We start from the raw sequence: 112,011 nt of genomic DNA, 5'->3' as shown, positions 1-112,011 counted from the left end.
TGACGATCGGCCGCGCCTTCACCGACACCTTCGCGGGCATCGCGCCAGGCTCGGTCGCGGGCTTCATCGGCATGCAACTCGTCGGCGCCGTGGTGGGGCTGGCCCTGGTGGCACTATCTTCACCCCGGGCCGGGCGACCGAGAAGCCGTGAGGCGGGGGTCCTCCTGCTCATCCACCGGTGAGCCCGGCCTTCTGGCACGCGGGCACGATGTCCGGGGTGCAGATCTGGTCGATCGTGTACACGCCGTCCTTGACCACGGTGTCCTTGATGTTGTCCACGGTCACCGGGATCGGGTCCAGCAGGACCGCGGGGATGTCCTTGGAGGTGGCCGTGTCGACCGTCGTCTCGGCGATGGCGTCGAGGCTCTCGCCGCGGCCGAGGGCGACGGCCATCTCCGCGGCCGCGTCGGCCTCGGCCTTGAAGGGCTTGTAGATACTCATGTACTGCTCGCCCCTGAGGATGCGCTGCACCGCCTCGATGTCCGCGTCCTGACCGGTCACGGGAGGCATCGGCCGGATGCCGGCGGTCTTGAGGCCGGAGATGACGCCGGCGGCGAGACCGTCGTTGGCGGCGTACACGCCGTCGATGCCGTCGGTACCCAGCGCGGCGACGGCGCCGACCATGTTCTTGTGGGCCCTCTCCTGACTCCAGGCCTGGACGTCGTACGTCCTGCCGATCTTGACCTTGCCTTCGAGCACGGACAGCGCGCCCCTCTTGAAGGCCACGTTGGTCGGTGAGGTCTGGGGACCGTTCATCATGACGATCTGGCCGCCGTCGGCCTTGTCTCCCAGGGCCTTGAGGAGGGCCTCGGCCTGAAGCCTGCCGACCCGTTCGTTGTCGAAGGAGGCGTAGGCCGCGATCGGGCCCTCGACGAGCCCGTCGTAGGCGATGACCGGGACGCCCGCGTCACGCGCCCGCTCGACCGAGGAACTGAGCGACCTGAAGTTCACGGCGCTGAGGAGCAGGACCTCCACGCCCTTGTTAATCATGCTCTCCACCTGCTGCTTCTGGGTGGCCACGTCCCCCTCGGCGTTGGCGTAGCGCACTCTGCAGTCCGCGCACAGCTCCTTGATCCTCTTCTCGATCAAGGGCTTGTCGAACCTCTCCCAGCGAGTCTGGATGTTCTGGCTGAACAACAGCCCGACCTCGAAGCCACCCTCGCCGGCGGCGGTCCCGCCCGAGTCCGAGGAACCCCCGCCACCGCCACAGGCGGCCAGGAACACGGCCAGCGACAACGCGGCGGCGCAGACGGCCGTACGACGACCCCGGTACGCACTCACAGGGACCTCCCTGCCCTTCACTGCCAAGGATAGGCCGGGCGATACGCAACCGCGGTGGCCGGAAATGTGTCTCTCACCGCGCGGCCCGGTCGCTTCCCAGGGGGTGGGGACGGCGCGGCGTGCGGCGGCCTTGGGGGGCTGGAATGGACACATGGGCGGTGCCCGGATACACCGAGTCACTCGAACTCGGGTCGGGGGCGAGCGGACGGGTCGTCCTCGCCGTGCACGAGGAGACCGGCGTTCCCGTGGCGGTGAAGTACCTCAGCGAGTCGCTGCGCACCCGGCCGGGCTTCGTGCACGGCTTCCGGGCGGAGGCGCGGCTGCTCGGCGGACTTCGGAGCCCGTACGTCGCCGGCCTGTACGAGTACGTGGAGAGCACGCACGGCGCCGCCATCGTGATGGAACTGGTGGACGGCGTATCGCTGCGCGCGCTGCTGAAGCGGCGGGCCCCGCTCGACCCCGAGGCCGCGCTCGTCATCCTCAAGGGATCGCTGCTCGGCCTGGCCGACGCGCACCGCGTCGGCGTCGTCCACCGCGACTACAAGCCGGAGAACGTCCTGGTCGTGCCGGACGGATCGTCCAGGCTCGTCGACTTCGGGATCGCGGTGGACGCCGGCACCAGCGCCGGCGTGGCGGGCACCCCCTCCTACATGGCCCCGGAGCAGTGGACCGGCGCCCCCGCCTCACCCGCCGCCGACGTGTACGCGGCCACGGCCACCTTCTTCGAGTGCCTGACCGGCCGCAAGCCGTACTCGGGCGACAACCTCGCCGAACTCGCGCTCCAGCACGTCGACGCGCCGGTCCCCGCCGATCAGGCCCCCGAGCCGGTGCGTGAGCTGGTGCGGCGCGGGCTGGCCAAGGATCCGGCGGAACGGCCCGCGCAGGCCGAGGCGTTCGTCGGGGAGTTGGAGGCGGCGGCCGGCGCCGCCTACGGCCCCGACTGGGAGGAGCGCGGCCGCGGCCGGCTCGCCGCGCTGGTGGCACTGCTGCCACTGCTGCTGCCCTCGGCCCGGGGCGACGCCCGGACCACCACGGACACCGCACGCACGGTCCTGAACGGGGAGCCGGGCCACGGCGGTGTGCGGTCATGGCTGCCCGGCCGGCCCGGGGTGCTCGTGTCGGCCGCCGCCGTGCTGCTCGGTGTCCTTTTGACCTACGGACTCCAGTACACCCCGGGGGCTGCCGCGCAGCAGAAGACGGCGCGGGCCGTTGCCACCACCAGCCCCGAGCCCGGCGCGGAGCCGCCGCCGCCCGCCTCCCCGCCCCCACCGACCCCCTCCTCAGCCACACCCACCACGACACCCGGCCTCCCGCCCTCGGGCCCGACGACCACCGGCACCGACGAACCCCCGGCCACCGCCACCACCACCGCGACCGCGCCCGCCGGGGAGACCACCGTGCCGACGCCGACGCCGACGCCGACGCCGACGCCTACGCCGACGCCTACACCCACACCGACGCCCGATTCCCCCGCCCCGCCCGCCGGCCCCGCCGCCCCCGCCGTCAAGGACGTCACGGTGTCGGCCTTCCAGCAGACGGGCGCCACGGCCGCGACGGCAACCATCGACATCACCACGGACGGCACCGGGCCGGTCTCCCTCACCGTCGCGTGGTACACGGGCGATTCGAAAGGACAACTCGGCACCCCGGACGGCGCGTCCGAGACCTTCGAGCGCAGTGGCGCCACCCAGTACACGCTCACCGTCGACCACACCTTCCAGAACCGCGGCTGCTACTGGGCGGTGCAGGCCACGACCACCCCGGCCGCCGCCGGTGGTGGCGCCTCGCAGCAGCTTCTGACCAGGCGGTGTGAGCTCCGATGACCACGCGCGACGACGACCGCACCCCGGCCCCGGCCGAGCCCGGTTCGGGCGACGCCGAGTACAGCGCCACCGTGCTGGCCAGCCACTGGATCCAGCGACCCGAACCGGACGAGACCCTCGTCGAGCACCCGAGTGGGCCCGCCGACGCGGGGACCGGGCCCCCGCCGCCGACGCCCCCCGATCGCATCGAAGGCACCGTGCTGCGTTTCGGCCCCGGCGTGACCGCCGCCGTCGCGCACCGCACCCACCGGACGCTGCCCGGCGTACCACCGCCTCCCGCGCCCCACCGCCGACGGCCGCGCAGACACGCGCTGCCCGCGCTGGTGGTGCTCTGCGTCCTCGCGTTCCTCGCCTGGCAGCGCCTCGGACCGTCCGTCGAGGTGAGCAGGGTGACGGTCACGGCCCGCCCGACGGCACTGGGATGCGACGGCACCGCGGACGTCGTCGCCCTCGTCGCCACGAACGGCCGTCCGGGCACCCTCTCCTACCGCTGGATCCGCAGCGACGGCACGACCTCGGGCGTCCTCACCGAAGTGATGGAGCGGGGGCAGGCACAGGCACGTCTGCACCTGCTGTGGACCTTCCAGGGCAAGGGACACCACACGGCACGGGCCGAACTGCGCATCCTCTCCGCAACCCCCCGCACGGCCACCGCCCACTTCACGTACGACTGTCCCTGACCGCTCACCGGGCCGGCTGCGCCGGTCGCGGCGTCGGTGGATGCGTGTTGTCCTGGAACCAGCCACAGGAGTACACGCCGATGCGTCACAGCCGTATCCCCACCTCCACCTCCGCGTCCGCCCGGTCCTCCGCGCCGACCGGAGCGGGCGGGGGCCTGCTGCCGGCCCGTGATCTCGCCGCCGCCTGGTTTCTGATCGTCCTGATCGCGGTGCCTGCCTGGGTGCTGACGCTCGCGCAGGCCGGGGACATGGGGGTCGAACCCGGCACGATGGGGATGGCGCTGCCGCTGTTCCTGCTGCTGTGGGTGACGATGATGGCGGCCATGATGCTGCCGTCCATGGCGCCGGTGGCCCTCACGTGGGCGCGCGGGATCGGCCGGCAGTCCTCCGGCTGGACGCGGACCGCGCGCACCGTCGAGTTCGTGGGCGGCTACCTGCTGGTGTGGACCGCCTTCGGCCTGCTCGCCTACGCGGCCCTGGCCCTCACCGGCGGCCTGGTGGACGACCGGCCGGCCGCCGGGCGCTGGATCGGCGCGGTGGCCTTCCTGCTCGCGGGCCTGTATCAGCTCGGCCCGCTCAAGAACGTCTGTCTGCGGCACTGCCGCGACCCCATGGGCCACCTGGTGCGCTACGCCGGGTTCCGGCGGCCGGCGCGCGACCTGCGGGTGGGTGTCCATCACGGTGCCTACTGCGTCGGCTGCTGCGCGGGGCTGATGGTCGTCCTGATCCCGCTCGGTGTGATGAACGTGGCGGCGATGGCCGGGCTCGCCGTGGTGATCTTCGTGGAGAAGCTGTGGTCCCGTGGCCCGCTGCTCGCCCGGGGCGTGGGCGTCGCGTTTCTCGTGCTCGCCGTGCTGGCACCGTTCCAGGACGCGTTGCTGCCGGGACTTCAGGAGCCGATGCCGGCGATGGGCGGCCTGTGACGCACCGAGGACCTTTCCGTCTGGCCCGTCCGGTCCGTCCAGTCCGCCCAGTACCGCTCTAGTCAGGGCCGCTCCAGTCGAACGGGAAGTGCTTGCTCGACTTTCCCGAGCGATCCCAGGAGAAGCCGAACGCGTCGGCGCGGTCGGCGGTGGCCCGGCCCCAGGTGGCGACCTGGCCCGGTCCGACCTCGGAGCCCGGGGCGTTGTGGACCTGGACGCGTGCGCCTTCCGGCGTCGTCGGGCCGGTGAGTGCCTCGGCGGTGGCCGTGACCCGGCCGGGGACCTCGGCCCGCCAGGTGGCGAGGTCCTCGTCGATCTCGACGTGGACGGGGGCGAAGTCCATGCCGCGCGTCTCGGGGTGGAACATCTCCATCATCTGCGCCGGCCACCCGCCTGCCTCCCCGCCGAAGATGGCCCCGAGCGCGCCGCGCTGCTGCTCGTCGGCCCGCTCGTCGAGGAAGACCGCGGCGTACGGGTCGGTGTGCGTGCCGGCCCAGACGTTGCCGGTGAAGGAGCCGAGCATCAGGACGTTGAGATCGTCGAGCCGCACATCGCCGAAGCTGCCTTCCCGGATGTGCCAGACGAGCACGCCCTCGCAGTCGCCGTAGGTCGGGGGCTGGGCGAACGTACAGGGGCACGGTATGGCGCACTTGCACACGTCGAACCAGTCACCGGCCAGATGCCAGCGGGTATCGGTGCCGGTACCGGTGCTGCTGCCTTGATCTGTCATCTCGCTTCCCTCCTCTCCCTTCCCCCCCTCCCTTCCAGCTTGCACCCAAGTGAAGAACCTGCGATGACATGGCTCACAGAAAAAGTGGGGCCTCCGTAGGCAACTGTCCCCGTACATGCCATTTGTACGCGGGCCGCGGAGGCTTCTCCGGCAGCGGAGCGAGAAACCCCCTGTGGCCTGGATCATGCAGACCGTACGATCACCGGGACGTCGCCCGCGTGAGTACTCCGCAAGCGCGACGCCCATCGCACTTTTCCGCCATGTGACCGGGGGGTCCCTTGTGAAGATTCGCTCTGTTCTCGCCACCGCCGTCGCCGCCGCCGTGACCGCCCCGGTCGTCCTCCTCTCGGCGGCGCCCGCCCTCGCCGACGACCAGCCCGCCGCGCAGACGCAGCAGGCGAAGCCGACCATCGAGGAACTCGAGCGGGCCGTCGACCTCGCGCAGCAGGAGTACGACGCCGCCGTCGTCGCGGTGAAGGACGCCATCAAGTTCCTCGAGGAGGGCCTGGAGGCGGAGACGTACCCGACCAAGGCCGCGGTCATCGAGACCAAGCAGGCCGCCGAGGCCGCCGCCAAGGCCAAGGCCGAGGCCGACCAGGCCGTCGTGGACGCCAAGGCCGCGCTGGACGCCGCCACCACCGACGAGGAGAAGGCCGCGGCGCAGACGGCGCTGGAGGAGGCCGAGAAGGCGGCCGAGGAGGCCGCGGCGGCCAAGACGGCCGCCGACACCAAGGCTGCCGAGGCGCAGCGGGCCCACGACGACGCCCGCGTCGCCCAGGTCCGGAAGATCGGCCTGCTGCAGAAGGCGCGGGACGAGGCCGAGAAGAAGCTGAACGACGCGAAGAAGGCGCTGGCCGAGGCCGAGGAAGGGGACGACGGGGACGAGGGGGAGGAGCCGGGTGGCGAGTGCGTCGCCGAGCCCAAGCTCACCACCGTCGTGCGCGGGCTGCCGGGCAAGGTCGCCGGCGGCACCACGGCGACCTTCACGCTGCGCGTCACCAACGGCACCGACAGGACGATGGACGAGGTGTACCCGTTCGCGGCCGTCCACGCCTTCGACGACAAGGGCCTCAAGGAGCTCGACTCCTACCTCGACCTGGAGTGGTCCACGGCCGCGAACCCGGGCTGGCACGACGCCGACCTGCTGGGTGGAGTGACCGTCGGCTCCCTCAAGGCGAAGACCTCGGCCGACGTCAAGCTGCGGTTGAAGGTCGACGCGGACATCCCGTCCGGACAGGGCGCTGTCTTCGCGACGGCCGACTACCTGAACGAGGACGGGTCCTGCGGCGGTTACCCGGGCATCGAGCACGACGAGTTCCAGATCGTGGCCAAGGCCGACGCCCCGGGCAAGGGCGAGGACCCCGAGGGCAAGCCCGGCGACACCGACAACACCGACAACACCACCGGGCAGGGCGGCTCTTCCACCACCCCGGTGAACGGAACCGACAACAGCGGTGGCGACAGCGTCAACGGCTCGCTCGCCTCGACCGGTTCGAGCGACGTCCTGCCGAAGGCCGGGCTCGCGGGCGCCGCGGCGCTCGTGCTGGGCGCCGGCGCGGTGGTCGTCGCCCGTCGCCGCAAGGCGGGCGCCGACGCCTGACCGGCGAAGTGAGGACACGACCGGGCCCGTCTCCCCGTGGGGAGGCGGGCCCGGCCCGTCTGACGGCCTTTCAGCAACACTTCCCGGCCGGACCCCGCCCTCACTCCCGCCCGGTCGGGCCGACGGCCTTGAGCCGCTCGATGATCCGGGCCAGGGAGGTGGTGAAGGCGTCGAGCTGACCGGGAGGCATGTCGGCGAACAGCAGGGCGGCCAGGCCGTCGCGTCCGCCGCGCAGCTCGGCGGTGACCTCGCGCCCGGTTGCGGTCAGGGAGACCAGGGTCGCTCGCCGGTCGGTGGGGTGGGCCGCGCGCGCCACCAGCCCGTCGCCCTGCAGCGCGTCCAGCAGCCCGGTGACATTGCGGGGCGTGACCCCCAGCTTGCCGGCCAGCGCACTCTGGGTCATCGGCCCCTCGTGGAACAGCGCCCACAGCACACCGGCCCGCGCCGTGGTCAGACCGCGCTCGGCCACTCCCCGCTGCATCATCGCGCCCAGCACCTCGGCGAGCTCGAAGAGCCGGTCGAGTGAGACTCTGGCGGAAGGGAACCCCTCCGGCATATCGTGCGGGGAAGAATCGTGAAGTGACTTCACTATGTAGCACCTCCCGCAATCAGAATAGCCCCAGCGACCTCGCGGGGACGCTGCCGCAGAGGGAGATGGTCACCATGCCCCAGCGCATCAAGCACCCGGTCTTCGCCCGCTTCTACGCCAACCTGGCCGCCCCGGCCCTGCAGAAGGCCGGCGTCGCCGAGCACCGCCGCAAGCTGCTGTCCGGCCTGTCCGGCGAGGTCATCGAGATCGGCGCGGGCAACGGGCTGAACTTCCCGCACTACCCGCCCGAGGTGAAGCGGGTCGTCGCCGTCGAACCGGAGCCGCGGCTGCGCGCCCTGGCCGGGGAACAGGCCCGCGGCGCCCCCGTTCCGGTGACGGTCCAGGACGCCCGGGCCGAGCAACTGCCCTACCCCGACGACACCTTCGACGCGGCCGTCGTATGCCTGACCCTCTGCTCCGTGGCCGACCAGCACACCGCCCCAGGGGGTGTTGTGAGAGTCCCGCACGGCACCCGCGGCGCCCGGCACGCACCCTCGCCGCACCGGCCAAAGGCCCAAGTAACTCCGCTACGAGGGCCTTCGTCCGGCACGCCGAGGGCACGCACCGAACACCGCGGGCACCGCACGGGACTCTCACAACACCCCCTAGCCGAACTCCACAGGATCCTGCGACCGGGCGGCCAACTGCGGTTCTTCGAGCACGTCCAGGCCGGCTCACCCGCGATGCGGCGCGTCCAGCGCGTGCTCGACGCCACCGTCTGGCCCCGGCTGATGGGCGGCTGCCACACGGGCCGTGACACCCAGGCGGCCATCGTGGCCGCGGGCTTCACCGTCACCGGCGTCGACCGGTTCCCCTTCCCGGCGACCCGCGTCCCTTCCCCGGCCGCCACCCACATCCTCGGCACCGCCGAACGCCCCCACCCAGGAGGCCCCGATGACCACTGATCACGACGTGCCCCAACTCGTTCCCCTGGCGGACATGACCGCCGCCCACGCCTCGGCCACCCTCCTGGAACGCCTCGCCGACAAGCTCGGCGCCCGGGCCTCGGTGACCGCCGTCTACGGCGAACCCGTGGTCGGCGACGGCATCACCGTCATCCCGGTCGCCGAGGTCGGCTTCGGCTTCGGCGGCGGCGTGGGGCGCGAAGTCGGCAAGGACAAGACCGGCGAGGGCGGAGGCGGCGGCGGTGGAGCCGGGGCCCGGCCCGTCGGCTTCATCGAGATCAAGGACGGCACCGCGACGTACAAGCCCCTGCGCGACCCCTGGGTGGACGTCATCGTCCCGCTCACGGCCGCGCTCCTGGCAGGCACAGCCCTCCCCCACCTCGCCCGCCGCCTGGCGAAACGCCGGCTGCGCTGAAGGGGCTGCCGCGAACACAACGGCCCCGATGCCGGCCGAGCCAGCGGCGGTTGGCGGCGTCAGCTCCACGCCCCCGACAGCCGCCGTGTCACGACGGTGCTGAGGGTGCGTATGCCGTGCGCCGAGGCCGGGTCGATGCCGGTGAGTTCACCGACCCGGCGCAGGCGGTAGTCCAGGGTGCGCGGGTGGACGTTGAGAGCCGCTGCCGCCGCGCCGCGGTTCATGTCGTGGCGGTAGTAGGCGTCGAGGGTGGTCAGGAGGTCGGGGCCGGGTTCGAGCCGCCGGGCCACCGTGCGCAGCCAGGCGTCGACGAACGGCACGTCCGCGACCGCGAGTTCGACGAAGACGTCCGCCATGGTGTGCGGCCGTACTCGGCGGGACGGCTTGCCCAGCGGGGCCGATCTGCTGATCCGGCGGGCCCGTTCGAGGGCGTCGGGGAGTTCGCCGAGCGGTGCGGTGGCGGTGCCGGCGGCGCAGGGGCGGCCGAGTGCCCCGGCGAAGTCCCCGACGAGGTCCGCCACGGCGCCGGGTGCGGAGGGCAGCCGTATCACCTCGTCGGCACACGGGACGACGGCGATCAGCTCGCCGCCCCTCGTGCCGCTCTCCGGCTGCCAGACGACCGGCACCCGGTGGGCCTTCACGAGCGCTTCGATCTCGTTGTCCAGATCAAGGTCGCCCAAGGGGCTGTCCGGCACGCGGATCACCGTGACGGCGCAGAATTCGGGGAGTTGCAGGTCGAGGGCGGCGGCGAGGTTCGCGGCCATGGGGTCGCCGGTCAGCAGCGACCTGGCCAGCAGGGCGACCTGCTCGACGTACGGCAGCCGGCGCCGCAGCACCGTGATGAACCCCTGTTGGTAGGCGACGATGCCGCGGTCGCCCTGCGGGGCGAACCAGGTCATCACCTGCATGAGTTCCTCGACATCGCCGCCGCGCAGGCTCTCGGCCGCCTCATGGATGTCGCGCAGCATGAGCGTGGTGTGCAGTTGCAGTACCTGCTGCCGCGAATCCGAGGACATTCCGGCACCGGCCCGTAACTCGCCGATGGCCGTGATGTAGCGCAGGTCGTCGTCGGTCAGTTCGCTGTTGTCCGGAGACAGTTCGATCGTGCGGCGCCGTAGCCACACCGAGTATTCCATCGTCTCGTCCCTGCCTCTCGGCTTGGTTTCCCAGGAACGGAACTCCGGAATCTCACGCTGATACATGTCGACCTCGCGGCGGGCGTTGGTCGGCGCCTGCCGGGTCAGTTCGGCGAAGAGGCTCCCCATGGGCGGGAGCCTGCCATCGCAGGTGAGCGGGTCGACAGACGAAATCCGGACGTGATTTGTCACTTCGCGTGAATCGACGGGCTGTGCGGCACCCGGGTATTTGTCATGGTGTGCAAAGTTCCCTGATCGAGGCGGCGTTGTGCCGCCATCCGCTTGTGGAGCTGCGGTGAAGGCGGCTAAATGGGAGCCGTCAGCAGGCCGAAATTCGCATTCGTGTGGAGGGGAACACCGATGAAAGCAGGAATCAGAAAGAGACTCGCGGCGACGGCCGCCGCTTTGTCCGTTTCCGCGGCAATACTGGTGAGCGCGCCCGGCACCGGTTCGGCCGCCGCCGCCACGCCCAGCCTGCGGGCCTTCGGGATCACCGGCGACGGCACCCTGATGGCCACCTTCACCACCGACCGGCCGACCTCGCTCGACTGGGTCCAGCAGATCATGGGCCTCAGTGGCGACACCAGGCTGCTCGACCTCGACAACCGCGTCCAGAACGGCCTGCTGTACGGCCTGGGCGACAAGGGCGGCATCTACACGATCAAGACCCCGCCGCAGGTCTCCAACGTGACGGTCACCAAGGTCTCCCAGCTCCAGGTCCCGCTGTACGGCAGCAACTTCGGCTTCGACTTCAACCCGGCGGCCGACCGGCTCCGGGTGGTCAGCGACAACGGGCAGAACCTGCGGCACAACCTCAATGACCACACCACCGTCGAGGACACCACCCTGACGACCCCGCCGTCCACTGGACCGACCCGGGGCGTCACCGCGTCCGGCTACACGAACAACGACCTGGTCGCCGCCACCGGGACGCTCCTGTACGGCATCGACACCACGAAGGACACCCTCGTCCTCCAGGCGCCGGCCAACAACGGCACCCTGTCCACGGTCGGCTCCCTCGGCTTCGACGCGCAGCCCAACGCGGGCCTGGACATCTTCAGCTACCTGTCGGGCGGCAAGACGACGTCGGTCGCCGCGTTCGCCTCCCTCACCCCGTACGGCGCGAGCACTCCGACGCTCTACAGCGTCAACCTCGTCACCGGCGAGCCGACCGCGATCGGCCGGTTCCCGCTGAACATCACGTCCCTGGCGGTCACCCTCACCGGAAGCTGACCCGTACGGCGGCCCGCCCGGGAGCTCCCGACGCGACGCGCGGGGCCGCGCCCTCATCGGCGCGGCCCCGCGTTGTCAGCGGTCGCGGTCCCGTTCCCGACCGCGTCCGGTCCTCACAGCCCTCCGGTGTACTCGAAGATGTACAGCCCGTGGTCGCGGTCCGATGCGGCGACGTACTCCTTGCCGCCGGACTCGAAGACCTGGGCGCCCCAGAAGTTGTTGCCGCCCTCGTCGATGTAGTGACCGACCTCGACGATCCTGTCGTCGACGATCTTCGCGACGCGCAGCCCGGCCGTGTAGTACGAGAAGTACAGCAGGTCGGCGCGGGTCTCGGAGACCGCCACCTCGTGGATGGACAGGTCGCCGGAGCCCGTCGCGTGGGCGGGGTCGTGCGCCTCGGGAACGGCGTAGGTGTCCAGTTCGGTGAGTTTGCCGCTCTCGTTGCGGTAGAGGTGCGCGTAGCCCCAGCCGTCGAAGTACGACGAGAAAGTGAGCCGGTCGCCCTTGGTACCGAGCGCCACCGGCAGTTGCGCCGGTCCCGTTCCGGCCACGCAGGCCGCGTCGTCGTAGGCCTGCCCGAAGATGGCGAAGCCCTGGCCGCGCGGCGCGACGCCGAAGGTCGGGATGTCGCCCTCGACGCTCATGCCGAGAGTCTGGTCGCAGGCGTCCGTTCCGGTGCGGTTGAAGACGAGTACGGCGTCGTAGCCGCCGGCCGCGATGACGTTCGCGACCTTCTCGCTGAAGGTGCACACCCCGCGCTCGACGACGGCGATGTCCACGGCGTTCGGGTCGCCGGCGGGGACGGCCGGGTCGCCGTTGCAGGCCTGGCCCGCGAAGACGGAGTCGCCGGTGATGGCCCGACCCTCTTCCAGGCGTGTGGTGTTGCTGCCCTGGCTCGCCGTGATGTCCGTGCCGTCGGTGAGGTTGCGGGCGGTGAGGGCGTACGGCCCGAAGTCCTCGTCGGCGCCGATGACGTACTCGTTGTCGAGGGTGAACTCCGCCTGGTGGGCGTTGCCTTCCGGCGCGACCTCGAGACCGCTCTCCAGCGCCTCGGGGTCGAGCGCGGCGAAGTCGGTGTCACCGAGGTAGGTGACCTTCCTCGGGTCGGTCACGTCCAGGGTGACGTAGCCGCCGTCCCAGTAGGAGGCGAGCATGACCTGCCGGCCGCCGATCTCCTTGACGACCATGTCGTGCAGGAAGATCTCGGTGAGGTTGGCGGGCGCGTCCTGGACGATCTGCGGGAAGGTTTCGTCGAGGTCGTACTCGGCGATGACCTTCGCCTTCTTCGGGTTGGTGATGTCGACGATGTCGACGTCCGGGCCCTCTTCGTTGTCGACGATGACCGCGTACGCCTTGTCGCCCGCGTCCCAGGCGAAGACGCTGTGGATGTCGTTGGAGGCCTTCTTGCCCTGGCCCATGACCGTGTGGTCGCCGACGCCCTCGGCGAGCGGCGTCGGATGCGCCGGGTCGGTCACGTCGTACAGGTTCATGCCGCCGAAGCCGGCGGTCTCCTTGCACTTCTCGTTGTTGCTGACCAGCACATCGCCGTCGAAGTACGGGGTGTCGATGTGCAGGGTCTGGATGCCCTCGCCGGGCGCGCTGCCCTCCTTCGCCTGGATGAAGGCGACCTCCTTGGGCGCGGCGGGCTTGCGGATGTCCACCACGTGCACGCCGTTGTACTTGCAGGTCGCGCCGCCCCAGGCGGCGAGGTAGGCGTACCCCTTGAAGACGCCGACATCGGCGATCTTCTCGGGTTTGACGTTCTTCAGTCCGAGTTTGCTGACGAGCCGGACGTTCTCGTCGCTCGCGGGGAGGTGGCCCTCGTCACCACCGTGCTGGTGGCTGTGGTGATCGTGCGTGGCCCCGGCGTTGTCGATCCCGCCGTCGTCGGCGGAGACACCGTCATGTGCGTGGGCTGCGCCGGCGAACGCGCCGGCGACGAGTCCCACCGCGGCGAGAGCGCCCACGACACGTACGCGGACCCTCGCTCTGCCCATGGCTCTTCCCATGGCTCTCCTTGGTGTGAGAGTGAAGAAGCGCGGGGGGCGGCGAGGGGAACCTACTCTGTGCGTGGCCTGTGAGGAAAGGGTTGTGGAGCCGCGTTAACATGATCGTATTGACGGCGGCTTCGGATGGTGAGTCAGCGGCCGCGGCGGCCAAGAACGCAGTCCGCGCAGCGACAAGGCCGCGACGGTCAAGGCGCGTTCGGGCTTCAGCCGCCGTGGTGCAGGGCCGGGTCTGTTTCAACGGTTCCGGTCGACCCGCTGTTGGAGCTGCGTGGCAGGCGCAGTGTGAAGACCGTCTCCGTGCGCGGGGTGCAGGTCACCGAGACCGTGCCGCCGTGGGCCTCGGTGAGCTGGCGGACGATGGCCAGGCCCAGGCCGCTGCCGCCGGTCCGGCGGCTGCGGGACTTGTCGGCGCGCCAGAAGCGGTCGAAGACGCGGGGCAGGTCCTCGGCGGCGATACCGGTGCCGGTGTCGGCGACCTCGATCACGACCTCGTCGTCGGCACGGCGGCAGCGCAGGGTGACGGCGCCTGCGGGCGGGGTGTGCCGGATGGCGTTGGACAGCAGGTTGCCGATGGCCTGGCGCAGGCGCACGGGGTCCGCGTAGAGGGTGGGGGTGTCCTCGACGCGGGTGGTGAGCGTGACGCCGGCGGTTTCGGCCCGGCCGCGGTGAGCGGCGGCCACGTGGTGGAGGAGTTCTGGCAGGTTCAGGGGTTCGGGATGCAGCCGGAACCGGCCCGCGTCGGCCTGTGCCAGGTGCTGGAGGTCGTCGACGATGTGCTGGAGCAACAGGGCCTCCTCCAGCAGGGAGGCGACGAACGCGTCGTCACAGGCGGCCAGGCCGTCCTGGGCCGCTTCGAGCCAGCCGCGGATCGTACTGAGCGGCGTGCGCAGTTCATGGGCGACATCGCTGACCATCGCCTTGCGCTGGACCTCCATACGCTCGCGGCGCTCCGCCAGGTCGTTGAAGGCGGCGGCCAGATGACCGATCTCGTCGTTGGTGGTCACCGGTACCCGCAGGTGCTGCTGGGCCGGGCGGCGGGCGGCGTCGGTCAGTGCCCGCAGGGGTCTGACCAGCCGGGTGCCGACGGTGACGGTGACGGCCAAGGTGAGGACGAGCACGAGAGCGGCGACCCCGGCGACCCTGACCGTGCCCGCCGACGAGAGGTCGAAGCCGGGCGCGTCCGATCCGGCCGGGGTGGCGACGAACAGCAGCACGGGCGGAGCGACGTACGGGGCGAGCTGCTCGCGGCGGGCGGTGTCGATGCACCGTTGGGCGGCCTCGTCGCCGCTTCCGATGGAAGTGAAGCTGAGATCGATCGCCACGGGTTTCAGGTGCTGGCGTTTCACACAGCTTCCGGCCAGGACGCTGAGCCGGTCGAGCGCCCGCTTCTCGGTGACAGTGGGGGCGTCGAGCGTGTACAGGCCGCACGCCCCGCTGATTTTCTGCCGCAGCTCATTGTCGCCGGTGATGACGAGGGAGGGCCGGCCGCTCGGTGTTTCGGTGACGCGGGCGGGGGAACCGACGACGTTGCGTATGCAGGGCTGCAGCGTCTTCACGAGGTCGAGCAGTTCCTTGCGCTCGGCTTCCCGCAGTCGGTACGGGCCGACCGCCCGCGGGTCGATACCGTCCGCCTTGACGCCGGGCAGCAGCGCCGGGTCGGCCCGCAGGGGGTCGACCAGCGCTGAGGCTCTCGTGGGGAGCGTGGTGGCGGAACCGGATGCGGCGATGGGCCGGCGGTCCTGGGTGGTCAGGGTGATGTGGCGGCCGGTGCGCTCGGTCAGCCGGCTCAGGGTGGGCCTCACCGCGGACCAGTCGGTGTGCTCGGCGGCGTAGCCGATGAGCGTGTCGTAGATCCGGGCGTCGTCGGCGAGGACTTGGCCCTGCTCGCGCTGGATGGCGCTGGTGGTGGTGCGCGCGGCGAGCCAGGCGGTGGCCGCGACCGAGCACAGGGCGATGGTGATCGACGCCGCCAGCAGCCGGATCAGCAGACTCCGCCGCAACGGCAGCCTGCCGTCACCCCTGCCCCTGCCCCTGCCCTTGCCCTCGGCTTCGGCTTCGGTTCTCGCGGCGGCCCGCGCCCCCGTCTCAGCGTCCACGGCTGCCGTCGGTGAGGCGGTAGCCGACTCCGAACACCGTCTGCAGATAGACCGGCTCTCGGGGGACGGGTTCGATCTTCTTGCGGAGGTTCAGCACGTGTACGTCGATGGTGCGTTCGGTGATGTAACGGTCGTCCCCCCGCGTGCGGGCCAGTAACTGGCGCCGGGTGAAGACCCGTTCCGGTTCGGCGGCCATCGTGGCGAGGACGTCGAACTCACCCGGTGTGCAGGTCACTCGTCGGCCCTCGATCTCGACGACGCGGCGGACGGGGTCGACGGCGAGGGCACCGACCCGCAGCACCGGGTCGTCCGGCGTGGTGGCGGCCGCCCGGGTTCGCCGCAGCAGGGTGCGGACCCGGGCCATCAGCTCGCGGGGGCTGTAGGGCTTGGTCAGGTAGTCGTCGGCGCCGAGGTCCAGGCCGAGCAGCAGGTCCTCCTCGGTGCTGCGGGCGGTCAGCATCAGCACGGGCAGGTCGCTCTCGCGTCGCAGGATGCGGCACACGTCCAGACCGTCGACGACCGGCATCATCACATCGAGGACCAGCAGGTCGGGCCGGTGGCGGCGCACCTCGTCGAGCGCCGCGCGCCCGTCATGGACGAGCAGGGCGGTGTGGCCCTCACGCTCCAGATAGCGGCGGATCACCTCGGCCTGTTTGGTGTCGTCCTCGGCCACGAGGACACGGGCGCTCATGGGGTCAGATTAGGCGCGGCGAGATGAGACGAGACGGGTTTCTGATCGCTCCCTGACAGGATCCTCATATCCGCGGCCCATGGTCTGCGCCATGCTGAACCTCTTCGATCGAGCGTGCTCGGACCGGCGCGGGCGGTCCTCCCCTCGCCTGCGGCCCGGGCGCAGCCGTACTCGTGCTCGTACTCGTCGAGCCGCGGTGTTCACCTCCGTCGGCGCGACCGGTCTGGTCGTCCTCACCGCATGCGGGGGCGGTGGCGGGGGCGGCGACGCGGACAAGGGCGGTCAGGGCGAGGTCGCCTCGATCAGCACCCCGGCGGCGGGCGGTGGCTCGGCACAGCCGAGCGCCGATCCCGACGCCGGCCGCCCGCAGATCCGGCTGGACAGCACCCAGGACGACATCAACCGCATGTACGACGTCTGGCTCGCCTGCCTGAAGGAGAACGGGGTGGAGAAGAAGTACAAGACCTCCCCGAACGCCCCCGGCGTGAAGGCGTGCAAGGGGAAGGAGCCGCTCGATCCGCCGGAGTTGGACCCGGCCAACAACCCGGACTACAGCGACGACGTACGGATCATGGTGAAGTGCATGAACGAGCACGGCATCAAGAGCGTGGTCGTGGAGGGAGGCTGGGGCCTGGAGGACGGGGCCAGCATGAACGCCCCCAACTACGCCGAAATCCAGACCGGCTGTCAGGTGAAGGCGTTCGGTGAAGACGAGTGACGACACCGGGGCCGCCCGTCCGCCGCGCAGACGGCGGGTGGTCATCGGGGCGGTGGCACTGGCGGTCGTCATGGCGGGCGCAGTGACCGTGACGGCGTGGCACAACCGCGACGGAAAGCCGGACACCGAGGTCGGCAGCGATGCGCGGGTCGCGACCGCCGTCGTGACCAGAAGCGACCTGTCCAACGCCCAGACGCTGGACGGGACCCTCGGCTACGGCCGGACGACAACGGTGAAGGGCGGCAAGGCGGGCCTGATCACCTGGCTGCCGGCGGCGGGGACCACGGTACGGCGGGGCGAGCCGCTGTACCGGGTGGACAACGTGCCGGTACCGGTCTTCTACGGCAGTACGCCGCTGTACCGGACCCTTCAGGCCAGGGGCACCACCGGCCCGGACGTGAAGACGGTGGCCGACAACCTCAGGAAACTCGGCTACGACATCGGCGTACAGCCCCCGGTGGGCACGTGGATCACCCCGCAACCGGTCACCCCCCGACCGATCACCGCCGACGACTCGTCAGGGCAGCCGACCACGGAGGGCCCGGGAACGCCGAGCACCCCGCCGGACGCCGCCCCCTCCACCCCGACCGCCCCCTCCACCTCCCCCGTCCGGGTCAAGCGCGGCGACGGGGTCCTGACCGCCGGCCTCGTCGCCGCCGTCAAGCGGTGGCAGACCGCGGTCGGCATGCCGCCCACCGGCGTTCTGGGTGTCGGCGACGTCTCGGTGCTGTCCGGTGCCGTACGGGTCGACGGCGTACAGGCGCAACTGGCCGACGCGGCCGACGGGACCCTGATGACGGTCACGTCCACCGTCAAGTCGGTGACCGTCGCGGTGGACCCGGCCGAGGCGGGCTCGATGAGACGGGGCGACCCGGTGACGGTGGGCCTGCCCGACGACTCCACGGCCGCGGGCACCATCACCGCCATCGGCGCCACCGTCCGGACCGGCGACGCGTCGGGCGGCGACGACCCCTCCGGGCAGCCCCGGCTGACCGTCGGCATCGCACTGCGCGACACCGCGGCGGTGCGCGGACTGAACTCCGCCCCGGTACAGGTGCGGTTCACCTCGGAGACTCGCAAGGGCGTGCTCACCGTGCCCGTCGGCGCCCTGCTGGCACTGCGCGAGGGCGGCTACGGGGTCCAGTTGCCGGACGGCCGTCTGGTGGCGGTGAAGACCGGGATGTTCTCCAAGGGCATGGTGGAGATCAGCGGCGGGGGCATCAGCGCCGGGACCAAAGTGGTGACGACCTCATGAGCGCGCGCCCGGTCCTGGCGGTGCGCGGCGCGAGCATGGTGTACCCCGGCGGGGTCACGGCGCTCCACGACGTCTCGCTCGCCGTCCAGCAGGGCGAACTGCTCGGCATCGTCGGCCCGTCCGGGTCCGGCAAGTCGACCCTGTTGAACATCATGGGCACGCTGGACCGGCCGACCAGCGGCACCGTGGAGATCGACGGCCAGGACGTCGCCGAACTCTCCGACCGCAGGCTGTCGGCGTTGCGAGGGCGTCGGCTCGGCTTCGTGTTCCAGCAGTTCCATCTCACCGACGGGCTGACCGCCGCCGAGAACGTCGCCACCGGTCTGCTGTACGCCGGGGTGCCGCGCGGCAAGCGCCGTGCGCTGGCCCTTCAGGCGCTGGACCGGGTGGGGCTGGCCCGCCGTGCCCGGCATCTGCCGCAGCAGCTCTCCGGAGGCGAGCGGCAGCGGGTGGCCATCGCCCGCGCGCTCGTCAACCGGCCTGTCCTGGTGCTCGCGGACGAGCCCACGGGCGCACTGGACACCGCCACCGGCGTGGCCGTACTGGATCTGCTGACCGAGCTGAACCGCGAGGGGACCACCATCGCGGTCATCACCCACGACCGGGACATCGCGGCCCAGTTGCCCCGCCGGGTGGAGATCCGCGACGGCCGCCTCCGCTCCGACACCCTCACCGACACCGACGCCTCCGCCGCTACGGAAGGCTGGTCATGACCATCACATCGACGCGGCACGCCGCCGATGCCGCGAGCCGTCCGGTCGGCGGGGTCGCCGACAGCAGGCCGGTGCGGCTGGCGCCGCTGGACATCCTGGGCCTGGGGCTGCTGGGCATCCGGACCCGCAAGGTGCGGGCGGCCCTGTCCGCCCTCGGCATCTCGATCGGCATCGCCACCCTGATCGTCGTCACGGGGATCCCGGCGTCCAGTCAGAAAGCCCTGATGGCGGAACTCTCCGCGCTGGGCACCAACATGCTCAAGGCCGTGCCCGCCCGGCAGGACCCACCGGTGCTGCTGCCACCGGAATCGGTGGACATGGCCGACCGGATCGGGCCGGTCACCGTGGCCAGCGCGGTCGCCAACACCCATGCCGAGGTCTTCCGCAACGACCGCGTCGGCGCCGACGACTACGCGGGCCTGACCGTCCTGGCCGGCAAGGTCGATCTGCTCGAGGCGATCAACGCCGAGGTGGGCTCGGGCCGGTTCCTCGGCGCGGACACGGAAGGGTTCCCCACGGCCGTCCTCGGCTCGGTCGCCGCCTCCCGTCTCGGCATTCCGAAGATCACCGCCGGGCAGCCCGCCCCGCAGATCTACATCGACCGCCGCTGGTTCACGGTCATCGGCATCCTCGAGAAGACCCCGCTGTCGCCGGACATCGACCGCTCGGTCCTGGTCGGCTGGGACGCCGCGCGCAGTCTGCTGAAGTTCGACGGCCACCCCACGGTGATCTACCTCAAGGCCAGGGAGTCGCAGATCGAGGCCGTACGCGACGTGCTGCCCGCCACCATCAATCCCGAACTGCCGGGAGTGGTCCAGGTCAGCCGCCCGTCCGACGCGCTGGCCGCCAAACGGGCCACTGAGAGCACCTTCTCCGCGCTCTTCCTGGGACTCGCCGGGGTCGCCCTCCTCGTCGGTGGTATCGGAGTGGCGAACACCATGGTCATCTCCGTCCTCGAACGCCGCCGGGAGATCGGCCTGCGCCGCGCCCTGGGGGCCAACCGGGGCCAGATTCGTGCCCAGTTCCTCACCGAATCGATCGTTCTGTCGGCACTCGGCGGCCTGGCCGGCATCGTCCTGGGCACCCTGGCCACCGCCGCCTACGCCACCCACCAGCACTGGCCACCGGTCATCCCCCTCACCTCGGTGGCCGCCGGGTTCGCCGGCGCGATCCTGATCGGCACGCTCGCCGGCGTCTACCCCTCCCTCCGCGCCGCCCGACTGACCCCGACGGAAGCGCTCGCAACCACCTAGGCGCCGCTGCATCGGCCTCCTCGGCGGCATCCCGCACCAGGGCCCTGGTCCTGCCGGCTCAACCGGCGGGCACTGCCCGCCACAGCGGTGCCACGGGCCGGTGGAGGCCGAAGCGTTGCCTCGGCCTTGGTGGGGCCGCAGGCCGTGGTGGCTGCGGCCCCGTTGGGGTGTCGGGGTCAGGACGGGTCGCCGTACTGGAGGCCGCGTCCGTTGGTGCCGACGTAGACGCGGCCGTAGGTGTCGGGGTCGCCGGTGATGACGGCGGTGCCGCCGATGGCGCCCCACTGGTGGGCCTGGTCGTTGACGCGGAGCCAGGTGGCGCCCTTGTCGGTGGAGCGGAAGACGCCGGTGACGTCCTTGACGGTGCCGATCAGGTACAGGGCCTGGTAGTTGGTGCCCGGCTTGGCCTTGCCGAAGCCGAGGGCGGAGGCGGACTGCACCGTGGTGAGCGTGGTGAAGGTGCGGCCGCCGTCGGTGGAGTGCAGCAGTCCCTTGCTGGCGCCGGCGATCCACAGGTCTCCGGCGATGCCGGGGGTGGCCTCGAGCCGGCCGTCGGCGGGCAGGTTGGTGGCGCGGGCGGTGAAGGTGGCGCCGCCGTCGGTGCTGGCGTGGAGCGTGCCGCCGGACAGGGAGTAGAAGGTCTTGGCCGAGGAGCGGTCGGCGACAACCGTGGCGTCGGGGCCCAGGCCCTTGACCTTCGACCAGTTCGCCCCGTTGTCGGTGGAGCGGTGCGGGGCCTGGCCGGCCTGGGTCCAGACGATGGCGGAGCCGTCGGCCGCGAGCGCGATGTGACCGGTGTCGGCGCCGGCCACCGGCTCCGCCATGAAGCCGGTCCAGGTGCTGCCACCGTCGGTGGAGTAGGCGCCGTCCTTCTCGCCGCCCCGGCCGACGCGGACCATCATCGTGGGCTTGGCCTGGGCGAAGTCGATGCTGGTGCTGTTGGTCATCATCGGGTTCTTCAGTCGCCCGGCGGGCACCTTGGTCAGGGAGTCGTGGCGGAAGCCGCCCAGGTCGCCCATGGCGGTGACGACTTGGGCGCCGCCGGGCGGGGCGATCGCGTCCAGCAGCGCGGTCTCCTCCAGCCCTCGGGCGCCGCCCGCGGTCCAGTGGCTGGTGCCGCCGCTGTCGGAGGCGTTCGCGTCCTTGCTGCGCCAGATGCCGCTGCCGGTGCCGTACAACACGTGCCCGGAGTCGAAGGGGTCGATGGCCAGGGCGGTCATCCAGTGCCCGACGCCGTCACCGACGTAAGGAGCGGCGGAGGCGCTGCGCGCCGAGTTCGCCGCCAGTGCCTTCCAGGTCGTACCGCCGTCGGTGGTCCGGTAGATCTCGTCCTCCGGCCACCAGCGGCCGAGGGTGGTGACCATCACCGTGGCGGGCTTGCGCGGGTCGACGGCCAGGCCGGAGAACCCGTAGTTGCCCTGGGAGGGGGAGATGTTCTTCCACGCCCCGCGGGCCGGCGTGTACTTCCACACCGAGCCCGCCGTCACGCCGTTGGGGCCGAGGGCGTTGGTGTAGGTCAGGTACAGCGAGCCGTCGCCGGCGAGCACGCCGTGCTGCGGCAGCTGGCCGGTGGGCTGCCCGGCAACGGCCTGCCAGGTGTTGCCGCCGTCGGTGGAGCGGTACAGGGAGGCGGACTTGTCGGCGACGCCGACGTAGATCGTCTTGCTGCCGGCCGGGCCGTACGTCACGAAGGAGATGCCTGCGCCGCTGCTCGCCCCGTCCTTGACGGGGAACGAGGAGACCTGGCTCCAGGTCGCGCCGTGGTCGGTGCTGCGCCACAGGCCGTTCTTGCGGGTGCCCAGCAGCAGGGTGCCGTTGTCCGCGGGGTCGATCGCCAGCCGTTCGCCCGCGCCGCGGCCGTCCTCGTTGGCGCCCAGCTTGAAGGGCAGATCGGTGCGTTTGAAGGTGCGGCCCCGGTCGGTGGAGCGCAGGATCGCGCCGTTGCCCGCCCAGTTGTTGGTGTAGGTGCCCGCCGTGAGGTAGAGCCGGTTGGGGTCGACGGGGTCGGTGGCCACCGCGTCGATGCCCAGCAGGTTCCAGTCCTTCTCGCCGAGCCAGTCGGTCAGCGGGATCCACTGCTCGGCCCCGGTGTCCCAGCGGTAGGCGCCGCCCATGTCGGTGCGCGCGTACAGCAGGCCCTTCTCCTTCTGGTTGAACACCAGACCGGTGACGTAACCGCCGCCCACCACCTGGGCGTTGTTCCACACATACGATCCGGCCGCGGCCGTGGTCTGCGCGGTGCCGGTCCCGGACGCGCGGGTCTCGGCCGTCTTCACCAGCTTCCACTGCTGGTTGGTGCCGCCGTGGCCCGGATACTGGATGACCGCCGCGCCCTGGGCCGTGGAGCCGCCCGAGACGTCCAGGACCTGGCCGCTCCTGCGGGAGGTGAAGGTGACGGCGTCGGAACCGCTCACATCGTCGATCCGCCACTCCTGGGAGGTGGCGGAGCTGTCGGTCTGCTGCTCGACGGCGGCCGCCCGAGCGGTCGAGTTGCCCGCTGTGCCCAGCACTTTGCCGCTGTTGCGGTTCACCAGCTCGTAGTAGCCGTCCCCGGTGGGTCTCAGCCGCCACTGCTGGTTGGCGGTGTTCTGGTCGGTGTACTGCTGGATACGGGTACCGTCGGCGGTGGAGAAGCTGCTGACGTCCAGCACCTTGCCGCTGCGCACGGAAACCAGCCGGTAGTAGGCATCGGCGTCGACCGTGGCGGCCTGCGAGTCCTCCTGCGCGAACAGGAGATACGGCACGACGGCGGCGGGCACGCCGAGCAGCACAGCGGTGGCGGTCCAGCGACGGCGGTGCCGACCGCGGCGCCCGCCGTTCGTGGGGGTGTTCATGGGGAGGCGTTCTCCTTGCCTGCTGTTCAACAGTGGAAAGCCGGATCCCGGCCACCGGAACTGGCCGGATCCGCTTCCCTGTCGTCACAGGCTCCGCACAGGGTTGCCGCGAGTCGGGAGCTTTTTCAGATCAGCTGTTCCGTTCGATCCACTCGCTGCCGCCCAGGGGGTAGTCGTAGCCCGGGCGGCCCGCGTCGGCGCTGGTGCGGAACGGGGTGCCGTTGTTGTCGATGTGGATGGTGCCGCGGCGGCTGCCGCTGGACCAGTCCAGGGTGAGGTCCCAGCGAACGTCGTGGGCCTTGGTGTGGGCGGTGACGTAGAAGACCTCCGGGTCGGACTCGCTGACCTGGTACGGGAAGTCGCGCTGGCCGTTCTTGACGGTGACCGTGGGACTGCCCTTGTCGAGGTCGATGTCGAACGACCTGGTCTCGACGCCACCGCCGCAGCCGACGCCCATCGCGTAGTCGTTCCAGGCGAGCGGCGCGCCCTTGGTGAGGACGCGTATGTGCAGATCCTTCAGTACGACGGTGTCCTCGCCGGTGCCCTGGACGGTGAGGACGATCCGCTGTGCGCCCGAGGACACCGCCCCGTACGCAGCGGCCCAGCGCGGGGCGGTGTCCTCGTTCGCCGGCGGGCCGACCTGCTCGGGTTCGCTGTCGACGAGGAAGTGCTGGCTGCACGGGTTGTCGTAGACGTAGGGACGGGTGTCGACAGCGAGCGGGACGGCGCCGGTGGCGCTGCCGTCGGTGCGCTGGGCCCCGCCCTGCTCGCCGCCGCCCTGCGAAGTGCCGGACCCGGTCCCCTCGGGCTCGGTGGTGGCGGCGGAGGCCGATGCGGACGGCTTGGGTCCCTTCGCGCTCCGGGACGGGGAGGCGGACGGCTTCCCGGCGTCCGCCGTGCCGGTCATCGTGGCGGTGTCACCCGCCGCCTGTCGGCCGCCCGTGTCGTCATCCCCGCCGCCGGACCACGGACGCACGGCGAGTACGACGGCTCCCAGCACGGCAACGACCGCAACGGAGGCGATCAGCACGGTACGACGACGTGCCGGCGCGAGCTCGCTCGGCGCGTCGACGACCATCAGCTCACCGTTCTCGCCCTCGCCCCGTTCGCGCGATGCCGACGAGCCCGGATCCACCGTACTGACCGTGTCCGCCGCACCGGCTGAGTCAGTCGCATCAGCCGGACCGGCTCCCTGAGCCGAACCCGTCACCGTGACCTGATCCGCCCGGTTCCCGCGCGCCGCGTCCGCCAGGATCCAGCACCGGTGCAACTCCACCAGTTCCTGCGGCGTTGCCCGGCAGACCCTTGCGAGGCGCTCCACCGGCGCGTACTCGATGGGCACCGCTGTGCCGTTGCAGTAGCGGTGCAGCGTCGACGTGCTCATGTGCAGCCGCTTGGCAAGCGCCCCGTAGCTCAGCCCCGAGCGGTCCTTGAGCTCCCGCAGCAACCGCGCGAACGCCTCCGTTCCGCCGGCCCCTGTTGCTCCTGGCACCCCGCTCCCCATCCCCTCGTGTTCCAGTCCCGCGTTCCAGAGCCACCGTATTCGCACTGGTCAGAGTGCGTTTCGGTGTTCCAGCGTCCCCTACTGCCCGCCATTCGTAGCGGCTGGGACAGATCGCCTCACAAGCTTCAGTCATCCAATCACCACCCCACCCGAACACCGAAGGGGCCCAGTCACATGTCCAACTTCCGCACCTCCCGCACTCGTCTCGTCGGCGCCGCCGCGACCGTCGTTCTCGCCACGCTCTCCCTGACCGCGTGCAGCGAGGGCACAGGCGTCCAGGACGAGGGTGCCTCGGCGGCCACCGCGCCGACCGTGAACTCCTCTTCCGTCGCTCCTTCATCCGGCGCTTCGTCCTCCGGCTCCGGCGCCAACTCCTCCTCCCCGCAGGCCCGGCCCGCCACCGCCATCACAAGGCCCGCCGCGAACACCCCTGCGTCGAAGGCACCCGTCTCGGCCGACAAGCCGGTCACCTGTGAGGGATCCAACACCAAGACGGTGGCGGCCCCGCTGAACCGCCCCGTGAACCACATGCTGCTCACGGTGACCAACACCGGGGACAGGACCTGCTTCCTCTACGGCTACCCGGCCCTCCGCTTCGGCGAGGCCCAGGCCGTGCCTCCGGTCATCGAGGACTCGAAGCCGCAGGCAGTCGTCACGCTCCAGCCGGGCGAGTCCGGCTACGCCTCGGTGAACCTGTCCGCCACCGACGGCAGCGGCTCGAACGGCCACACCGTGAACTCCCTGACCGTCTACTTCCGCGGCCGCTCCGGCGACGAGAGCGTCGGCGCGGGCGCTCACCCGTCCCTGCCGGCGAAGGGCGTCTACGTCGACGACTCGCTCAAGGTCACGTACTGGCAGCAGTCGATGGATGACGCCCTCAACTGGTGACGGGAGAGCGCGCGCTCCGAGAACCGACCCGCAGACCCCGGCAGGCAGGTGACCCACCATGCGCAGCACCCGCAGGATCTCCCGTTTCGTGACCGCCTACTTCGGCGCGGCCTTCCAGGTGATCGTCCTGGGCGGCACAGGCCACCTGCCGGCGGGGGCGGGGGTGCGCCGGCGCCGCCACACGGTCTGAACACGCCGACTGTGCGGACATGCTGGGGGCGCCCGGTTCGCCGGTCTCCGCCCGGGCCGACGCGAGCTGGACGTTCCAGTCGAAGACGCCGTGGGCAGACGGCTCCGCCAGGACAGCCTCCCTCAGCCGGAAGGCCGGTCGCAGGTGACGTCCGTGGCCGGCAGGCGGCCGGTGGCCAGGTAGGTGTTGACCGTCGCGTCGGCACAGGCGCTGCCGAAGACGCCGTACACGGCGTGCTGGTCCGCGCCGCGGAGGGTGACCAGGCGGGAGGAGGGCCACATGCGGCGCACCGTCTGGGCGTTGTGGTAGATGGTGCGCGGGTCACCGGTCGCGTTGACGAGCAGGGCCGGAAGGTCGCCGCGGATCGTGGTCGGGCGTTCGCGCGGCGGGTCCCAGAACGCGCACGGCCCGATGTTGTGGGTGACGGGACCGAACAACGGGTCCTGCGCGCGGGCACGTTGGACGTCGCGCCAGTACACCTCGGGGGAGCGCGGCGCGGAGGCGTCCCCGCACAGGATCGCCGTCTGCACACTGCCGTATGCGGACTCGGATCCAGTCAGCAGGAAGCCGAGCGTTTCGGCCAGCCAAGGCGAGGGGGTGACCGTGTGGCCGCCGGTGGCGCGGCGCATGTCCCGCACGGCCTGCGCGAGATCGGCGTAGGCGGCGTCGTTGTCCTGCGAGAGGCCGTTGAAGAGGACGATGGGCACCAGATGGTTGTCCACCCGGTGGTCGCCGATCAGCAGGGGCGTACGTCCGGCCGCCGCCTGGACGCCGTCCACGGCCGCCAGCACCTCGCCCCGGGTGCGGCCCAGACCGTAGGTGGTGTCGCGGGCGGCTGCCCAGGCGGCCCAGCCCTTGAGGGCGTGCCGGTTGGCCGGTTCGGTGCCGCGCAGCAGCCGGGGGTTGTAGCGGTCGGGAGCGACGACGCCGTCCAGCACGACCCGGTCGGTGCGGCCGGGGAACATCGTGGCGTACACCTGGCCGAGGTAGGTGCCGTACGAGTATCCGAGGTAGGAGATCCTGGACTCGCCGAGCGCGGCGCGGATGACGTCCATGTCACGTGCGGTGTTCCGGGTCGTCACGTACGGCAGGACGTCGCCCTGGAACGTCCGGCAACGGCCGGCGAGTTCCTCGGCCAGGGCCACCGTGCGGTCGAACCCCGCTCGGTCGGTCCCCGCGCCGCGTATGAAGGAGCCGGTGGGCCAGTGGCAGTCCAGCGGCGTGCTGCGGCCGACGAAACGGGGGTCGACGCCCACCACGTCGTAGCGCTCACCGACCTGCTTCATCGCCGTGCGCACCCACGGCGGGTCGCCGATCGTCGGCCCGCCGGGGCCACCGCCGTTGAGCAGCAGCGCGCCCACGCGGTGGGCCGTGTCGGTGGCCCGGATCCGCGAGATCGCGACGGTGATCGTGCGGCCGTCCGGGTCGTCGTAGTTCAACGGGACGGTGACATCGGCGCACTGGGCGCCCGCCTGCTGGAGTTCCCTGCCGGTCTCGTCGTCGGGTCCGAGCAGGCAGCTTTTCCAGTCGAGGTGCTGCCGGTGGTAGCGGGCGAGGGGGTCCGCGGTCGCGGGGGCGGTTTCGGCCGCCGCTGCGGGCGAGGCGGTGATGGTGAGCGCCCCGGCCAGGCACAGGGCGGCCCCTGCCGCGGTGCGCGACACGAGCCGGTGCCGCAAAGGAGCCGTACGGGCTAAGGAGGTGGGGGACGACGTCGTACGGGGCGGTGTGCCGGGGGAGGAAGGGGAGCTGGAAGGGGAGTTGGTCATGCGGACGTCCTTTCGGGAGACCTGTCCTCGCAGAGGGACTTGTCGACGAGGTCCAGGAAGTCGAGTTCGGCCCGGAGCGAGGCGGGCACCTCGTTCAGCGCGACGGCGATCAGCGCACGGTGGCCGCCGGGCACCGTCCCGCCGTGCCCCCACCACGTCCCGCAGCAGGACAGCGGTGTCGAGATCAGGCCCAGCCCGTAGCGGGCGCCCGGCCACAGCCGATCGGCGTCGGCCTCCACCGTCCGCCGCATCTCGGCCAGTTGGGCCGCGGGCAGCAGTCGGCCGTCGAACAGGACGGCGGCGAACCGCGCCAGGTCGCCGGGCCAGTTGGTGTCGTGCAGCCCGAGGGGCTTGATGATGCGGCGAGTGATCTCCGCCTCGGGGGTACGGCCGGTGACCTCGCGGACGAGCGGGCCGAGGACGAGGTAGTTGGTGGTGGCGTAGTGCCAGGTGCCCTGTGGGCGCGGCAGTTCGAGAGCACGCGTGACGAGGTCGCGCGGCTCGAAGTGGCGGTATCGCAGCCGCTCGGGATGCTCCCATTCGGGGGCGTCGAGATAGTCGGGCAGTCCGCTGGTGTGCCGCAGGAGCTGTCGTACGGTGATCAGGCCCCCGTCGTGGCCGCACCGGACGCCCGACGAACACCGTCGACCGGCGTCGCTCACCAGGGCCGCGAGGCCGATGCGCCTGCCGGTCTCCGGAGTCGGTGAGAAGGTGGGCATGCCACATCACGGTAGGCACGGGCGGTCCCGTGATCACTCCGGCAGGCATGTGCTTCGGAGCTGAGGCCGGCCCGAGCAGAGAGCCGGGAGCAACCCCCCTGGACGGTTGGGGCCTTCTGCTGGTACGGGCGAGCTGGTGCGGCGGTGACCGCCGATGTGGCCCGATCGCATGCCCGACCGCTCGATCCGCACGGTGAGCCGTGATACGCGGCCGGCGCGTCCCGCAGAGCGGGTTGATACCTGCTGAGCAGTGGAATGGGGGCGCGTCGCCGTTCAGACTCCGGCCGCGCGGTCTCCCGAGGCCGCTCCACCTTCGTTGACGGAATCAACAAGCTCCCGGTGGACGTCACACTCGCTTGAGCCGGACGGTGCCGACGGGGCGGCGGGCGGCCGTGCGCCCGCACGCCGGGGGCTCCGTCGGCTCACCGTTCGACGAAGAACGCGAGGTGGTCCGGGCTCGGGCGCAGCAGGCCGTCGCGGACGGCGAGGGCCGTGGCCTCGGCGCGGGAGGCGGCGCCGGTCTTGCGGAGAAGGTGCTCGATGTGGCTGTGCACGGTCCGCGGGGACAGGAACAGCGCCTGCGCGATGGCCCGGTTGGTCTGTCCCGTCGCCGCCCGGGTGAGCACTTCCAGCTCCCGAGGGCTGAGCCCGTAGGGCAGTTCGGTGGGTGTCTCGTGCATCAGCACCGCGTCCGCCGTGATCCCCGGGCCCGGCCGATGCCGGTGGAGGGTGACGCGGTACCAGGCGCCTTCGACCGGCCACAGCAGCCGCAGCCGGTGGCCGCCCGTGCCGGTGAAGGCGCGCAGCAGGCCCTGGAACTCCGTGTCCGCCAGCACCCGGGCGCGGTCACGATCGGGCAGGTCGATCACTCCGTCGGCGGTCACGAGGCTCGCCGCGCCCTGCTCCGGCAGGCCGTGCAGCTCACCGGCGTGTGCCACGGGGTCGGCGAAGGCCGCGAGGGCCGGGATGACGGAGGCGAGCAGGTGGCGTGCCCGGGTGTCGTAGGCGTCGGCGCGCTCGGTGCTCAGATGGATCAGGCCGACGAGGCGGTCGCGGTGCCGCAGCGCTCCCGTGACGCCGTCGCGGAAGCCCGCCGGGCGGACCCGCTCGGCGTAGAACCAGCCGTTGCGGAAACGGGGCCCGAACTCCTGCGGGTCCTCGGTGTCCTCGGAGATGGACGGCGGCAGCTCCCGCCGTACGACGTTGCGGTACCACGGCGTCGTGACGAACTCGGCGGCCAGGGCCTGGGAGGTCTCGGTGGTGTAGCCGATGCCCGCCACCTGTACGTGGATGCCGGTCAGTGGGTCCAGTGCGAGCAGGGTCGCCGCGTCCAGGGGCAGGGCGCGGGCGAGTTCGTGCAGCGCCTGGGCGCAGGCGGAGGCGGTGTCGCGCTCGCGGGTGAGCATGCCGATGCGGGTGGCCGCCGCGATCTGGTGGTGGCTGAGCATACGAGCCTCCTCCGGGAGCGGCTCGGGACCACGATGCGGGGGTTTCGGTCGGGTTCGTTTGGGCCCCAACGATAAGGGTGGGGGTCGTACCGGGCAAGGCGTTCAGCACTTTTGACGGAGGCATCCGACGCTGTCGCCGAGTCGGTGTTCGTTCGGTATTTCTACGGATGGTGGAGCGGGCTGCCGCGGTCTTTCCTGTTCGGCACAGCCGGACGCCCGCCGTGAGCGGGCCCGTCCCCACGGAGCGCACCGCCATGACCACACGCCTGTCCGCCACCGTCCCCGCCGCCTCGCGCAGACAGTTCCTCGCCCACTCCGGTGCCGCCGCCCTGGCCACCGCGCTCACCGCCGCCGGCTGCTCGGCGCCGCAGCGCGCGTCGACCTCGGCCAAGCCCTCGGGCCCGGCCTCGACAGGCGCCCGCCTGACGAAGATCGGCCTGGACTACCCGTTCACCCAGCTCCCGCTCTACACCACGCTCGTCAAGCTCTCCAGGACCGCCGCGAAGAAGCACGGCATCTCGCTGCTGACCACGAACGACGGAGCCAACGCCGACACCCAGGCCACCAACCTCAACACCTGGGTCGCCCGCAAGGTCCCCGCGATCGTGTCGTTCCCCATGGTCTTCGAGGCCGCCGAACCGATCGCCCGGCAGGCGCTGGACGCGGGGCTGATCTGGGTGACGTACGGAGGCTCGCTGGAGCACCAGAGCGCCGACATCCAGTTCAGCTTCCGCGAGGGCGGCACCCTGCTGGGCGAGGCGGCGGCCAAGTGGGCGAAGGACGCACTCGGCGGGAAGGGCAAGGTCGCCTTCCTCACCGACAACACCATCGAGCTGGGACGCGAGCGCACCAAGGGCATGATCGACGCCTTCACCAAGCTCGCGCCCGGCGTGGACGTGGTCGCCCGGGAACAGGCCATCGACCCCGACTCCGGGCTCGCGAAGTCCAACGCGATCCTCGCCAAGCACCCGGACCTCAACCTCATCCTCGGCGTCACGGACGCCGCCGCGTACGGCGGCTTCAAGGCGCTCCAGCAGGCGGGCCGGAAGAAGGACGACGCGAAGACCTTCGTCGGCGGGCAGGACGGCGCCGTGCCCTCCCTCCTCGCCATCAAGCAGGGCACCTTCTACCGCGCCTCCGCCGCCCTCGCCCCGAACGACATCGCGAACGCCGTCGTCGACGTGCCGCGCGCCGTCGCCGCGGGCAGGGCGAACCCCAGCGCCCAGGTGCCGATCTCCCTGGTCGGCCCGGACGACACCGCGAGGATCGACGACCTGCTCGCCCAGAACGCCTAGGGACCCGCCATGACACCGGTGAACCTGCGCATAAGGGGGCTGAGCAAGTCCTTCGGCGGGGTGCGGGCCCTGGACGGCGTGGACCTGACCGTGCCGATGGGGCAGGTCCACGCCCTACTCGGCCACAACGGCGCCGGCAAGTCCACCCTCATCAAGTGCCTGGGCGGCGCCTACCCGCCGGACGCGGGCACGATCGAGATCGGCGGGAGGCCGTACGCCCGGCTGAGCCCGCGCGAGTCGATCGACGCGGGCGTGGCGATCATCTTCCAGACGCTGAGCGTGGTCGACGCGCTCACGGTGACCGAGAACATCTTCCTCGGCCAGGAGTGGACCCGCTACGGCCGTATCGACCGGCGCGCCCAGGAGGAGGTCGCCGCCGGGCTGCTGAAGCGGGTCGCGGCCTCCTGCTCCCCGCGCGACCGGGTGGGTGACCTGCCCATGGGCCAGCGGCAGTTGGTGGAGATCGCCAAGGCGCTCAGCCGCAGCGCGTCCGTCCTCGTACTGGACGAGCCGACCGCGGCCCTGTCGGCGGCCGAGAGCGACGCCCTCGCCGGGCGGGTCGAGGACCTGCGCGCGCAGGGGCTGGCCATCGTGTACGTCACCCATCTGCTGTCGGAGGTCGAGCGGCTCGCGGACGCGGTGACCGTGCTGCGGGACGGGCGGGTCGCCCACCACTCGGCGGTGGCGGGACAGACGCGGCGCGAGCTCGTGGAGGCGATCGCCGGCCGGCCTGCCCAGGCGGCCCGGAACCATCCGCGCGAGCCCGAACCGCAGGAGCGGCACGACCGAGCCGCCGTGCCCGGCAGCACGGGCGAGCCACCGGAGGCCGTCCCCGAGCACCTGTGCGAACCGGCATCCCCTGAACCGGGCGGGACGCACTCCGACACCCGCCGAGGAGAGGTGCGCCCCCGTGCACGGGCAGCCGGGCCTGCCCGTCTCGCCGTCCACGCCCTGCACGGTCCTGGCTTCGGACCGGTGAGCCTCACGGTCGCCGAAGGGGAACGCGTCGGTCTGTTCGGACTCATGGGCTCCGGCCGTACGAGGTTCCTGGAGACCCTGTACGGCAGGCGCCGCGCGGACGGCGGGACGATCCGGGTCGGTGACCGGACCGTGGCACCGGCCCGTCCCGCCGAGGCGCTCGCCGCCGGGATCGCGCTCGTTCCCGCCGACCGGCGCCGCCAGGGACTCTTTCCGGGGCTCGGCGCGCAGGACAACGCGATGCTGCCCGCCATCCGTCCCCTCGCACGGGCCGGGGTACGGGCGCTGGGCGCCGAGCGCCGCGTCTTCGGTGCGCTGGCCGAGGCGGTGGGACTGCGACCGGTCCGGCCCCGGCTGCCCGCCGCCGCTTTCTCCGGGGGCAACCAGCAGAAACTGGTCCTCGGCCGGTGGATCAACGAGGTCCGGCACGTGGACGTCCTGCTGCTGGACGAGCCGACGCAGGGCGTCGACGTCGGCGCCCGGCAGGAGATCTACCAGGTGGTGTCCTCGCTCGCCGCCGACCGGGGCACCGCCGTGCTGTTCGCCTCCAGCGACCCCGAGGAGGTCCTCGCCCTCGCGGACCGCTGCCTGATCGTCGCCGCCGGTCGCGTCGTCGGCGAACTGACCGGCACCGGACTCACCGAACAGGCCCTGCTGTCGGCCGCCCATGACGCCGGATCACAAGCAGCGGGCCCGGATGCGCGAGCCGACGCCGACGGTGGCTCCACCGGGACCACCGGCACCACCACCGCGCCCGCCGAAGGAGCAGCATGACCACCGCCGACTCCGCCCTCACCCACCCCCGGGTCCTCGCCACGGGTGGGCTGACCGCCGTACGGCGCCAGCCGCTGATCGCCGTACTCACCGCGATGGTGCTGGTCTTCCAGCTGTCCACGGGCAGCTTCCTCGACCCGGCGAACCTGCGCGGCATCGCCACCGACGCCGCCACCCTGGCCATCGTCGCCGTACCGCTGGCCCTGCTGGTCATCAGCGGCTACCTCGACCTGTCGGTCGGCTCCACGCTCGCCCTCGGCGGGCTGGTGGCGGGGTGGCTGGCCGGGCAGGGACAGTCACCCGTCGTCGCCGTCGTGGGCGCGCTGGCCGCCGGAGCGGCCGTCGGCGCGGTGAACGGCGTCCTGTGCTGCTACCTCGGCCTGTCGGCGTTCATCGTGACGCTCGGCATGCTGACCGCCGTACGAGGGCTGGCGCAGCAGCTCTTCCCGCTGCCGCTGAGCGGCTTCGGCCCCGGCTTCGCCTGGCTGGGCGGGGCGCGGATCGCAGGCGTCGCCGCACCGGTCGTCGTCGCCGCGCTCGTCCTGGCGGCGGGGGCCCTGTTCCTCGCGCTCACGCCGGCCGGACGTCACGTGTTCGCCATCGGCGTCAACCGGGAGGCCGCCCATCTCTCGGGCATCAACATCCGCCGTACCCCGTTCGCGCTCTTCGTGGTCACCGGCGTCGCGGCCGCCCTGGCCGGGGCCATCAAGGCATCGGTGCTGGACAGCGTGGTCGCCGGGACCTCGGGCACCGGGTTCGAACTGGCCGTGCTCACCGCCGTCCTGGTGGGCGGGGTCGCGCTCACCGGCGGTTCCGGCTCGATCCTCGGTGTCCTGCTCGGCGTGCTGTTCCTGGGCTGCCTGCAGAACGGCCTGACCCTGCTGGACGTGCCCACGTTCTGGCAGCAGATCGCCCAGGGCACCGCGCTGGTGGCGGGCGCGGCACTGGCGTACTTCGCGCCCCGCAGGGCGCGCTGACCGCCCCTGATCCTTGCGCTTCGTCCCCTTGATGAAAGAGGTCTCCTTGAGCCGCACCGCTCCCACCCTCGTCCTGACCGGCGGTCATGTCCTCACCGTCGACCGCGACTTCACCGTCACCGAAGGCGTCGCCGTACGCGGCCGGGACATCGTCGCCACAGGCAGCGACGCCGAGATGCGCGCCCTGGCCGGCCCCGGCACCCGGGTCGTCGAACTCGGCGGCCGGACCGTGCTGCCCGGCCTCAACGACTCCCATCTGCACGGGGCGGCCTACGGCATGACGAAGCCCCCCTTCGCCATCGACGTCGGCCACCCCACCGTGGGCTCGATCGCCGACATCGCCGCCGCGGTGCGAGGGGCGGTGCAGGCGGCCCGGCCCGGCGAGTGGATCGTCGGCCTGGGCTGGGACCCCGGCTATCTCGCGGAGTGCCTGGCCGACCCGCGCCGTTTCCCGCACCGCCGCGACCTGGACGCGATCGCCCCGCACCACCCGGTCTGCCTGACGGACTTCTCCTCGCACATGGTGTGGGCCAACTCCGAGGCACTGCGCCGCTGCGGCATCGACGCCGATACGGCGGCGCCGCCCGGCGGTGTCATCGACCGCGACTCCGGCGGAGAGCCGACCGGCATCCTGCGCGAGTCGGCCCAGCGGCTCGTACAGACCGCCCTGCCCACCCCGACGATCGCCCAGCGCCGCCAGGCCATCCAGGCAGTGGTCCGCGAACTCCACTCCCGCGGCATCACCAGCTACACCGAACCCGGCCTCGGCCCCGGCGGCACCGGAACCCTCTTCGGCGGCCTGAGCACCGACAACTGGACCGCGTACGCCGAACTCGCGGCGGCCGGCGAACTCCACGCCCGCATCAGCGTCCTCCTGCTCCCCGCACCCATGGGCGGTTCCGCCGACGACGTACGCAAGGGCCTGGCCGAACTCCGCCGCCCGCAGTCGCCGGATCCGCGGTTGCTGAACGCCATCGGCGTGAAGATCTTCGCGGACGGGGTGCCGCCGAACCGCACGGCCTGGATGAGCGAGCCGTACCCGGAGGGCGGCCATGGCTCCCTGTGCGTGCACGGCGACACACCCGCGCTCCAGGTGGCGGAGCTGCGCGAGATGATCGGGCTCGCGCATGAGGCCGGTTTCCAGCTCGGCGTGCACGTCACCGGCGACCGGGCCATCGACACGGTGGTGGACGCCTTCGCCGCCGCGAACGCCGCGGCACCCCGCCCCGACGCCCGCCACTACGTCATTCACGGCGACTTCATCGGCGCCGGCAGCCTGGCGAAGCTGGCCGCGCACGGCTACGGCGTGAACATGAACCCGGCCATCAAGTGGACCATCTCCGACCTGATGGACGAGGTCGTCGGCCCGGAGCGCTCCGCATACCAGTGGCCGGTACGGTCCGCGGTCGAGGCCGGCGTCCGGGTGTGCGCCAGCTCCGACGCGCCGATCACGGAGCCCGACTGGCGGCAGGGCGTCGCCTCGATGATGCTGCGCGAGTCCAGGGCCAGCGGCCGCACGAGCGGCCCCGACCAGTGCGTGCCCCTGGCCACCGCCCTGCGCGCGTACACCGCCACCCCGGCGTGGCAGGACTTCGCCGACGGCTGGAAGGGCACGATCGAGCCGGGCAAGGTCGCGGACCTGTGCGTCCTGGACCGCTCCCTGACGGACCTCGACCCGCACGACATCACCGACGTCCAGGTGGACCTCACCGTCTTCGACGGCCGCGTGGTCCACGAGCACTGACCCCGCGACCAGGGACCCAGGAGTCCCAAGAAGCCCTGAGGAGCCCCGAGATGCCGACCCACCCGCGCATGCTGCTCGTCCTGAGCGAGAACTGGACCCTGACCGGCGGCCGCGCCGACCTGCCGACGGCCGTGCGCTGGGCACGCGAGGCCGAGGACGCCGGCTTCGACGCGGTCATGGTCAGCGAACACATCGTCCTCGGCCCGGACGCGGCCGCCGCCGGAATCATGGACAACCCCCGCGCCTACGCCCTCCCCGGCAACCAGGACCCGCACACCCCCTGGCCCAACTCCCTCCTCCTGCTCGCAGCCATGGCCTCGGTCACCTCACGGCTGCGACTGGCCGCCGCGGCCGTCCTCGCACCGCTGCGGCACCCGCTCCTGCTCGCCCGTGAACTCGGCACGCTCGACCTGATCAGCGAGGGGCGGCTGGTCGTCCAGCCCACGGTGAGCTGGAGCAGGGACGAGTACCAAGCGCTGGGCGTGCCGTTCGCCCGGCGCGGGCGGCTCCTGGACGAGCACCTGGAGGTCTGGGCCAAGGCGTGGGGACCGTCGCCGATCTCCCACGACAGCGAGCACTACCCGTTCCGGGACGTGCACTTCGAGCCCAAGGCGTACCGCCCCGAAGGCCCACGGCTGTGGTTCGGCGGACAGCGCCTCCACGGCCCCGTCCTGCGCCGTCTGGTCGAGTACGGCCACGGCTTCCACCCGCTCGGCAGGCCGACCCCGGAGGATCTGCACACGCTGAAGGAGTCGATGGCCGCGGCCGGGCGGGACAACGCCGACCTGGAGTTGATCGGCGGTACCCAGGCCGTCTTCCCCGACGACCACTCACCGGCCGACCTCGGCGCGGCCCTGGCCTCCCTGCCGGAACAGATGGAGCAGGGCTTCACCACCTTCTGCGTCAAGCCGAACCAGTTCATCGACGACCCGGACGGCGTCGGGCCGTTCTGCCGCGAGGTGATGCGACGCGTGGAGATCATCGCACCTTGACGCCGACGATCAGTCCCAGCAAACCGCCGGCCGTCCGTAGCCGAGCAGGCCGCCCGTGACACCACGAGCGGCCTGCGGTTCAAGTGCGAGTTAGTGACTGTCCGTCAGCTCTGTTCGCTCGTACGGCGCCTGCGCGCAAAGTAGACCGCGGCGGCGCCGGCGGCCAGGACGGCGAGACCGGTACCCGCGAGGACGGGGGTGCTGCTCGACGCGCCGGTCTCGGCGAGATCTCCGTTCGTGGTGGGGTCGTTCGGCCCCGTGTCCGTGCCCGTGTCGGGCTTGGGCGTGGCCGGCTCGCTGGAGGCCGGGGACTCCTCCGCTTCGGGCGAGGCCGGCTCGCTGGGTGCCGGGGACGCACCGTCACCGGGCGTGGCCGGCTCGCTGGGCGCCGGCGACTCGCCGTCACCGGGTGCGGCACTGTCGGCGAGCACCGCCGTGAAGGCGCCTGCGATGACCTTGTGGCCGTCGGCGTTGGGGTGCGGGTCCTGCTTCGTGCACGCCCAGGTCAGCTGGCAGATCTTGGCCACGTTCGCCGGCACCTCGCCCGCGCCGGGCACGTTCACCTGGGTGGTGAAGTCGTCCGAGGAGAAGGCCCCGGCCACGTCCGCGACTTTGAAGCCGGTGGACTTGTACACCTGGCTGATCCCCGTGTTGGCGGCCTTGAGCAGGGATGCCGACTCCTTGGCGGCCTGCTGTCCCGCGGGGCCCTGCAGCCAGGCTCCCAGGAACGGGTTGTGGTAGGTCGAGCCCACGAACTGGGTGTTGTCCGCGCCCGCCTGGCGGAGCGCGCCCGCGATCTGGGCGAGGTTCTTCGCCATGGTCTGGCTCCGGCTGTTCAGGCACGCCCCGTCGAGGGTGCCGGCCGGGCGGCTGACGCAGTTGAGGAGGATGTCGTTCGCGCCCACGCTGAGCGTCACGTAGGCGACCTTGCCCTGGTGCTGGGCGATGGCCTTCAGGGCGGCGTCCAGTTGGGACTTGGCGTTCGGGTAGTCGCACTTTCCGCCGCTGATCAGGGACTCGGTGGTCTCAGCGGTGCAGCCCAGGCGTATGTGCTTCAGTCCGGGGGTGCGCTGCTTGAGCTGTGCGTAGAGCTGGTCGGTGTAGGCGACGTCGGTGTCCTTGTCGACGTCCGGCTGGTAGCCGGTGGTCAGGGAGTCGCCGAGCGAGATGTAGTAGGTGGTGTCCTTGCCGCCGGTCGCCTCGTCGGCAGTGGCCAGTCCGGGCGTGCTCAGCACGATCGTCATGGCGGAGACGGCCAGCCGGGGACCGAAACGCTGAAGGGATCTCATCACTTACGGGCGCTTTCTGATGTGTTGGGGGGTTTGGACGCCGAGAGGCGTGGCTGGAAGCAGCAAGGCTCGGCCGGTTCGGCTTTCGGGCATCCAAGAAAAGCCTCGGTGAAGGCTTAGGGAATTCTGCCTCTGTGAAGCTGCGAGACTTACCTGACTTCGTCTCGGAGGCGTGGGCTTCAACCTAGCAAGGGGGGCACGGGATTGGCACGGGGAGCCGATAAAGGAACGATTACAAAGGCGCGTGTAATCGTCAGAAAGGCTCGACCGGACGCGAATTGGTTACCGGACTCGTGCGTAGCCATTCGCTGAGTGATCGACTGTGTGGTGAGTCCCCCGCGCGGCGGTCCGCCCACGTGCACGCACTGAACCGCTCCGGGGCGAATGGTGCCGGTCACAGAATGCGGGTGCGCTCGAGGTTAAACCGGGTACATATTCCGTGGAGTTGGGCAGCACAGGGAAGATCTGCCCGACCCCGAACGCCTTATTGAACTCGTCGATGAACTGGTTCACGGGGTGAGGACGAGGCGGATCGGGTTGCCGGTTTTCCGCTCCAGCCGGGTGACGGCGTCGGCCGCCTCGGCCAGGGGAATGTGATCGGTGATGGAAGGCGCCAGGTCGAGCCTGCCGGCGGCGGCAAGGCGGATGAGCTTGGTCACGTGTTCGGGTCCGGAGCCGTAGTGACCGCGGATCTGGTTGCCGCGGTAGCTGAAGGACGTGCTGTCGGTGATGGTGAGCGGTTCCGGCGTGAGGCCGGCCAGGACGAGGACACCGCCGGCGCCCAGGAGCGCGGCAGCCTGCTCGCGGACCGCTGGGAAACCCGCGAAGTCGAAGGCGGCGTCGAGGCCGCGGCCGCCGGTGGCCCGGCCCACCGCTTCGGCGAATCCGGGGTCGGTGGGGTCGAGTGCGAGGTCGGCGCCGAAGGCGAGGGCCCGTTCGCGGGCTTCGGGCAGCGGGTCGACGGCGATGACGGGTGCGGCGCCGGCCAGGCGGGCGAGCCGGATGCCGTGGGCGCCCAGACCGCCGGCGCCCCAGATGCCGACGCACTGGGCCGGCCGGACCATCCCGGTCTCGATGATCGCGGCATAGGGCGTGGAGACCGCGTCGGGGATGATGGCGGCCTGGTCGAAGGGCAGGTGGTCGGGGAGGGGAGCGAGGGTGTCCTCCCGGGCGACGGCGTACTCGGCCCAGCCGCCGTCGTAGTCGACGCCGCGCGTGAGCGGCCGTGGACAGGGGGAGCGGCGCATGCAGTCGGTGCACGCTCCGCACGTCTGGCCGGCCTGCAGGGCGACGCGCATGCCGGGGGCCCAGTCCCCCGACAGGCCGGGGCCCAGGGCGTGGATGACGCCCGCGACCTCGTGGCCGAGGGTGACCGCGCCCGAACCGGTGACCGCCTCGACAGGAAAGGCAGGGGTGAGGCTGCCGTCGATCAGATGGACGTCGGACAGGCACACTCCGGCGGCCCTGACCTCGATCAGCACCTCGCCGGGACCGGGGACGGGAACGGGGACCTCTTCGACCGCGAAGGTGTGGGTGTCCAGGTGGAGGCGTCCGGCCAGCATGGTGGTGGACATGATGCGCACCTCGGTTCTCTGAGAAGGGGATGGATGACCGGCGTCACCGGCGACCGGTGCTCAAGTCCTCTGACCGGATCAGGGTGTTGAGGTTGGCCATGGAGGTGCGCATGCCGGCGCGCATCGCGGGCTGCTGGATGGAGTCGAGGAGCAGCCCCAGGGGGCCGAGGGCGATGGTGTACTCGACCTGGTAGAGCATCTCCGTCACTTCGCGGCCGTCCGGGCTTTGGACCGGCTGGAATTCGAAGATGTTGGTGACGTCCTGGAGCGGGGCGAACCCGGTGCCCGTGTCGACGCGGCGCTTGAGGGGCTCGATCTCCCTGACGGTCCAGACCGAGTCGGTCTTGAGCGGACCGAGGGTGCGGTTGCGCTCGGAGTAGGTCTTGCCGACGGTGGCGATGCCGTGGTGGTCGGTGACCTCGATGGCTCCGGCCACCCACTCGGCGTACCGGTCGGTGCGGGAGATGACGTCCCACACCCGCCCGAGGGGGGCGTCGATGACGGCGGTCTCGGTGACGACGTAGTGGTTCATGGGTGTTTCCCTCTCTTGTCGGGTGCCTTTTGTGCTCAGTCCCTTGTGCGCTCAGTCCCGGTCGAGGACTTCGGCGGCCGCCGTCCGGCCGGAGCGGACCGCGCCGTCCATGAAGCCGTTCCAGTACGGGGAGAACTCGGCGCCCGCCCAGTGCACGCGGCCGTGGGGGCGGCCCATCCACTGGCCGAAGTCGCTGAGGACGCCGGGGGCGGCGACGGAGGTGGGGCCGCCCTGGGTCCACTGCTCGGCGGTCCAGTCCTGCTCGACGTAGTCGACGGTGTCGAAGGCGCGGTCCCCGACGACCTGGGCGAAGCAGCGCAGCACGGCTCCGCGCCGCTCGCGGGCGGGGCGGTGGGCCCACTTGCGCCACTCCTTGCCGCCGAGGAAGCCCATGAGCACGCCCGGTCCGCCGTCGGGCGGGGTGTTGTCGAACATCTCGCGGACGGGGGAGCCGCCGCGCAGCAGGCCCATGCCGGACAGCCCGTCCTCCCGCCAGAACGGCTTGTCGTAGACGGCCACGCACTTCATGAGGGTGCCGAACGGCAGCCGCTGGAACAGCTGGTCCTGCTGGGCCGGAAGCAGCGGGTCCCACACGATCCGCGAGGCCACGAGCGGCGGTACGGCGACGATGACCCGCTCGGCCCGCCAGTCGCCGGCGTCGCAGACCACGGTGACACCGGTGGAGTCCTGGCTGATGCGCCGCACCGGCGCCGACAGGTGGACGCGGCCGTCGAGTTCCTCGGCGAGGCGCTGGGCGACCAGCTGGGAGCCGCCGACGAACCGGCTGTCCTGGGCGCCGCCGGTGGTGCCGGTGCCGCGTTCCATGGTGCCGGGGTTGGTCTCGTTGCCGAAGGTGGCGACGTACCAGAGGCTGAACAGGGCGGAGGCGTCGCGGGCTTCGCCGCCGTAGGCGGAGTTGAGGAAGAGGCTGATCATGTCGACGGCGTCGCCGGTGATCTCGGCCTTGCGCAGCCAGGTCTCGTAGGTCATGCCGTCCAGTTCGCGGGCGTCGGGGGCCTGCCACGGGGCGGCCGGGTCCACCTTGGCCGCGGCCTGGCCGATGCGGGCCAGGGCGATCCCCGTGTCCGGCAGCGCGAACAGGTCCGGCGGGGTGTGCCCGGTGAACCGCTTGGCCTTGCCGTCGTTGACGTAGACGGTCTCGCCGGGGACGGCGGCCTGGTACGTGGCCACGCCGACCTCCTTGGCCAGCGCCAGGATGTGGTCCTGGGTCGGGCCGACGAACTGCCCGCCGATCTCCGTGACTTGGCCGTCGCCGAGGTCGTGGTTGAGCAGCCGGCCGCCGACCCGGTCCCGGGCCTCCAGCACGGCCACCGACTTGCCCGCCGCGACGAGTTCCCGCGCCGCCGTCAGGCCGGCCAGCCCCGCACCGATCACCACGACATCAGTGGTGCGGCTCCCGCGGTGGTCTGCGGCCGCAGTGCTCTGCGTATCGGTCATGATCTGTCCTTTGGTCATTGATGTGCAGAGTGCGTGTGGAGTGCGCGCCGACCGGGTCAGCCGGCCCAGACGTCCTCGACGTACGTGCCGGACTCCGTCATGGCGGTCAGCCAGGCGGCGGCCTCGTCGGCGTCGGCTCCGGTGTGCTCGCGGTAGACGGCCTGGAGCGCTGCGCGTACGCCGGGGGCCATGCGGCGCCCGTCGCCGCAGACGTACACCCGTCCTCCGGCCTGCAGGACCGACCAGACCTCGGCGCTCTCCTTGGCGATGCGGTCCTGGACGAAACGGGCGCCGTCCTCGGGGGCGTGGCTGAAGACGGGGCGCAGGCTGACGGCTCCGGCGTCCTCGGCCGCCTGGAGTTCCTCGCGGTGGAGGAAGTCGACGTCCGGGTGGTCACAGCCGAAGTAGCACAGCAGTGTTCCGGTCGCCTTGCCGTGCAGCCGGTCGAGGACGGCGCCGCGGAAGGGTGCCACTCCGGTGCCCGCGCTGATCAGGATCACGGGGACGGCCGGGTCCTGCGGCAGACGGAAGTCTTCGCTGCAGGGGAGCACCCGCGCCTGGAGGGTGTCGCCCGCGCCGACGGTCTGCAGGTAGTGGGAGGCGATGCCGTGGAAGGTGCCCTCGCCGCCGCGGTGCGGGGCTTTGAGGAGGGACACCATCAGGTCCACCTCGCCGGGCGCGGCCGCGGCGGACGAGGAGATCGAGTAGTGCCGTGGCCGCAGGACGGGCAGCAGTTCCAGGAAGTGCTCGAACGGCAGCTCGCAGGCCCGGTAGCGCTCCAGCAGGTCCAGCAGGCTGCACCCGGCGTCGGTGACCTGCTCGCGGAATGCGTCGGGCTTGGCCTCGGCGAGTTCCGCCAGGGGGCGGCGCTCGGGCGGGCAGGCGGTGTGTTCGGCGAGTACGGCGACCTGCTCCTGGGCTGCGGTGTCCTGCAGTTCCACGAAGTCCGTGAGTAGTTGACGCAGAGTCAGCGGACGGTCGACGGGCAGGGCGCCCCGGCTGCGGCGGCGTGCCTTCAGCCGTACGGTGCGGTCCAGGTCGAGGCCGAAGCGGTCGGCGACCCGCTGCACGAGGGCGGCCGGGTTGCGCGGGAGCACCGCGAGGTGGTCGCCGGTGCGGTAGGTGACGCCGTCGGGCAGCCGCAGCCGGAGGAAGCGCTTGGAGCGGCCGAGCGGGTGGTCCATGTCGACCAGTTCGTAGGCGTCCAGCACCTCCATGGGCTGTACGCCGTGCCGTGCCGCGAGCGGTCCGGTGACCGACCGAGTGGCGTCCTGAAGCTCGTACAGCCCCTGGTCGGCGTCGGCTTCGCCGCTCTGTCCGGCCGGTTCGGCGCCGGCCCGCACCGGGCTCCCGTACTTCTCCAGCAGGGCGTTCCACAGGTCGCCGGTCCACCGGTCGACGGTGCCGGCGAAGTCCCCCGCGGCGTCGGCGGCGCCACGCTCCAGCAGGGGCGTCGCACCGGCGGCGGCGAGCCGCTCGTCGATGAGCGTCGGGATGCGCTGGTAGGTGGCGGCCCAGTTGCGGTCGCCGACGCCGAGCACCGCGTACTGGACGCCGTCGAGCGAGCCGGGCTCCAACTCCTCCAGCCATGACACGAACCGGGCGGCGTCGTCGGTGGGCCTGCCGTTGTAGGAGGCGGCGACGATCACCACCGGGCCGCCGGTGGCGGTGAGTTCGCCCACCGCGTCGTCGAGGGAGGCGACGGCGGTGGCGAAGCCGTGCTCGTCGCCGTCCACGGCGAGGTCGGCGGCTATGCCGGAGCAGGTCCCGAGATTGGAGCCGTGCAGCACGGTCAGTGTCGTACCGGCCGCACGCCGGGCGGTGGGCCGCGCTTGTTCAGCGGATGTGCCGATGGCGGTGGCGACGGCGGTGGGCAGACGGCGCTCGCCGCTGTCGCGTCGGGCCAGGTTCAGGGTGAAGTTGTCGGGCTTGAGGGTGAGGGACTGCTTGATCTTGAGCTGGTAGTCGGTGTGGTCGATCAGGCGGAACCGGTGCACCAGCAGGGCGAGGACGAGCGTCGCCTCGTGCAGCGCGAACTGGCGGCCGATGCAGGCCCGTTCGCCGTTGCCGAACGGCTTGAACAGGTGGACCGGGCGTGCGGCCTCCCGCTCGGCCGAGAACCGCTCCGGGTCGAACAGCTCGACGTTGTCCCCCCAGGCGGGATCCCGGTGCAGCTGCGGGATCAGCACCATCAGCGACTCGCCCTGGCGCACGGCGTACTTGCCGCCGATGACCGTGTCGGCAAGGGGCTCGACCGCGTACGACGGCGCCGTGGGCCACAGCCGCAGGCTCTCGCTGAGGATCTGGCGGACGTAGGTGAGCTTGCCGATGTCCGCGTACTGCGGGTCGGGGTCGGCCGTATCGCCCCACAGGGCGTCCACTTCCGCCTGGGCGCGGGCCAGTACCTCGGGGTGCTTGGTCAGGTAGTACAGCGCGAACGACAGCAGGCCACTGGTGGTCTCGTGACCGGCGATGAGGAAAGTGATCGCCTGGTAGCGGATGTTGACGTCGTCCAGGGGCTCACCGCTCACCTCGTCGCGGGTGTGCAGCATCCGGCCCAGCAGGTCGTCGGTGCTCTGGTCGCCGTCCGCCCTGCGCCGCCGGATCACATCGTCGACCAGGTCCTTCATCAAGGTGACGTCGTTGCGGAACTGCTCCGCCTTCTTCCACTGGAACAGCTCGGCCCCGGGGATGGACTCGCCCTTGGCCTGAGCGAAGTCCAGCGCCCTGGCAAGCGCCGTGATGAAGGGATGCGGCTCGTCGCGGCGGAAGGATTCGAAGTCGTAGCCGAAGCCGCACAGCCCGATCGTGTCGAAGGTCAGCCGGGTCATGTCGGCGGCCACGTCCACCGGAACCTCCCCGGCCGCCCGGTCCCACTTGGCGATCAGCTCCCGGGCGACCTTGAGCATCGTCGCGTGGTAGCCCCGCATCGCGCCCAGGGAGAACGCCGGCATCAGGACGTCGTGCGCCTTGCGCCAGTTGGGCTCGTCGCCATAGGCCGTGAACAGCCCGTCCCCGCCGACCTCCCGCAGGATCACGAGATCGGGGTGGACGTTCTTACGGAACCGGCTCTCGTCCGCCAGCTCGGAGACGAGATCGAGCCCGGAGACGAAGTTGATCTCGTTGCCGAAGATCCGGAGCTTGAACAGCGGCCCCAGCTCCTTGGCCTCCTTCATGACATAGGCGAGACCTTCGGCCCCGCCGGGGACGTCGAGTGCATGGCCGATCAGGGGAAGAGCCGGGCGCTCGGGGATCGGCTCGGTGTCGGAAAGAGGCGCACGGGACATGAACATGCCTTTCGATCACGGCTGGCAAGCGATGGCTGTCAATCTACAAGCAAACATTGTCGAGTGACAATGTCGTCTGACTGGGTTATTTGACAGAGTCGCATGAAGGCTCGTCGTGGACCGTGGGCGGTGTGCGTGGTGTGCGCGTGTCGGCGCGCCGCCGGACCCAGGTCGGCGAGGAGGGCAACGGTGCCCGGCCGACGACGCGGCCACGCCACTGGTGCAGTAGCGGATTCTGGGGCCGGTGGCCTCAGTCGGAGACGCCGACGCCGACGGACCGCGCGGTACGTCCTGCGGGGTCGAGGGCCCTCCGGCGAGGCGTCCACGGCACGCGCCACGGCCAGGGGCGCGCGACCGGTGCCGACGGCGTGCGCTTCATGCAGAGAAGCATCTACGCCTGGCCTGTTCTTGACTATGGGTAGTTCTACAGGGGGGCCACGACCCTCACGATGCGTTCCTGCTCACCACTGCAGCTCCGTTCCGTGACCGAGACCGCGGGCATAAGGTGTCGGCTCGGGACGTCGGCGTCCTGGCCACGGACGGTTTCCACGGACTTGCTCCCTGCTGTCTCTCGGCGTCCGCGCAGTGGCGTTTTTCTGACGGGTGGGAGACACCGGTGACCGTTGAGGCCTCAGGGGCGGGGAACCTGCCTGCGGCGCTGACCACTTTCATCGGCCGACAGTGCGATATCGCCGAGATCCGTCATCTCCTCGGAGCCGCGCGGCTGCTGACACTCACCGGGCCGGGCGGTATCGGTAAGACCAGGCTCGCGTTGGAGGCGGCTGCCGCGGCCGGCGACGCCTTTCCGGACGGGGTGTGGCTGGTGGACCTGGCCCCCGTACTGGACCCGAAGGCCGTGGTCGGCGCGGCGGCGGCAGCTCTGGGCGTGCGGGACGTCGGCTCCAGACCCGTGGTCGAGAAACTCGCGGCTCATCTCTCCCGGCGCCACGCCCTGATCGTGCTGGACAACTGCGAACACGTCGTGGACGCCAGTGCGGAACTGGCTCAGATGCTTCTGTCGGCCGCTCCGCGACTGCGGATCCTCGCAACGAGCCGCCGCACACTGCGCATCGTCGGCGAGTACGTGTTCGACGTACCCGCTCTGCCCCTGAACGAGGCAGTGGACCTGCTGGTGGCCCGGGCAGCCGCCGTCCGGCCGGAATTCCGGCTCCGTGACGCGAATCGAGACGGGGCAGCGCGTCTGTGTGCCGCACTGGACGGGTTGCCGCTGGCCATCGAGCTGGCCGCGTCACGGCTGCGGACCCTCACCATCGGACAGTTGACGGACCGTCTGGAAGACCGCTTCGCACTGCTCACGAGCGGCAACCGAACCGCCCGCCCCCGGCATCGCACCCTGCGCGCACTGATCGAGTGGAGCTACGAGTTGTGCTCCCCTGCCGAGCGCATCCTGTGGAACAGGCTCTCGGTGTTCGTGGGCGGCTTCAGCCTGGAGGCAGCCGAGCATGTCTGTCCTGGTGAGGGGATCGCCCGTCCTGACGTGCTGGACCTCCTCGACGCTCTGATCGCCCAGTCGGTTGTCCTGGCCGTCGAGCGCGGGGATGCGGTCCGCTACCGGATGCTGGAGAGCATTCGTGAGTACGGGATGCACAGGCTCACGGAGTCAGGAGAAGAGCCCGTCCTGCGGCGGCGGCACTGTCAGTACTTCCTCGCCCTCGCGAAGCGCACCGCCGACGACTGGTACGGTCCCGGACAGGAAGCGGCACTGGCACGGCTCCGCACCGAACACGACAACTTCCTGGCGGCGTTGAGGCGCGGCGACGCACGGGCCCCGGCCCAGGATCCGGACCGGGCACGGACCGCGGCGTCGGACCCCGGTGACGCCCAGACGGCGCTGGCACTGGCCGAGGCCCTGAGATTCCACTGGTGCGCCGGGGGTGCCCTCGATGACGGACGCCGCTGGCTCGGCCGGCTGCTCGCAGCCTCGCCCGAACCCACCCGGACGCGGGCGAACGCCCTGGTGGCGGCTGCCTGGGCGGCGCTCCTGCAAGGCGATCCGGCAGTGGCCGACCGGTGGCTCGACGAGGCCGGGACGCTGAGCGATCAACTGGACGATCAGCGGGCGCGGGCGCTGGTCATGGGATTCCGCGCCATGTCGGCGCTGTTCCGGGGGAGTCCGGAGGCGGCCGTGGCCCTGTGCGAGCAGGCCGTGGACCAACTGGACGCGCTGAACGAGACACGCGCGACGGTGTTCTGGCTCTTTCTGCTGGCCGTCGCCAAAGCGCAGCTCGGAGACCCGGGCGCCGCGCAGACCGGTACACAGGCGGTGGCTGTGGCGGAGGCACACGGGGAGCGGCTGTGCCGCGCCTACGCACTGTGGGCACTGGGCTTCGACGCCTGGATACGGGGCGACAGCGACGACGCCGTCCGGATGACGCGGGCCGGGCTGGAGATTCAGCGGAGCTTCAACGACCCCATAGGAAGCGCGATGCTGGTGGGCCTCCTCGCCTGGATCACCGGCTCCTGCGGCGACCACCGGATGGCGGCCCGTCTGCAGGGCGCGGCCCGTGCCCTGTGGCGGGTCATCGGCACATCCATTGGCGCGTTCGGCCCTCATATGTCCCACTTCCAGACCCACTTCGAGAAGGAAACCGTGGAGGCCCTCGGCCCGGCGGCGTTCGAGAAGGCCGTCACGGAGGGCAGTCGGTACGACAGTCCGGCCTGTGCGGTCGAATTGGCCCTGACGGCGTCGGCCGACGCCGGGCGGAGCGCCGCAGCTGCCCCCTCGCGTCCCCTGACCCCCCGGGAGAAGGAGGTGGCCGCCCTGGTGGCCGAGGGCATGAGCAACCGGCAGATCGCCTCGGCGCTCGACCTGTCACCGCGCACGGTGGACCGCCATATCGAGCACATCCTGGCCAAGCTCGGATTCCGCTCCCGTGCCCGGGTCGCCGCCTGGTGGGTGGCGAATCACCACCCGACCGGCACGACCCCGTAACGGAGCGCGGCCGGTTCGCCGACGTGGTCCGCTCGATCACCCACCGCTTCGGCAGGGGCCGGATGACGGACCCCTGTGTGCACGCCGTCGCTGCCGCAGGCACTGCCGCCGGCCGAAGTCCTGAGCCCGCTCGTCTCGGCCGCCTCGGCCGCCCGTTCGATCACGTCCAGGGACGAGGGCGTACCTCGGCCCGCCGCACCGAGTACCGCACCCGCACGATCGCCGTGCTCCGGTCGGCCGGGACAGCCGCGGAGAGGCCCGGGCCTGTGACGGCTTCGACCTGGGGCACCTCCGCGACCGCCGCCTCGGTTCCGGCGATGGCCGCGGTGTACGGGGCGTCCGTGACGCGGTGACGGGGCCCGTTCGAGCCCGACTCGGTCCGGACCGTCAGGGAGATCGAGCCCCTCCATCGAGGATCGCCCTCTGACAGGCGGCGGCCCTGGGCCTTGTCGAGCGACCTGTTCGACAGACTGAGTCGGATAGGATCGTGTCATGGCTCATGTGTCCGCGGCGGAGCGCCGCCCCCAACTGATCAAGGCGGCCATCGCCCTCATGGCCAGGGAGGGCGTCGCCGCCGGCAGTACCCGCGCCATCGCCACCGAGCTCGGTGTGGCCCAGGCGACCGTGCACTACACCTTCGGCACGAAGGAGGAGCTGTACCGGGCCGTCATGGAACAGCTCACGCACGACCTGATCGCCCAGGTGACACAGGCCGCGCCCGCGGACGCGAGCTTCGAGGAAACCATCGTCACGCTCGCCGAAGCGCTCTGGCGTACCGTGCTCGAGCAGCCCGCCTCGCATCAACTGCTCACCGAGCTGAGCATGTTCGCCATGCGTACGCCACACCTGAAGGAGGCTCTTCACAGCCACTACAGCGAGGTCCTGGCGGTGACGACGAAGCTGGTCGACCAGGCCGCCGAACGCACCGGTCACCAGCTCGGCCGGCCCGCTGAGACGGTCGCGAGGTTCTTCCTGGCCGGCTTCGACGGACTGACGATGCAGCACCTCTCCCTGCCGGACGAGGAAGCCGAGCGCGTCTGCCTGCGGGCCTTGGTCTCGGCCGTCCTGGCCATGGCCTGAGGCCGCTCCCGACACCACGCCGCACCGCGGCTCCGTCCCCAGCGGGGCTTTACGGCCGGCGGGGGAGAGGTCGCACCAGCGCACGTCGAGGCCACCGGCCGGCGCTCTTCGAAGCCCAAGGGCCCGAAACGGGCCGGCGACCGGTGTCGGTGCGCAGCGGGGACCAGCGCGTCACCAGCCCAGCGCACCCTCGTCGGCTCGCGCGTCCCGGGGTGGCGTGACCGGACGCGCGTCGTGGCAGGTGAAGCCGAGCCGGGTCAGTGCCCGGAACATCTCTCCCGTGGTGAAGTCGCGGCGGTTCTGCCTGGTGATCACTTCCCCGACCTGCATCACGGGGTAGACGCGGTGGTCGATGGTCACGGACACGCCGGTGACAGGTTCGGGAGCGATGCCGCTCATCGACTGCTCGACCTCGCTCTTGGTCAGGTCGAAGGGGAAACGGGCGATGACACAACGCATGGATGCCTCCACAGAGTTGGGGGAGAAACACCGGACACCTCAGGGACCGGCCGTGCGACGGCGGTCAACAGGGGAGAGCGAGGACGCCCAGGGCGTAGCCGTGCTCGTCGATCACGGGGGAAACGTCCAGGGTCCGGACCCGCATGGCGACTTCCGCCTCGTCGAGTACGGCCATGGAAGAGGTGAACGGTCCGCGGTCGAGCGGGATGTCCCGCAGCCGCGTCCGGTCGCCGTACCGCGAGCCGCCACGATGCGCGGACAGCTGCGCCCGGGTGACCAGCCCCGCACACCGCCCGTCCGCGTCCTGGAGGAGCAGATGCGGGACGCGGGCACTGATGAGCACGGACAGCGCCACGTCGACGGTCATGTGGTCGTCCACCTGGGGCCCGGGGGCGTGCATGGCATCACGGGCGGTCAGACCGGTGCCGTCGGCGCTCTCGGCCTGCCGCGTGCGCGGCGCAGGCGAAAGGGACGTCAAGGGCTTCTCCTCTTCCTCGGGGCGGGCCGGACGGGCGAAGGCCCGCCCGGCCGCCGGGAGCGAGTCCCGGTGCCTGGCTAGGGGGTGTTCCTCGGCGTGGAGCGGCGCGTTCGGGCGGTGGTGCGTCCGTTTCTGCCGCGGCCGGTACCCCGTTTCCTCCGGCTCCGGCCGGCGGGGCCCGTGTGCTCGCTCTGCTCGGTGACCGGTGCGGTGAGGATGACGGGCACGCCGGAGGGGGGCCGGGCGCCGGTGATGCGGTGCAGCTCGGCCTCGCCCGGACGGACCCGGACCGAACGCGGTGTGATGCCGGCGTCGGCCATCAGACGGTCCACCGCGCGACGCTGGTGCGGCAGGACGAGGGTGACGACGGTGCCGGACTCGCCGGCGCGGGCGGTACGGCCACCGCGGTGCAGGTAGTCCTTGTGATCGCCGGGCGGGTCGACGTTCACGACGAGGTCGAGGTCGTCGACGTGGATCCCGCGGGCGGCGACGTTGGTGGCCACCAGGACCGTGACATGGCCGTCCTTGAACTGGGCGAGCGTCCGGGTGCGCTGCGGCTGGGACTTGCCTCCGTGGAGGGCCGAGGCGCGCACGCCGACGGACAGCAGGTGCCTGGCCAGTCGGTTGGCCGCGTGCTTGGTGTCCAGGAACATGATCACTCGCCCGTCGCGTGCGGCGATCTCGGTCGCGGTGGCGTGCTTGTCGCCGTCGTGCACGTGCAGCAGATGGTGCTCCATGGTGCTGACGGAGCCGGCGGACGGGTCGACCGAGTGGACCACGGGGTCGTGGAGGTAGCGGCGTACCAGGAGGTCGATGTTGCGGTCCAGGGTGGCCGAGAACAGCAACCGCTGGCCGCCCGGCCCCACTTGGTCGAGGAGTGCGGTCACCTGCGGCATGAACCCCATGTCGGCCATCTGGTCGGCTTCGTCCAGGACGGTGACGGCGACCTGGTCCAGCCGGCAGTCGTCCCGTTCGATGAGGTCCCTGAGGCGCCCGGGCGTCGCGATGACGACCTCGGCTCCGCCGCGCAGCGCACTCGCCTGGCGGCCGATGGCCATGCCGCCCACCACGGTGGCGAGCCGCAGACGCAGGGCGCGCGCATAGGGGGCGAGCGCGTCGGTGACCTGCTGGGCCAGTTCCCGGGTGGGTACGAGGACGAGAGCGAGCGGCTGCCGGGGCCGGGCCCGCTGCCCGTCCAGCCGGGCCAGCACGGGCAGGCCGAAGGCGAGCGTCTTGCCAGAGCCGGTGCGCCCCCGGCCGAGCACGTCCCGTCCGGCCAGCGCGTTCGGCAGTGTGGCCGCCTGGATCGGGAAGGGCACGGTCACGCCCTCGGCGCGGAGCGCGGTCAGCAGACGTTCGGGCATGTCCAGTTCGGCGAACGTGCCGACCGCCGGCAGCGGCACCGTGCGGGTGACCGGCAGGGTGAACTCCTGTGGGCGCGCCGCGGAGCGTGCCCCCGGAACGCGGTTTCTGCCTGCCGAGCGCGCGGAGCTTCCGCCGGTACGGAAGCGACCGGAACCACCGCCGGTACGACGGGTGCGGTTCATGGAGGAACCTTCCTCGATGCGGCGTATCGAGGAATTCCGTCCAGCGGGGGAGGCCGAACGAGGATTCGCAAGAATGAGCCGAAAAAGAAAACGAAAAGGCCCGCACCCCAAGAGTGCGGGCCTTGGTCGAACGTTTCGCGTCAGCGTCAGGCAGGAACGATGTTCTCGGCCTGCGGGCCCTTCTGGCCCTGCGTGACGTCGAAGGTAACCTTCTGGCCTTCCTGAAGCTCGCGGAAGCCCTGGGTGGCGATGTTCGAGTAGTGGGCGAAGACGTCCGGGCCGCCGCCCTCCTGCTCGATGAAGCCGAAGCCCTTTTCCGCGTTGAACCACTTCACGATGCCAGATGCCATATTGAATCTCCCTTTGGGGGCAGTGTCGGACTCCGCACTTTACGGATCCGAGTCGCCGCTGTGATCGCCCCTCCGGAAAGATCCGGAAAGCTTTGCAAAGAATTAAATCTCCGCCAACCAAAACTGCAACGGGTATCACGTTAACACAGGATCGGTGGAAGAGGTCACGGATTTTCGGGATCGAGTGGAAATTCTCATTCCGCCGCCTTCCGTGTTTCTGTAGCCGCGGGACTAGATATCCGCGCCGCCCTCGTCCAGCTTCCGGCGCATTTCCCGGTTCAGGCGCAGGGCGTCGTCGAGCTGGTCCTCGAGGGAGATGATGCGGCACGCGGCCTCGATGGGGGTGCCCTGGTCGACGAGTTCGCGGGCGCGGGCTGCCCTGCGCAACTGGCGGCGGGAGTACCGGCGGTGGCCGCCCTCCGAACGCAGCGGAGTGATCAGCTCGGCCTCGCCGACGGCGCGCAGGAAGGCCGGGGTGATGCCGAGGACGGCGGCGGCCCGGCCCATGGTGTAGGCGGGGTAGTCGTCGTCGTCGAGGTTCCCGGCGACGGGGGCGTTCTCAGCGGGCATGGCACCTTCGTTGTCGGGATGCGGCGAGGGGCCCGGCCGTGCGCGGCACCCGTGCTCCGAAGGGGCCGGCACCGTCTGCCTCGTGCGACAACCCTAACTCCGGCGGGTCCGGAGAGTGTCCTCGCCGTGACAATCTTTCGCCTGCCGCGCAGGCCGGGCCGAACGGTCCGCACGGGCCGCACGGGGCGTCGGCGACACGCCGTGACACCGCTACCGCGACGAACGCCACATCGGCGATGACTCCGAGGACGACGGCCACGAGCAGGAGCAGCAGGAAGCCGGTACGCCATGTCGCGGTAGCGGAAGGTCGTCTCCTCCTGCCCGGCGGGCAGCCCGGACATCGGCCGCACGGATCATGACGGCGCCGTGGACCCGCCGGCGGAGGGGGACGAGGACGGCTCGGCACCGGTGTCCACGAGGATCTGCCCGGCCCCTTTGAGGTTGTCGGCACGCACCGCCTGGCCCATCGCTGCCCGCGCCGCGCCGGGCGGCGTGTCCGGCGGTACGACGAGCAGGGAGAAGAGGTCCTGACCGCCGCGGGTGACCAGGACGGTGTCGTCGCCCACGGACGACGCGTCGATGTGCACGACCCGGCCGTCGACGACCAGGCGCGTCGGCAGCCCGTCCCAGGCGGCGGAGTCCAGCCCGACCCGGGTGACGGTTCCGAGGTGCTCGGTCAGCGCGTTGACCAGGCCGGGCAGCTCTGCGGCGACATCACGGGAGCGCGGCCACCAGGCACCGTCGAGGACTCCTCGGCGGTCATGTGTCGTTTCCAACCGCAGAAGGGCCGTCCCGGGGCGTACGGACTGGTGGACGCCGTCCGGAAGGAGCCCCGACGCGGGCGGGGGATCGGTACCGGGCACTGTGCTCACCTGCCTGTGCGGGTTCCGGCAGCGGCTCACGACCATGGGCCGACGGGGCCCGGAGCCGACGTACCGGACTCATGTCCCACGCTACTCCTGGCCCGGTCCGTCAGCCGGGCTCGTCGGTGTGTGTGCGCTGGGCCTGGGAACGGCTGCTGTCCAGCCAGGGCGAGGGCGCGGGCGGGGCGTCGGCGGCGTGGCGGGTGTCGACCGTCAGGTGGAGCAGGGTGCCGCGCCCGTCCGGGCCGGTGGGATAGCTGCGGGGTTCGTCGGACGCGAACACCTGGCGCAGGGCATGCACGACCCGTTGCGCCGTGGCGGGGTCCGTCGCGACGACGCGTACCTCGGCGAGCCCCTCGCCCACGGGCGGGGTCCACCGGACCTCGGGGGTGCTGTCGACGTCGTCGGAGCGCTCGGACATCGATCGCATGGACGTCACCGCTCTCCACTGCCGTCGCCTCCGGTAGTTCCACCGTACGCCCGAGCCGCCCCGGTCGTACGTGGGCGGGAGTACGGTGAAATGGCCGAGGGTTCTTCGTGCGCCGGCTCCCGCGTCGGTGCCGTTCTCGGCGGACGACGACGCCGGGCCGGTCCCGTCCGGCCCCAGGGCAGGACACGCCTCATGACCGTCAACGGGCCCGATCAGAGGGGTCGACAGGGGCCGTCGCCTCTGGAAGGGGAACGTATCCGCCCCCTGTCCCGATGGCAGATCGAGGACCGGCTGCGGGAACTGGGCGACCTGTACGCGCAGACCTCCGGAGGCGGTCCGCGGGCGTGGAACCAGGACCGCGAGCTCTTCCTGCGCCGACTTGCCGTCGAGGTGCAACGGCCGGGTTTCGCCCTGCTGGTCGCGGAGAGGGGCGTGCTCCGGGAAGCGGCCGGGGTGGACGTCGTACTGACGGGATGCGCGTACGGCTTTCCGATACGAGCGCACGGGCCCTGGTGGCGAGGTCTGGACCGGTATCTCCCGCGGGACCTGCGCAGTCTCGCCGCCTGCGGGAGGCTCTTCGCGATCGCCGGGCTCGTGGTTCATTCCGAGGTGCGCACCCAGAACCAGGCCCGTGCCTGGAACCTTGCCCGGCGCCTGCAGCGCCGACTGCTCGCCGACCACTCCGCCGGACTCACCGACCATCCCGCCGTGCTCGGCGTCATGCTGGTGGACCGCCGCGACACCGTGACCCTTCGGGCACTGCGTTCCTGGGGATGGCGCCCCGTGGCGGCCGACTCCAAGGACGCACCCGGTTCGACGCGATGCCGCGCCCTGGTCGTGGGGCCGTGACGGCCTGCGGACGTATCCGGTACGCGACGTCCGGTGCCGCGGACCGCTCAGATGCTCAGGCGGTTGTCGTCCTCCGGATGCGCGGATGGTTCTCCAGCGCCCACCGCACGGTCTTCGGCGGGCGTCCGAGCAGGGTTTCCAGCTCGTCGGTGATGCCGCCGTATCCTCCGCGGCCGATGATCCGGGTCAGGGTCTTCAGATGCTCCGCGATGTGCGGGTACGCGGACATGCCGGTGTCCACGTAGGTCTCGTTCCAGGTTTCGATGTCTTCGGGAACATACGTGACCGGGCGCCCCAGCACGGCCGCGAAGTCCTCCGCGATCCCGTGCATGTCCTTGAGCTCCGGACCGGTGAGCGCGTAGGACTTGGAGAGGTGCGGCGCCGGGTCGGCGAGGATCTTCGCGCACAGTTCCGCGACGTCGTAACCGGCGATGGGCGCGAGCCGGTGGTCACCGAAGGGCAGGCGCAGTTCACCGTCGGCCAGTGAGCCCAGGGCCAGCCAGGTCAGGATGGGGTTCTCGACGAAGAAGGCCGCCCGCACGTTGACGGTCGGGACGCCGGACCACTCCAGCACCCGCTCGGCGACCCAGTGGGCCCGTTGCTGCGGCGACCAGTCGGCGACGAGTCCGCCGAGCCACGCGCGCCGCTCCGCCTCCGGCGCGGTCATCCTGTCGAACGTCATGAACGACTGCTCGTACTCGGAGATGTTGACGAACACCTCGATGTCGCCCTGGGCCCGCGCCGCCGCGGCCATCAGGCTCACGGCGTCGGTGTAGTACGGCGACAGGCTCATGCTGAAGTAGATGCGCCGCACCCCCTTCAGTGCGGCCGTCACGTCGGCGATGGTGAGCAGGTCACCGACGAAGACCTCGGCGCCGGCCCGGCGGAGCGAGTGCGCGCGTTCGTCGTCCTGGCGTACGAACGCCCGTACCCGGTGCCCTTGTCCAAGCAGCATGTCGACCATCGTCCGGCTCACACCACCGATCTCGCCGGCGGCACCGGTGATCAGGATGGGATTGCGCTCTGGCATCAAGGTGTCCTCTGTCTGGTGGGGTGGCGGGAGTGGGGTGGGGTTCGAAAACCCCGGGCGGCGCCTGCGCGTCAGCCGGCCAGCTGGTTCATCCTGCGGATCTGCTTGTCGAAGACCCCGGCGGGAGCGAGGCGGCGCAGTACGCGTGCGCGTCCGGCCAAGGGTCCTGCGGTGTAGCGCGGCTTCGGCTTCGGGTCGGTGGCCGCCGCGACGATCGCCTTGGCGACGACGCCGGGGTCGTCGCCGCCCCTGACCGCCTGCGCCATCACGCGGTCGACGGTCTGCCGCTGCTGCGCGTACATGTGCAGGGGGGTGTCGGGCTTGGCACTGTTGGCCTCGAATCCGGTCCGGGTGTAGGCGGGTTCGACGATGAGCGCCCGGACGCCGTGGTCACGGATCTCGTGGTCCAGGGACTCGGTGTAGCCCTCGATCGCGTGCTTGGAGGCGGCGTAGGCGGCCATGTAGGGCTGGGGCAGGAACCCGAGCACGGACGAGATGTTGATGACGCGCCCGCGTCGCTGAGCGCGCATGTGCGGCAGCACCTCGTTCACCATGCGCATGACCCCGAAGACGTTGGTGTCGAAGACGGACCGGGCTTGCTCGACGGAGGTCTCCTCCGCCGCGCCCATCGAGCCGACGCCCGCGTTGTTGACCAGGACGTCTATCCGCCCGAACCGCTCGCTCACCTCCTGAACCGCGGCGGTGACCGAGGTGTCGCTGACCACGTCGAGGTCGAGGAACGTCACACCGCCGAGCGGGGTGACGCGTGAGGTGTCGCGGCCGGTGCCGACCACGTCGAAACCCGCTGCGACCAGGGCGAGCGCGGTTTCCTTCCCGATGCCGGATGACGCACCTGTCACGAGTGCCACCGGCCGGTCTGTCGTCATCATGGACTCCCTCACTCACTCGAAACCGATCGGTTTCCGCTACCGTAAACCGATCGGTTTCCATGCGCAAGCCCAAGCAGGGGGTGGCGTCATGGGCGGGATCAGTGCGCAGGAGAGGCGTGCGCAGTCAGTCGTATCTCTTCGCGCCGAGCGGGCCGTGCAGGTGATGCAGGTGATGGCGGACGCCTACGCGCAGATGATCTCGACGCGCCTCGAAACGCTCTTGCTGCAGATGCGGGGACGCGTCAGCGTACGCCTGCCGTGTCGAGCAGGGTGGTCACGGTGGGTGCGACGAGCCCCGTCAGGTTGTCGGCCTGAATCCCCGCGCGGGCGCTCGCGCCGTCGAAGACCAGGCTGAGCTGCCGGGCCAGCAGATCGGGATCGCCCGCCCCGCCCTGCTCGGCCTCGGCGCGGAAGAAGGCCGTCAGATTCGCCTTGACCTGATGGGCGACCCGGCTCGCGGGGTGACTCTGGTCCTTGAGCTCGATCTGCACGGCCAGGTACCGGCAGCCGCGGAACTCGGGCGCCCCCGCCTGCGATTCCACCTGCTCGAAGGCATGCAGGATCCGCTCGCGGGGTGACCGGCCGTCGTCCGCCGCGGGCAGGAGGGTCGCCACATAGGCGGAGGCGCGCTCCTTCAGGCTTGCCGCCAGGAGTTCGTCCTTGCTCTCGAAGAGCTGGTACATGGAGCGCTTCGACACCCCCGCCGCCTTGCACAGCGCCTCGACGCCGATGCTCACGCCGTCTCGATAGGTGAGCGTGGCCGCCGCCTCCAGCAGCCGCTCCCTGGGGCTCGGTTTCACTTCGGTGGTCATACCGCGAGGTTAACCCGAGGCGGACCGAAATAGAAACCGATCGGTTTCCCCGTCGGCTTGCGCGTGGAAACCGATCGGTTTACGCTAGCTGGAAACCGATCGGTTTCTCACTCTGCGGAGGCAGTCATGACCGTTTTGAAGGGCGCAAAAGTCTTCGTCACCGGCGGCAGCCGCGGCATAGGCAAGGCGCTGGTGGAGGAGCTGTACACGCGCGGCGCCGGCAAGGTCTACGCCACCGCCCGCGACCCGCACACCGTGACGCACCCGGATGCGGTCCCGGTCGCGCTGGAGGTCACCGACCCGGCCTCCGTGGCGGCCGCCGCAGCGCAGGCGGGGGACGTCACCGTACTGATCAACCATGCGGGTGCCGCGGTCGGCGCGTCCTTCCTCGACTCCCCGGTCGACGACGTGCGCCGGGAGTTCGAGACCAACTTCTACGGCCCGCTCCTTCTCACCCGGGCCTTCGTGCCGGTCATCGAGCGCAACGGCGGCGGCCACCTCCTCAACGTGCACTCCGTGCTCTCCTGGCTGGCCCTCGGCGGCTCCTACAGCGCCTCCAAGGCCGCCCTGTGGTCGCAGACCAACTCCCTGCGCCTGGAGCTGCAGCCGCGCGGCATCGCCGTCACCGGACTGCACGTCGGCTACGTCGACACGGACCTGGCGGCGGACGTCGACGCACCCAAGTCCGACCCCCGGGACGTGGCCGCCCTCGCCCTCGACGGCATCGAGACGGGTGCGTACGAGGTGCTCGCCGACGACATCTCGCGGCAGGTCAAGACGGGCCTGGCCGGCGACCTGGCGGGGCTGTACGCCCAGCTGGCGAAGTAACCCCTTCACACCCGAGGAGTCGGCGAGATGCCCAGCCACGAGTCACGTCCCACGATCCGCATTCCGGGGACCACCAGCCACACCATCGCCCCGCGCACCGGACTTGACGGCCGCGAGGGAACGCTGCGCTACCTCAAGGCGGGCACCGGCGCTCCCCTGGTCCTGCTGCACACCGTGCGCACCCAGGCCGAGCACTTCCGCCACCTCGTCCCGCTGATCGCGGACCGGTACACCGTGTACGCCCTCGACCTGCCCGGGATGGGCTACTCCGAGATCGTGCCCGGGGCGTCGTACGACGAGCCGGCGATGCGCGCGGGCGTAAAGCGGCTCCTGACCGAACTCGACCTCCACGACGTGACGTTGGTGGGGGAGTCCATGGGGGCGGTGCTCGCCCTGACCACCGCGGCCGATCTGCCGGAGCGGGTACGGCGCGTCGTCGCGGTGAACACATACGACTTCCCCGGCGGAATCGCCCGCTCCAGCCTCCTCGCCCGCGTGGTGGTCAGCGGTGTCCTCACCCCCGGAGTGGGGCCGGTGATCGCCGGGGTGGAGCCCAAGCCCGCCCTCGGCAAGATCCTGCGGGGCGGGCTCGGCGACAAGAGCGCACTGCGGGAGGACTACGTGGACGAGCTCCTCCAGGTGGGCGCCCGCCCCGGCTACCCGACCGTCGCCCGAGCCGTGTACCAGAGCCTGCCCAGCCTCATCGCGGCCCGCTCGCGCTACCCCGAGGTCAAGGCTCCCGTCCACCTCGTCTACGGCGAGAAGGACTGGTCCCGCCCCTCGGACCGGCAGGCCAACAAGGGGCTGCTTCCGGCCGCCGACTTCACCCAGGTGCCGAAGGCCGGCCACTTCATCGCCCTGGAACGGCCCGACGTGCTGGCCGACCTGCTGAACGCGGTGGCCTGAGTACGACACCGTACGGTGGACCGCCGCCCTCCCCGCCTCCAACGGGATCGGTCGGCATGATCGAGGGCAGACGCTTCGGCCATACCCAGTGGATGGCGGCGCTGTCGAACGCCCTGCCACACATCGGCGTCGACGACCTCCCCGCGAACTCACTCCCGCCGCACCCGCCCCGAACACCATCGGGACGGCCCCAACACCGAGCCGGTCCGCCGAAGGCACCGGCGCCGCGGCTGGGTGACGTGCAGGTCGCCCTCCCCGTCGTCGCAGCCGTCCGGCCCCGGCATGGTCAGCGCGATGTACTTGCCGGATGCCGCGACGAACAGGCGTGAGAGTCGTGCGATGCCCTTGCGGCAGCGTGATGCCGGCCTGCGTACAACGGCTGTCGGAGCGTCCCTGCCCTTTCGGCCCACCGACCCTTGCTCTTGAGCCGTCCTGTTCCGCCGAAGACCTCAGCCTTCCTCCCGGTCGGCTCATGGCATCGCGGAGTGAGGGGAGCGCGAGCCTCTCCGCCCCGCTTCGCTCCCGGGTGATTCGTAGCGCGGCTGGTTCGTGCTGGGCGTCGCTGGTGCACGCGCGAGAGAATGGACATCGCGTACGGCTGGGGAGTGACCATGCGGGACCGGCTACGGCTGATGGATCTGCTGGCCGCCCTGTCGGTGGCCACCGATCTCGGCATGGGGCGACCGCCGGAGACGGCGATCCGGTCGTGCCTGCTGGCAACCGGTCTGGCCCGCGCCCTCGACCTGCCCGACGGGCAGGTACGTGGCGTCTACCTCGCCTCACTGCTGCGCCACCTCGGCTGTACGGCCACTGCGGCCGTCGAGGCCCGCCTGTACGGGGGCGACGAGCTGGCGTCACGGCCGGCCGCCGAACCCGCGGACTTCGGCGACGTCCGGGAGATGCTCGCCCTGACGCTCGGCACTGGCCGGGGCACGGGCGTGCACCGTCCGCGCCTGGTCACCCGGGCCGTGGTGGGCAACCTCCAGCACGGGAAAACAATCTTCCAGTCCATCTGTGAGGCGGGTTCACTGCTCGCCTGCCGGCTCGGGCTCGACCGGGAGGTCCGGGACTGTCTGTACCAGCAGTTCGAGCGGTGGGACGGCAAAGGGCTGCCGCAGGGGCTGGCCAAGGACGAGATCGTGCTCCCGGCACGGATCAGCGAAGTGGCCAACCAGGCACTGCTGTTCCACCTCAAAGGCGGGCCGGAGGCAGCCATGGAGATGGTCGAGCGACGGGCCGGTGGATGGTTCGACCCGTCGGTCGTCGACGTCTTCGGGCGCCGCGGTAGCGCCCTGCTGCGCGAGATCGACGCCGTGGATCCGTGGGAGGCGGTCCTGGAAGCCGAGCCGCCGCCCGTGAGGTACATCAGCGGGGGCGGGCTCGACCATGTGGCGCGCGCCTTCGCGGACATGGTCGATCTCAAGGCGACCTACCTGCTGGGGCACTCGGCGGGAGTCGCCGAGCTGGCCGAAGGAGCCGCCCGCTCGCTCGGGCTGGCGCAACGCGAGGTCGAGGACCTGCGGCGCGCCGCCCTCCTGCACGACCTGGGGCGGGTCGGCGTCCCCAGCGGGATCTGGGACAAGCCCGGCCCCGTGACTCGTACGGAACGCGAGCAGATCCGGCTGCACCCCTACCACACGGAGCGGATCCTGGCCTGCTCGCACGTCCTCGAACCGCTGGGGCGCATCGCGGGTCTGCATCACGAACGACTGGACGGCAGCGGCTACCACCATGGGCTGTCGGCTGCCGGGATCCCCATGACCGCCCGGCTCCTCGCGGCCGCCGACACCCTCCAGGCGGCCACCCAGGACCGCCCTCACAGGCCCGCACGCAGCCCGGCCCGGGCCGCCGACCTGCTGGCCGAGGAGGCCGCGGCCGGTCGTCTCGATCCCGACTGCGTGCGGGCCGTCGTCGATGCCGCCGGGCAGGCGCCGTCACCGGTACGGCCGAACCGGCCCGCCGGGCTCACGGACCGGGAGGTCGACGTCCTGCGTCTGCTGGCCCGCGGCCTGTCGAACAAGGAGATCGCGAGCGGGCTCGTGATCTCGCGCCGTACCGCCGAGCACCACGTCCAGCACATCTACGGCAAGATCGGCAACTCCACTCGCGCGGCCGCCGCCCTGTTCGCCATGGAGCACGACCTCCTGCGGGGCTGAGCCGCCGTACCGGATCGTGCGGTCACCATGCGTGCGGTCACGATGCGAGGAACTCCCGTACGACGGCCGCCACCATGGCGGGGTCGGTTCGGTGGGCGATGTGCGCGTGACCGTCGAGGAGGCGGATCCGGGCACCGGGGATCGCCGCCGCTGCCTTCTCGGTGGCCTGCTCGAGGGCCGGTGGGCTCTGCGTACCGGACAGCAGCAGCGTGCGCGCCGTGATCCCCTCGAACCGGCCCGGCCGGTACACCCAGCCCTCCTCGGCACGTGCCTCCCGTGCCACGGTCGGTGCCACGGCCACGCGGCGGGCCCACTCCGGGCCGGACCGCATGGCACGGATCTGGTCGTCGGTGAATTCGAGGACGTCGCGGAGCACCAGGACGATGGCCGCCTCGTCGTCGCCGTCGGCGAGTGCCTTCTCGACCTCCTCGATCCAGCCCTCGGGGTAGGCGAGCCCGAGGCTGGGCTCGTACAACAGCAGGTGGCTGATGTTCCCCGTGAGCGTCGCACCGCCCATCGCAAGGCTCGCCCCGTAGGAGTGGCCCCACACGGCGACCGGGCCGCCGACCTGCGCGGCAACCGTGTCGACCACGGCGGCGACGTCCTCGAACTCCCGCTCGATCGCATACGTGGCGCCGTCGCCGCTCGCGCCGAAGCCGCGACGGTCCATGGCGAACGTGGTGATGCCTGTACGGAGCTCGCCCACCAGGGCGGACGAAATGGTGTGGTCCTGCAGCGATCCGTGCACCATCACCAACGCCGGTCCCTCGCCCTCGACCCAGACCACGATCGTGGTCCCGTCGGGTGCCCGGACGTCGAACCGGTCGGCGGCGGCGCGGCCCTTGCGCACGCTGTTCATGTCCGTGCCCCCGGATCGGCCCCGCTGTACGGCCGGGACATGAACGCCACGACCTCCTGCACGAACGCCGCCGGATGCGTCACGTGCGGAATGTGGCCCGCACCGGCGTAGACGACGTGCTCGGCCTGCGGCAACAGTTCCGCGAGCCGCGTCAGCACCGGCCGGAACAGCGGCGGGCTCCGGTCGCCGGACGTGAGCAGCACCGGCCCGCGATACCGGGCCAGCGCGGTCTCGTCGATGGTTGCGACGGCGGGGTCGTTCCCCTCGTCGAGGTACGTCGGGGCGTTCTCGACGAACGTCCGCCGCATGCCCTCGGGCATCCGCGCCCAGCTGCCGGGCCCAAGAGCCACCGCGTCCACGAACAACTCCGCCGCACCGGCGTGGTCGCCCGCGGAGATACGGCGCAGCACTTCCGCGAGCGGCCCGCGCCCGACGGCCTCGTACGCGGCGGCCTCGGGACTGCCCTGGGCGAGCAGGGACCACAGTGGCGGCTCGTGCACGACGATCCCGCGCAGCACGTCCGGGCGGGCCGCGGCCAGCTGCAGTGTGATGACCGCGCCGGCCGAATTGCCGACGACCCATGCGGGGGCCGCTCCGAGCTCCTCGATCAGCGCGGCGAGGTCGGCCACGTCCTCGTCGAAACTGCCCTGCCCGGGGAGGCGCTCGCTGGCGCTGTGGCCCCGGCGGTCGTAGGTGACGACACGGAAATGGGGGACCAGGCCGGGTACGACCGGATCCCAGTTGTGGTGCGAACCCCAACTGCCGTGCACGAGAACGAGCGGAACCGGCCCGTCCCCGGTCGACTCGTACGCGATGCGCACCCCGTTGACCCGAATGAATTCCACGGGCTCCGCCGAGGCGACGGCGCCTCCACCGATGCGTGCCATCGCTGCCGCTCCTCTCCTCGACTCTCCTCGAAGGACAGCATCAGGCTCGCTCCACGACCGTCGACCGCGCATCGGCAGACCTACCCATCTGCTGCCGGGGCCGGCGAGTCGGGCGAAGAGTCAGGCTGCCGGACTCGCCGTCCTTCGGGAGACCGGTTCGATGTGGGCGAAGGCACTGCGGGCGTTCCACGTAGGGAACGCTCGTACGAGCCAGGAGGGGCCGTGGAGCTGGATGCGGCGGTCCCGGACGGCATCGGCCCAGGTCTGCTGACCGGCGTGCCATTTGACGAAGGCTTCGGCTTCCGCCGTGATGTAGAGGTCCTCGTCGAGGCCGGGGTACGTCTTGCAGATCTCGGTGTCGCCGTGGTCGATCAGCAGCCAGTACCGCTCGGGGCGCGGGCGGCCGGTGAAGTCGAAGCGGATGACGACGCGCCGGTCCGGGAGCCGGTCTCGGCGGAGCATGTTGCACATCGACCACAGCGCCACGAAGGGATCGAGGTGCTCGGGGGCGATCTCGAGCCAGGCCGCACCCCACTCGCCGAGTGACACGCAGACCTTGAACAGGTCGTGCCCCGCGGGCGTGAGCTCGTAGTGGCTTCCGCGCCCGTCGGGCTTGGGTGCCGCCCTGACGATGCCGAAGCGTTCGAGCTGCTTGAGCCGCTGAGAGAGCAGGGTGCGGGAGAGCCCGGGGGCGCCCTGAAGGATCTCGCCGAAGCTTCCGCAGCCCAGGTACAGGTTGCGGATGATCAACGGCGTCCAGCGCTCGGCGAAGATCTCGGCACCACGGGCGATCGGGCAGTACTGGCCGTAGCTCCGCACGCCATCAGTGTCGCACTCCCGCCCCGGCCCCTGAAGTCCAGATTCCTGACTTCACACCCGAGGCCTGAAGAGGTGCGATGAGATCGATGCGCGAGGAGATGGGAGAGGGGTCTCCGAGCAGGTCGGCCACCCGAACGAGGAGGCGAGGGCCATGAAGATCGACGGGTTCCGAGGCCGGCTGATCACCCGCGACCACGCCGACTACGACACCGCCCGAGCCGTGTGGAACGGCGCCGTGGACCGGCGCCCCCGGCTGATCGCCCGATGCGGAGGGACCGCCGACGTGGCCGCGGCCGTGCGTTTCGCCCGCGATCACGACCTGGAGATCGCTGTGCGGGGCGGTGGCCACAACGTGGCCGGCACCGCGGTGTGCGACGACGGGATCGTCATCGACCTCTCGGCGATGCGGGCGGTGTCCGTCGACCCCGCCGACCGCACGGCCTGGGTCCAGGGCGGTGCCCTCTGGGCCGACGTCGACCACGAGACGCAGGCTCACGGGCTGGCCACCACCGGCGGCATCGTGAGCCACACCGGCGTCGCCGGGCTGACCCTCGGCGGCGGCATCGGCTTCCTCATGCGCAAACACGGGCTCGCCGTCGACAACCTGCTGGCCGCCGAGGTCGTCACCGCCGACGGCGGCATCCTCCGTGCGTCCGCCGACGACCACCCCGATCTGTTCTGGGCACTGCGCGGTGGCGGCGGCAACTTCGGCGTCGTCACCCGGTTCCGGTTCGCGCTGCATCCCGTCGGCCCGACGGTCCTGGCCGGACCCGTCTTCTGGGCGGCCGAGGACACCACCGAAGTCCTGCGCTTCTACCGGGACTTCGCCGCCGCGGCACCCGACGAACTCGGCACCGTGGTCAGGCTCGGAACCGTGCCCCCGCTGCCCGTCATCCCCGAAGAGCTGCACTGGCGGCCCGCCATCGCCGTGGTCTGCTGCCACGTCGGCCCGATCGCCGACGGCGAGCGCGCGGTGGAGACCCTGCGACGGCAGGGGACGCCGCTGGTGGATCTGCTCGCACCCAAGCCGTACTCCGCCCACCAGAGCGCCACCGACGACACCACGCCCCACGGCTGGCACTACCACTGGAAGTCCACGGACCTCGCCGACCTGTCCGACCACACCGTCTCCGTCATCGCCGACCACGCCTACCGCGCCGGCTCGCCCCGGTCGTACGCGGTGATGTTCCACATGGGCGGCGCCGTCACCCGAGCCACCCGCACCGCCACCGCCTACGCCGGCCGCGACGTGGCCCACAACATCAACATCGACGCCGCATGGCTGCCCGGTGAGTCGGACGAGCACGCCGCAGCCGAGACCGCGTGGGCGCGGCGGTTCCTCCAGGCCCTTCGACCGCACCGCGCAGGCAGCGTCTACGTCAACTTCCTTGATTCCGACGACGGCGACAGCCGTGTCCGAGAGGCGTACGGCGAGCACGTCTTTCGGCGACTGACCGAGGTCAAGGTCAAGTACGACCCCGACAACACCTTCCACTGCAACAAGAACATTCACCCCGGCTGAGCAGGGCATGCTGCTGACCGGTGGTCTGCGCGAAGGCGGTGCGGCCTGCAGGGCACACGCCGTATGCGGGCCGGGTTGCCGTCAGGCTCGGTTGAGCCGGGCGGCGATGCCATGACCGATCAGCAAATACATGACGGCCGGGAGGCCGTAGTTGAGGATGACGCGCAGGCCTTCTGTGTCCATTGTGAAAATGTCCTGCGACCACCAGGCCAGCAAGTCCGCCGTTCCCTGTACGAACTCGACGAATACGTTCGCCCGGTTCGCATCGAGCAGGAAAAGCAGGATCCACAGGCCCAGCAGCCCTGCCGCAACGTCGGCGATCGTGCAGACCGTGAGCGCCGTGCGCCGTGAGGTGGGCTGTCGGCGTACGGAGCGCTCCGGCCCCGGGGGTTGGTGGTGCGTCTGATATCCGGGAGCCGGGTCCATGTTGCTCATACCAAATCCGATCTGACGCGGTGTCGTGTCGGCACACTCGCCCCGGACGCTGAAATGCAGACCGGTTCGGCGCCCCGCTGCTGCCTATCCCTGCGTCCTTCAGGCCCTACCGCGTTACACCCTCATCCGCGATGACCCAAATATGGCTTCCTATTCAGGAACTTACTCAGATTTCCACGTCCGAGGGAACATTTGCCGATGGAATGGAAGCCTGCTGTCGACGCGACCGAATCATGGCGACGACGAGTGCGCACACCTTCATGAAGGTGCGGAACCCACGGTCATCACCGTCCGCCCGTGACGCCTCCTGGCGCTCTGCGCTCTCTGGTGTGACAGCCCTCTCCTCCGATGCGCTGTAGGGGGTGGACCCAGGGCCCAGGGGTCCCGCGGCGCCCGCTCGCCCCCGTTTTCGAGCAGGTGGTCGCGCATGAGGGGCAGGCAGGTGTGTTCCCCCGTCGCCTGCCTGCCCCATGCGTCATTGCTGGGACGCGACGCGATGGGCGAGGTGTGACGGCCTCCGACCAGGTCCTCGGGCGCCTCGTGGCACTCCGTCGAGGCGTCGCAGCCGCCGGGCGTGCCAGACCGGGCCGCATGAGCTTCACGACGTGGGTGGGCGGTTCTCGCTGGTGCCGGATCGGCGCCGGCGCAACATCGGATAGAACCCGCCCAACCTCAGCCCGAGCAGGAAGCTCACCACATATCCGATCACGCCAGTTGGCCGAGCTGATCGGTGAACTCACCACCCGGAGCCGGACTCCCCGCATCTTGGCCGGTGGCCTTCATGAGTGCTCCTTGTTCGGACTATGAGCAAACGATGACGGCGGGCGGCCGGGCACGTGGAGGCTGTTGCGCTGGGGGCATGAACAGCCATCACAAGTCCCGTTCCCGTTCTCCTCACCGCCCGGCCCGCAGCGCCCTGAGCGCGGTCACCGCGGTCTCCGCGGTCGCCGCGCTCGGCCTCACCCTGGCCGGCTGCGGTGAGAAGGGCACCGGTACCAGGGACGAGGGGAAGAGCAAGACGACGGCGAGCACCGATACGAAGGTGCTCTGGCTCGGCGACTCCATCGCGGGCGCGCAAGCTCCCGCTCTGGGCGCCGCCCTGAAGGCCAGTGGAGTGGAGTTCAAGGACTCCTCTTCGGACGGTGGGGGCACGATCGTCGACAGCGGCGAGAAGATCACGCAGATGATCGCCGGCGACACATGGAAGCGACTGGCCAAGGACATCGAGTCGTTCCGTCCCACCGTGGTCGCCTACCAAGTCACGACGTACGACTGGGGAAGCCAGGAGCAGCAGCGGGCCGCCTACGAGAGGGTCGTCGACACGGCCAGCAACGCCGGGGCCGAGGTGGTGTTCGTCTCGCCCCCGCCCATCAGGATCGACGGGTTCTACAAGCAGCACGAGGCGCAGATGCGCACCGCTCCCGAGACAGCCGCGGAGGTCGCCGGGAAGAGCGGTGGCACGGCGGCGTTCTTCGACGCCTCGCAGGTGTGGGGCACCGACGCCTCGGCGGCGAAGGCGCAGCGTGCCCCGGACGGGATCCACAACTGCCAGCAGGGGGCGGCCGCCTTCGCCAAGTGGTTCACCGGCAAGCTCGGCAAGCAGGAGAGCTTCACGCCGGCGTCGGTGGACACCTGGGCCCAGGAGTCCTGGACCGGCGACGAGCGATACGGCAAGCTCCGCTGTGCCGTGTGACGGAACGGCCGACTTCATGCCTTCGCATCCCGGCCGAGCTCATGCGCCGAGTGGAAGTGCTCCGTTGTCTGAGCCCGCGCCCGCGCCCGCGGACGACGACCGCACGGTGTCGGCCCGGCGCCGTGCGGCGCGCCCCGGCGGGGTGGGCCGTGCGCACATAGCCGCCCTCGACGGGCTGCGCGGGTTCGCGGTCGCGGCCGTGCTGCTCTTCCACGCCGGGCGGCTGCCCGGCGGGTTTCTCGGCGTCGACCTGTTCTTCGTGCTGTCCGGGTTCCTGATCACCGGGCTGCTGCTCGGCGAGGCGACGGGGCGCGGCCGGATCGCCCTGGCCGCGTTCTGGGCCCGCCGTGCCCGCCGCCTGCTGCCCGCTCTCGTCTGTGTGGTGGTCGTGACCGTGCCGGCCACGTGGGCGTGGGGCAGCACTGAGCAGCTGCGCTTCGCGCTCGACGACCTGCCCTGGGTCGGGGCCCAAGCGGTCAACTGGCACTACATCACCGAGCAGATCGGCTACTGGAACGCCTCCGACACCCGCGTCTTCGCCCACCTGTGGAGCATCGGCGTGGAGTGGCAGTTCTACTTGGCCTGGCCGCTGGTGGCAGCGGTGGCCGCCCGGGGGCGGTGCGGTGAGCGGATCGTGGCCTCGCTCGCCGGAGCGGGTGCCCTGGTCTCCCTCGCCCTGACCGTCTCGCTCGGCGCCGCCGTGGACACCACCCGCGCCTACGAGGGCACCGACACCCGTGGCGCCGCCCTGCTGCTCGGGGCGCTCGCGGCCGCCGCGCCGGTGCGCAACCTCGTGTGCCGGATGCCGCGCCGCGCGGCTGACCTGGTCTGCCTGGTCCTGGCCTGCGGACTGGCGGTGGCGTGGGCGGTGACCGGGGGCGAGAAGGCGCCCTTGCTCTTCCAGGGCGGGCTCTTCGTCCACTCCCTGGCCGCGGCCGTGCTGATCGTCCTGATGGCCCGGGTGCCGGGCACGTGGGCGGCACGGATCGCGGGCAGTCGCGTGCCGCGTGGCCTGGGAAAGCTGTCGTACAGCCTGTATCTGTGGCACTGGCCGGTCTACCTGCTGCTGTTGCCGCGGCTGTCGGCGCTCGGGGAGTGGGGCGGGACCGTCGTCGCGATCGCGGTTTCGCTGGTGGCCGCCGCGGTGACGAAGCGGTTCGTGGAGGACCCGGTGCGGTTCCGGGTGGGCTGGGCGCGGGGCAGCCGCGGTCTGATCGCGGTGCTCGCGCTGGCCCTGGCGGGAGCCGTCCTCTGGGCCGTGGTGCCCGAACCGGTTCCCGGGGCGGGCACGGTCGACGTCGACCGGCTGAGATGACCCCAACGGACAAGCAGCGCGCAGAGCACGCCTCCTGCTCGCCCGTACAGTGGACGACCAACGCGGTAGCCCAGGTGATCCGGAATGTCATGCTCGCTGCAGAAAGGACCCGTAGATGCCCCGCGTCCTGCTCATCGAGGACGATCCGGCCGTACGCCGAGGTGTCGTCCTGGGCCTGTCCCGCAACGGGCACGAGACCGAGGCGGTCGGCACCGGCGAGGACGGCCTCGATGCCCTGGTCGCCATCAAGCCCGATCTCGTGCTCCTCGATCTGATGCTCCCCGGCATGAGCGGCCTGGAGGTGTGCCGCCGCATCCGCGAGACCAGCCGGGTTCCCATCGTGGTCCTCTCCGCGCGCGGCGACGACATCGACGTCGTGATCGGCCTGGAGGCGGGCGCCGACGACTACGTCGTCAAACCCGCCGGCGCCGCGGTCATCGAGGCCCGGATGCGCGCGGTGCTGCGCCGCGTCGCCCCGGCCCAGGCCGGCACCGACGCGGGCGCCGGGCCGACCCGGTTGGGCGATCTCGACATCGACCGGGACGCGCTGATCGTCCGCAAGCACGGCGAAGAACTCCCGCTCGCCCCCTCCGAGTTGAAGCTGCTGCTCTTTCTCAGTGCGGCCCCGGGCCGGACCTTCGGCCGCCAGCAGCTGCTCGAGGACATCTGGGAGCACAGCTACTACGGGGACGCCCGCCTGGTCGACGCCTGCGTGATGCGGCTGCGCGCCAAGATCGAGGACGATCAACGCCGCCCGGTGTACGTCCAGACGGTGCGGGGCTTCGGTTACCGCTTCGGCCCGCTGCCCGCATGAAGCCCGCCCTGCCCCGCGGCCTGCGCCCGCGCCTGGTCGTGGCCTTTGTCCTCGTTGCCGCGCTCAGCGCGCTGATCACCGCCACGCTCACCTTCCGGCAGGCCCGCGGCGCGATCCTGGAACGCACCCAGAATGGCGCCGTCCACGACCTGCGGCTCCAGATCGACTCGCTCGCCCCCGACCTGCCGAACAACCCCACCGACACCGACCTGCGCGTCTTCGCGCGCGAGCTGGACCGTGCCTCGGCTTCGCGCGGCCGGCACACAGCCGTCTCCCGCGACGGCGGGCCGCTCATCGGCACCGCGGACGACGTCAGCAGCGCCCTGCGCGACGCGACGAAGAGCGGCGACGCCACCTTCTACGAGCGCGTGGAGCATGCCGACGGGCACCGACTGCACATCGGCATGCCGGTCAACTACACCGACCGGGGCAAGGAAGCGGGGAAACCCTCGGGGCTGGTCGTGTTCGCCGTTGTGCCGCTGGACGGCGAACGGGCCGACATCTCCGCTCTGATCACCGCGGCCTGGGCGGGCGCCGCACCGGCACTCGCCATCGCCGTCGTGCCCGCCCTGTTCGCGGCCCGCCGGGTGCTGCGTCCCGTACGGCAGCTGCGCACAGCCGCCGAGAAGATCACCTCGGGCGCCCTGGACACGCGCCTGGACGTCGTCGGCAAAGACGAACTCGCCACGCTGACCGGCACGTTCAACACCATGGCGGCCGCACTGGAGCGGGACGACGCCAAACTGCGCCGCATGGAGGCGGGCGCCCGCCGGTTCGCCGCGGACGTCTCGCACGAACTGCGGACTCCGCTCGCCGCGATGGCCGCCGTCACCGACGCCCTCGACGAGGACGCCCGCTCCGGCACGCTGCCCGCGGACACCGCCGACGCGGTCCTCCTCGTCAGCGACGAGACCCGCAAGCTGGCCGGCATGGTCGAGGACCTGATGGAGATCTCCCGCTTCGACGCGGGGGCAGCGGTGTTGCACCTGGACGACGTGAGTCTGCGCACCGTCGTCCACAAGACGCTCCACCTGCGCGGCTGGCGCGAGCCGGACGAGGTGATCACCGAGCTTCCCGAGGACGATCCGCGTATCCGGGTCGACGCGCGACGCATCGACGTCGTCCTCGCCAACCTGATCGGCAACGCGCTGCGCCACGGCGCCGCTCCCGTCACCGTCCGGGCCACTGCCACGCGGGAGTCCCTCGTGATCGACGTCGCCGACGACGGCCGCGGCATCCCCGACGAGGTCCTGCCGCATGTCTTCGACCGCTTCTACAAGGCCGACGCCGCGCGGGCCCGGTCCGGGGGCAGCGGCCTGGGACTGGCCATCGCGATGGAGAACGTACGACTGCACCACGGCACCCTCACCGCCGCCAACCTCCCGGACGGCGGCGCGGTGTTCACCGTCACGCTCCCGCGCACGCCCCGGCAGAAGGACCGGCCATGAAGCGCCGACTCACCTGTCTCATAGCCTTCTTCTGCGTGCTGTCGGCGGGCTGCGGCATCGGCTCCACCGGCCCCGTCCGAGCCGGCGGCCCGGCGTCCGGCCTTCGCGAACCGGGATCCGCGACCCACTATGCCCGGCTCTACTTCGTCGGCCCGTACGGCATCCAGCCCGCCACCCGCGAGGTCGACGCCCCCACAACTCCGCAACAGGCACTCGACCTGCTCCTCAAGGGCCCCGACGCCGCCGAACGCGCCCGCGGCCTGATCACCGAGGTCCCCCTGATGGACAAGAGACCGGTCGCGCGGGCCGCCGACGGCGCCGTGGATCTGCACCTCCCCGTGCCCGTCGCGAACATGACCGGCGGTGGCGGCCTCGGGCTCACCCAGATCATCTGCACCGCGGCCAACGCCCGTGCCGCCGACGGCAGACAACCTTCCGACGTGGACGTACGGGTCTACGAGAAGGGCTTCGGGACGCCCTGGACCATCCGCTGCAACGAGGCGGGAAACATCGTTCCCGCGCCCGAACCTGCCACGAGTCAGGGGGCCACCGGGTAGCAGGCGGACCATGTCCTCGGACTTTCACACAGGACCGGCCAGGGCGCGCTGCGAGCTTGGCCTGGGCTGCCTGGAGTCCGGGTGCCGGGGAGTCGCCCCTCGGCCCTTCTTGTTCACTCGGAGGTTCGCCCCGAAGAGCCGGCCGGGCCGGCCTCCGTCGTCGGGACGTCGACCCCGACGTCCTGGCGATCCGCCATCGTCACACCGGACACAGCTCTCGACCCGCTCCGGAGCCACCCTGGAAACGGCCCCGCGCAGGTCAGCGTGAACCGGCCGGACCGCTGCCGCCAACGGGTGGGGACGGGGCCGTAGACCGAGGTGAACATGGCAGGCGGTGGGCGATGTCGGTGTGGCCCGTGTCGGTCAGGACAGGCAGCAGCCGGGGAGTACGAGGAAACCTGTCGACAGGTGCCAGTCCCTGGCCTCGACCAGAGCGACCAGCCGGTCGGCCGCGGCCTTCCGCGACGCGTCCGGCAGCAGGTTCATCGACAGCGCCAGGACGTAAGCGGTCTGGGTATCGCCCTTGACCCTGCCGTCGGAGGTGACGTAGACGTTCTGGAGGGCCGCTCGTATGCGTTCGAAGAGATCGAGGTAGGGGGCGGCGTCCTTGCCGAGTTCCCCGGCCATCCGGGCCGCGAGGTCGGCGCTGTGCGCGATCAGGGCTGCGCGGCGGAGTATCCGGCCAAGAGCTTCGCCCGTGGTTCAGCCGCCTTGGTGGTGTCTTGCCGCCACACGTGCCCACGGGCGGTGCAGCGGCGGCACCACCGATCGGACTCGACCGGACCTCGACGCCCACCCGGCCCGGTCACTGGCGCGGGTGAGCTGAGGCATTCAGTGGCTGATGTCGTCCAGCTCGGTCAAGTCCTCATGAGAGAGGGAGAGTCCCGCGCCGGCGATGTTCTCGCGCAGGTGTGCCGTCGATGACGTGCCGGGGATGAGCAGGATGTTCGGTGATCGCTGCAGCAGCCAGGCCAGTGCGACGGACATCGATGTCGCCTCCAGTCGAGCGGCGACCGCCGAGAGCGCCGAGGACTGAAGCGGGGTAAAGCCCCCGAGGGGGAAGAAGGGCACGTACGCGACGCCGTCGGTGGCGAGCCGGTCGATGAGCTTGTCGTCGTGGCGGTGGGCGAGGTTGTACATGTTCTGCACGCACACGATCGGCGCGATGCTCTGTGCCTCGCTGACCTGCTCCTCGGTGGCGTTACTGACCCCGAGATGGCGGATCAGGCCCTGCTGCTGGAGTTCGACGAGCGTGGCGAACGCCTCGGCGAGCGAGCCGGGCTGGGGACCCTCGGCGTCGCCGAGTCGGAGGTTGACCAGGTCGAGTACGTCGAGCCGGAGGGACTTGAGGTTGTCGTGGACCTGGCGGCGCAGATCTTCGGGTCGCCGGGCCACAGGCCAGCCGCCCTGTTCGTCGCGGGTCGCGCCCACCTTGGTCACGATGTGCAGCGACTCGGGATAGGGGTGCAGCGCCTCGCGGATCAACTCGTTGGTGACGCGCGGCCCGTAGGCGTCGCTGGTGTCGATGTGGGTGATACCGAGGTCGACCGCTTCACGCAGCACGGCCAGGGCACCCTCGCGATCGGCGGGCGGCCCCATGACCCACGGGCCGGCCAGTTGCATGGCGCCGTAGCCGAACCGGGTGACGGTCAGCTCGTCCAAAGTCCAGGTGCCGCCGGGAAGAGCGAGGGAGGGTGTGCTCATCTTGTTGCCTTTCGTCGTGCGCTGGCGGGGTGGTGGCGCCTGCTGCCTCCTTGCATCAGCATTGGAGAGAAACTTCCCATCGGGAAGTAGGCACTTTGGAGTGCGTAACCCGCCCATCGGTGAGAGGTGCGATCAGTGACGACGATGAAGGCGGCCCAGAAGAGGGCTCAGGCCAAGGTGGAGTACAACGCGTTCCTGGCAGCATGCCCCAGCCGGCAGCTGCTCGACCGAATCTCGGACAAGTGGGTCGTCCTGATCCTGTGTGCGCTGGGCGGCGACAACGGCCCTGGCCGGCCCGGTGCGGCACACGCAGACGCTCCGAAGGCGATGCGTTACTCCGAGATCTCCCGGCTTCTGGCCGGGGTCAGCCAGAAGATGCTGACCCAGACGCTACGGTCGCTGGAGCGCGATGGTCTGCTCACCCGTACCGTGACGCCAACCGTCCCTGTCACCGTCTCCTACGAGCTGACCGACCTCGGTCTCTCGCTCCACCACATGACGCGCGGGCTCAGAAACTGGGCGCAGACGCACATGGCCGAGGTCCTCGCACACCGCGAGAACTACGACGCTCGCACCTCCTGACGGCTCACATCCAACCGTCCAACAGCTCTGCATCAACGCGTTGCAGCGTCTCACCCGTCGGCGGCGCGAGGTCCTGGTCCTGCGCTACTGGTCGGATCTCACCGAGGCCCAGATCGCCGACACCCTCGGTGTCTCCCACGGGACGGTCAAGTCAACTGCCAGCCGGGCCCTGGACGCTCTCGGCAGACAACTGGAGATACCTCGATGACCGAGCACCCCTCTCAGTCGCGCTCCCGTCCTCCCCGTCGCCGGCGGCTTATGGAGATCCGGCGATGAGCCGCGCTGGCTGCGGCCGTTGCCTGCGCACTGTTCGCCGTCACGCACAGCGATTCGGACAGTCCGGTCCGTCCCGCCGACGCCCCCTCGCACGCAACAAGCCCGCCCCCGTCTCCGGCACCGGCTTCCCCCGCCATCGAGGCGCCGACTCCCGGGGAAGCCGCCACTGAGGGCGAACCCGACCCGGCCTCCACCGCCACCTCGACCAACTAGTGCCGTCCGAGCGGCCCGCGGGCAGGGTCGCGGCCGCGACGTGCGCGGGTTGACAGCCTCTTATGCGAGTGGTTAATTACTTCCATCGTCACCGAGTGGGTACGGGCGCCGAAGGGGGAATTCCTCCGTCAGATCCCGATTTGCCCGGCGCTAAGTAGGCGTGACCCGGGCCGGGACGCCTGGATTAGTCACCCCGCGCGCTGCTCACTTCGACCGGTGATGAGTGTCTATGCGGTCAACCGCTTGAAAGAGAAGGTCAGTCATGAGCGACACGGTTTCCGACGCGCAGAACACCGACGGCATCCGGGCCGGTGCGCAGCAGGCGTTCAAGAACCACCTGGACTACCTGTCGTCCGGACGGATCCCGGAGTGGGTGGATCTGTTCACCGAGGACGGAGTGCTGGAGTTCCCCTACGCACCCGAGGGCTTCCCCACCAAGACCGTGGGCAAGGAGGGCCTGTATGAGTACATGAAGAACTTCCCCGAGCACTTCAAGGTGGAGTTCGTCGACCTGCACTTCCATGAGACGGTGGATCCCTCGCTGGTGATCGCCGAGTTCAAGAGCCGGGGTACTGCGCTGGGCACGGGGCGGCCGTACAACCAGACCTACATCTCGGTGGTGGAGACGAAGGGCGGCAAGATCAGCCGTTACGTCGACTTCTGGAACCCGCTGGTGGGCATGGAGGCGCTCGGCGACGGCCCGGCCGACATGGTCTCGGCCTTCAGCAACGGCTGAGGCTGTACGTCAGTCACTCTCCGGCAGTGGGCGGGGGCGCCGGCCCGCCTCCGCCACCGCGCCCCACCCTCCCCGCAGATGGTCCAGCGACTTGACGCCCCGAGCGTTGAAAGAGTTTGGTTACTCACATGGAGACGAGGACACGGCAGCGTTCCACTGCCGAGGAGCGCCGGGCCACCGTCATGCGTACGGCGATCAGGACGTTCGCCGAGCGCGGGTACTACGGGACCTCGACGATGGACGTGGCCAAGGCGGCCGGCATCTCGCAGGGGTACTTGTACCGGCTGTTCAAGGACAAGGAGACGCTGTTCGCGGCCCTGGTGGACTACTGCTCCGCCCGCCTGCGGGAGAGCGCCGCCGCGGCGGCCGCATCGGTGCAGAGCACCGACCCGGAAGAGGTCCTCAAGGCGCTGACGACCTCGTACGACGAGGTCATCGCCGACCGGGACGTACTCATGATCCTCATGCACGCCCAGTGCAGCGCGAGTGAGCCGGTCATCGGCGACGCGGTGCGCACCTGCTACGCCAAGCAGGTCGAGTACGTCCGCGCCGTCTCCGGCGCCTCCGACGAGCAGATCCGCCGCTACTTCGCCGACGGCCTGCTCAGCAACGTCCTGGTCGCGATCGACGCCACCACTCTCGACGCCCCCTGGGCGCGCACGCTGCGCGCCTAGCCGCAGCGTTCCGCCGGGCCGCCCACTCCGGGCGGCCCTCTTTTTCGCCTGCGAAAGTAAGCGATCAACCGCTTATCTAATCGCTTCTGATAGCTCGCTGCCCGAGATCGGCCGCGAGGTCGGCTTCGACGCCCACGACCTCCAGTGGGTCGTCAGCGGCTACGCGGTCGCCTTCGGAGGCTTCCTGCTGCCGGGCGGCCGGGCCGCCGACCCCGGGCTGCTGGTGGCCGCCCGCGCGGTCCAGGGCCTGGGCGGCGCCCTGCTGCTGCCCGCCACCTTGTCCCTGATCGCCACCACCTTCCAGGAGGGCACCGAACGCAACCGGGCCCTCGCCATCTGGGGCGGCGTCGGAGCCGTCGGTCTGGCGCTCGGCTCCCTGCTGGGCGGCATCCTGACCAACTACCTCGGCTGGGAGCCCGTCTTCTACGTCAACGTCCCCCTCGCCCTGGGCGCCGCCGCAGCAGCCTTCGCCATCATCACGAAGGACGCGCGGCTGAGCGGGGCCGCAGCTTCGACCTGACCGGCGCGCTGACCGCCACGATCGGCTTCACCGCCCTCGTCTTCGGCGTCGTGCAGGGCCTCGAGGCCGGCTGGGGATCCGCCGAGACCCTCATCGCCCTCCTCAGCGGCGCGCTGTTCATCGGCCTGCTCGTGATCGTCGAGTCCGGCACCGCGCACCCCCTGATGCCGCTGCGCCTGTTCCGCAACCGCAGCCTGGTCGCCGCGATGGGCATCACCTTCGTCTTCATGGGCACCTTCGGCGCCCAGTACTACTTCTTCACCGTCTACCTGCAGAACGTGCTCCACTACAGCGCCCTGACCACCGGCCTGGCATTCCTGCCCTCGGCACTGGTGGGCATGGTCGGCACCAAGCTGAGCGAGAAGCTGCTCGGCAAGGCCGGCGCCCGCACGACGATCACCACCGGTCTGCTCGTGGGCGCCGCCGGCATGGCCGTCCTGGCGCTGGGGATGTCCCCGAACGGCGGCTACCCGGCCCTGCTGCCCGGCGCGATCCTGCTCAGCCTCGGCCAGGGCATCGCCTGGACCGCGATGTTCGTCGCGGCCACCAGCGGCGTCGACGCCCGCCACCAGGGCATCGCCTCCGCCATGGCCTCCACCACCCAGCAGATCGGCTCCGCCGTCGGCCTCGCGATCCTGGTCGCCGTCGCCAACTCCGGCGCCCACGCCGGCACCGGCGCGAACCTCGTCCCTGGCCTGCGCACCGCCGGGTTCACCGCCGGCGCCCTCACCCTCCTCGGTGTGGCCATCGCCCTGACCCTGCGCCGGCCCGGCACGACCCCTCCGGCCCCCACCGCGACGCAGACCACGCAGCGGTCGGAAGCCGGCATCTCCGCCTGAACCGAAGACCATGGTCCACCACCAGCTGCCGAGCCGGCGGCCATCGCGGTTGGCAGCCGCGGCGGGGGTGATTTTCCCGGTTGCCGGCAGACCGCTGAGGCGCTCGATGTTCACGGCGATGGCGGTCAGGAGGTGGTGGAGGTGGCCTTGTCCTCCCCTCGGTAGCGGCAGCGGCGTACGCCGTGGCCGTGGGCGAACTCGTTGGCTGCTGCTCGGCGTTGGTGAACCGCGCCACGATCAGCGGGGCCGCGGTGGGCGATGAGGTCGGGTACGGGCCTCGCCAGCCCCCGCTTATCTGGGCCCTGGGGGAGATTCCCCATCCAGGGGAGGCGGTCGACACGGACGTCCCAGCGGAGGAAGCTGCCTCCTTGGTGCGCGCCCGCTGGGGACTTGGGAACGCACCGAACCCGAACGTGGTGCACCTGTTGGAGGCGCACGGCGTGAGCCCACAGGCCGAGGCGGAAGCGCACCGCTTCGCAGCCGCATTCCTCATGCCGCGGGCAGACGTCCTGGCCCACGCACCGAATGGCGCCAGCACCGGCTGGATCCCTCAGGCCAAACGCCGTTGGAAGGTCGCCGCCATGGCACTTGCACACCGGCTGCGCGAACTGGGTGTGACCACCGAATGGCAGTACCGAACCCATTTGCACATCGACGAGGACGCGGCAGCGCTCCACCTGCAGTTGAGGCGTGGAAGGCGGGAACTGCTCCACGGCCCTCGGGTGGCCACCCGTTTGCCGACCTGCGTGGATTCGCTGTGGCGACGCTGCCGCGGGGGCGTCGTGGCACCACTGGTGACCGTGGTTGTCCGCCCTTATGGGCACGCTGTGGGCACGGCTTCGAAGGAGGTCGGCTGGGGCGCCTGCGCGAAACGGGGCTTTGCGCTTGACTCGGCCATGTCGGATGACGGGTTCCGAGACGGTTCGCGAACGCGCAGCCTTCCCGGCGAAGTGTGCCCTTGCCCGGAGACCGACTCCCTGGTGAAGAGGGGTGCTCGGTCCTGGCTCACTTGCCGGCTTCGGGGCCGGAGCGCCTCGCCGGTGACGACGAGGTCGATGGCCCCGGCGCTGCGGTGCCTCCGGAGGCGCCTGTGGCTTCTGCTGCCCTCTTGTGTTCGATTCATTCGACTCCTAAGGTCGTCGTCGCTCCCCCAGACCGCTCTGATCTGCGTTGTTGTGCGCGGAAGCGCTTCGACAACCGGGTGCCGACCCGGGCCCGCCGACTACCCGCACGCACGTCCTCGCCGGTCCCTTCCCGACCCCGATGGTTCCCTGAAGGCTGGAGATGTCATGCAGTTGTCACGCCGTGGCGTTCTGATCCTCGGCGCCGCCGGCACGGCCGTCGCCGGAGGCCTTCCCGTGGGCTCGGCCCGGGCCGCCGAGGCCGAGACGGCCGACGCAGCGCACGCCTCCACGCGCACCGAGCGCCTGTACCTGTCCGGAGAGGACGCCGACCACCCGGTCGACTGGGACTTCCTGTGCACCAGCGGTCGGCGCAGCGGCAGTTGGGACAGCATCCCGGTTCCGTCCAACTGGGAGTTCCACGGATACGGCACGTACAACTACGGCTGGAATCTGCGCCCGGAGGAGAAAGGCCACTACCGGCACACCTTCACGCCGCCCGCCCACTGGCGTGACAGACGCGTCTTCCTCGTCTTCGAAGGGTCGATGACCGAGACCGAGGCGTGGATCAACGGCGAGTCGGCCGGGCCCGTCCACCGCGGCGGCTTCTACCGGTTCCGGCACGAGGTGACCGAAAGGCTGCGTCCGGGCCAGGACAACCTCCTGGAGGTCACGGTCAGCAAGGAGTCCACCGACGACTCCGTCAACCGGGCCGAACGCCTCGGCGACTACTGGAACTTCGGCGGCATCTACCGCCCTGTCCACCTGGAGGCGTTCCCGCTCCAGCACATCGAGCGCATCGCCGTCGACGCCCGCGCCGACGGCACGCTGCGGATCGACGCCCATCTGTCGGGTACCGGTTCCGCCGACCGCCTCGTCGCCCGGGTCACCGACCTCGCCGGGCGCCCGGTCGGCGCCCCGTTCACCGCGGCCGTCGCTCCCGGCGACACGACGGTGACCCTCAGGACCGCTGTCGACTCCCCGCGGCAGTGGACGGCGGAGACCCCGCACCTCTACCGCGTCGAGGTCGCGCTCCGCGCCGGCGACCGCCGCACCGTCCACCGCGTCGACGAGAGATTCGGCTTCCGCACCGTCGAAGTGCGCCCCGGCGACGGCGTGTACGTCAACGGCGTCAAGATCCTCCTCAAGGGAGCCAACCGGCACACCATCTGGCCCACGTCCGGCCGGGCGACCAGCGCGCGCATCAGCCGCAAGGACATCCTCCTGATGCGGGAGATGAACATGAACGCGGTCCGGATGTCCCACTACCCGCCGGACCCGCACTTCCTCGACCTCGCCGACGAAATCGGGCTGTACGTCCTCGACGAACTGGCCGGCTGGCAGAAGTTCTACGACGAGGAAGCGGGCAGACCCCTCGTCGCCTCGATGGTCACCCGGGACGTCAACCACCCGTCGATCCTGTTCTGGTGCAACGGCAACGAAGGCGGCTGGAACACCGCCCTCGACGGCGACTACGCCCGCCACGACCCCCAGCAGCGAGCCGTTCTCCACCCCTGGGCGAACTTCGGCGGCATCAACACCGACCACTACGAGGCGTACGACAGCACGCGCCGCATCCTCCAGGAACAGGGCGACATCTTCATGCCCACCGAGTTCCTCCACGGCCTCTACGACGGCGGCGCCGGCGCGGGCCTCGACGACTACTGGAAGCTGATGGGCCGTGAACGGCTCTCCGCGGGAGGCTTCCTGTGGGCACTGGTCGACGAGGGCATCGTGCGGGACGACCTCGGCGGCGCCATCGACGTGGCGGGCAACGCCGCACCCGACGGCATCCTCGGCCCCTTCCGCGAGAAGGAGGCCAGCTTCTACACGATCAAGGACATCTGGTCTCCCGTACAACTCGCCGAGCCGGAGCGGTTCACCTCCGCCCTGCCGGACGACTTCGACGGACGGATCGCCCTCACCAACCACTACGCCTTCACCAACACCCGCACGTGCCGGTTCACTTGGCGGCTGCTGGACTTCCGCACCCCGTCGCAGCGGAGGGACGGCCACTCGGTGCGCGCCCAGGGCACCGCCTCCGCGCCGGACATCGAGCCCGGCGCGCAAGGAGTGCTGCGCCTGCCCCTGCCGTACGGCTGGCGACGCGCCGACGCCATCGCGCTCACCGTCACCGATGCCGACGGCCGCGAGATCCGCCGCTGGATATGGACCATCGCGTCCGCCGCCGACCAGGCCCGACGGCTGGTACGGACGGGCCCGGGACCAGCCGTACGCGGCCGCCTCACGGACGACACGCTCACGCTCGCATCCCGCCACACCACGGTCACGCTCGACGCCACGACGGGCATGCTGGCCGGCGTCACCCACCGGGGGAGGGACTTCGCGCTGTCCCGCGGCCCGCTGCCCACCACCGGAACGGCCGACCTCACCCGCCTGACACACGGGCCCGACGGCAACGGCTACACGGTGCAGGCCGAGTACTCCGGCGTCCTGCGCCACGTCCGGTGGCATCTGCACCCCAGCGGCTGGCTCCAGTTGCACTACCGCTACCACCTCACCGGCGAGCACGACCTCTTCGGCGTCGGCTTCGACCATCCCGAATCACAGGTGACCGGCGTGACCTGGCTCGGCCACGGACCCCACAGGGTGTGGAAGAACCGGCTGCGCGGCGTCGCGACGGACGTCTGGACGAAGCAGTACAACGACACCGCGACCGGTGCCGACGGCTGGGTGTACCCGGAGTTCAAGGGCTACCACGCGGGCGTCCGCTGGGCGTCCCTGCACACCAGCGCCGGACGTCTCACGGTCGTCTCCGAGGACGAGGACCTCTACCTGCGCCTCTTCACCCCCCGGTTCGGACCCGACCCCCGCCACACCGCGCCGCCCTTCCCGAAGGGAGACCTGTCGTTCCTCGACGCCATCCCGGCGATGGGCACCAAGTTCGACCCACCGGCCGCACTCGGCCCCAGCGGCGGCCCCACCACGGCGACGGGCGACTACAGCCGAACCCTGTACTTCTCGTTCTCCCAGTAACACGTCCAGTATCGAAGCGCTTCACCTTCCGGTGTCGCTTCCTCTTCTTGAGGATCTTCGGGCGCCCTTGACCACAGCAACCGCCGTGCCGGATTCCAGAAAGGACAGCGTCATGTCCCGGAAGTCCAAGAAGAGAAGCGTCAGAGATGTACTGGTAGCCCTGCTGACGGGGATCGTGCCGCTGATCGCGGCGCTCGTCCTGACCGGCACCTCGGCCACCACCGCGTCGGCCGCGTCACTGACCGAGGTGACCAACTTCGGCAGCAACCCCGGAAACCTGCGGATGTACGTCTACCGGCCCGACAACACCCCGGCACGCCCGGCGGTGCTGGTGGCAGTGCACTACTGCACCGGCATGGGGCCCGCCTTCTACTCCAACACGGAGTTCGCCCGCCTGGCCGACCGGTACGGGTTCATCGTCGTCTACCCGGACGCGAACGTCAGCGGGCAGTGCTTCGACGTCTCCTCGCCCCAGGCGCTCAAGCATGACGGGGGCAGTGACCCCATGAGCATCGCCTCGATGGTCCGGTACACCGTGCAGAACATGAACGCCGACGCCGACCGGGTCTACGTCACCGGCGCCTCGTCCGGCGCGATGACGACCAATGTCCTGCTCGGCACCTACCCCGACCTGTTCAAGGCCGGTGCGGCGTTCATGGGCGTGCCGTTCGGCTGCTTCGCCACCACCGACGGCTCCGGCTGGAACAGCGCCTGCGCCACCGGCCAGATCACCAAGACCCCGCAGGAGTGGGGCGACCTCGTGCGGAACGCCTACCCGGGGTACTCCGGCCCCCGGCCGCGGATGCAGCTGTGGCACGGCACCGAGGACGACGCGCTGTACTACGCGAACTTCGGTGAAGAGATCAAGCAGTGGACCAATGTGCTCGGGGTGAGCCAGACCCCGGTCTTCACCGACTCCCCGCAGTCCGACTGGACCCGCACCCGCTACGGCTCCGCGAGCGCGCAGGCACCGGTCGAGGCGATCAGCATCCAAGGCGCCGGGCACAGCCTGCCCGCCAGTGGTATGGCGGCCCGGGCCATCGCCTTCTTCGGGCTCGACGGCTCCGGCGGGAGCGGCGGGACCACCACAGGTCCGATCCACGCCACCGGTTCCGGCAAGTGCCTGGACGTGCCCGGCTTTTCGCAGACCAATGGCACCCAGACGCAGATCTGGGACTGCAACGGCGGCACGAACCAGACCTGGACCAGCACGTCAACCAAGCAGCTCACCGTCTACGGCGGTGCGAAGTGCCTCGACGCGGCCGGCACCGCGGCCGGCGCCAAAGTCGCGATCTGGGACTGTAACGGCGGCACCAACCAGCAATGGAACCTCAACTCCAACGGCACCATCACCGGCGTCCAGTCAGGCCTGTGCCTGGATGTGACCGGTGCCTCCACCGCCGGCGGCGCACTGGTCCAACTGTGGGACTGCAACGGCGGCAGCAACCAGCGGTGGGACCTCGGCTGACACCACCGCGCCGTGGTCGCGCAAACGGAAGGAGAGCCCACCGCATGAATGACCGCTACCTGTCCGTCGGCCAGGTCGCCGAGTTGCTCGGCACGATCGCCCACTTCCCTCGGCGGCTGATCGAGGAGCGGCGCGTCCGGTAGGTGAAGGTCGGCCGACATGTGCGCATCCCGGAGAGCGCGGTCGAGAAGGGGAGACGCCGCCGGTTCGGTGCCGTGCGGCAGTACCGGTCGGGCCGCTGGACGGCGTCGTACCTCGGATCTGACGGCGAGCGCACGCGGTGACTGGCGCGCTCCCGACGCCGTAGCGGTCAACTTCCGTGTCTACGCCGAGAAGTGGGTCAGAGGAGCGGGAACTGGCCGTTCGTACCGGTGACTTGTACAAGCACCTCCTCCGGTTGCACATCCTCCCGACGAGTGGCGGGCTGAGCGCCTCCGCACCACCAAAGCGAAAACGACCGTCGCCAAGGCGTACCGCCTCCTCAAGGGCACAACGGTAAGCGTGCTCCTGGCGAGACCGAGTCCGACGCGGGCGTCCGGGCCGTCGTCCTCCCCGTGTTCCTCCCCGCAACCCGCTCGGGCGCCACGCTCAAGGACACGATGGTCCGCGCCTGCTGGCGCGGGACTTCAAGGCACGCGATGGCTGAAGTGCCGGGCACACCGGCTCGTCAGGGAGCCACGCTACGACAGGAATGCTGAGGCGGCGTGACTTCCGCCGGGCTCGGACTGGGTGAAATCGGTGGTGGTGGACGACGCAGCCGCCTGGGGCAACCCGATGGTGTGTGGAATGTCTGTGTCAGGGTCGCGAATGCGACACGTGAACTCTCAACAAAATAGATCTCTTGTGCCTTCCGCACCAGGGATCGCGCATGCCCACCACCCCCCACCCGGCCCCGACATCGGGCGCGAGACACGTCGCCCGTATCGCCGTGGCCGCAGGTCTCGTCGCCGCGCTTGCCGCGACCGCCCCCCTACCCGCGGCCTTCGCCGCAGCCACCACCACCACGGCCGACCCCGGCGTCAAGTCCACCCCTGCCAAGCTCGGTTCAAACGACGCCCACCTCCTCGCGCAGGCCAAGGTGCAGCACGCCAAGACCGTCACGATGATGATCGCGACCGCGCCGGGACAGACCGAGCAGGCCGCCGAGCAACTGGACGCGATCAAGGGCCGCTCGGTGGGCCGTACGTACGACAAGCTCGGCTACCGGCCCGGACGCGAACACCCCGACGAAGAACCCGCACAACCCGACCTTCGAGACGGGCGCCGTCGACTTCATGAAGCCAGCACCCGAAGGCGGACGGGCGTGGGGTGACCATCGGCACGACTGGGTGACCGCGACGACGGCAAGACCTGGAAGGCCCCGGCGGGCTCGTACCGGATCAGCACCTTCCATGAGTCCGTCACCGCGCAGGGGGCACCGGTTCTGCTCGTTGCCGTCCGGCAGCGGCGAGGCCATGGCCTGGAAGGACTTCCGCTGCCCGTCACGGCTGCAACTTTCGGATGACCGGAGTCCGGCCTGTCGGCGGGGGTGGTCCCGCGGGCCGACGGAGTGAATGCCTCATGGGGTCGAGATGGGATGGCGGTGCGGGTCACCACCGATGAGGAGTACGTGAATGGACCAAGTCAGGGCCAGGACCGCGACAGCGTCGGCGATCGCCCTGGCGGTCGTCTCCGGCACTGTGTCGGCGGCCACGGCTGCCGGCACGGGGGCCGTACAGGCGGACATTCGTGCCGATGTGAACCGAGACGGTGCGGTCGATGTCACCGGGGATTCCGATGTCCGGGGCAAGACGATGTGGAACAGCGGGCGGGGCGCGATCTTCCTGCCCAACATCGGTGACAAGCAGCGGCGTTGCAAGACGAGGAGGCCGGACGGTCGCTGGCTGTCCAACGCCCCGCTCCAGGCATGCAACGACGCCCAGGGCACTGTCGTAGGGGCACCCGAGTACCTGGCGCCGCTGCGCACGGTCCCGGTCGGCAACGTCTCGGACGCCGCCACCGGCAGCCTCCGACTGGTCGGCGCGGGCAAGTCCAAGGTCCGGCTGTTCCTCAAGCGCGGCGATACCTGGACCTACGTCACCGCCGGCACCCGCGTCACCGCCGCCGAACTGCGCGCCGGGCTCCGACTCGGCCTGGACGGGCGGGACGTCATACGGGAGGGCTGGGACGGCAGGATCACCGTCCGGTTCACCGTCACGGACGGCGAGCGCACCTCCACGGACGAGGTGATGCTGCGCGCCGCCCCGGTCCTGCCCCAGCACCACCTGCAGCGCACCGAGCAGGCGCTGGTCGTGGACGGCAACCGCGATGACCCCAACCGGCGGAAGTTCGCGCACGAGTTGGCCGAGGAAGTGCGGCGGGCCGGCATCACCAGGCCGACGTACAAGTTCAAGGGCGGCTCGGACATCTGGGCACAGGACTTCATCGAGCCCGGCTATGTCAGCATGCCCGGCCCCGGCGGCAAGCCGCGCGTCCTGCGCGTGATGATCCGCTCCGCGCAGATGGACCGCGACCCGGGCAAGCAGGTCTTCGAGCTGCGCGGCCCCGGTGCGGGCGCGTTACAGATCAACACCGGGCGGTACGACCAGATCAACTCCACCGGCAACCTGGAGACCATCCCGCCGTACACCCACAACGGCACGTCCCACCCGGCGGGCCGAATCATCACCGGCCGGCACGGCTCCCGGCTGCGCAAGGCACAGCGCGACGGGTACGGCCACACCAAGGTCTTCTCCATCCCCCGCTCCTATGCCGACGGCCGCGTCCCCACGATCGACCAGGCCCTGTCCGACCGGCAGTTGCTCAAGGCCAACGCCTTCGCGGCCCGGAAGATCAAGGAGAACCTGGCGCTGCTGAAGCGCGAGACCGGCGTCACCGACGCCGAGATCGTGAGGATCCCGGCGATGTACGACAGCAGCTTCGGCGGCTTGCCCGGTCAGCGTCCCGCCCCGGCGCAGGACCGCCCGGTCGGCGCCTACCACCCCGGCGCCGTCAACGGCGTCGTACTGACCCCCACCACCTACCTCGCCCCCAAGCAGTGGGGCCCGGTCATCGGCGGCAAGGACATCCTCGCCGAGGCGGTGACCCGGGCGTACGCCAAGGCCGGCATGCGGGTGCGCTACCTGGACGACTGGCGCACCCACCACGCCTTCGGCGGCGAGGTGCACTGCGGCACCAACACCATCCGCGCCACCGGCACCCCTGGTGAACCTCCCCCAAGTAGAACCGGACTGACCGTACACAGGAGACTGAAGTGAGATACCGCAAGACCCTGCCCTGGTTCGCTGCCGTGGCCCTGGCCTGCTTCGCGACCGCCTGCAGCAGCACGTCCGGCAACGACCCGGCCACCCCGTCGACGACGTCCGCCGCCCGCTCGTCGTCGGCCTCCGAGGAGCGGAACAAGGCGCTCGTTCTGCGCCTGTACTCGGAGGCGTTCAACAAGGACAAGACCGACGTGGTGAAGGAACTCGTCGCGACCGACTACGTGCAGCACGACAAGTCGGTGCCCGGCGGGGCCGACGGACAGGTCAAGCAGTTCAAGGACGTCAAGGCGAAGATTCCCGGCGCGGTGGCGACCGTCAAGCACGTGGCCGCCGACGGTGACCTGGTGGCCGTGCACTGGCACGCGTCGGCCACCCCGAAGAACGAGGCGACGGGCGAGGCCAAGGCCGACCTGTTCCGGGTCAGCGAAGGCAAGCTGGTCGAGCACTGGGGCATCACACAGACCGTGCCGGCGAAGACGGCCAGCGGGAACTCGCTGTTCAGCGACGTGCACCGGTACCCGAACGGGGAACCGACCCTGTCCGAGGAACAGGAGGAGAAGAACCGGAAGTTCGCGGTCGAGGCGTACCGCAAGCTCTCCGACGGTGACGCGACCGTGATCGACAAGAGCTGGGATCCGCGGTACTACCAGCACAACCCGATCGCCCCGAACGGAACGGCTCCGCTGAAGCAGTTCTTCGAGCAGAACACGCAGGGCGCCCCCTCGCCCAGCAGTACCGGAGGCGGCGGGACCCGGTTCGGCAACACCCTGGCCGACGGGGACCTGGTGTGGGTCTTCAGCTCCGACTACGTCGTCGTGGACCTCTTCCGCGTGGTCGACGGAAAGATCATCGAGCACTGGGACGTCGTCGCCGACGGGCAGTAGCCCCCTGAGTTCACGCGGAGGGCACTCCCTCTAAAATTGGACTAGACAACCAACAAACCCCAGGTCGCTGACCTGGGGTTTCATCCTGGAGCGGTGACGAGAACCGAACTCGCGCTCTCAGCTTGGGAAGCGACGGCGCTTCAACGGCGACACCGCTTCTGACCTGGGGATACATCGCTTGCGGTGCAGCTTCGAGGGCTGATTGCGGAGCGCGGCTACAACGACGGCATCGTCTCGCCCCTCTTCCTGTTCGCCCTGATCCTCGTCGGCACCAACCCCGTCAGCCGAACGCCCGCGCAGGCCCTGGGCACGGCCGTGCCGTTCGCGTTGAAGGCCCTCGTGGCCGGCTTCGTGGTCGGGGCGCTGGTGGCGTGGCTGATCAATCTGGCCGACCGCGCGGAGTGGATGACGGAGCAGTCCCGGCGGATCGTCGTGCTGGTCACACCGTTGCTCGCCTACACCGTGACCACGGCGATGGACGGCAATGGCTTCGTAGCCTCGTTCGTGTGCGGGATCGCCTTCCGCTACGTCAGGCAGGCGCCGGTCCGCCGACGGGGCGCCCCGGCTCCCCACGCCTCGGACTTCCAGTGGCAACGCCGTGGTGCTCGCCCTGGGCAAGGGCGTCGACTGGTCCGCCATCGTGCTCTGCGTCGCCGCGCTCACCGTCGTGCGCATCCTTCCGATCATGCTCGCCTTCCTCGGCTCGAAGTTCACCTGGCGAGAACGGCTCATGGTCGGCGCGCACGCCATGACCCTGACGGTGCTCGGCAGTGTGCTGCTCCACGGCGGCGGCTCGGTGGTCATCGCCCGGTCCCTGACCGGCCCGCCCCCGTCGGCTGCCGGCGGCCCCGGCACCCGGGGACCGACGAGCCGGACTCACGGGTCGTGGCCATGCAGGGTTGATGTGCCCCTCCTACCGCAGGCCGTCCTACCTCAGGCCGGTCTTCTCCAGCCACTCGGCGGGGGAGGACCCGACAGGCGCCGGATGGGTGGCGAGCGGCCGGGTGTCCAGGCTGAAGGCATGACACAGCACGTTCGTGACAAGGAGCCCGAGACCGCCGTCGAGCCTGGCAGAGGCCGGTTGCTGGAACTTCTCTGCCTGACGCTGATGGCGGGCGCCGGTGTCCTGTTCGTCGTTCGTCCTGAGTCCTACGAAGCAGGGGTGCACCTCTTCGCCTCGCGGGCGGCCTCTCTCTGGCCGTCGTACGCCTGATCTCCGTGCCCCAAGGCCCTCGGCGGGCCGATGCCCGAAGCCGCTGACGCGGTGCGCGGCCGAACACATAGAAGCCGAACACATAGAAAAGGAATCCTGTGAACACCGCATCCGCCCCACAGGCGACGGGTGCCGAATCCCCGCGCGCCCGCGAGACGCTCAAGGCGCTGTACGGGTACGTCCGTCCGCACCGGTGGGCCGTCGCGCTCGGTCTGCTGTGCGCGCTGGCCGGGGCCGCCGGCGGGCTGCTCCAGCCCCTGGCCACGAAGGCGCTGGTCGACCGGCTCTCGTCCGGTGGCACGATCGGCACCATCCTGCTGGCCATGACCGTTCTGGTCCTGCTGGGCATGGTGGCCGAGGCGTTCGGCGCCTATGTGCTGGAACGGACGGCGGAGTCGGTGGTGCTCGCCGCCCGCCGCAGCCTCATCGGACGGTTGCTGCGGCTGCGCCTCGCGGAGGTGGACCGGATGCAGCCGGGCGATCTGATGTCGCGGGTGACCTCCGACACCACGCTGTTGCGGGCCGTCAGCACCCAGGCGGTGGTCTCCGCGGCGACGGGGGCGGTGACACTGGTCGCGGCGGTCGTGGTGATGGCGTTCCTCGATGCCGTCCTGCTGGGCGTCACGCTCGGCGTGGTCGCGGTCGTCGGTGTGGCTGCCGTGCTGGTGCTGCCGAAGATCGGGCAGGCCGCCGAGCGTGCGCAGGCGGCTGTCGGGGAGATGTCCACGGGCCTGGAGCGGGTCTTCGGTGCGTTCCGTACGGTGAAGGCGTCCGGCGCCGAGGAGCGGGAGACCGCTCGCGTCGAGGCGGCGGCACGCAGGGCGTGGCGCCACGGCGTGCGCAGCGCGAAGTGGGAGGCCGTGCTGGGTTCGGCCGACAACCTCGCCGTCGAGCTCGCGTTCCTCGCGGTGCTCGCCGTCGGCGGGGCGCGGGTGGCGTCCGGGGACATGCCCGTGTCCACGCTGATCGCGTTCCTGTTGTACCTCTTCTTCCTGATGGAGCCGGTGTACCAGCTGGTCGAGGCAGCGTCCCACTACCAGGAGGGCGCGGCCGCGATCGCCCGGATCGCGCAGGTGGACGGCCTGGCGACGGAGCCGCAGGACCGGCACCGGTCGGTGCGGCCCGCGGCGACCAAGGCGGTGCGGCCGCGTCCGGCGTCGGTCCGCTTCGAGGAGGTGTCCTTCCGGTACGGGCCCCGGCTGCCGGACATCCACCAGCGGGTGGACTTCGAGGTGCCGGGCGGCGGGATGACGGCGTTCGTCGGCCCCTCGGGCGCGGGCAAGTCGACGGTCTTCGCGCTCGTCGAGCGGTTCTACGAAGCGACCGGCGGCCGTGTCCTGGTCGACGGCAAGGACGTGACCAAGTGGCCGCTGCCCGAGCTGCGGTCCGTCATCGGGTACGTCGAGCAGGACGCGCCGGTGCTGGCCGGCACGCTGCGGGAGAATCTGGTCTTCGCCGCGCCCGGCGCGACCGACGACGACATACGCGAGGTCCTCGCCCGGACCAGGCTCGACGCCCTCGTCGAGCGTCTCCCGCACGGCCTGGACACCCCGGTCGGGCACCGCGGCACGAAACTGTCCGGCGGCGAGCGTCAGCGCGTCGCGATCGCCCGCGCGCTGCTGCGCAGGCCCCGGCTGCTGCTCCTGGACGAGGCGACCTCGCAGCTCGACGCCGTCAACGAGCTGGCACTGAGGGACGTCATCGCCGAGACGGCTCGCGAGACGACCGTGCTGGTGGTGGCCCACCGACTGTCGACGGTCACGGACGCCGACCGCATCGTCGTCATGGACGCGGGCAGGGTCCGCGCGGTCGGCACTCATGAGGAACTGGTGGCCAAGGACGAGCTGTACGCGCAGCTCGCGGCGACACAGCTCCTGACCACGGCGGGACGCCCCCGCGGGTGAGGCGGGCCTGACCTGTGGGCTCGCCGGTGCCGTCGGCCGTCATCCACCGGCTGCCCCCCGCCGTGCGGCGGGGGGCAGCCGGCTGCGGCGGTTCGCTGCCCGCCCAGTCCGTCCCGCACCCGGGAGTCCCCAAGCCTGTGCTCATGGCCAAGGGCGAGCAGGCCCACTGAGCAGGCCGGACGGCCACCCGCCCGACCTGATGCGCACGGGCATCGGCCGGCAGCCCACTCCGCGCCCCGGTACGCCGGCGACCTGCACCACCTTCGCGGACCTCCTCCATGCCATCGAGCGCCATGCCTGAGCACGCGCGCACGGTCCTCGAACCACTCGGCGCCGCCGGCGCCCGGCACACCGGCCAACGGTTCGCAGCACGCGAGGATTTCGAGGATTTCGGGGGGTACACACGCCTGCGCCGCGACGCCCTGCTGCGCATCCGGGCGACCTGGCCGGGCATCAACCTGAGGACCGAGTGGTGGCGCGCACGCAAAGCGGAGGCCCAAGAGCACCCTCCACCGAGCACTGGAGATCCTCCGTCAGGAACCGACGCCCTCAGAGGCCGCTGCCTGACACCCACAGGGCAGCCCCCGGCCGCGCACGGACGGGACTCGGCGGATGTCCCGACTGCCGGTTCACGTTCGCCTGGGGCGTTCGCTCGTGGAGCTCCCCTGGACGGCTGGTCATCCACCGCACCGCGTCCGAGGCCGGGCGCCTTTTGACCTTTGAGCTCCCAGCCACACCGGCGGCCGCCGCGTCCTGACCCGCACCGGTCCTTGCCCGCGGGCCGCGCCGACACCAGGCCCACGCATGTCCCGCAGCTGTCCGGACCGCGCCCATGGCCGACCGGTTGGCGCCAGGCGGAGCTGAGATCAGCCGGCCAGGGACCACGGCCGAGGCCCGCAAGGGTGATCCCCTTGCGGGCCTCGGACGGCTGACCAGGCCGGGATGGGCAGGAAGCGGGTCACCCCGACCGAAGCGGGCCACCCCGACCGGACGACCTCACCGGATGTACTTGGCGGGCTTGGTGGCGGCGTTGAGCAGGTACTCCAGGGGGCCGCGGCGGAAGAAGCGGGACCAGATCGCGGCGAACACGATCGCCCCCAGGATGTACATGAGCACGGGCACCCAGGACTTCGTGGTGCCGGCGCCGGAAGCGGGCCACGCGGACTGTGCGAGGAAGTGGCCGACGTAGGCCGTCAGGGACATGGTGCCCACGGCGATGACCGGTTTCGCCAGGCGGCGCAGTCGCGGCAGGCGGTCGATGGCCACCGTCGCGCCCACGATCACGAGGATCGCGACACCCAGGCAGCCGATGGTGTCGAGGGTGGTGCCGGTGTGCGACACGGCACCCAGCAGGTCCGAGGCCGACTGCACGGACCCGCCGGACCCGCTGCCCATGGACCCTGCCCCGGACTCGCTGCCCATGGACCCGCTGCCCATGGACCCCGCTCCGGAGCCGCTGGACGGCCCTCCGCCTCCCCTGAAGCTCAACACCGCGCTCGTGCCACCCAGCAGCGTGGCCAAGCCATAGGCGCCTACGGTGAGGCTTGCACCGAGCGCCGCCAGGCGCCGCTGGACGGTGGCGGCGGTCAGGTCGAGGCGGGCCAGCGCCATGCCGGCGATCACGAACGCCATCCACGTGATCGTCGGGTAGAGGCCCGTGAGCAGCAGATCGAGTACTCCCACGGTGCTGAGCTTCTCGAGCGGGTCGTAGGCGTTGATGCTCTGCTGGACGGAGTCGCTCAGCCACATCTTCAAAACGAACGCCAGTTGCGGCATGACGAGCGCGATCCCCGCCGCGATGATCGCCAGCGTCTTGGCGCTCAGTCGCACCAGGAGCAGCGCGAGGAGGAAGTAGACGCCGTAGTAGGCGAGGATGATGATGTCCCCGTACTCCATCGCCAGCACGGTGCCCAGCGCCAGCAGGACCACGGCGCGGATCGCGATCCGGGCCTTCGCCTGCCGGCCCGCCAGGCCGGTCTTCGGCTCGAGGCGGCCGGCGATCAGCATCAGCGAGAACCCGGCGAGGGTGGCGAACAGGGCCGACGAGCGTCCCTCGGCCAGGAAGTACACCCAGCTGCCGAGGTTGTCCCCGGCTGACGGCATCGGGGCGATGTGCACGATGTACATGCCGAACACCGCCAGCGCGCGGGCCAGATCCAGCCCGACCAGGCGTCCCATCGAGGGGCCGGGCGAGGCCCGCACGGCGGACTCGGACGAGGTTCGGGGCCGTGGAGGTGAGTTCTCCTGCGGGGCCGATGTCTCCTGTGGCGGCGGTATCTGCGTCATACGCAGAATCCTTCGGTGCCGTCAGGAGGCGGACCATCCGGCAGGCTTCGGTGACGCCCCCGCCGACCGGCCGGGACCACCCCGCCGACCGGCGGAACAGCGCCGGCCCGGTCGGCCGGCGGGCCCGGACGGCCAACCGCCCTATTTGATGACGGCGTTGGCCACCACGACCGCCAGCCCGAGCAACGAGTCCACGGTGCCGATCATCAAGGCGGAGTTCCACGTGCGACCGGCAGCGCGGGCCGCGATCAGGCCCCAGGCGAACAGCAGCACGACGTTCACGGCGAAGGCCACGTACTCGACGCCCTCCGAGGGCCACCACCCCCAGCCCGCGCCGAGCAGCAGGACCACCGTCGGCACCGTCGCCACCACCAACGGCCACTCGGACAGCAACAGCCGCAACGCGGCGCGCACACCGTGATGGGTCCGGTCGCCGCGCAGGGCGATCAGATGTGCGTAACCGTGCGCCAAGGCCGATGCGGCGGCCGTGATCAGGAGCCACTGGGCGCTGCTGAACCGGTCGGCGGGCGCCGTCTCACCCTGCTCCGTCAGGGCGGCCACCATGGAGCTGGCCAGTACCGCCCCGTACACGCCCCCGAACAGCACATGGGGCTGCGCCGCACAGCGGCGCAGGGCACGGACAGGCTGACGAAGGTACAACTCGAGCATGGCTGGGTGATCCTCGGACGGGTTCGGAAATCGACTGCGGCCGGCAGACCCGGTCGGGCCCACGGACCGATCCCAACGCACGAGAACCGCCGACACCATCCGCCAGACCTCGCCCACCCGCCCGCCGACGGGCCGGAGCGCTCCCCCCGAACGGCTGGAACCGCCCTGCCGGGTGGCGGGTGTCCACAGCGGCCGCACCGTCGTGCGCCTGGCCGGACGTACCGTCGACAGCGAGCGATCACCGTACGAGAACGTGGACGTCCCGATGCGGGGTGCAGGGGCCTACGGTTCGCCGAGAAGCTGGACAGAGCAGACAGTGTGACGAGTGTGAGGTGGAACGCCGGTGATCCGGGTAGTGGTGGTGGACGACGAGGCGCTGGTGCGGTCCGGGTTCGAGCTGATCCTGAACGCCTCCGACGGCATCCAGGTCGTGGCGACCGCGGAAGGAGCGCAGGCCGCCGACGCGATCCGGCGCGAGCATCCGGACGTCGTGCTCCTCGACATCCGGATGCCGGACGTGGACGGCCTGACCGTCCTGAGGGAGATCCGGACGTGGACACCCTCGAGGAACTCCGCCACATGGTCACCCTGCTGCGCGCCTCCGGCGGCAAGGACACCGAACTCACCCCGCAGCCCACCCTCGCCGACCTCCAGCAGCTGATCGCCAACAGCGGCATCGAGACCACCCTGACCGGGGAGCTCCCGCCCAGCATCAGCACAACCGCCCAACGCACCGTCTACCGCACGGTCCAAGAAGCCCTCACGAACGTCCGCAAGCACGCCCCGGGCGCCCGCGCAGAGGTGCGCCTGTGGCATGACGCGCAGCACTTCGGCGTCACCGTCACCAACACCGCCCCCACCCGCCCGTCCGTCGCCCTGCCCAGCGCCCGGCATGGCCTGATCGGCCTGAGAGAACGCGCCGAACTGCTCGACGGCACCCTCACCGCCGAGCCCTCCCCACAGGGCGAATACAAGATCGAACTACGGGCCCCCACCCGGCCCGCCTGAGCACAACCCACTCCGACGCGGATCGGCGTGAATACCTCTGAGGTGGCAAATTGGCCCAGAATCGAACTCGCGCTCTCAGCTTGGGAAGCGATGGCGCTTGGGGTTGTCCGCTCTTACGGGCACGCTATGGGCACGGCGTCGTCAGGGAGCCACGCTACGACAGGAATGCTGAGCCAGCGTCACTTCCGTCCACCAGTGTTGAAGTCCGTCCCGGTGGAGGTGGCGCCCAGGGGGCGGGCCGAGCACCGGAGAAAGGCCCGCGCCTTGTTCGGTTTCAGAAGTACTGGCAGTGGTCCGCGGGGATTGCCTTTTCCTCCAGGAACCACGTGGCGTCGACAATGCCCGCCACTTCCGGAATCAGGTTCGACTCGTCGACCCCGAAGCTGCCGGCGGCGAGACGGCAGGCATAGAGGTTTACATGGCCGGTGCCCTTGAGGAAGGTGAGGTAGTCCAGGATCTCCGTCGGCTCACCATCCTCGATCATCTTCTGCCGCAGCGCGTCGGCGTCCGCACCGCTGTGCCGACCTTCGATCTGCACCGAACCGGCGCCCTCCTTGGTCAGCGCGCGTACCGCCCAGAGCACGAACAGCATGTCGACCTGCGCGCCCTTCTCCGCGTACAGCCAAGCGAACGTCAGCGGAGTAAGCATCTTGTCGTAGGCGTCATCCCGCACCACGATGGCCAGCTTCTCCATGGCTGCCTCCCAGCCCGGGGGCGTATGTTCTTCGTCCTGGCACCCACGCTAGGCAGGGGCGAAGGAGACAACATGCGTCGCCTTGCCGTGTTCGTGGCCGGCTATTGCCGTACTTTCGGCAGCCGCCCCCCGAGGGTCTCCGTCCGGTCGGCCGGACCGGTCAGGCCGAGTTCCACCGCCCGCCGGGCGGCCGCCGCTCGCGACGAGCAGTCGAGCTTTTCGAGTACGTGGCGTACATGCATGTCCACCGTGCGTGTGCTGACGAAGAGTTCTCGGGCGATCTGGCGGTTGGTCCGGCCGCCGGCAAGCAGGTGCAGCACCTCTTTCTCCCGGCGAGTGAGACCGGCGGGGCTCCAGCGCGCGTGCGGCGAGGCGCCCCAGCCGCCGGTCGACCTGCTCTCCCATCTCGGCCAGCCTGGTCGCGCAGGTGCGTGCCAGCGGCTTGGCTCCCAGCTGGCGCGCGGTCCGGTAGGCGCTCGTCACCGTGGAGACCGCGGCGTCGCGATTACCTTCGCCTGCCAACGCGGCGCCCCGGCGCAGCTGGGTGAGTGCCCTCTCGTACGGCGCCTTGACGTCGCGCAGCAGGTCGACTGCCCGGCCGAAGTGTGCGGCGGCCTGGGCCGTGTCGCCGTCGGCCAGTGCCAGCTCACCGCCTGCGTGCGCGAGGGCCGCCAGTACCTTGGGGGAACTGTTCTGTGTCGCGGCGGTGGCGAGCACCCGGTGGCATTGCGCCAGCCCGCCGCCGTCGCCCTGCTCCGCCAGGAAGGTGGCGGCCCAGCGGAGCGCCGGCAGCGCGTAGTGCCATTCCCTTTTCAGGAGGCAGCGCTCCAGCATGGCCGACACGGTGTGGGGGGCCGTACCGTCGTCGTCCAGTTCGGCGACCATGGCCAGGCCCCAAGTCGCGCCCACCTCCATGCCGAAGACCTCGTTGCCGCGGCCGAAGGCGGCGGAGCGTCGCAGTGGTCCCCTCGCGTGCCGTGGATCCCCGCGGAGCACGGTGATCAGCCCTGATTCCTCTTCCGCGACCATGCGAAGTACCTGCGGCGTGTGATCGTCGCCCAGGACTTCTCCGCAGATGGCGAGTGAGCGATCCCACTCGCCCATGAGCCGCACCACCGGTGACAGGCAGGTGAAGCAGACCCGTCCCAGCTCGGTGACACCGTGCGCCCGACACAGCTCGATCGCCGAGTCGATGGCGTCAGCGGCTGCTGGGTAGTCGGCCGCGTATCCGAGGGCTTCTCCGAGCTCGTAGTACGCCTCGCCGGTCGTTTCGGGCAGCTGTACGGTGAGGGCGAGCTCGAGCCCGGACCGCGCGAGTTGGACTCCTCGCCGTCCGTCTCCCAGGGCGGAGCAGAGCGAGCCTTGCATCGCCAGCGCACGGGCCTTCAGATCCGTACGGCCCGCCGCCTCGGCGTCCTCGGCTGCGGCCATGGCCTGGTCCAGCCCTTTCGAGAGCAGCGCCGCCGATTTCAGCTGATCGGCCAGAGCGAGCCGTTCCGCCGCCGCTTCACCGCGCATGCCCGCCGCTGCCTATGAGCCGGCTGCGCTCTCACGTGCTGTGACTGCGCGGGGCCAGTCGCCCAACAGCCCGGCGGCATTGGCCAGTCTCCGAAACGCTGACCCGGCGAGGGCGCTCTCACACCGGGAGTGCCGAAGCCTCGCGATATCGGTCCACACCGCCACGGCCGATTCGAGCTCCCCGCACAGCTCGGCACAGTCCGCCAAGCGCTCCAGCGCGGTGAGCCGGCCTTCGGGATCCGCCTCCTCCGGCCAGATGGCGAGTGCGCGCCGCGTCAGCGCGGCAGCGTCCCGGTAGGCGTGCACGGTGCAGTGCCGCCCGGCCGCGGCGAGCAACAACGGCTTCGCGCGCTCGTGTTCGTGTGCGGCGAGGGTTCTCACCCGGGGCGAGCCCGCCTAGGCTTGCGGCAGTCCGGCGTGCACGGGTTTTCGCCGGAACGCACGCCGTTCGGCAGCCTCTGGGTTGCCTGTGCCCCGAGCGCCAGGGCAAGGATCGACTCGCAACCTCTGCAGAGCAGTCGGCTTTTGTTGCCGTTGTGGTCGGCTCCTGTGCTCGTCTCGTCCTGCTTCCCCTCGTCGCGAGACCGGCGCGGCCACCTCCCGTATGCCGTCGCACGGTCCGATGCGGGGCACACGGCTCCCGATGGCGCGCTCGTGAAGGGGGAATCGGCCGCGCAGGGGGTCTCGGACGGCCGCCGCCGGGGATCGGGCGACCGGCGGCGGCCGTCGGAAGGCGCTTGCGCCGGCGGACCTGTGGCGGCTTGCGCGCGGAGCAGCCGCCCGGTTCATGCGCGCAGCAGCCGCCCGGTGATCTCCCGGTACTCCCGCAGTGCGAGCCGGAGTTCGGCGGACTGTGTCTCGGGGTCCAGGCCCTGCCAGCCTGCGCGCAGGACGCGCCGCCGTTCCGCGAGGGCGTTCACCAGCGCGTCGGTGGCTTCGTCGAAGGCGCTCTCGGCCTCCTCCAGGGCCTCGCCCGGAGTGTCCGCGAAGGTGTTGACGGCGTGTCCGAGGCGCCGGGCGATCTTGTCTCGCTCTTCGGGCGGGAACAGCGGTTCCGGGCCCGAGGCGCGGCGCCCGGCGAGGCCCGGGGGCCGATCGGCGGGTTGCTGGGCGCGTGTCTGGTCGTACATCGTCATGTGTACCGCTTCCGTTGTGATGGGGGTCGCCGTCCGAGGGCGCTCTTCGCCTTCTCGACGGCCTGCTTCCGGTTTCCGCAGACCCGGTCGGCCCCTGCCCTTCACGGCCCTGCGCCGTCCTGTCGGGTCGCCGGCCCTGTGACTGCGCAGGACACCGAGGGCATCCGCCCCGCACACCGTCGTCCTGCTCGCCCCCGGGCGGGGGCACCGGGACCTGCTGGTCGTGCCGCCGGACACGGCCGAGGGGGGGCCGCGGAACCGCTCCTGTCGGCCACCGCGGGCGGTCGGGTCCGACCCGGCCTGTCAAGGCTGCCGGGCGGCTCGCCAGGTCACCGGGGCACTGAGGCCGGGGCGGTGCGCCGGCCGTCACATGCCCGCCGCCGGCCGGTCCGCCGGACCGGCCCCGGCCTCGTACGGGGAGGTGGTGCCGTCGGGCTGTTCCGCCGCCATGAGGGCGGACGCGGTCGAACGCGGGCCGGTGTCGGCGCGCGCGGAGGCCATCAGCCGGGCGGCCGACGGGTCGGCGGTCTCCGGGGGAATCACCAGGAGGTCCCAGCGGCCCGCCGTGCCGGACAGCAGCAGGATCTTGTGCGGATCCAGCTCCGAGGTGAACCAACCGACCTTCACCACATGGCCGTTGGCGAAGATCCTGGGCGGGAGGATCGGCCAGTAGCGGGGATTGACGGCGATCCGGGTGATGCGGCCCCACAGCGGCTCCAGTGCATCGGCCAGCGGGGGGAGTTCTTGTGCCAGGTCACGCGAGCGGGGCCACCAGGCGCCGTCCAGCTCGACGTGTCCCGGGGAAGGGCTCACGGGTTCGAGGGCGACGCGTGCGGTCGGGGCCCTGAAGGGTATGGCGCTCAGCGGAGGATGGTCGGTGGTCGCGGACATCGTGCGGGCCCGTCTCCGGACCTCCTGCGCGTGGGCAGTTGTCCGGCGTCGTTGCTCACCAGGAACGACACCGGTATCGGGGCCGGTGCGCGAAATGCTCCCGATGACCTCACGCTACTCCCCGGACGGGCCGAGCGGACCGCTCCCGGCCGTCGCCTCACTCCCGCCGGCGGTCCTCCCCCGGGGAGCATCTGGTCTCCAGCCAGGACCGTGCCGGTTCCGCCGCCCGCGTCGTGTCCACGACGAGTTCGAGGCGCGTTCCTCCCCCGGCGCCCGCGGGACAGCTGCTTGCTCGGTGGCTGCGAAGCAACGGCGGGAGCACCTCCGCGACGCGACGGGCGGCCTCGGGAGAGGCTGCGACGATGCGTACGTCGGCGTGCCCTTCCGAGGGTGTTTCCGCGGGCTCCTGCATGACGATCTCCATGAGGTCGCTCGCGGTGAGGTGGAGGGCCGGGTCGGCCGCGGCGGCCATCAGACGGCCGGCCCGAGCCGAGTCGGTTTCGAGTGGGATCACCAGCATGCCCCAGCGCCCCACGCCGTACGAGTACAGCCGTATCGTGTGCGGCTCCCCCCTCGGATGCGAACCACCCGGCTTTCACCGAGTGGCCTGTCACGGGCAGGTCGCAGGGTGCCCCGGGCCAGGTGTCGCGGGGGGAGGCGTCACGCGTCACGCGTCCGCACTGTGCGTCGAACGCGTCGGTGAGCACGGGCAGTTCGGTCATCAGGTCGTCGGAGCGGGGCCACCGCGCATCGCACACGGGACCGGGCGGGAAGGTCGACGGCCTCCGAGCGAGCCGGGCGGGCTTCGGAGGGGCGGCGCGGGGAGGGCTCGGCCGAAGCGGGCCTTCCGGTGGGCGCGTCCATGTCGCGGTCCCTGTCCCCGGACCGCCGTGCGGTGGCCCGGTGCGGTGGTGCACCGGGAACGACGCCGACGGAGAGGCGGCGTACGGAAAGCTCCCGGTGCCGGCCTCCCTGCTCCGCCCTTCAGACGCGGGATCCGGGCCGGTCGTCACAATCAGTCGGCCCCGCGGCGCCTGGCACGCACTCCCGCGCAGAGGCCCCGCCAAGCAGACGGGAGAGATGATCCTGGGTCAGGGCCGCCGCGACTTCACCGCCGCCGAGATGGGCGAGGGGCTGACTCGCCTCGGTTTTCACCTGCCACGCGGAGTAACGTGGTGACAGCACCTTTCTATCCTGTGCTCACCGGACACGCCGAACCTCGAAGACAGGCGGGTTCCTCATGGTCGACTCCGACACACCCCCTGGTTCACGGTATCTGCCGAGTGCCGATCTTTCCGACGTGCGGCCGGGGAGCGCACTGCTCCGGCTGGAGACGACGCAGTCGCGCGAGGGCGTCCTCGACGGGGCGTGGCGGCCGCGGTCCCGGGACGTCACTGCCGAGTTGCCCGCCCTCGTGAGGGCCCTCGCCGAGCACCTCGGTCCCGTCACCCGAGTGGGGCTGGATGCCGTGGCCTGGGAAGGGCTCCCGACGCGGATCGTCGTCGACGACCGTGTGGTGCACATCGACTCCTTCGCGGTCGGTGACGAAACCGTCCTGATCACCCGGGGGGACGAGGACATCTTCTCGTTGCTGGTGGTTCCGCCGAACGCAACACCCGAGGCCGCGCACGCTGCCATGGCCCAGGCGGTCCGGGCCGACAACATCACCCGGGCGGAACAGATCCTCATCGACACCGGAACCGGGAGCGCGGCTCCCTGAATCGAGCCAGCCCTGGACGTCGCACTCCCGCACAGCGCGCCGGAGCCGGACGAGTGCCCCTCCCACGCTGAACCCGCCGACCCAGAGGCCGGGGTGCCCTGGTTCGCCGTGCGCCTCACCCTGATGCGTGCGAACGGCAGGCTCACCCGGAGCGGATCGCCGGGCGGAGCGGTTGCGCGTATCGGCGAAGTCACCGCCGACGGAGGTGCCGGCGCCCGGCGAGCCCGTCGGCGTCAGGCGCGAGCGCTCAGCGCGGCGGTCATGAGCGGCTCGGCGTCCTCCTCGGTGGTGTCGGGCGGCACGACCAGAAGGTCCCGGCGGCCGTGGCCGGGGGCGATCAGGACGACGGTGTCCGGGGCACGCCGCGCGACGGCCTTGTGCAGTTGTACGACCTTGTTGCAGACGAGCATCCGGCCCGGTGCCGCGGACCAGGCCGCCCCGTTCACCGCGACGCCGGTGATGTGGCCCCAGGCGCGCGGCAGCGCGGTGAGCAACTGCGGAAGCTCCGCCAGGAGGTCGTAGGAGTGCGGCCACCACACGCCGTCGAGGCGGCGCGGCAGGGCGCTGTCAGGTGCGAGGCGCAGACGCAGGTGAGGGCGGGTGGGCGGGGACGGTGGTGCTGTGGTGGTCACGATGTTTCCTTCGGGGGCTTGTGGAGCGGCTGGTTCGGATCGGGCACGGCAGTCGAGGCCGGCGGGCGACTCGGCCTCAACGCCTAGTGACGGTCGGCTTCTTGGCGTGGTCCGGGGGCGTCGGCGGCGTGGCCGAAAGCGTCCCCGGCCGCATCGCCGACGGGTGAGCAAGAGGAGCGCAGCGATGCCGAGGGCGGTGTTCAGCGCGGTTGCGTCCTGCCGGTCAGCCGGGCGGGTACGGCGGTCCGCTGCGCCAAGGGGCGACTGCGCCAGTGGTGAAGAACAGCAGCACGGTCCTGCGCGGGTCGGGCTCCGGCCGCGGGCCGGTGGCGGGGAGACCCCGCGCGGCGCCGGGGTGCCCGCTCGGGCGAGGACGGGAGGGCCGGGAGGAAACGGGCGCCGAGGGGCGTTGTGGGAGAGCCTTGAGGGGGTCTGGGGCCGAGGCCATCGTGGCGACCTGTCTCGGGAGACCCAGCCGTTCAGCGGGTCTTCCGGCGAGTGTGTCTCGCCGAGGACGAGACCGGCGCGGGAGCCGGTGTGCGACATGCCCTCAGCACGTCCACCGTACTCCGTTGCTCCGTGCGATCCCGGTACTCCGTGTGATCTGGGCCGGCAGCGGACAGCCCCGCCGTACCCGTCCCACCGCTCTCGGCGCCACCCCGTCCACAGCGTCCACCGCAGGGGATGCCCGGTCGGCAGTACGGTGGAGACACCGCCGGATCGCCCGTGCCCGGGGCAGGGCTTGTCCCATGACCGTGAACGTGCCGGTTCCACCGACGACCGCTGAGCCCCTCGGCAGGCACGTCGGCCCGGACCGGCGGGGCACGCGGAAGCTGCGTCAGCCGGGGCCGGAGCGAGGCTCGTCGCCCCGCGCGGGCGAACGCGTCCGTGAGCTGACCCGAGGTCAGATCGAGGACCGGATGGGAGAGCTGGGCGACCTGTACGCGCAGACCTCGGGCGGTGGCCCGTGGGCGTGGAACCAGGCCCGCAGCGCCTTTCTGCGACGGCTGGTGGCAGACGTACGGCGGCCGGGATTCGAGTTGGTGATCGCGGAGACCACTGAGCTGACCGGATGCGCCTACGGCTTCCCCGTACGCGGCGACGGGCCCTGGTGGGAGGGCCTCGACGGATACCTTCCCGGAAGCCTGCTGCGCGCCGCCGCCTCCGGACGCCTCTTCGTGATGCTGGTGAGCCCCTCCGACAGCAGGACCGCCGAGGCGCTGCAGTCCTGGGGGTGGCGGTACGTCGAAGGCGACGCGCCCCGGACGTCCCCGTTCCCGCACGGCCCGTTGCGTGTACTGATCCTCGGAGCCTGAGCGCCCGTCCGCTGTCACGGCGTCGGCAGACGCAGGGCGAGGAGGGCCACGTCGTCGGTGCTGCCGGGCGGCATACCGGCGAGCAATTGGTCGCACAGCGTGTCCAGCGGTGCGTGGGCGAGCGCGAGGGCGTGGCGGCGCAGCCGGTCCAGGCCGGTGCCGAGGTCGCTGCCGGGGATCTCGATCAGGCCGTCGGTGTAGAGCAGCAGGGTGGAGCCCGGCGGCAGGGACTGTGTGGCGTTCGGCCGGCCCTCGCCGGTGCCTGGAGGGGCACCGAGGACCAGTCCCTGTCCGGCTTCGAGGTACCGCGCGTGTCCGTCGGGGGTCAGCAGGAGGGGCGGCGGGTGTCCGGCGCTCGTCCACCGCAGGGTCCATGGACCGGTGTGCGGGTGGCCTTCGACGCGGGCGAGGACGAGGGTGGCCATGGGGACGGTGGTGATGGCGGGCATGGCGTCGTCGAGACGGTCGACGACGGCGCCGGGAGGCCCGGTGTGGTCCCAGGCCAGTGCGCGCAGGATGCCGTGCAGTTGCGCCATCCCGGCCGCCGCGGTCAGGTCGTGGCCCACGACGTCGCCGATGACCAGCGTGAGCGTGCCGTCCTTCAGCTCGAACGCGTCGTACCAGTCGCCGCCGACCTGGGAGCCGGCCGGGGCGGGCTGGTAGCGGGCGGCCAGCCGCAGCCGGCCGGGCTGGGGCAGCGGGGCGAGCAGGTTGCGCTGCATGGCCTCGGCGACGGCGCGCTGGCGGCCGAAGCGGCGGGCGTTGTCGATGACCAGACCGACCCGGCGGCCGATGTCGCTCACCACCTCCATGTCCTCGGTGTCGAAGGGGTGCGCCGGGCCGGTGCGCACCAGCGTCAGGGCGCCGGTGATCTGCCGCTCGGGGCCGAGTGGCACCGTGATGGCGGACGTCGCATGCACCGTCCGCAGGAAGTCGCTGTGGACGGCAGCCAGCGGAGAACCGGGCCGTGCGGCCGTCTCCGCCTGGTCCAGCTCGCTCCGCAGCACGGGATCACCTCCGTTCAGCACTCGGACAAGAGGTGAGTGGTCTGCCTCCCCGGGCTCGGGAAGGCGCTCGCGCCCGCCTTCCAGCCCGGCGGCCCGGCCCGCCGGACCGGTCACCGCCACCCGCTGGACCTGCCCGGAACCGACCCGGAGGTCCACCGCCGCCCAGTCGGCGAGGCGGGGAACCAGCAGGCGGCCCAGCTTGGCGAGGGCCTCGTCGGTCTCCAGGGTCTGGCCCAGTACGTCGGTGATCTCCGCGACCAGCGTCAGCCGCTCGTTGAGGTCCTCCAGAGCCCTTGTATAGGCCGCACGTGCCCGGCGCGCGCTGCGGTCGCCCGTGATGTCGGTGAACAGCACGACCATGCCCTTGAAGGAGCCGCCGTCCGTCAGGGGAGAAGCGGACCAGGAGATCGTGACCAGGCGCCCGTCACCGTGCAGATAGCTGTCGCCCTCCCCGCGCGTGGCGGCTCCCTCGGCCAGCGACCGGAGCAGTAGGCAGTGCTCCCGCGGGAGCGTGCCGCCGTCCGTGGCCCGGTGCAGCAGCTCGTGCGCGTCCTTCCCGCGCATCTCGGCGGCGGCCCGGCCCAGCAGCCGTTCGGCGGCCGGGTTGACGGCGAGGATTCGTCCGGCAGGATCGACCACCATCAGGGCTGTGCTCAGCTGCTCGACGACCTGCCGCCAGAAGCCCGGCTCCGCCGTCGGCCGCGACCGCCTCTCACCTCCCGCACCGGGCACCGCATCCTCCACCACGCCGCCCTCCCGTCATGGCGGCCTCCCATCGAAGACCGAGGGCGCATCAGCATCAGGGAGCCGACACATCAGCAACCCGATGATCCCCTGAGCGGAACCCGTTCGCACGGCCGGCACGAGCCGACCTGGCCGCCGCTCTCCGCCGTGCCGCGTATCCTCCCCTGCCGTCCTGATGATTGCCGGTACGGCGGCCACGAGGACGAGCAGAAGGAAGCGCCCATCACGCCGGACCACCTCTCCTGTGCCGTGTGCGTACGGTCAGCGGCGACGTTCGATGCCTGCTCCCGGCCGGTACGCCATGCCGCAGTGCCGGAAGATCCCTGACGTAGCCCGGTCCGAGGACCGCGTCGGCGAGGGGACGAAGACCTGGCGGCGGCGGGTGGGCAGCCCGATCCGCATGCCGATCCTGCGCTGTTTCGGGTCGACCACGTCCCCCGGTGGCGCAATGAGCCCGGGTACACGCACCGGTCAGCCGCGGCCCTCCTCCTCGGCCTCCATGAGGCGGATTCCCTGATGCGTCAGCATGACCGTCGCGGGTGTGTCTCCATGGGCCCAGCGGACCGTGACGAGGCCTTCCTCCACCAGATAGGTGCAGGCTGCGGCCAGATCCTGCTCGGGGATCGCCAGATCGTCACGCAGCCTGGCCCCGGAGACGTCAGGGAGGCTGCTGCCTTCCATGCTCTCGTACAGGGTCTTCATGATCGCTTCGCGGTAGGTCTTCCGTTCGTGCAGTGTTGCCATGGTCGCCGCCACTCGTGCCGGGCTCAGAACCCGTCGCCTCAGGCTAAGAGCAGGTCACAGGTCACCGACTGGCTCCCGGGGTTCACTTTACTCCGGGGTGGGCCACCAGGCCCTGCCCACGAGGGCGCAGCGGACCAGAACTTTCGCATGCCGGAATTCCGGCCGGCTGATCCGGGCCGTGTGACGAGAGGGCGGGGCCGCCCCCGTCCTGCCCGGCCCTCTCCCTGCTTCCGTGGTGGGCCCGTTCCGCCGTCATGAGGGCGGTCGCGGTCATCGGCGCGCCGGTGTCCGCGCTCGCGGCGGCCATCAGCCGGGCGGCCGAGGGGGCGTCGGTCTCCGGGGGGATCACGAGGAGGTCCCAGCGGCCCGCGGTGTAGGACAGCAGCAGGATCTTGTGCGGATCCAGCTCAGAGGTGAACCAACCGACCTTCACCACATGGCCGTTGACGGAAATCCTGGGCGGGAGGATCGGCCAGTGGCGGGGGTTGACCGCGATACGGGTGATCCGCCCCCACAGCGGATCCAGCACGTCAGCCAAGGCGGAGAGCTCGCTCGGCAGGTCACGTGAACGGGGCCACCAGGCGCCGTCCAGTTCGGCGCGCCCAGGAGAAGGGCCCTCGAACCTCAGCGCGAGGCGCGCGGTCGGAGCCCTGAAGGGAACGGCCCGTAGCGGGGGATGAGAGCTGGTCGCGGACATGGCGCAAACCCGTCTCCGGACTGCCACGCGGGGGCAGCGGCCCGGTGTCGTCGCTCGCCGGGAACGACACCGGCATCGGAGCCGGTGTGCGAAATACTCCCGATGAGTTCACGCTACTCCCCGAGGGAGCCGAGCGGACCGGAGAGCGCGCCGCAGGGCCGAGCAGCTCCTCAGCCGGGGAAGCGCTGCCGGTCAGCCACGGCGGGTCCGTGGGCCGGAGCGCCGTCGGTACCGAGGCGGCCGGGATGGCCCTGGTGCCGAAGTCACCCGAGACGATCCGCGCGGCGAGGTCCGACAGGGGCCAGGTGACGGGGGCGCCCCGCGTAGTCGCCGAGGCGTGCGACGTGGTCCGGAAGAGGCTGAGGGCGCCGACGACGTGGCTGCGCAGGCGCAGCGGGATGGCGTGTGCGCTCGGGTACCCCGTCGCGCGGGCCCGCGCGACGCATGCCGATCATCCCCTTCCACCATCCGGCGAAATATGGCCGGTTCAGACTGCTGCCTCTGGGGCGAAGGTCCTGGGCAGGGGCGCGTGGGGCCGCTTCTCCCTTGGCCGTACGATCCGTTGGGCCCGTCCGAGGAGTAGGCTGAAATCACCGAGGACATCTCGCACACCGGCTTCCAGGCTCGTGTCGTTTTCGGCGATCGAATACGCCGGGCCGGTTGCGGCCGGTCCGGGGCAGGGTCCGCGTCATGACTGCGACCATTTCTCTCCCTCCGGCAGCCGAAGCCGATGACCGTTCGTTCTCCTCGTCCGCTCTCCGTCTGTCGCTGGCTCCCACCGGTCCCGCACCGGCTCTGCTGGACGGCGCATGGTGGCCCCGCTCTCGCGATCTCGGGGCCGAACTCCCCTCCCTGGCTGCCGTACTGGATGCGTTGTGGGGGCGGATCACCCGGGTCACGGTGAATCCCACCCACTGGCCGGTCGTTCCGCGCAAGGTGCCCGCCCCCGGGCACGTGGTGAAGGTGGGCTGGTTCCTGGCCGAGCAGGACCCGCACGAACTGCTGTTGCTCTCGTACCGCACGGGCCGCTGGAACCTCCTGGTGGTCCCGCCACAGACGACCCCCGTCTCGGCCGCCTGGCTGATGGCCGCCGCGAGCGACCCACTGGGCACGTCGACCGCGAGCCGGTTGATGGAGGAGGCGGCGCGCCTGCGGACGGTGTACGAGGCCGACCGGTCCGTGGAAGAGGTCTGGGACTCCGAAGGAGGCCGTGAGGCCCGCGATCCGGCCGCACGTCCCCGGATCCCGACCGTGACCGCCGCGATGCCGCATCAGCCGATGGGGAGGTGAGGACCGTGGAGACGTTCGTGACCGTGATCGTGATCCTTGCGATGATCGCCCTCGGAGTGCTGCTCATCCACCTGCTCAACTCGCAGCACGGTGACCGCATGGCCGCCTTCCACTACGGCCGCTCCGGGACGCCTGTCCCGGGCCCGGCCCCGTCGGCTCCGCGGAAGGCCCACGGCCGGGCGAGGGTGAGCGGTACCGCAGGCCGCCGTGGTCGTCGCGACGACGGGTTCCACCGGCCGGGCCGACCGATCCGACGGCACCGCCCGAACTGACGGCACCGCCCGCAGCCCAGGACCCCGGCCGCAGGACCGCACATGACAGGCCGGGGTCTTCTCGTGACCTGTCTCCGCGAACCCGGGAACGACACAAAGCCGTCAAGGAGGCCGATGAGCAGTCCGCCCGAGACCGATCGTCGGCCGACCGGCTGGTCTGGGAGCCACGCCGACCCCCGCCGGCCCGGCCCGCTGTGCCGACCAGGCGTCCGACATTGCCGGGCGGCACCGGCACCCCTCCAGGACACGATGCCCGCCGGGCGCGGACCTTCGTCCGACCCTACGGCGCATCCCGGACGACCGATCCGTCATCCGCCACCGTGCTGCCAACCCAGGCTGCCGGACCGCTCGTTCACAAATCACCGCCCACCCCCCTGTCGGCGGCATGCCGCGAGGCCCGAAGCCGGCCCAGCCCCGCGGCACTCGCCGACAGGGACTTCGTACGTCGAACCGAGGAGCCATGCCCCTTCCCCGACTGAACGTCCACCGGCACGACCACGCCACCCGCGCGCTGATCACCCTCGCCGGAGAGATCGACCTGGCCACCGCCCCGCTCGTGCGCACCGTACTCGCCGCATGCCTGCGCGACGGCATCCGCACCGCCGACGTCGATCTCACGGCGGTCACCTTCTGCGACGCCAGCGGACTCAATGCTTTCCTCACGGCATCAGGGCTGGCCACCGATGCCGGAACGACCCTCCGACTGCACTACCCGCCGCCGACCCTGGCCCGCGTGATCGAGATCACCGGCTCCGGCTTCCTGCTCCACGAGCTCCACGCCGTTCGACCACTGTCACCTCGGGTTCCCGCCGCCGAGGGCGGTGCACGGTGACGGCCCCGCTCCGCCGTGAGCGGCCAGGGGGTGAGGAGAGCGCATCGACTCCCGCCCGCGCGGTATGCCTGCGCCGGCTGAACCGCTGGCAGGCCGAGACCCTGCGGGAGGACCTCGCCGGTCTGTACGTGGAGTCCTCCCGCGCGCAGGCAGGCCAGGGGTACCGAGGCCGGGAGACGTTTCTGCGGCGGCTCACCGGTGACATCCGGCGGGCGGGATTCGCCCTGTTGATCGCAGAGGACAGTGCCTTCGCCGGGTGTGCCTACGGATTCCCCGTACCGCGCGAGGGGACATGGTGGAGGGGGTTCGACGGACCCCTTCCACAGAGGGTGGAACAGCTCACCGCGTCCGGCCACGTCTTCGCGATCACCGAGATCGTGGTGCATCCCCACACGGACGACCAGGACCTCGCGCGTCGGCTCCAGCAACGCCTGCTCGCCGACCACCACGCCTCGCTCGGCGCGACGCTGGTCGACCAAGCCGACGTTCCGGCCTGCGACGCCTTCCTGTCATGGGGGTGGCAGGACATCGGGGCGGTCCGTCGGCCGTCGGATCCCACGCTCCTGCGGCCACGGGCGCCTGTGCTGCTGCGGGCCATGGTCCTTCCCCTCGGCCCACGCACGGCTGCCCACCCGGACGGCCTCGCTCACGAAAACCGCACCCAACGGCCCGACTGACGACCGGCGTGCCGCCCTCTGCGTCCCGAGGGCTTCCGGCACCGAGGTTCCGTTTCGCGATGCGCACTACGAAGCAACAGGTCAGCGAGGCGTTCCGAGCACAGGAGCGGCGCGTGTACGGTGCTCACCCACCACCTCATGCCCCGGCGGAGAATCCCCGGCAAAGCACCAGCCCCAGGCCGCTGACCTGGGGCTTCAGAAGAGCGGGCGACGAGAATCCTCGCGCTCTCAGCTTGGGGAGCGACGGCGCTTGCATGGGCCGATAGTTCCTGACCTGGGCTTACGTGCTCCGGTGCGGCGCCCGGGAGCGCAGGATCGCACCGCTGTTGACCTTGGTTGGCCCGTCTTACGGACACACTATGGGCACGCCGTCCGATCGGATTCGCCCTGAGCCCCATCTCAGCGGTTGGCACGGCAGCTACCGGGTCCTGCCGCAGATGGCCGCCCTCTCCTCGGCCGGGCGCCAGATCGTGGTGCCGGTGGCGCTGGCCGCGGCGGCATGGACGCTGCTCGTGGCGCGGCTGGCGCTGAAGGGCGCCGAGCCCCAGCCCCGCGAGGACGTTCCGGCGCGGGCCGCCCTGCTGGCCGCCACCGTCGGAGCCGCGGCAGTCGCGGTGTCCCTGGTCGTCCTGTCGTACCAGTCGAACCCCGCCACGCTCCAGACGGCCTTCGCGGGCGGCGGGCTGCTCGGTGAACCGAGTGACCTGCTGCGTCAGTGGCTGGTGCTCGGTGCAGGGTCCGGTCCGGCCGGCGCACCGCTCGGCGACTGGCTCCTGTAACGCCTCGGGGACGTCCTGCCCCTCGCCGCGTGGTCTGGTGCGCCCTGCGGTGGCTGCCCGGGCTGCTCACCCGGTGTCCGTCCCGGCGATGGCGGCGGGCGGGCTCTGCGCGGTCGTCCTCGGGCTGCGGGCCGAACAAGCGCTGCGCATCGCGAGGGACGGGACGCAGATGCGTTCGGGGCTGCTGTACGTGGCGTCCGCCCTCGGTGAGGGGGTGACCGCTGCACTGCTCAGGGGGCGCCCTCGCGGGCGTCGCGGCCACCGTGACCCGGCGGGCGGCGGGCGGCCGTACCACCTCGCCCTCCGTCTGACGTACGGCGGCATCAGGGCGGACGGTTGACGGTCACCTCCTCGGTCTTCGAGACGGTCCTGCCGTGGTTCCCGAACGTCCTCACCGTCCTGCTCTTCGCGGTCTCGACGATGATCACCTGGTCGTACTACAGCCAGAAGGCGTGGACTCACGTGTTCGGCAAGACGAAGACCAGCGAGCGCGTCTACCAGATGAATCTCCTGCCTGTTCATCGTGATCGGCGCGGTGCTCACCTTCGGCAGCGCGCTGGACTTCACCGACACGGTGCTGTTCCTGCTGGCCCTGGTAAAGGATGACGATGCCGCAAGCAGCCTTGATCGGGATGCCCCCTGAGCGGCACGGGCGGGATACGCAACGATGCCGGTGAGAGCAGGTGTGCACCTTTCCTAACCGGCGCGTTCGGCGGTCCAGGTGATGTGTGGGGGCTCGACCCGTGCGCACAGGGGCCCGCCCTGCGCGTCGGTCAGGCCGAGGCGTCCGACCAGCAGCCCGTCGCGTGCGGCGGCGGCGAGTACGTCGGCGGGGATGACATCGAGCATGAGCTTGGCGCGGCGGAACATCGTGAAGGTGCCCGACTCGTCGACCGTGCCCCACGACAGGTAGATGAAGCGTCGGCCCAGACGGTCCTGCACGTAGGGCCCCTTGACCTCGGTGCCGGCCGGCGAGGCACTCGTGGTGCACTCAAGGGTCCAGGTCGCGGACGGTGCGTCGCTGGGCTGCGGTGCGAGAAGTTCGGCCGGACGGTCGCGGCGTTGCACGGCGACGTGGATGTTGCGGTACACGGGGACTTGGCTGCCGACAGGGGCCGGGCAGCTGAGGCCGGGCAGGTCGATGGCGTCGATGCGGATGCGCATACCAGCCATCATCCCGCCACAGGTCCGCGCAGAGCTCAGCCGGCGGCCGGGTTGTCCGAGAAGGCGGTGTTCACTGCTTCGCAGACGGTGGCCTCGTCATTGGCGAGCAGGGCTTGCCACCAGTGTTCGGCCACCGCGGCGTCGGTCAACTGATGGCGGATCTCTCGCAGTCGCGCTGTCTCGGCCGCCAGGCAGGCGGGCGCGTCCTGTTCCGTCCGCTGCTTGGCCGCAGCCCTCTCCGCGCGGGTCGGCCGCCCCACGCCCTGAAGATGGAACGTCCGGGCTTCGGCGAGCGCCCAGGACAGGCTCAGCCGGGGAGCGTCCGGGATGACGGGTGGATGCGCCGCGGGGAAGGACTCCAGGTGAACGCTGGTCATTTGACGCCTCAGCTCGCGCACTGAGCGATGGCGGCATCACGATCCGCCTCCTGCTGAGCCCACTCCGCCTGACGGCGTGCCCGGTCCAGTTGCGCGGCTGACGGGGCGACCGTACGAGATGTCGTACGCCGCGTACTGGTGCGCCGTCGATTGCCGCCGAGGGAACTCGACGCGTAGCAGGGACCGAGTCCATGACATACCGCTCTCCCCAGGAACAGTCTGGCACCCTGACGGGGCCCGTGAGGCCGGCTCGGCCGGTCCTCGGCAACGGGCCACGGGGAAAGTGGCACCACATACATCAATCCGGTACATGGACTACTCTTGGTACATGTCCATGAAACGCACCAATGTCTACGCCGACCCCGAGGACCTGGCGATCATCAAGGAGGCCGCCAAGCGCCGAGGTATAAGCGAGGCCGAGATCATCCGTCAGGGCATCCACCTCGCGGCCATGGCGAACCGGGTCTGGGACGAGCCGCTGTTCTCACGCACCTTCGAGGGGCCGGGGCGCACGCTGTCCAAGCCGGAGGTCCGGGACACGGTCGCGGAGGCCGTCCGGCGTGAGACCGGCTCGGGCTCCGGATCCGCCGCGTGATCATTGTCATCGCCGATACGTCCGGCCTTCTGGCGGCCCTGGACTCGGCTCATCCGGAACACCGGGCGGCGAACGAGGCGATCATGGCGGCGGGCCTGCTGGTCATGTCCCCGCTCCTGCTGGCCGAACTGGATCATGTGGCGACGCGTGAGCTCGGCAGGGAGGCTTCCCTCAGCGCGGTCGACGACTTGCGGCGCTGGATGAGCCGGGGTCGTGTCGTCATGCCGGAGATCACGGAGGACCACCTGGGCGCCGCCCAGTCTGTCCGTGTCCGCTACGGCGCGCTGGACCTCGACCTCGCCGACGCGGTGAACGTGGCGCTTGCCGCCGACTACGACACGGACGCGATTCTCACCCTCGACCGACGAGACTTCCGGGCCGTACGCCCGTTGGGCCGCTACAAGGCGTTCCGGGTACTCCCCGACGACCTCCCGCTCTGACGCAGGACCCTCGGCGGTCAAGTGCCCGCTCCCACAAGGGGCTTGTGCACCGCCCACGACGAAGCACGTGCAGGACGGGCATCCGTCATCGCCCAGGACAGCGGGCTGAGGGCTCGCCTCCGGCTCGTCTACGTGAAAGTGCAGGTCAGCGCCATGCTGCGATGTGATGGGGGCGCCCTCTCAAGGCGCGCGTGCCCTCTGCGTGCCCAATCTCGCGGTGCAGGAGTACTCGCCGGTGCCGTGTGCCCCTGCGACGGGATCGACTCTCGAATGGAACAGCGCTCAACCCAAGCTCACTTGCCGACTGCTGGGCCGTACCACTGCAGTGCCTGGCCGGTGACGGCGGCGATGCACTCGAAGTCCCGGTCGCGCCCGGGCGGAAGGAGCTCAGGCCGATGGAAGTGGGGTCGGCTCACTGTGCGACGGGGCAGGACGACTGTTCGGCGGGGTGACCCGCTGTGTCCTGTCGTTTCAGTGTGACCAGGTCGAAGGTGGTGGGGGTGTCGATGGCGTCCGAGTCCGCGCAGGAGGTGAGGCGGGCCTCCGTGGCCTGGCGGGGGCGGACACGGACGCGGTATCCGCCACCGTCGCCCACCTCAGCGGTGGAGGGTTTCGGTGTAGCAGGCGCTGAGGGTTTCCGCGACGGTTTCCGGGGGCACGGAGGGGCGGAAGTCGCCGTTGCCCTGGCCGAGGCGGACGCTGTCGCGGAACGATTCGAAGACCGGGAAGGGGCTCTCGAAGGTCCCCAGTTCGCTCAGCCAGCCCAGTGAGAGGACGCGGGCCATCCTGGGGTTCTCCTCGTTCACCCTGGCAAGGGCCTCCATCTGGAGTTCGAGCTGGCGGCGGGCGAGGGCTTGGGGGACGCCGTCCTGAGTCAGCCGAGCGGCCACGAGTTCCCGGCGCCCGGCCCTCCAGGCATCCGGCATGTCCCGTTTGCGGGGGAAGTGGTCGAACACGGTCCGGCGGGCGAGGTCGGCGGCCCATCGGCTGCCCGGCCGGGCCTGCCGGGTTCTTGGCTGCCGCGGGTGAACGGGTCACGTGTGTTCCCTCGCCTGGAAGTCACTGTGAAGTCACGGTCGGTGCACTCGATGCGCGCTGACACCATTTCTGTAGATGCATCACTGGTGCATGAGTGCACTATGATGCACACTTATCGGCATGGGGACCCGCCGTCCCGCCGTCTCACCACCCGGAGGACCGCACCATGCCGTTCACCTTCGCCGTAGACCCCGCCGAACTCATCGAGGAACGCGCGCCCCAGTGGCGGTTCGGGGGTATCG

Annotated in this window: 97 protein-coding genes, 1 tRNA gene and 12 pseudogenes (1 of these 110 only partly in view); 60 read left to right on the top strand and 50 right to left on the bottom strand. The window is 71.0% G+C overall.

Annotated features, from left to right (window positions below):
• On the top strand, window positions 1–182 hold the 3' portion of the coding sequence (locus ACP4J3_RS15690) for an aquaporin (RefSeq protein WP_426534616.1). Its footprint begins 616 nt before the window's first position; the window shows 182 of its 798 coding nt (coding positions 617–798); its start codon lies beyond the left edge, outside the window; it ends in the stop codon at window positions 180–182.
• On the opposite strand, the gene ACP4J3_RS15685 is transcribed toward ACP4J3_RS15690, so the two are convergent.
• Complete coding sequence (locus ACP4J3_RS15685) at window positions 169–1,281, bottom strand: sugar ABC transporter substrate-binding protein (protein WP_426534614.1); 1,113 nt, start codon at window positions 1,279–1,281, stop codon at window positions 169–171. The two genes, ACP4J3_RS15690 and ACP4J3_RS15685, sit on opposite strands and share 14 nt — an antisense overlap.
• Before the next feature lie 143 nt (window positions 1,282–1,424).
• On the opposite strand from ACP4J3_RS15685, the gene ACP4J3_RS15680 reads away from it, so the two are divergent.
• The 3 genes from ACP4J3_RS15680 to ACP4J3_RS15670 all read left to right on the top strand — a co-directional run bounded on the left by ACP4J3_RS15680 (window position 1,425) and on the right by ACP4J3_RS15670 (window position 4,707).
• On the top strand, window positions 1,425–3,104 hold the full coding sequence (locus ACP4J3_RS15680; protein WP_426534612.1) for a serine/threonine-protein kinase: 1,680 nt from the start codon (window positions 1,425–1,427) through the stop codon (window positions 3,102–3,104).
• Window positions 3,101–3,784: a hypothetical protein gene (locus tag ACP4J3_RS15675; protein ID WP_426534610.1), complete on the top strand. Its 684-nt coding sequence runs from the start codon at window positions 3,101–3,103 to the stop codon at window positions 3,782–3,784. The genes ACP4J3_RS15680 and ACP4J3_RS15675 overlap by 4 nt, the downstream gene beginning before the upstream one ends.
• An 80-nt stretch (window positions 3,785–3,864) precedes the next feature.
• A complete protein-coding gene (locus ACP4J3_RS15670; protein ID WP_426534608.1) occupies window positions 3,865–4,707 on the top strand; it encodes a DUF2182 domain-containing protein in 843 nt (280 codons plus the stop codon).
• A gap of 58 nt (window positions 4,708–4,765) precedes the next feature.
• On the opposite strand, the gene ACP4J3_RS15665 is transcribed toward ACP4J3_RS15670, so the two are convergent.
• Window positions 4,766–5,437 (bottom strand): DUF1326 domain-containing protein, encoded by a 672-nt coding sequence (locus ACP4J3_RS15665; protein ID WP_426534606.1) that lies wholly within the window; start codon window positions 5,435–5,437, stop codon window positions 4,766–4,768.
• A gap of 280 nt (window positions 5,438–5,717) precedes the next feature.
• On the opposite strand from ACP4J3_RS15665, the gene ACP4J3_RS15660 reads away from it, so the two are divergent.
• Complete coding sequence (locus ACP4J3_RS15660; protein WP_426534604.1) at window positions 5,718–7,037, top strand: peptidase; 1,320 nt, start codon at window positions 5,718–5,720, stop codon at window positions 7,035–7,037.
• Window positions 7,038–7,137: 100 nt separating this feature from the next.
• On the opposite strand, the gene ACP4J3_RS15655 is transcribed toward ACP4J3_RS15660, so the two are convergent.
• Window positions 7,138–7,593 carry a MarR family winged helix-turn-helix transcriptional regulator gene (locus tag ACP4J3_RS15655; protein ID WP_426534602.1) on the bottom strand — a complete coding sequence of 152 codons (456 nt, stop codon included), beginning with the start codon at window positions 7,591–7,593 and terminating at the stop codon, window positions 7,138–7,140.
• A gap of 107 nt (window positions 7,594–7,700) precedes the next feature.
• Between ACP4J3_RS15655 and ACP4J3_RS15650 the strand changes: the two genes are divergently transcribed.
• Window positions 7,701–8,531, top strand: a complete 831-nt coding sequence (locus ACP4J3_RS15650) for a class I SAM-dependent methyltransferase (protein WP_426534600.1) — start codon at window positions 7,701–7,703, stop codon at window positions 8,529–8,531.
• Window positions 8,521–8,946, top strand: a complete 426-nt coding sequence (locus tag ACP4J3_RS15645; protein WP_426534598.1) for a spore germination protein GerW family protein — start codon at window positions 8,521–8,523, stop codon at window positions 8,944–8,946. The genes ACP4J3_RS15650 and ACP4J3_RS15645 overlap by 11 nt, the downstream gene beginning before the upstream one ends.
• 59 nt (window positions 8,947–9,005) lie before the next feature.
• On the opposite strand, the gene ACP4J3_RS15640 is transcribed toward ACP4J3_RS15645, so the two are convergent.
• Entirely contained in the window at window positions 9,006–10,211 is a 1,206-nt protein-coding gene (locus ACP4J3_RS15640; RefSeq protein WP_426534596.1) for a PucR family transcriptional regulator, read from the bottom strand.
• A gap of 231 nt (window positions 10,212–10,442) precedes the next feature.
• Here ACP4J3_RS15640 and ACP4J3_RS15635 point away from each other — a divergent pair, with 231 nt between their 5' ends.
• On the top strand, window positions 10,443–11,315 hold the full coding sequence (locus tag ACP4J3_RS15635; protein WP_426534594.1) for a DUF4394 domain-containing protein: 873 nt from the start codon (window positions 10,443–10,445) through the stop codon (window positions 11,313–11,315).
• Window positions 11,316–11,428: 113 nt separating this feature from the next.
• Here the strand turns inward: ACP4J3_RS15635 and ACP4J3_RS15630 are convergent, their stop codons facing one another.
• The 3 genes from ACP4J3_RS15630 to ACP4J3_RS15620 all read right to left on the bottom strand — a co-directional run bounded on the left by ACP4J3_RS15630 (window position 11,429) and on the right by ACP4J3_RS15620 (window position 16,111).
• Window positions 11,429–13,312: a PA domain-containing protein gene (locus ACP4J3_RS15630; protein WP_426534592.1), complete on the bottom strand. Its 1,884-nt coding sequence runs from the start codon at window positions 13,310–13,312 to the stop codon at window positions 11,429–11,431.
• 215 nt (window positions 13,313–13,527) lie between these two features.
• Window positions 13,528–15,420 (bottom strand): sensor histidine kinase, encoded by a 1,893-nt coding sequence (locus ACP4J3_RS15625; RefSeq protein WP_426534590.1) that lies wholly within the window; start codon window positions 15,418–15,420, stop codon window positions 13,528–13,530.
• Window positions 15,410–16,111 (bottom strand): response regulator transcription factor, encoded by a 702-nt coding sequence (locus tag ACP4J3_RS15620; RefSeq protein ID WP_426534588.1) that lies wholly within the window; start codon window positions 16,109–16,111, stop codon window positions 15,410–15,412. Before ACP4J3_RS15620 ends, ACP4J3_RS15625 begins: the two co-directional genes overlap by 11 nt.
• Before the next feature lie 196 nt (window positions 16,112–16,307).
• On the opposite strand from ACP4J3_RS15620, the gene ACP4J3_RS15615 reads away from it, so the two are divergent.
• Genes ACP4J3_RS15615 through ACP4J3_RS15600 form a run of 4 tightly spaced genes read left to right on the top strand, consistent with a single transcriptional unit; the run spans window position 16,308 to window position 20,050 of the window.
• Window positions 16,308–16,829, top strand: a complete 522-nt coding sequence (locus ACP4J3_RS15615) for a hypothetical protein (protein ID WP_426534586.1) — start codon at window positions 16,308–16,310, stop codon at window positions 16,827–16,829.
• Window positions 16,816–18,084 carry a hypothetical protein gene (locus ACP4J3_RS15610; protein WP_426534584.1) on the top strand — a complete coding sequence of 423 codons (1,269 nt, stop codon included), beginning with the start codon at window positions 16,816–16,818 and terminating at the stop codon, window positions 18,082–18,084. Before ACP4J3_RS15615 ends, ACP4J3_RS15610 begins: the two co-directional genes overlap by 14 nt.
• Window positions 18,081–18,797, top strand: a complete 717-nt coding sequence (locus ACP4J3_RS15605) for an ABC transporter ATP-binding protein (protein ID WP_426534582.1) — start codon at window positions 18,081–18,083, stop codon at window positions 18,795–18,797. The genes ACP4J3_RS15610 and ACP4J3_RS15605 overlap by 4 nt, the downstream gene beginning before the upstream one ends.
• Window positions 18,794–20,050: an ABC transporter permease gene (locus tag ACP4J3_RS15600; protein ID WP_426534580.1), complete on the top strand. Its 1,257-nt coding sequence runs from the start codon at window positions 18,794–18,796 to the stop codon at window positions 20,048–20,050. Before ACP4J3_RS15605 ends, ACP4J3_RS15600 begins: the two co-directional genes overlap by 4 nt.
• A 176-nt stretch (window positions 20,051–20,226) precedes the next feature.
• Here the strand turns inward: ACP4J3_RS15600 and ACP4J3_RS15595 are convergent, their stop codons facing one another.
• Window positions 20,227–22,884: an RICIN domain-containing protein gene (locus tag ACP4J3_RS15595; RefSeq protein WP_426534578.1), complete on the bottom strand. Its 2,658-nt coding sequence runs from the start codon at window positions 22,882–22,884 to the stop codon at window positions 20,227–20,229.
• A gap of 130 nt (window positions 22,885–23,014) precedes the next feature.
• Window positions 23,015–24,376: a helix-turn-helix domain-containing protein gene (locus tag ACP4J3_RS15590; RefSeq protein ID WP_426534576.1), complete on the bottom strand. Its 1,362-nt coding sequence runs from the start codon at window positions 24,374–24,376 to the stop codon at window positions 23,015–23,017.
• A gap of 186 nt (window positions 24,377–24,562) precedes the next feature.
• Between ACP4J3_RS15590 and ACP4J3_RS15585 the strand changes: the two genes are divergently transcribed.
• Window positions 24,563–25,276: a DUF4232 domain-containing protein gene (locus ACP4J3_RS15585; protein ID WP_426534574.1), complete on the top strand. Its 714-nt coding sequence runs from the start codon at window positions 24,563–24,565 to the stop codon at window positions 25,274–25,276.
• 58 nt (window positions 25,277–25,334) lie between these two features.
• The gene (locus tag ACP4J3_RS15580; RefSeq protein WP_426534572.1) at window positions 25,335–25,466 is read left to right on the top strand and encodes a hypothetical protein; all 132 of its coding nucleotides are present in this window, start codon (window positions 25,335–25,337) and stop codon (window positions 25,464–25,466) included.
• A gap of 122 nt (window positions 25,467–25,588) precedes the next feature.
• Here the strand turns inward: ACP4J3_RS15580 and ACP4J3_RS15575 are convergent, their stop codons facing one another.
• From ACP4J3_RS15575 to ACP4J3_RS15565, 3 genes and pseudogenes are all read right to left on the bottom strand, one after another.
• A complete protein-coding gene (locus ACP4J3_RS15575) occupies window positions 25,589–27,232 on the bottom strand; it encodes an alpha/beta hydrolase (protein WP_426534570.1) in 1,644 nt (547 codons plus the stop codon).
• Window positions 27,229–27,852: pseudogene (locus tag ACP4J3_RS15570) on the bottom strand (serine hydrolase domain-containing protein); the annotation flags it as partial. The pseudogene ACP4J3_RS15570 and the gene ACP4J3_RS15575, both read right to left, overlap by 4 nt.
• A gap of 521 nt (window positions 27,853–28,373) precedes the next feature.
• The gene (locus ACP4J3_RS15565) at window positions 28,374–29,399 is read right to left on the bottom strand and encodes a response regulator transcription factor (RefSeq protein ID WP_426534568.1); all 1,026 of its coding nucleotides are present in this window, start codon (window positions 29,397–29,399) and stop codon (window positions 28,374–28,376) included.
• 254 nt (window positions 29,400–29,653) lie between these two features.
• On the opposite strand from ACP4J3_RS15565, the gene ACP4J3_RS15560 reads away from it, so the two are divergent.
• Genes ACP4J3_RS15560 through ACP4J3_RS15540 form a run of 5 tightly spaced genes read left to right on the top strand, consistent with a single transcriptional unit; the run spans window position 29,654 to window position 36,159 of the window.
• Entirely contained in the window at window positions 29,654–30,694 is a 1,041-nt protein-coding gene (locus ACP4J3_RS15560; protein ID WP_426534566.1) for a sugar ABC transporter substrate-binding protein, read from the top strand.
• Window positions 30,695–30,703: 9 nt separating this feature from the next.
• Window positions 30,704–32,446, top strand: a complete 1,743-nt coding sequence (locus tag ACP4J3_RS15555) for a sugar ABC transporter ATP-binding protein (protein WP_426534564.1) — start codon at window positions 30,704–30,706, stop codon at window positions 32,444–32,446.
• Window positions 32,443–33,423, top strand: coding sequence for an ABC transporter permease (locus tag ACP4J3_RS15550; RefSeq protein ID WP_426534562.1), 981 nt, complete (start codon window positions 32,443–32,445; stop codon window positions 33,421–33,423). The genes ACP4J3_RS15555 and ACP4J3_RS15550 overlap by 4 nt, the downstream gene beginning before the upstream one ends.
• A gap of 46 nt (window positions 33,424–33,469) precedes the next feature.
• Window positions 33,470–35,167: an amidohydrolase gene (locus ACP4J3_RS15545; RefSeq protein ID WP_426534560.1), complete on the top strand. Its 1,698-nt coding sequence runs from the start codon at window positions 33,470–33,472 to the stop codon at window positions 35,165–35,167.
• Window positions 35,168–35,217: 50 nt separating this feature from the next.
• On the top strand, window positions 35,218–36,159 hold the full coding sequence (locus ACP4J3_RS15540; RefSeq protein WP_426534558.1) for a TIGR03619 family F420-dependent LLM class oxidoreductase: 942 nt from the start codon (window positions 35,218–35,220) through the stop codon (window positions 36,157–36,159).
• Window positions 36,160–36,263: 104 nt separating this feature from the next.
• Here ACP4J3_RS15540 and ACP4J3_RS15535 read toward each other — a convergent pair whose 3' ends face one another.
• From ACP4J3_RS15535 to ACP4J3_RS15515, 5 genes are all read right to left on the bottom strand, one after another.
• Entirely contained in the window at window positions 36,264–37,403 is a 1,140-nt protein-coding gene (locus ACP4J3_RS15535; protein WP_426534556.1) for a GDSL-type esterase/lipase family protein, read from the bottom strand.
• Between the two features lie 554 nt (window positions 37,404–37,957).
• Window positions 37,958–39,022: a zinc-binding dehydrogenase gene (locus tag ACP4J3_RS15530; RefSeq protein WP_426534554.1), complete on the bottom strand. Its 1,065-nt coding sequence runs from the start codon at window positions 39,020–39,022 to the stop codon at window positions 37,958–37,960.
• 43 nt (window positions 39,023–39,065) lie between these two features.
• Window positions 39,066–39,554, bottom strand: coding sequence for an SRPBCC family protein (locus ACP4J3_RS15525; protein WP_426534552.1), 489 nt, complete (start codon window positions 39,552–39,554; stop codon window positions 39,066–39,068).
• A gap of 51 nt (window positions 39,555–39,605) precedes the next feature.
• On the bottom strand, window positions 39,606–41,012 hold the full coding sequence (locus ACP4J3_RS15520) for a flavin monoamine oxidase family protein (protein ID WP_426534550.1): 1,407 nt from the start codon (window positions 41,010–41,012) through the stop codon (window positions 39,606–39,608).
• 56 nt (window positions 41,013–41,068) lie between these two features.
• Window positions 41,069–44,299: a bifunctional cytochrome P450/NADPH--P450 reductase gene (locus ACP4J3_RS15515; protein WP_426534548.1), complete on the bottom strand. Its 3,231-nt coding sequence runs from the start codon at window positions 44,297–44,299 to the stop codon at window positions 41,069–41,071.
• 616 nt (window positions 44,300–44,915) lie between these two features.
• On the opposite strand from ACP4J3_RS15515, the gene ACP4J3_RS15510 reads away from it, so the two are divergent.
• Together ACP4J3_RS15510 and ACP4J3_RS15505 are read left to right on the top strand one after the other, a co-directional pair.
• Window positions 44,916–47,252: an ATP-binding protein gene (locus ACP4J3_RS15510; RefSeq protein WP_426534546.1), complete on the top strand. Its 2,337-nt coding sequence runs from the start codon at window positions 44,916–44,918 to the stop codon at window positions 47,250–47,252.
• A 492-nt stretch (window positions 47,253–47,744) separates the two neighbouring features.
• Window positions 47,745–48,332: a TetR/AcrR family transcriptional regulator gene (locus ACP4J3_RS15505; RefSeq protein ID WP_426534544.1), complete on the top strand. Its 588-nt coding sequence runs from the start codon at window positions 47,745–47,747 to the stop codon at window positions 48,330–48,332.
• Window positions 48,333–48,503: 171 nt separating this feature from the next.
• Here ACP4J3_RS15505 and ACP4J3_RS15500 read toward each other — a convergent pair whose 3' ends face one another.
• The 7 genes from ACP4J3_RS15500 to ACP4J3_RS15470 all read right to left on the bottom strand — a co-directional run bounded on the left by ACP4J3_RS15500 (window position 48,504) and on the right by ACP4J3_RS15470 (window position 53,029).
• Window positions 48,504–48,791 carry an SCO5918 family protein gene (locus ACP4J3_RS15500; RefSeq protein ID WP_426534542.1) on the bottom strand — a complete coding sequence of 96 codons (288 nt, stop codon included), beginning with the start codon at window positions 48,789–48,791 and terminating at the stop codon, window positions 48,504–48,506.
• A gap of 64 nt (window positions 48,792–48,855) precedes the next feature.
• Entirely contained in the window at window positions 48,856–49,191 is a 336-nt protein-coding gene (locus tag ACP4J3_RS15495) for a CBS domain-containing protein (protein ID WP_426534807.1), read from the bottom strand.
• Window positions 49,192–49,346: 155 nt separating this feature from the next.
• Complete coding sequence (locus ACP4J3_RS15490; RefSeq protein ID WP_426534540.1) at window positions 49,347–50,816, bottom strand: DEAD/DEAH box helicase; 1,470 nt, start codon at window positions 50,814–50,816, stop codon at window positions 49,347–49,349.
• Window positions 50,817–50,962: 146 nt separating this feature from the next.
• Complete coding sequence (locus ACP4J3_RS15485) at window positions 50,963–51,166, bottom strand: cold-shock protein (protein WP_426534538.1); 204 nt, start codon at window positions 51,164–51,166, stop codon at window positions 50,963–50,965.
• A gap of 231 nt (window positions 51,167–51,397) precedes the next feature.
• Window positions 51,398–51,736 (bottom strand): MerR family transcriptional regulator, encoded by a 339-nt coding sequence (locus ACP4J3_RS15480; RefSeq protein WP_426534536.1) that lies wholly within the window; start codon window positions 51,734–51,736, stop codon window positions 51,398–51,400.
• Between the two features lie 353 nt (window positions 51,737–52,089).
• Window positions 52,090–52,644 (bottom strand): DUF5994 family protein, encoded by a 555-nt coding sequence (locus ACP4J3_RS15475; RefSeq protein WP_426534534.1) that lies wholly within the window; start codon window positions 52,642–52,644, stop codon window positions 52,090–52,092.
• A gap of 64 nt (window positions 52,645–52,708) precedes the next feature.
• On the bottom strand, window positions 52,709–53,029 hold the full coding sequence (locus ACP4J3_RS15470; RefSeq protein WP_426534532.1) for a hypothetical protein: 321 nt from the start codon (window positions 53,027–53,029) through the stop codon (window positions 52,709–52,711).
• A 192-nt stretch (window positions 53,030–53,221) separates the two neighbouring features.
• On the opposite strand from ACP4J3_RS15470, the gene ACP4J3_RS15465 reads away from it, so the two are divergent.
• Window positions 53,222–53,878, top strand: a complete 657-nt coding sequence (locus ACP4J3_RS15465) for a hypothetical protein (protein WP_426534530.1) — start codon at window positions 53,222–53,224, stop codon at window positions 53,876–53,878.
• Window positions 53,879–53,933: 55 nt separating this feature from the next.
• Here ACP4J3_RS15465 and ACP4J3_RS15460 read toward each other — a convergent pair whose 3' ends face one another.
• The 3 genes from ACP4J3_RS15460 to ACP4J3_RS15450 form a co-directional block, all read right to left on the bottom strand.
• The gene (locus ACP4J3_RS15460) at window positions 53,934–54,908 is read right to left on the bottom strand and encodes an NAD(P)H-binding protein (protein ID WP_426534528.1); all 975 of its coding nucleotides are present in this window, start codon (window positions 54,906–54,908) and stop codon (window positions 53,934–53,936) included.
• Between the two features lie 71 nt (window positions 54,909–54,979).
• Window positions 54,980–55,795 (bottom strand): oxidoreductase, encoded by an 816-nt coding sequence (locus ACP4J3_RS15455; protein WP_426534805.1) that lies wholly within the window; start codon window positions 55,793–55,795, stop codon window positions 54,980–54,982.
• 245 nt (window positions 55,796–56,040) lie between these two features.
• The gene (locus ACP4J3_RS15450) at window positions 56,041–56,610 is read right to left on the bottom strand and encodes a TetR/AcrR family transcriptional regulator (protein WP_426534526.1); all 570 of its coding nucleotides are present in this window, start codon (window positions 56,608–56,610) and stop codon (window positions 56,041–56,043) included.
• A gap of 126 nt (window positions 56,611–56,736) precedes the next feature.
• Here ACP4J3_RS15450 and ACP4J3_RS15445 point away from each other — a divergent pair, with 126 nt between their 5' ends.
• The 3 genes from ACP4J3_RS15445 (at window position 56,737) to ACP4J3_RS15435 (ending at window position 60,500) form a co-directional block, all read left to right on the top strand.
• Window positions 56,737–57,438: an SDR family oxidoreductase gene (locus ACP4J3_RS15445; protein WP_426534524.1), complete on the top strand. Its 702-nt coding sequence runs from the start codon at window positions 56,737–56,739 to the stop codon at window positions 57,436–57,438.
• Window positions 57,439–57,465: 27 nt separating this feature from the next.
• On the top strand, window positions 57,466–58,344 hold the full coding sequence (locus ACP4J3_RS15440; protein WP_426534522.1) for an alpha/beta fold hydrolase: 879 nt from the start codon (window positions 57,466–57,468) through the stop codon (window positions 58,342–58,344).
• Window positions 58,345–58,925: 581 nt separating this feature from the next.
• Complete coding sequence (locus ACP4J3_RS15435) at window positions 58,926–60,500, top strand: HD domain-containing phosphohydrolase (RefSeq protein WP_426534520.1); 1,575 nt, start codon at window positions 58,926–58,928, stop codon at window positions 60,498–60,500.
• Window positions 60,501–60,537: 37 nt separating this feature from the next.
• Here ACP4J3_RS15435 and ACP4J3_RS15430 read toward each other — a convergent pair whose 3' ends face one another.
• From ACP4J3_RS15430 to ACP4J3_RS15420, 3 genes are all read right to left on the bottom strand, one after another.
• Entirely contained in the window at window positions 60,538–61,359 is an 822-nt protein-coding gene (locus ACP4J3_RS15430; protein ID WP_426534518.1) for an alpha/beta fold hydrolase, read from the bottom strand.
• Complete coding sequence (locus ACP4J3_RS15425) at window positions 61,356–62,246, bottom strand: alpha/beta fold hydrolase (RefSeq protein ID WP_426534516.1); 891 nt, start codon at window positions 62,244–62,246, stop codon at window positions 61,356–61,358. The genes ACP4J3_RS15430 and ACP4J3_RS15425 overlap by 4 nt, the downstream gene beginning before the upstream one ends.
• A 120-nt stretch (window positions 62,247–62,366) precedes the next feature.
• A complete protein-coding gene (locus tag ACP4J3_RS15420) occupies window positions 62,367–63,065 on the bottom strand; it encodes a winged helix-turn-helix transcriptional regulator (protein ID WP_426534514.1) in 699 nt (232 codons plus the stop codon).
• A 151-nt stretch (window positions 63,066–63,216) separates the two neighbouring features.
• Here ACP4J3_RS15420 and ACP4J3_RS15415 point away from each other — a divergent pair, with 151 nt between their 5' ends.
• Window positions 63,217–64,587: an FAD-binding oxidoreductase gene (locus tag ACP4J3_RS15415; RefSeq protein ID WP_426534512.1), complete on the top strand. Its 1,371-nt coding sequence runs from the start codon at window positions 63,217–63,219 to the stop codon at window positions 64,585–64,587.
• A gap of 81 nt (window positions 64,588–64,668) precedes the next feature.
• On the opposite strand, the gene ACP4J3_RS15410 is transcribed toward ACP4J3_RS15415, so the two are convergent.
• The gene (locus ACP4J3_RS15410; protein WP_426534510.1) at window positions 64,669–65,022 is read right to left on the bottom strand and encodes a hypothetical protein; all 354 of its coding nucleotides are present in this window, start codon (window positions 65,020–65,022) and stop codon (window positions 64,669–64,671) included.
• An 859-nt stretch (window positions 65,023–65,881) separates the two neighbouring features.
• Here ACP4J3_RS15410 and ACP4J3_RS15405 point away from each other — a divergent pair.
• From ACP4J3_RS15405 to ACP4J3_RS15385, 5 genes are all read left to right on the top strand, one after another.
• Window positions 65,882–66,715 carry an SGNH/GDSL hydrolase family protein gene (locus ACP4J3_RS15405; RefSeq protein WP_426534508.1) on the top strand — a complete coding sequence of 278 codons (834 nt, stop codon included), beginning with the start codon at window positions 65,882–65,884 and terminating at the stop codon, window positions 66,713–66,715.
• Between the two features lie 157 nt (window positions 66,716–66,872).
• Window positions 66,873–68,030, top strand: coding sequence for an acyltransferase family protein (locus ACP4J3_RS15400; protein WP_426534803.1), 1,158 nt, complete (start codon window positions 66,873–66,875; stop codon window positions 68,028–68,030).
• Window positions 68,031–68,145: 115 nt separating this feature from the next.
• Window positions 68,146–68,844: a response regulator gene (locus ACP4J3_RS15395; RefSeq protein WP_426534506.1), complete on the top strand. Its 699-nt coding sequence runs from the start codon at window positions 68,146–68,148 to the stop codon at window positions 68,842–68,844.
• A complete protein-coding gene (locus ACP4J3_RS15390; protein ID WP_426534504.1) occupies window positions 68,841–70,292 on the top strand; it encodes a sensor histidine kinase in 1,452 nt (483 codons plus the stop codon). Before ACP4J3_RS15395 ends, ACP4J3_RS15390 begins: the two co-directional genes overlap by 4 nt.
• Window positions 70,289–70,849 carry a hypothetical protein gene (locus ACP4J3_RS15385; protein ID WP_426534502.1) on the top strand — a complete coding sequence of 187 codons (561 nt, stop codon included), beginning with the start codon at window positions 70,289–70,291 and terminating at the stop codon, window positions 70,847–70,849. The genes ACP4J3_RS15390 and ACP4J3_RS15385 overlap by 4 nt, the downstream gene beginning before the upstream one ends.
• A 298-nt stretch (window positions 70,850–71,147) precedes the next feature.
• On the opposite strand, the pseudogene ACP4J3_RS15380 reads toward ACP4J3_RS15385, so the two are convergent.
• Together ACP4J3_RS15380 and ACP4J3_RS15375 are read right to left on the bottom strand one after the other, a co-directional pair.
• Window positions 71,148–71,512: pseudogene (locus tag ACP4J3_RS15380) on the bottom strand (rhamnosidase); the annotation flags it as partial.
• Window positions 71,513–71,680: 168 nt separating this feature from the next.
• Window positions 71,681–72,553 carry an aldo/keto reductase family oxidoreductase gene (locus ACP4J3_RS15375; RefSeq protein ID WP_426534500.1) on the bottom strand — a complete coding sequence of 291 codons (873 nt, stop codon included), beginning with the start codon at window positions 72,551–72,553 and terminating at the stop codon, window positions 71,681–71,683.
• Window positions 72,554–72,697: 144 nt separating this feature from the next.
• On the opposite strand from ACP4J3_RS15375, the gene ACP4J3_RS15370 reads away from it, so the two are divergent.
• The 14 genes and pseudogenes from ACP4J3_RS15370 (at window position 72,698) to ACP4J3_RS15305 (ending at window position 86,126) form a co-directional block, all read left to right on the top strand.
• Window positions 72,698–73,135 carry a winged helix-turn-helix transcriptional regulator gene (locus ACP4J3_RS15370; protein WP_426534801.1) on the top strand — a complete coding sequence of 146 codons (438 nt, stop codon included), beginning with the start codon at window positions 72,698–72,700 and terminating at the stop codon, window positions 73,133–73,135.
• A gap of 37 nt (window positions 73,136–73,172) precedes the next feature.
• A pseudogene (locus tag ACP4J3_RS15365) lies at window positions 73,173–73,343 on the top strand (sigma factor-like helix-turn-helix DNA-binding protein); the annotation flags it as partial.
• 543 nt (window positions 73,344–73,886) lie between these two features.
• Window positions 73,887–74,360 (top strand): nuclear transport factor 2 family protein, encoded by a 474-nt coding sequence (locus ACP4J3_RS15360; protein WP_426534498.1) that lies wholly within the window; start codon window positions 73,887–73,889, stop codon window positions 74,358–74,360.
• Between the two features lie 128 nt (window positions 74,361–74,488).
• A complete protein-coding gene (locus tag ACP4J3_RS15355) occupies window positions 74,489–75,034 on the top strand; it encodes a TetR/AcrR family transcriptional regulator (protein ID WP_426534496.1) in 546 nt (181 codons plus the stop codon).
• Between the two features lie 223 nt (window positions 75,035–75,257).
• On the top strand, window positions 75,258–75,554 hold the full coding sequence (locus tag ACP4J3_RS15350; protein ID WP_426534494.1) for an MFS transporter: 297 nt from the start codon (window positions 75,258–75,260) through the stop codon (window positions 75,552–75,554).
• A 50-nt stretch (window positions 75,555–75,604) separates the two neighbouring features.
• Window positions 75,605–76,393, top strand: coding sequence for an MFS transporter (locus tag ACP4J3_RS15345; protein WP_426534492.1), 789 nt, complete (start codon window positions 75,605–75,607; stop codon window positions 76,391–76,393).
• Window positions 76,394–76,575: 182 nt separating this feature from the next.
• Window positions 76,576–76,983, top strand: a pseudogene (locus tag ACP4J3_RS15340) (ImmA/IrrE family metallo-endopeptidase); the annotation flags it as partial.
• A gap of 699 nt (window positions 76,984–77,682) precedes the next feature.
• Window positions 77,683–80,511, top strand: coding sequence for a glycoside hydrolase family 2 TIM barrel-domain containing protein (locus ACP4J3_RS15335; RefSeq protein ID WP_426534799.1), 2,829 nt, complete (start codon window positions 77,683–77,685; stop codon window positions 80,509–80,511).
• 112 nt (window positions 80,512–80,623) lie between these two features.
• On the top strand, window positions 80,624–81,979 hold the full coding sequence (locus ACP4J3_RS15330) for an extracellular catalytic domain type 1 short-chain-length polyhydroxyalkanoate depolymerase (RefSeq protein ID WP_426534490.1): 1,356 nt from the start codon (window positions 80,624–80,626) through the stop codon (window positions 81,977–81,979).
• Between the two features lie 44 nt (window positions 81,980–82,023).
• Window positions 82,024–82,119 (top strand): annotated as a pseudogene (locus ACP4J3_RS15325) (DNA-binding protein); the annotation flags it as partial.
• A 27-nt stretch (window positions 82,120–82,146) separates the two neighbouring features.
• Window positions 82,147–82,519, top strand: a pseudogene (locus ACP4J3_RS15320) (tyrosine-type recombinase/integrase); the annotation flags it as partial.
• A gap of 328 nt (window positions 82,520–82,847) precedes the next feature.
• Window positions 82,848–83,393: pseudogene (locus tag ACP4J3_RS15315) on the top strand (S8 family serine peptidase); the annotation flags it as partial.
• A gap of 199 nt (window positions 83,394–83,592) precedes the next feature.
• Window positions 83,593–85,236 carry a protein-arginine deiminase family protein gene (locus tag ACP4J3_RS15310; RefSeq protein WP_426534488.1) on the top strand — a complete coding sequence of 548 codons (1,644 nt, stop codon included), beginning with the start codon at window positions 83,593–83,595 and terminating at the stop codon, window positions 85,234–85,236.
• Entirely contained in the window at window positions 85,233–86,126 is an 894-nt protein-coding gene (locus tag ACP4J3_RS15305) for a nuclear transport factor 2 family protein (RefSeq protein WP_426534486.1), read from the top strand. The genes ACP4J3_RS15310 and ACP4J3_RS15305 overlap by 4 nt, the downstream gene beginning before the upstream one ends.
• A gap of 86 nt (window positions 86,127–86,212) precedes the next feature.
• Here the strand turns inward: ACP4J3_RS15305 and ACP4J3_RS15300 are convergent.
• Window positions 86,213–86,282: transfer RNA gene (locus tag ACP4J3_RS15300), tRNA-Gly, on the bottom strand.
• Window positions 86,283–86,309: 27 nt separating this feature from the next.
• Between ACP4J3_RS15300 and ACP4J3_RS15295 the strand changes: the two are divergent.
• The 3 genes and pseudogenes from ACP4J3_RS15295 to ACP4J3_RS15285 all read left to right on the top strand — a co-directional run.
• Window positions 86,310–86,651, top strand: a pseudogene (locus tag ACP4J3_RS15295) (cation:proton antiporter); the annotation flags it as partial.
• A 73-nt stretch (window positions 86,652–86,724) separates the two neighbouring features.
• Window positions 86,725–87,339 carry a hypothetical protein gene (locus ACP4J3_RS15290; protein ID WP_426534813.1) on the top strand — a complete coding sequence of 205 codons (615 nt, stop codon included), beginning with the start codon at window positions 86,725–86,727 and terminating at the stop codon, window positions 87,337–87,339.
• Window positions 87,340–87,437: 98 nt separating this feature from the next.
• Window positions 87,438–89,243, top strand: a complete 1,806-nt coding sequence (locus tag ACP4J3_RS15285) for an ABC transporter ATP-binding protein (RefSeq protein WP_426534484.1) — start codon at window positions 87,438–87,440, stop codon at window positions 89,241–89,243.
• Between the two features lie 996 nt (window positions 89,244–90,239).
• Here the strand turns inward: ACP4J3_RS15285 and ACP4J3_RS15280 are convergent.
• A complete protein-coding gene (locus tag ACP4J3_RS15280) occupies window positions 90,240–91,529 on the bottom strand; it encodes a DUF418 domain-containing protein (RefSeq protein ID WP_426534482.1) in 1,290 nt (429 codons plus the stop codon).
• Between the two features lie 141 nt (window positions 91,530–91,670).
• Window positions 91,671–92,198 carry a hypothetical protein gene (locus ACP4J3_RS15275; protein ID WP_426534480.1) on the bottom strand — a complete coding sequence of 176 codons (528 nt, stop codon included), beginning with the start codon at window positions 92,196–92,198 and terminating at the stop codon, window positions 91,671–91,673.
• A 355-nt stretch (window positions 92,199–92,553) separates the two neighbouring features.
• On the opposite strand from ACP4J3_RS15275, the pseudogene ACP4J3_RS15270 reads away from it, so the two are divergent.
• A pseudogene (locus tag ACP4J3_RS15270) lies at window positions 92,554–92,751 on the top strand (response regulator transcription factor); the annotation flags it as partial.
• Window positions 92,751–93,206 (top strand): annotated as a pseudogene (locus ACP4J3_RS15265) (sensor histidine kinase); the annotation flags it as partial. The pseudogenes ACP4J3_RS15270 and ACP4J3_RS15265, both read left to right, overlap by 1 nt.
• Before the next feature lie 274 nt (window positions 93,207–93,480).
• Here ACP4J3_RS15265 and ACP4J3_RS15260 read toward each other — a convergent pair.
• From ACP4J3_RS15260 to ACP4J3_RS15235, 6 genes and pseudogenes are all read right to left on the bottom strand, one after another.
• Complete coding sequence (locus ACP4J3_RS15260; RefSeq protein WP_426534478.1) at window positions 93,481–93,900, bottom strand: DsrE family protein; 420 nt, start codon at window positions 93,898–93,900, stop codon at window positions 93,481–93,483.
• Window positions 93,901–93,948: 48 nt separating this feature from the next.
• On the bottom strand, window positions 93,949–95,418 hold the full coding sequence (locus tag ACP4J3_RS15255; protein WP_426534476.1) for a hypothetical protein: 1,470 nt from the start codon (window positions 95,416–95,418) through the stop codon (window positions 93,949–93,951).
• A 785-nt stretch (window positions 95,419–96,203) separates the two neighbouring features.
• Entirely contained in the window at window positions 96,204–96,548 is a 345-nt protein-coding gene (locus tag ACP4J3_RS15250) for a hypothetical protein (protein ID WP_426534797.1), read from the bottom strand.
• A 372-nt stretch (window positions 96,549–96,920) separates the two neighbouring features.
• A complete protein-coding gene (locus tag ACP4J3_RS15245; RefSeq protein ID WP_426534474.1) occupies window positions 96,921–97,367 on the bottom strand; it encodes a DUF5994 family protein in 447 nt (148 codons plus the stop codon).
• A 235-nt stretch (window positions 97,368–97,602) separates the two neighbouring features.
• The gene (locus ACP4J3_RS15240) at window positions 97,603–97,965 is read right to left on the bottom strand and encodes a hypothetical protein (protein WP_426534811.1); all 363 of its coding nucleotides are present in this window, start codon (window positions 97,963–97,965) and stop codon (window positions 97,603–97,605) included.
• 55 nt (window positions 97,966–98,020) lie between these two features.
• Window positions 98,021–98,362: pseudogene (locus tag ACP4J3_RS15235) on the bottom strand (DUF5994 family protein); the annotation flags it as partial.
• Between the two features lie 323 nt (window positions 98,363–98,685).
• Between ACP4J3_RS15235 and ACP4J3_RS15230 the strand changes: the two are divergent.
• Window positions 98,686–99,165, top strand: coding sequence for a DUF5994 family protein (locus ACP4J3_RS15230; RefSeq protein WP_426534472.1), 480 nt, complete (start codon window positions 98,686–98,688; stop codon window positions 99,163–99,165).
• A gap of 233 nt (window positions 99,166–99,398) precedes the next feature.
• Here the strand turns inward: ACP4J3_RS15230 and ACP4J3_RS15225 are convergent, their stop codons facing one another.
• The gene (locus tag ACP4J3_RS15225; RefSeq protein WP_426534470.1) at window positions 99,399–99,797 is read right to left on the bottom strand and encodes a DUF5994 family protein; all 399 of its coding nucleotides are present in this window, start codon (window positions 99,795–99,797) and stop codon (window positions 99,399–99,401) included.
• Window positions 99,798–100,546: 749 nt separating this feature from the next.
• On the opposite strand from ACP4J3_RS15225, the gene ACP4J3_RS15220 reads away from it, so the two are divergent.
• Window positions 100,547–101,113, top strand: a complete 567-nt coding sequence (locus ACP4J3_RS15220; protein ID WP_426534468.1) for a hypothetical protein — start codon at window positions 100,547–100,549, stop codon at window positions 101,111–101,113.
• 14 nt (window positions 101,114–101,127) lie between these two features.
• Here the strand turns inward: ACP4J3_RS15220 and ACP4J3_RS15215 are convergent, their stop codons facing one another.
• From ACP4J3_RS15215 to ACP4J3_RS15205, 3 genes are all read right to left on the bottom strand, one after another.
• Window positions 101,128–102,867, bottom strand: a complete 1,740-nt coding sequence (locus ACP4J3_RS15215; protein WP_426534466.1) for a SpoIIE family protein phosphatase — start codon at window positions 102,865–102,867, stop codon at window positions 101,128–101,130.
• A 468-nt stretch (window positions 102,868–103,335) separates the two neighbouring features.
• Window positions 103,336–103,608 (bottom strand): hypothetical protein, encoded by a 273-nt coding sequence (locus ACP4J3_RS15210; RefSeq protein ID WP_426534464.1) that lies wholly within the window; start codon window positions 103,606–103,608, stop codon window positions 103,336–103,338.
• A gap of 82 nt (window positions 103,609–103,690) precedes the next feature.
• Complete coding sequence (locus ACP4J3_RS15205) at window positions 103,691–104,200, bottom strand: DUF5994 family protein (protein WP_426534795.1); 510 nt, start codon at window positions 104,198–104,200, stop codon at window positions 103,691–103,693.
• Window positions 104,201–104,995: 795 nt separating this feature from the next.
• Here ACP4J3_RS15205 and ACP4J3_RS15200 point away from each other — a divergent pair.
• The 6 genes from ACP4J3_RS15200 to ACP4J3_RS15175 all read left to right on the top strand — a co-directional run bounded on the left by ACP4J3_RS15200 (window position 104,996) and on the right by ACP4J3_RS15175 (window position 108,495).
• On the top strand, window positions 104,996–105,595 hold the full coding sequence (locus ACP4J3_RS15200; protein ID WP_426534462.1) for a DUF5994 family protein: 600 nt from the start codon (window positions 104,996–104,998) through the stop codon (window positions 105,593–105,595).
• Between the two features lie 5 nt (window positions 105,596–105,600).
• Complete coding sequence (locus tag ACP4J3_RS15195) at window positions 105,601–105,867, top strand: hypothetical protein (protein WP_426534460.1); 267 nt, start codon at window positions 105,601–105,603, stop codon at window positions 105,865–105,867.
• 460 nt (window positions 105,868–106,327) lie between these two features.
• Window positions 106,328–106,699 carry an STAS domain-containing protein gene (locus tag ACP4J3_RS15190; protein WP_426534458.1) on the top strand — a complete coding sequence of 124 codons (372 nt, stop codon included), beginning with the start codon at window positions 106,328–106,330 and terminating at the stop codon, window positions 106,697–106,699.
• Window positions 106,696–107,376 (top strand): hypothetical protein, encoded by a 681-nt coding sequence (locus ACP4J3_RS15185; RefSeq protein WP_426534456.1) that lies wholly within the window; start codon window positions 106,696–106,698, stop codon window positions 107,374–107,376. Before ACP4J3_RS15190 ends, ACP4J3_RS15185 begins: the two co-directional genes overlap by 4 nt.
• 359 nt (window positions 107,377–107,735) lie before the next feature.
• The gene (locus tag ACP4J3_RS15180) at window positions 107,736–108,155 is read left to right on the top strand and encodes a hypothetical protein (RefSeq protein WP_426534454.1); all 420 of its coding nucleotides are present in this window, start codon (window positions 107,736–107,738) and stop codon (window positions 108,153–108,155) included.
• A 73-nt stretch (window positions 108,156–108,228) separates the two neighbouring features.
• On the top strand, window positions 108,229–108,495 hold the full coding sequence (locus ACP4J3_RS15175; RefSeq protein WP_426534452.1) for a hypothetical protein: 267 nt from the start codon (window positions 108,229–108,231) through the stop codon (window positions 108,493–108,495).
• A 356-nt stretch (window positions 108,496–108,851) separates the two neighbouring features.
• Here ACP4J3_RS15175 and ACP4J3_RS15170 read toward each other — a convergent pair whose 3' ends face one another.
• Window positions 108,852–109,319, bottom strand: coding sequence for a DUF5990 family protein (locus ACP4J3_RS15170; protein ID WP_426534450.1), 468 nt, complete (start codon window positions 109,317–109,319; stop codon window positions 108,852–108,854).
• A 35-nt stretch (window positions 109,320–109,354) separates the two neighbouring features.
• Window positions 109,355–109,696 (bottom strand): hypothetical protein, encoded by a 342-nt coding sequence (locus ACP4J3_RS15165; protein WP_426534448.1) that lies wholly within the window; start codon window positions 109,694–109,696, stop codon window positions 109,355–109,357.
• Window positions 109,697–110,024: 328 nt separating this feature from the next.
• On the opposite strand from ACP4J3_RS15165, the gene ACP4J3_RS15160 reads away from it, so the two are divergent.
• Together ACP4J3_RS15160 and ACP4J3_RS15155 are read left to right on the top strand one after the other, a co-directional pair.
• Entirely contained in the window at window positions 110,025–110,291 is a 267-nt protein-coding gene (locus ACP4J3_RS15160; protein ID WP_141313723.1) for a CopG family transcriptional regulator, read from the top strand.
• Window positions 110,288–110,731 (top strand): PIN domain-containing protein, encoded by a 444-nt coding sequence (locus ACP4J3_RS15155; RefSeq protein ID WP_426534446.1) that lies wholly within the window; start codon window positions 110,288–110,290, stop codon window positions 110,729–110,731. The genes ACP4J3_RS15160 and ACP4J3_RS15155 overlap by 4 nt, the downstream gene beginning before the upstream one ends.
• Before the next feature lie 293 nt (window positions 110,732–111,024).
• On the opposite strand, the pseudogene ACP4J3_RS15150 reads toward ACP4J3_RS15155, so the two are convergent.
• Together ACP4J3_RS15150 and ACP4J3_RS15145 are read right to left on the bottom strand one after the other, a co-directional pair.
• Window positions 111,025–111,102, bottom strand: a pseudogene (locus ACP4J3_RS15150) (PIN domain nuclease); the annotation flags it as partial.
• 225 nt (window positions 111,103–111,327) lie between these two features.
• Window positions 111,328–111,657 (bottom strand): hypothetical protein, encoded by a 330-nt coding sequence (locus ACP4J3_RS15145; RefSeq protein ID WP_426534444.1) that lies wholly within the window; start codon window positions 111,655–111,657, stop codon window positions 111,328–111,330.
• Window positions 111,658–112,011: the final 354 nt, after the last annotated feature.

The organism is Streptomyces sp. UG1 (assembly GCF_049974585.1).
GTDB lineage: Bacteria > Actinomycetota > Actinomycetes > Streptomycetales > Streptomycetaceae > Streptomyces.
The sequence above is the reverse complement of the archived record's forward strand: the minus strand, read 5'-3'. Positions and strand labels throughout refer to the sequence as shown.

What these genes read in the sequence shown, in the direction of transcription:
- ACP4J3_RS15680 (WP_426534612.1), top strand. Translation starts at nt 1,425, where the DNA reads ATGGACACATGGGCGGTGCCCGGATACACCGAGTCACTCGAACTCGGG.
- ACP4J3_RS15675 (WP_426534610.1), top strand. Translation starts at nt 3,101, where the DNA reads ATGACCACGCGCGACGACGACCGCACCCCGGCCCCGGCCGAGCCCGGT.
- ACP4J3_RS15670 (WP_426534608.1), top strand. Translation starts at nt 3,865, where the DNA reads ATGCGTCACAGCCGTATCCCCACCTCCACCTCCGCGTCCGCCCGGTCC.
- ACP4J3_RS15665 (WP_426534606.1), bottom strand. Translation starts at nt 5,437, where the DNA reads ATGACAGATCAAGGCAGCAGCACCGGTACCGGCACCGATACCCGCTGG.
- ACP4J3_RS15655 (WP_426534602.1), bottom strand. Translation starts at nt 7,593, where the DNA reads ATGCCGGAGGGGTTCCCTTCCGCCAGAGTCTCACTCGACCGGCTCTTC.
- ACP4J3_RS15650 (WP_426534600.1), top strand. Translation starts at nt 7,701, where the DNA reads ATGCCCCAGCGCATCAAGCACCCGGTCTTCGCCCGCTTCTACGCCAAC.
- ACP4J3_RS15645 (WP_426534598.1), top strand. Translation starts at nt 8,521, where the DNA reads ATGACCACTGATCACGACGTGCCCCAACTCGTTCCCCTGGCGGACATG.
- ACP4J3_RS15640 (WP_426534596.1), bottom strand. Translation starts at nt 10,211, where the DNA reads ATGGGGAGCCTCTTCGCCGAACTGACCCGGCAGGCGCCGACCAACGCC.
- ACP4J3_RS15635 (WP_426534594.1), top strand. Translation starts at nt 10,443, where the DNA reads ATGAAAGCAGGAATCAGAAAGAGACTCGCGGCGACGGCCGCCGCTTTG.
- ACP4J3_RS15630 (WP_426534592.1), bottom strand. Translation starts at nt 13,312, where the DNA reads ATGGGCAGAGCGAGGGTCCGCGTACGTGTCGTGGGCGCTCTCGCCGCG.
- ACP4J3_RS15620 (WP_426534588.1), bottom strand. Translation starts at nt 16,111, where the DNA reads ATGAGCGCCCGTGTCCTCGTGGCCGAGGACGACACCAAACAGGCCGAG.
- ACP4J3_RS15605 (WP_426534582.1), top strand. Translation starts at nt 18,081, where the DNA reads ATGAGCGCGCGCCCGGTCCTGGCGGTGCGCGGCGCGAGCATGGTGTAC.
- ACP4J3_RS15600 (WP_426534580.1), top strand. Translation starts at nt 18,794, where the DNA reads ATGACCATCACATCGACGCGGCACGCCGCCGATGCCGCGAGCCGTCCG.
- ACP4J3_RS15595 (WP_426534578.1), bottom strand. Translation starts at nt 22,884, where the DNA reads ATGAACACCCCCACGAACGGCGGGCGCCGCGGTCGGCACCGCCGTCGC.
- ACP4J3_RS15585 (WP_426534574.1), top strand. Translation starts at nt 24,563, where the DNA reads ATGTCCAACTTCCGCACCTCCCGCACTCGTCTCGTCGGCGCCGCCGCG.
- ACP4J3_RS15580 (WP_426534572.1), top strand. Translation starts at nt 25,335, where the DNA reads ATGCGCAGCACCCGCAGGATCTCCCGTTTCGTGACCGCCTACTTCGGC.
- ACP4J3_RS15575 (WP_426534570.1), bottom strand. Translation starts at nt 27,232, where the DNA reads ATGACCAACTCCCCTTCCAGCTCCCCTTCCTCCCCCGGCACACCGCCC.
- ACP4J3_RS15565 (WP_426534568.1), bottom strand. Translation starts at nt 29,399, where the DNA reads ATGCTCAGCCACCACCAGATCGCGGCGGCCACCCGCATCGGCATGCTC.
- ACP4J3_RS15560 (WP_426534566.1), top strand. Translation starts at nt 29,654, where the DNA reads ATGACCACACGCCTGTCCGCCACCGTCCCCGCCGCCTCGCGCAGACAG.
- ACP4J3_RS15555 (WP_426534564.1), top strand. Translation starts at nt 30,704, where the DNA reads ATGACACCGGTGAACCTGCGCATAAGGGGGCTGAGCAAGTCCTTCGGC.
- ACP4J3_RS15550 (WP_426534562.1), top strand. Translation starts at nt 32,443, where the DNA reads ATGACCACCGCCGACTCCGCCCTCACCCACCCCCGGGTCCTCGCCACG.
- ACP4J3_RS15540 (WP_426534558.1), top strand. Translation starts at nt 35,218, where the DNA reads ATGCCGACCCACCCGCGCATGCTGCTCGTCCTGAGCGAGAACTGGACC.
- ACP4J3_RS15535 (WP_426534556.1), bottom strand. Translation starts at nt 37,403, where the DNA reads ATGACGATCGTGCTGAGCACGCCCGGACTGGCCACTGCCGACGAGGCG.
- ACP4J3_RS15530 (WP_426534554.1), bottom strand. Translation starts at nt 39,022, where the DNA reads ATGTCCACCACCATGCTGGCCGGACGCCTCCACCTGGACACCCACACC.
- ACP4J3_RS15525 (WP_426534552.1), bottom strand. Translation starts at nt 39,554, where the DNA reads ATGAACCACTACGTCGTCACCGAGACCGCCGTCATCGACGCCCCCCTC.
- ACP4J3_RS15520 (WP_426534550.1), bottom strand. Translation starts at nt 41,012, where the DNA reads ATGACCGATACGCAGAGCACTGCGGCCGCAGACCACCGCGGGAGCCGC.
- ACP4J3_RS15515 (WP_426534548.1), bottom strand. Translation starts at nt 44,299, where the DNA reads ATGTCCCGTGCGCCTCTTTCCGACACCGAGCCGATCCCCGAGCGCCCG.
- ACP4J3_RS15505 (WP_426534544.1), top strand. Translation starts at nt 47,745, where the DNA reads ATGGCTCATGTGTCCGCGGCGGAGCGCCGCCCCCAACTGATCAAGGCG.
- ACP4J3_RS15500 (WP_426534542.1), bottom strand. Translation starts at nt 48,791, where the DNA reads ATGCGTTGTGTCATCGCCCGTTTCCCCTTCGACCTGACCAAGAGCGAG.
- ACP4J3_RS15495 (WP_426534807.1), bottom strand. Translation starts at nt 49,191, where the DNA reads ATGCACGCCCCCGGGCCCCAGGTGGACGACCACATGACCGTCGACGTG.
- ACP4J3_RS15490 (WP_426534540.1), bottom strand. Translation starts at nt 50,816, where the DNA reads ATGAACCGCACCCGTCGTACCGGCGGTGGTTCCGGTCGCTTCCGTACC.
- ACP4J3_RS15485 (WP_426534538.1), bottom strand. Translation starts at nt 51,166, where the DNA reads ATGGCATCTGGCATCGTGAAGTGGTTCAACGCGGAAAAGGGCTTCGGC.
- ACP4J3_RS15480 (WP_426534536.1), bottom strand. Translation starts at nt 51,736, where the DNA reads ATGCCCGCTGAGAACGCCCCCGTCGCCGGGAACCTCGACGACGACGAC.
- ACP4J3_RS15475 (WP_426534534.1), bottom strand. Translation starts at nt 52,644, where the DNA reads ATGGTCGTGAGCCGCTGCCGGAACCCGCACAGGCAGGTGAGCACAGTG.
- ACP4J3_RS15470 (WP_426534532.1), bottom strand. Translation starts at nt 53,029, where the DNA reads ATGCGATCGATGTCCGAGCGCTCCGACGACGTCGACAGCACCCCCGAG.
- ACP4J3_RS15465 (WP_426534530.1), top strand. Translation starts at nt 53,222, where the DNA reads ATGACCGTCAACGGGCCCGATCAGAGGGGTCGACAGGGGCCGTCGCCT.
- ACP4J3_RS15460 (WP_426534528.1), bottom strand. Translation starts at nt 54,908, where the DNA reads ATGCCAGAGCGCAATCCCATCCTGATCACCGGTGCCGCCGGCGAGATC.
- ACP4J3_RS15455 (WP_426534805.1), bottom strand. Translation starts at nt 55,795, where the DNA reads ATGACGACAGACCGGCCGGTGGCACTCGTGACAGGTGCGTCATCCGGC.
- ACP4J3_RS15450 (WP_426534526.1), bottom strand. Translation starts at nt 56,610, where the DNA reads ATGACCACCGAAGTGAAACCGAGCCCCAGGGAGCGGCTGCTGGAGGCG.
- ACP4J3_RS15445 (WP_426534524.1), top strand. Translation starts at nt 56,737, where the DNA reads ATGACCGTTTTGAAGGGCGCAAAAGTCTTCGTCACCGGCGGCAGCCGC.
- ACP4J3_RS15440 (WP_426534522.1), top strand. Translation starts at nt 57,466, where the DNA reads ATGCCCAGCCACGAGTCACGTCCCACGATCCGCATTCCGGGGACCACC.
- ACP4J3_RS15435 (WP_426534520.1), top strand. Translation starts at nt 58,926, where the DNA reads ATGGACATCGCGTACGGCTGGGGAGTGACCATGCGGGACCGGCTACGG.
- ACP4J3_RS15430 (WP_426534518.1), bottom strand. Translation starts at nt 61,359, where the DNA reads ATGAACAGCGTGCGCAAGGGCCGCGCCGCCGCCGACCGGTTCGACGTC.
- ACP4J3_RS15425 (WP_426534516.1), bottom strand. Translation starts at nt 62,246, where the DNA reads ATGGCACGCATCGGTGGAGGCGCCGTCGCCTCGGCGGAGCCCGTGGAA.
- ACP4J3_RS15415 (WP_426534512.1), top strand. Translation starts at nt 63,217, where the DNA reads ATGAAGATCGACGGGTTCCGAGGCCGGCTGATCACCCGCGACCACGCC.
- ACP4J3_RS15410 (WP_426534510.1), bottom strand. Translation starts at nt 65,022, where the DNA reads ATGAGCAACATGGACCCGGCTCCCGGATATCAGACGCACCACCAACCC.
- ACP4J3_RS15405 (WP_426534508.1), top strand. Translation starts at nt 65,882, where the DNA reads ATGAACAGCCATCACAAGTCCCGTTCCCGTTCTCCTCACCGCCCGGCC.
- ACP4J3_RS15395 (WP_426534506.1), top strand. Translation starts at nt 68,146, where the DNA reads ATGCCCCGCGTCCTGCTCATCGAGGACGATCCGGCCGTACGCCGAGGT.
- ACP4J3_RS15390 (WP_426534504.1), top strand. Translation starts at nt 68,841, where the DNA reads ATGAAGCCCGCCCTGCCCCGCGGCCTGCGCCCGCGCCTGGTCGTGGCC.
- ACP4J3_RS15385 (WP_426534502.1), top strand. Translation starts at nt 70,289, where the DNA reads ATGAAGCGCCGACTCACCTGTCTCATAGCCTTCTTCTGCGTGCTGTCG.
- ACP4J3_RS15375 (WP_426534500.1), bottom strand. Translation starts at nt 72,553, where the DNA reads ATGAGCACACCCTCCCTCGCTCTTCCCGGCGGCACCTGGACTTTGGAC.
- ACP4J3_RS15370 (WP_426534801.1), top strand. Translation starts at nt 72,698, where the DNA reads ATGAAGGCGGCCCAGAAGAGGGCTCAGGCCAAGGTGGAGTACAACGCG.
- ACP4J3_RS15360 (WP_426534498.1), top strand. Translation starts at nt 73,887, where the DNA reads ATGAGCGACACGGTTTCCGACGCGCAGAACACCGACGGCATCCGGGCC.
- ACP4J3_RS15355 (WP_426534496.1), top strand. Translation starts at nt 74,489, where the DNA reads ATGGAGACGAGGACACGGCAGCGTTCCACTGCCGAGGAGCGCCGGGCC.
- ACP4J3_RS15335 (WP_426534799.1), top strand. Translation starts at nt 77,683, where the DNA reads ATGCAGTTGTCACGCCGTGGCGTTCTGATCCTCGGCGCCGCCGGCACG.
- ACP4J3_RS15330 (WP_426534490.1), top strand. Translation starts at nt 80,624, where the DNA reads ATGTCCCGGAAGTCCAAGAAGAGAAGCGTCAGAGATGTACTGGTAGCC.
- ACP4J3_RS15310 (WP_426534488.1), top strand. Translation starts at nt 83,593, where the DNA reads ATGGACCAAGTCAGGGCCAGGACCGCGACAGCGTCGGCGATCGCCCTG.
- ACP4J3_RS15280 (WP_426534482.1), bottom strand. Translation starts at nt 91,529, where the DNA reads ATGACGCAGATACCGCCGCCACAGGAGACATCGGCCCCGCAGGAGAAC.
- ACP4J3_RS15275 (WP_426534480.1), bottom strand. Translation starts at nt 92,198, where the DNA reads ATGCTCGAGTTGTACCTTCGTCAGCCTGTCCGTGCCCTGCGCCGCTGT.
- ACP4J3_RS15260 (WP_426534478.1), bottom strand. Translation starts at nt 93,900, where the DNA reads ATGGAGAAGCTGGCCATCGTGGTGCGGGATGACGCCTACGACAAGATG.
- ACP4J3_RS15255 (WP_426534476.1), bottom strand. Translation starts at nt 95,418, where the DNA reads ATGCGCGGTGAAGCGGCGGCGGAACGGCTCGCTCTGGCCGATCAGCTG.
- ACP4J3_RS15250 (WP_426534797.1), bottom strand. Translation starts at nt 96,548, where the DNA reads ATGTACGACCAGACACGCGCCCAGCAACCCGCCGATCGGCCCCCGGGC.
- ACP4J3_RS15240 (WP_426534811.1), bottom strand. Translation starts at nt 97,965, where the DNA reads ATGCTGGTGATCCCACTCGAAACCGACTCGGCTCGGGCCGGCCGTCTG.
- ACP4J3_RS15230 (WP_426534472.1), top strand. Translation starts at nt 98,686, where the DNA reads ATGGTCGACTCCGACACACCCCCTGGTTCACGGTATCTGCCGAGTGCC.
- ACP4J3_RS15220 (WP_426534468.1), top strand. Translation starts at nt 100,547, where the DNA reads ATGACCGTGAACGTGCCGGTTCCACCGACGACCGCTGAGCCCCTCGGC.
- ACP4J3_RS15210 (WP_426534464.1), bottom strand. Translation starts at nt 103,608, where the DNA reads ATGGCAACACTGCACGAACGGAAGACCTACCGCGAAGCGATCATGAAG.
- ACP4J3_RS15200 (WP_426534462.1), top strand. Translation starts at nt 104,996, where the DNA reads ATGACTGCGACCATTTCTCTCCCTCCGGCAGCCGAAGCCGATGACCGT.
- ACP4J3_RS15190 (WP_426534458.1), top strand. Translation starts at nt 106,328, where the DNA reads ATGCCCCTTCCCCGACTGAACGTCCACCGGCACGACCACGCCACCCGC.
- ACP4J3_RS15180 (WP_426534454.1), top strand. Translation starts at nt 107,736, where the DNA reads ATGGGCACGCCGTCCGATCGGATTCGCCCTGAGCCCCATCTCAGCGGT.
- ACP4J3_RS15170 (WP_426534450.1), bottom strand. Translation starts at nt 109,319, where the DNA reads ATGCGCATCCGCATCGACGCCATCGACCTGCCCGGCCTCAGCTGCCCG.
- ACP4J3_RS15165 (WP_426534448.1), bottom strand. Translation starts at nt 109,696, where the DNA reads ATGACCAGCGTTCACCTGGAGTCCTTCCCCGCGGCGCATCCACCCGTC.
- ACP4J3_RS15160 (WP_141313723.1), top strand. Translation starts at nt 110,025, where the DNA reads ATGTCCATGAAACGCACCAATGTCTACGCCGACCCCGAGGACCTGGCG.
- ACP4J3_RS15145 (WP_426534444.1), bottom strand. Translation starts at nt 111,657, where the DNA reads ATGCCGGATGCCTGGAGGGCCGGGCGCCGGGAACTCGTGGCCGCTCGG.